The organism is Gordonia sp. SCSIO 19800 (assembly GCF_018132775.1).
GTDB classification, from domain to species: Bacteria; Actinomycetota; Actinomycetes; order Mycobacteriales; family Mycobacteriaceae; genus Gordonia; species Gordonia hongkongensis.
On sequence record NZ_JAGRQM010000024.1, the window covers coordinates 1 to 80916 of the forward strand.

An 80916-nucleotide genomic window follows, 5' to 3' on the forward strand; every position below is an offset into this window, starting at 1 on the left:
GCCAACCTAAGAACATCCCGCACAGGGTGGGGACTTCTACCTGGCCACCAGCGGGGACATCAAACTGGCCGTTGACAAGTGTCGATGGGTTCATAACCAGCAATTCGCTTGAGGTCGGTGGCGGCTGGGCCTGCCGAGTCTCCCTTAAAGACCAGGGTGAGATCGTTCGATGTGCGGCTGGTCTGCAGCAAGTTTCGCTCAACCGGAGAAATCAGCAGACGAACCCAGGAATCGGCTCAGACGCCGGGACCACTCCCTCAAGATGAGACATTGCTGCAGCGTGGTGCCGGGCATCCAATGAGCTGGGGTACGGATGACCATAGGGCAACCGACCGGCAGGGGGGCGGCAGCGCAGCGAAGCGGAGTCTCGGGCGGCTGCTCGGTTCGAGGAGGGCATCTCTCACCTGCGCCGCTACGTTGCTGTGTATGGGTCGAGCTTGGTCCCCAGCAACGTCCGCCAACACGACATTATCGATGACTTCAAGATCGGCCTGTGGGTAGCCAACCGTCGCTCTGACTATCGCGACGACCGGCTACCGGCCGAACGAGTGCAGCGGATCGGCAGGAACGGAAGAATCGTGACCCGCGCAGTATCGGTAAACGCTCTGTGCCGCATGATAATCCGAGCGAGTCTTCGCCATCAAGCGAAGCGCAGATAGCCGGCACGCAGCAGATAGGAGCACTGATAACAACCTGCCGATGGCGTGCTGCTCGTTGAGGGTGGGTTCTGGCAGGCCACAGGGACGACCTTCGTCTCGAGAAGTCGGCCCTGTGGCCTGCCCGTTCCATCCGTCTCTGTCGCGGTGTCACATGCGGAGTCTTACTCCCCTGGCCCCGCCGCGGCATTTCTCCGGATGAGCAACTTCCACGTGCTCGCCATCACGGTTTCGCCACGCTGGTTGACCACGTCGCGCGTCATGGTGACGACGCCACGGCCACCTGAACGAGTTGGGGCGAGGTCGGTGATGGTCAGTACGACGTGGATCGTGTCGCCGAAGCGTGTCGGCCCCGGCCACCGGCACTGCAGATCCAGCAGGCCCATGATGTTCTCCTGCAGTGCCTCACTGATCGGGAGGCGCGTGGAGAGACCCGAGGCGATGGAGAGCACGAGCAGACCGTGGGCGACACGTTCGCCGAACGACGTGCTCGCCGAGAACTCCCGGTCCACATGCAGGCGGTTGTAGTCGCCGGACAGTCCCGCGAAGTTCACGACATCGGTCTCGGTCACGGTTCGACTGGCGGTGACGTAGCGCTCACCCACCTTGAGGTCTTCGAAATATGCGATCCGACGTGAGTTGTCGGTGACGACTTCGCTCATGAGTAGCGACCACCTGTCACGTGAACCGTGTCGCCGCTGATGTAACCGGCGCGAGGGCTGGCGAGGAAGGCGACCGTGTCGGCGATCTCCTCGGGCTGACCGACCCTGCCGAGAGGCGACTTGTCTACGGACCGTTGTTTGAGCACCTCGTAGTTGTCGAGGGCCTTCATGGCCTCCGTCTCGACGAACCCGGGCGCCACCGCGTTCACGGTGATCCCGAACTTGCCTGATTCCAGCGACAGCGCACGGGTGAATCCGATCAGCCCGGCCTTGGCAGCGGAGTAGTTGGTCTGCCCCGGGTTGCCGAGGTGACTGCGGGAGGAGATGTTGATGATCCGTCCCCACTTCTGCGACATCATGGACCCGATCACCGCCTGCGAGCACACGAACGAGCCTGTCAGGACGACGTCGATGACGCGCTGGAAGTCCTCGAGCTTCATCTTGGCCAGGAACGTGTCCCGAGGGAATCCAGCATTATTGACGAGAATCCCGACGTCGCCGAGCTTCTCACGAACCTCCGCGACGGCCGTGCCGACCTGATCGGGATTCGTCACGTCGGCGACGACACCGATCGCCCGCTCACCCGAGGGGTCGAGACCCTTGGCCGTGTCCACCACAGCGTGATCGAGGTCGAGCAGTGCGACCTTTGCGCCATGATCGAGAAGTGCCTGCGCACAAGCCTTCCCGATTCCGCGCGCGGCTCCCGTGATGAGCGCTACGCGCCCTTCCAATTCGCCTGACATTGTTATTGTCTCCGATCTTCGAGCGAGGCGACCGCTTCGTGGGCGGCGCCCGCGACTGGACTGGTTCGTTCGCGGTCCCATAGCAGACGTGCCGTCGGATTGCGTTCCTCGTCGAGCAGTTGTCCGACAAGGCCAGCGGCCCTCGCGATCACCGCTATCCCCCGGGCAAACGACGGACCGTACCCCATGTCGGCGATCAGCGCGCCCGCCAGCCCGGCCGCATTGACCGGCAGAAGCGGACCCCCGGCGCGCTGCAACGCCGCGGGCAGTGCGAGCAACAACTCGGTGTGCGGTCCGCGGACACCGTGCTCATCGGCGATCTCCAGCAGGCGCGGTACGCGGGGGTCTTCATACTTGTGCTCGGGATGCCCGATGCCGATGACCTGGCGCTGTTCGGCTTTCGCCTCGGCGACAACGGAGTCGGCCGCCTGCGGGATCGATCCGACCGACTCCCGGCCGGCCAGTGCGGCGGCGAGGATCTCGTTCGAGTTCTCCAGGGTTCCGAGGAACACCGACCCGGCCCCGCACAGGCCCGCGGCGACCGCCGCCTGCATCGCTTCGGGAGCCCCGAGCAGCGTCAGCCGGGCGACCATCGAACTCGGCGTGACACCGTGGTCGGCGAAGGTGACCAGCAGAGCGTCGATCATGGCGGTGTGTCCGGGAGTCGGCTCACCCCCGGTCATGAGGAGTTCGACCATCTCGCTGAACGATTTCTGCCCGATCAGTTCGTCGACCAGATTGCGTCCGGCAACGGTGATGACGTCGGCGGGGCGTTCGGGGGCGCTCATCCGGCCACCTCGACACCTTCAGCACCCACGTACCGTTCAGGACGGTCCAGACCCAGGCTGTCGCGCAGGGTCGAGCCTTCGTAGTCCCGACGGAAGATTTCTCGACGCTGCAGCTCAGGAACGACCATTCGCACGAATTCTTCGAATGTCCCCGGCAGGTGCGTTGCGGCGACGACGAATCCGTCGCACGCTTCGTCGTCGAACCACTCTTGCATCTGGTCGGCGATCTGCTCGCCGGTTCCGACGAAGCGGGGGCCCTGCAGAAGCGTGGCGCGGTGCTCCGCCAGTGATCGGAGGGTGAGGGGACCCTCGACCGACTGCCGGACTCCTTCGACCAGCCCGCGGATTCCGGTCACCTTCTCCAGGAGTTCGTCGGTGATGAGGTCGTCGAGTTCGTGGCCGGCGAAGTCGTAGTTCGTGACCTCGGACAGCAGGGCCAGCGACGCCATCGGGTCGACGAGGTGGTGGAGGAAGATCTCCTCCTTTTCACGTGCGATCGACTCGGTCTCGCCCACGACGACGTAGGCCATCGGCAGGATTCGGACCGAATCGGGATCGCGGCCCATGGCTGCGACCCGCGATTTCTGGTCTGCGTAGTGCTTTTTGGCGACCGCCTTGTTCGGCACACCTGTGAAGATCAGGTCGGCCCACTTGGCCGCGAACTCGCGGCCCCGACCAGACGACCCGGCCTGGATGATGGGCGGACGCCCCTGGGGGGACCGGGGCGAGGTGAGCGGGCCGCGGACGTTGAAGTATTCGCCCCTGTGGTTCAGCTCGTGGACCTTCGTCGGGTCCGCGAACTGACCGGAGGCCCGGTCGGCGACGATGGCGCCGTCCTCCCACGAGTCCCACAGGCTGGCGACCACATCGATAAACTCTTCGGCACGGTCATATCGTTGGTCGTGGTCAAGGTGCACATCGAGCCCGAAGTTCTGGGCCTCGGTGTCGTTGACCGACGTGACTACGTTCCACGCGGCCCGGCCATCGGAAAGGTGATCGAGCGTCGAAAACGTCCGTGCCACATGGTAAGGCGAGTAATACGTCGTCGAGTAGGTCGCGCCGAGACCGATGTGCTCGGTGGCGGCCGCCATGGCACCCAGAATCACACTGAGGTCGAGTTTGACGGGCCGCGCACCGGTCCGGACCGCCTCGTCCGACGAGTCGCCGTAGATGGCCGGCATGGCCAACCGGTCGTCGAAGAAGAGCAGGTCGAAGACGCCGTCCTCCAGCGTCCGGGCGATGCGCTGGTAATAGCGGAGATCGAGATAGTCCGGTGTGTTCGCGGGCCAGCGCCAAGAGCCGGCATACACCGACACATTGGATGCCTGCATGAACGCAACCAAAGACATCTGTCTCGGTCGACTGACTGTCATTCAATGTCCTTTCGACTGCACAGGGCAGCTCACTCCGTGGGAACAAGACCCGAGTTCGGCGGTCCGCGTTCTCTTGTAGTCAGTAGATGTCCGGGCCGGATCGTCTGGCGTTTCGCGCTACACCGCCCGAAACCCACGGCGCGGCCGGGCGAAACGCGTTGCTGTGTTATTCGTCGTCGTCCTCGATGTTCACCACGACCGTCTTCGTGGAGGTGTACTCGTTCATCACGGCGAGACCGTTCTCGCGGCCGTAGCCGCTCAACTTCACGCCGCCGTATGGAAGCGACCAGTGCACCGCGGGGTACACATTCGTCCAGATCGACCCGGCCTTGAGTGCGCGTCCCATTCGGTGGGCGGTTCCGAGGTCTCTGGTCCACAGGCCCGCGGTCAGTCCGTAGATGACGTTGTTGGCGGCCTCGATGACGTCCTTCTCGCCGGCGAAGGGGATGACCGCGGCGACCGGTCCGAAGACCTCCTCCTGCGCGAGTCTCGTGTCGTTGCCCACGTTGTCGAACAGAGTGGGTAGAACGTAGAACCCGTCCGCGAGCGCCGGCTCGTCCGGCTTCCGGCCGCCGAAGACCAGATCGGACTTCTCCTCGTGCGCGATGTCGACGTAGGACAGCGTCTTGGACAGCTGGGCCTGACTGGCCTGCGGACCCACATCGGTGTCGGGATCCAGCGGATCACCGACCCGGATCTTCTCGGCCGCCTGCGCCAGCAGATCGACGAACTCGGCGTGGACGGTCTCCTGCACGAAGATCCGCGAGCCCAGCGCGCAGCTCTGGCCGGCCCGGCGGAACGCCGAGGACGCCGCGGCATTGGCCGCCTTCGGAAGGTTGGCGTCGGCCATGATGATGTGCGGCGCCTTGCCGCCGCACTCACAACTCAAGCGCTTCAGAGTGTCCGCGGCGACCTTGGCGATGTGCTGCGCAGTGCGGTGTTCACCGGTGAACGCGATCTTGGCCACCTTGGGGTGAGCGACCAAGGCTTCGCCTGCCGTGTTGCCGTATCCCGGAACGACATTCAAGACACCGGGAGGAATTCCCGCCTCCAAGGCGATCTCGGCGAGGAGCAGCGCCGAGATCGGGGTCAGTTCGGCTGGTTTGACCACGATCGTGTTACCGGCCGCCAGGGCGGGAGCGACTTTCCAGCTGTACATCAGTGTGGGCGCATTCCAGGGCAAGATGGCACCGACGACTCCGACCGGTTCGCGCATCGTGTAGGCGTGCCAGTCGGGTTTTGCCGGGACCGTCGTCCCCTCGATCTTGTCCGCAAGGCCGGCGAAGTAGCGGAACCAGGCAGCGGCCGCGCCGACATCGGTCCGCGCATCGGCCAGGGTGAGGCCGGCGTCGCTGACCTCGGCTGCGGCGATCTCGTCGCGCCGCTCGGTGATCAGTTGTGAGTACCGGTAGAGCATGGCGCCTCGCTCGGAGGCCGCCAGCCGAGACCAGTTGCTGTGGTGAAGTGCGCGATCGGCGGCTTGAACCGCCGCGTCGATCTCCGCAGCGCCCGAGTCCGGGACCTTCGCCCAGACACGCCCGTTGGCAGGGTTGACGCTCTCGATGAATCCACCGTTCTCGCTGCGGGCGATCCATTCACCGTCGATGAAGGCACCCCGGGTCAGAACATCGTCGGATGAATGCATTAGTCGCTCCTGTTTTCTTGACATTGCCTCGTGCTCAGACAGATCCGACCGAAGTTTCCAGGCCGAGAGTTCCGATCAGTGTGATGTGCGCTCGGCGGACAGGCGGGACGAGTGGGTCGCGGCCGTACTCGTCCCGACCTGCCGCCAAACGCGACTTACGGTGCTCCAGTCACCTAGTTCAGGTCACGGAGCCAGCCCCGGGCTGCCCAGTCTTCGGGGTCGTGACTCAACCACACCGTGGTGTTGGTCTGTTTCTGCTTGAGATTGAGCAGCCGCAGCGAATCGAGCTTGGTGATCGAATCGTTGTCGAACGGCATGCCCACCCCGCCGGTGAGGTTGTCGCGGAGATGGCCGGCGTCTCCGGCGAGAACCAGGGTGCGGTCGGCCAATTCGATCTTCATACCCAGGTGACCGGGGCTATGACCCGGGAGCGAGAGCAGCGTGATGCTGCCGTCACCGAAGAGGTCGTGATCGTATCCGGTCGGCACCTCGTTCCACCTGATCTGATTTGCCGCCTCGAGGTCTTCCTTCCGGAAGAATCCGATGCAGAACGGGTCCGGACGCCCCGCGTACCGCAGTTCGCCGGTGCCGATGAAACCCTCGGCGTGCGGGAACAACCGGAGTCCGCCGGTGTGGTCGAAGTGTGAATGCGAGATGACCACACGTTTGACATCCGTCAGCTTGAAACCCAGGTTCTCGATCTGGGTGTCGAGCCGGCACTCGACGGGGAAATCGATCTGGAACGCCGATGCCAGCGGCCCGTAGATGGCTTCCGGGTTCCCCGCCGCGTCCGGATCGAAGCTCGTGTCGTACAGAACAAGACCGTCGTCGTGTTCGATGAGGAACGCCGGAACCGGGACGGTGACGTTCTCGCCCCCGGAACCGATGACGAAGATACTCTTGTCACAGGTCATTGTCGGCGCATCGAGCGCCCAGACATTGCGCACGGCACCCGCCGAGTGCTTCATGTTGCCTCCCCTTGGTTTGTCGGTCTCACCCAGCTCATTCCTGGATCTCGGGTCAGTCCTGGAACTTCGGCATCACTTGCTCGGCGAAGAGGCGAAGGCTCTTCATGACCTTTTCCTTCGGCATCGCGTTGTAGGCGAACAGGATGTAGTATGGAAGGTTGAGTTCGTCGCGGAACTCCTGGATTCGTCCCGACACATAGGCGGGGTCGCCCACGATGCTCAGGCGGTCCATGACGGTCTCCATGGTGTAGGGGATCGATTCTTCGCCGGGCTTCTTCATGGCCTCGATGAAGCCGTACGGGGCAAGCCATTTCAGCCATGTGTCGCCGGCGTAGGAGCTGAAGTCCTCACGCGCCTCCTCGGTCGTGTCCGCGAGGTAGGTGTCACGGACCAGCGCGGTGTTCTCGCCGAACCCGAGCTCTTTGCCGTCCTTGCCACCGGCTTCCTTGTAGATGTTGAACAGTTCGCGCGCGGTCTCGACCTGCTGCATCATCAACAGCGGCGTCTCACCGTTTTCAGCAGCGAGTCGGACGGTCGCCTCACTGTTCGAGATGACCTGCCACAGCGGCGGGTACGGCTTGGTGTACGGACGCGGGGTGAGACCAACCTCGGTCAGCTGACCGTTTTCCACACCTTTGGTGGTCTCGGGGTGGGTCCACTCGATCCCGGCCGGCGGGATCTGGAAGAACTCGCCGTCGTGCGAGAAGGTCTCGTTCGTCCAGGCCTTCTTCATGATCTCCAGCGCTTCTTCGAAGTACCGCTGGTTGCGGGCGTTGGCCTCGCTCTTGTCCGGGCTCGCGATCGTCGCACCCCAATTCGCGCCGAGAACCAGGTTCTCGCGCTTCTGGTAGCCGCGGGCGAGACCGGCGATGAAGCGGCCCTTGGTCAGCTGATCAGCCAACGCGATATCCTCGGCCAGGCGCACCGGGTTCCAGCTCGCGACCTGCATGCCGAGAGAGCCGAACTTGATGCGCTCGGTGCGCGCGGCGAGGTCGACCGCCCACATGAGGGTGTTCGGATTGACCTCGTAACCCTCGACCTCGAAGTGATGTTCGGTCATGAACATGGCGTCGTAGCCGAGCTCGTCGAGCAGCACTGCGTACTCGCGCATGTCGTCGACCATGTCGTTGTAGTTCTCGCTGGTGTTCTCCGTGCCCGAGGGTCCGATCGAGGGTAGGAACAGCACGCCGAATTTCATTCAGATCTCCTTTGTGTTTGCGGTCTTTCTCAGAAGGGCCGGTCAGTCGGCCCGCGTTCCGACTTTGGTGAGGAGCGAGGCCGATATGATCCATGCCTCTTGGACTCGTAGCATGTGGCCTGTCTCACTGTATATCAGATCTGAAGCTCAATATCGAAATTCCGGCTTGGAACTTATATCGATTGCCCGGCTCCCGGCCAAGCCCGCGAGCCGGTACAAGCAGCAGTTCAGGAGCCATTTTTGGACCTCCAGCGCCGACGGGGCAGTCCAGATAGAAATCTGATATATTGCACCTCAGATCGTCATGCTGGTGTAGCGTAAGCGTGTCCCGCATCACTGCGTGCGCTCTTCGGGTGTGCCGACCGCTCGGGAGTGGCCGGCGGTCGATCACGGCCCACTTCCGCGGTTCCACAAACTTCTACTCACGATTCGAGGAGACCCATGACCCGTCAGGCGAACAATCTCGGCGTGGACGCGATCATGACCACGATGTTGTCGGTCGAGCAGCTCGATCTGCTCGGCACGGTTCGCGGCTACATGAACCGACACGTCGAACCGATCATCGCCGAGTGCGAGGACGCCGGGAGGTTCCCCCGCGAACTGCTCCCGGCGCTCGCCGACTTCGGATACCTCGGCGGCATCCTGCCCGAGGAAGCAGGCGGTCACGGACTCGCCTACATGGATCTCGCGGTCTTGATGGAGGAGGCCGGATACCACTGGACTTCCCTGCGGTCGACCATGAGCGTCATCAACATGATCGCGGTCATCCTCGATCAGGGAGCCACTCCACAACAGCGCAGTCGCTACCTCGAACCGCTTCTGCGCGGTGAGAAACTGGCCTGGTTCGGTCTCACCGAACCCGACCACGGCTCCGACATCCGGCACCTCGACACGACGGCCGTCCCTGATGACAACGGCGACTTCGTCATCAACGGCACAAAGCTGTGGATCACCAACGGCGCGATCGGCGACTTCGGCATCCTGCTGGCCAACGTCCGCCAGCCAGACGGTCCGGAGGGTTTGACCGCCTTCCTCATCGATCCGGACGAGTGCTCCTTCGAGGGTCGGCGGGTCGAGACGATGTTCCTGAAGGCCACCACCACATCCGAACTCGTGTTCACCGATGCCCGGGTCAGCCGCGACGCAATCATCGGCGACATCGGCAAGGGATCGAAGCTGTTCCTCGCCGGTCTCGACATCGGACGCCTGAACGTCGCGATGGGTGCGGTCGGCGCGAGCCAGCGGGCGCTCGACATCTCAACCCGCTACGCCCAGGACCGTGTGCAGTTCGGTAAGCGGATCGGCGAGTTCCAGCTCGTGCAGGAGCTGATCGCCGACATGCGGGTGCAGACCAGCGCCACCCGCGCCCTAGCCTACTCCGCCGCGCGGTCGCTCGACGCCGGCGCATCCAAACAGGTCGAGTGCGCGATCGCGAAACTCCATGCGACGGAGACGGCGTTCGAGGTGGCCAACAACGCTCTGCAGGTCCACGGCGCGATGGGGCTCAGCAAGGAATACGGACTGGAGCGCATCTTCCGCGACGCGCGAGGCGGACTGATCGTGGAGGGCACCTCCCAGGTGCAGCGGCTCGTGATCGCGCGTAGCCAGCTCGGGATCTCCGCACTCGTCTGAGTACCTCCGGCGACGACTAGAAAGGGTCACCGGCCACCGTAATGAAGGAGACAACATGACAGACCTCAGCTACCTGCTGACTCCGCGATCGGTGGCCCTCATCGGCGCCTCCGGGACACCCGGCTCGCCCGGTTACGATGCAGCGCTCAACCTCGTCAACCACTCGCGGGTCCAAGGCTCGATCCACCTGGTCAACCCCCGACGATCCGAGATCGAAGGCCATCCCTGCGTCGCGCAGATCGAGGACCTCCCGCAGGATGAGGTGGACACCGCGGTCGTCATGGTCAGTGCCGCATCGACGGTCGACGCCGTCGAGCGCTGCGCGAAACGGGGCGTACGATTCGCGATCATCCCGACCGGCGGTCTCGGAGAAGCCGGGGAGTCGGGCCGCGTCGAGGAGCAGAAGCTCCGAGAGATCTCGCGCGCGTACGGCATCCGCATCTACGGCCCCAACTGCCCGGGCCTGACCAATGTCAACGACGAAATCTTCATGAGCGTCTCGTCGGGCGCCTCGGCCGACCGAGTCGGCGGCTCGATCGGCCTGATCACCCAGGGCGGTGCTCTCGGCCGAAATGTCATGCAGTACATGGACCGTGGGGTGGGCATCGGCTGCTGGCTGTCTGCGGGCAACGAGGTGGACCTCGAACTGTCGGACTTCATCGAGCACCTGGTCGATGATCCGAAGATCACCACAATCGCCTGCATCATCGAGGGATTCTCCGACGGCGCGCGATTCCTCGCGGCGGCGCGACGCGCGGGGGTTGCGGGCAAACCGGTTGCCGCCATGGTCTTGGGCCGGACAGACAGCGGCGCGCTCGCCGCGCAGAGCCACACCGCCCACATGGGCGCCCGCGGCAAAGTGGCCCGATCGCTTCTCCGTCAGCACGGCGTCACCGTCGTCGACGACATCGACGAGCTGGCCGAGACGGTGAGTCATTTCGCCCGCGGCGTGCCCGCACGCAGCGACTCGCCGTGCGTCGTCAGCTTCTCCGGCGGTGCAGCCGTGGCCGCCGTTGATGCGCTCGAACTAGAGGAGATCCGGCCCGCCGCGCTCGAGGACGCCACACGACAGGCGCTCCGTGAGGCCCTCCCGGAATTCGCCAACGCCGCCAACCCGTTGGACCTGACCATGGAGGTGATGCGACGTCCCGAGATGGCGGCAGCCGCGGTGCGTGCCCTCGCCTCCGATCCCGGGATCAACACGCTCGTGGTACCGATTCCCGGGGACTACGGCGCCATCACCGAACGGTTCATCCAAGAGATGCTCCGCTTCGAAGAAGGTCCCGCCTCCGATGGCCGGGTGGTCGCCGTCTGGTCGAGTCCTCGACGCGGTGCCGGCTGCACGGTTCTGGAAGAGCGGGGCATCCTGCCGTTTGCTTCTACGCGCAGCATGGCTCGCACGCTCGCCAACGCCGAGGCCTTCCGCCGGTGGCGCGCACTAGTCAGCGAGGACACCTCCCGGGCGGGCGTCGACCCGCCTCGGGGCGAATCGACGAACGCTCTTGGCGACGCGCCCGGCGAGTGGACCGAGGCAACCGCCAAACGCAGTCTCCGCGAGCGTGGAGTGAGCGTTCCGCGCGGAACGCTCGTCGAGAGCCGGGAGGACCTCTCCGCCGCACTCACCGAGGTCGGTTTTCCAGTCGCGATGAAGATCCAATCGGCCGCGTTGCCACACAAAACCGAGGTGAACGGCGTGATACTGGGCGTCACCGAACTCAGGGAAGCCTTGTCGGCATGGGATAACCTGCTCGAGGGCGCTCGGGCGGCCGGTGTGGAGGCGACCGCGGTCGACGGCGTTCTCGTCGAACACATGGCCACCCCAGGAACCGACCTCATCGTGTCCGTGCAGCGCGACGCCACTTTCGGTCCGATCAGCGCGGTCGGGGTCGGCGGGATCTTCACCGAGGTTCTGGGAGACGTGGTCTTCTTCTCGGGTGCACCCAGTTCTGCCGAGCTCCGAGCCGGGCTCAAGGAGCTGGCAGCATGGCCTATTCTCTCCGGTTTCCGGGGTCGGCGGCCGGTCGACTGCGCCGCAGTGGAGAGTGTGTTACGGAACCTGATCACGATGGTCGAGGGACCCGGGGCGCTCCAGGAAGTAGAGATCAACCCGCTTCGCGTTCTGGACTCCGACGGGTCCACGGTCGCGCTGGACGCCCTCATCACGCCCGGCGAGTCAGAACGGGAGCCAGCATCGCTGAGCCGATGACCTACGTATACTACCGAATCAATCTGGGGGCGAAGGGCGACGATGACCAGCACGACGATCCCGGCCGCGGCTGAGGCGCACGCATGTCAGAGGTGAACTCGATGAGCGTCGGCCTGCAGGTCGCGGGGACGACCCGTTCGCGAATCGTGTACGTCCTGCGGCAATGGGTTCTCAGTGGTGCGCTGGCGCGCGGCGAGCGTCTCGACCTCGATGACCTCGCGAGTCGATTCGGAACGAGCCGCACTCCAGTCCGTGAGGCCGTGCGCGAGCTCGCACACGAAGGCCTGCTCCGCGTTCCCCCCCGGAGCAAACCGATCGTCGTCGGAGTGACACCGGAGGACGTCGCCGACAACTTCGAGCTGATGGCCGTCCTCTCTGGGCTGGCGGCCCAGTGGGCGGCCGAACGCATGACAGACGACGACATCCGTCGAATCCAGGTGCTCGCCAAACAGCTGGACGAAGCCTCCGGAAGCGATGTCGCACGGTTGAATTGGGAATTTCACCGTGAGATCAACCGCGGATCGGACTCACCCCCGTTGTTCAATCAGCTACGAGGCGTGGGACTGCGAATCCCGCAGACGTTCTTCACCGACATCCCCGAACAGCGGGCATGCAGTCGCCGCGAACATGCAGCCCTCGTCGATGCCCTGACCGCACGCCAGCCCGACCAGGCGCGTGAGATCACCGAGCGTCACTTCCTCCAGGCCGGCGCTCTGCTGGCGTCGAAGATGAAAGACGACGAGTCCAATTCGGCCCCTCGAATCGAACAAAACGGAGTAAGCAAGAATGATCTATGAATTACGCGAGTACACCGCCGTCCCGGGAATGCTGCCCCGGCTGGTGAAGCGGTTCAACGAACACACCCTGCGACTGTTCGCCAAGCACGGCATGGAGGTTGCGTTCATCGGTCACACCGCTTTCGGCGAAGACAGCGTGAACGAATTGGTGTACGCCCTCAAATTCACGTCGTACGCCGACATCGAGGAAAAATGGAACACATTCCTGGGCGATCCCGAATGGCTGGAGGCCAAGGCGGCGAGCGAAGCCGACGGCCCGTTGATCACAGCGGTCCGTCGTCGCGTGATCAATCCTGCGATGTTTCAGTGACACCTGTCATGGGTGTGTGAGGACCGAATATGAGTGCGCCTGACGGGCATGACCTGGACTCCGCCAATCCGTGGCCCGGCGGCCCGCGGCCCGCCGTCGAGTCCGTGGTCGGCGGAACCGTGGCGGATCGGATCACGGCGATACTGCGTGAGGAGATCCTGCTCGGCAACTACACGCGTGGCTCACGGCTGGATCTCGACCTCCTCGCCGAACGATTTGGGACCAGCCGAACTCCGGTGCGTGAAGCGATGTTCACGCTCTCACAAGAGGGTCTCGCGCATGTCGCCCAACGCAGCCGGGTGACCGTGATCGGACTCACCCCGCAGGATGTTCGTGACAACTTCGACGTCATGGCGGTGCTGTCGGGGGTCGCCGCCAAATGGGCCGCGTATCGCATGGACGACGCCGCGAGAACACAGATCACTAGGGCTTGGGCACGTATTTCATCGGCCTCCGAAGAGAACGACCTGGTGCGCCTCAGTTGGGACTTCCACCGCGAGATCAATCTCGCATCCGGAGCGGAGTCCCTCATCAACCAGCTGCGCAATGCGGGCCGACTGGTTCCGCGCACCTTCTTCGAACTCGTACCCGAGCAGATCAGCTGCAGCCGGGTCGAGCACGACGAGATCTTCACAGCGCTGATGGCGCGCGACGGCGACGGTGCCCGCACCGTCACCGAACGGCACTTTCGCAACGCGGGGCGGTCGCTCGCGGCGCGACTCGAAGCCGTGATCGAGTTCTGAACGCATAAAGTTCAGAACGCATGGAATCCGAGGGCGGGGCCCGAAGGCCCCGCGGGTCACGCGAGGTCGAAGTCATACCGCTCCGCCAGTTGCTTCAACTCGGCGCCCACCGTCAGTTCCGCGTCGTGCTCGATGGAGCGCATGAGTGAGCGTCCCGCGCTGAGGATGTGACGTGCCAGTTCTGCCTCGGCGCGGTCGGCATCACGGTCGCACCAGGCCGCGAAGATCCGTTCGTGCTCGCGCACCGAATGACCGACCGAATCCTTGTCCCGGGTGAAGTAGACACGACGGTAGCGCGAATAGCGCTCCCAGTACGTCGAGAGAGTCTGATGACCTGGCAGCGCGTTGACCTGGCCGGAACGGATTCCGTACAGGCCGTAGTGGAAGCGCCGGTTCGACATCTCGTACGCCTCGGCGGCATTGTCGTCGGCGTTCTCGGCGGGGGCGATGAACTCGCGCAGCGCCGCCGCGTCGGCGTCGGTGTGGGAGAGCGCTCCGACCCGGACGGCGAGCGGTTCCAGCAACAGACGCATCACCAAGATCTCCTGCACCTTGGTCGGCGAGAAGCTGATGACCTCGACACCCGAACGCGGCTTGATCTGCAGCCAGCCCTCGCTCTCGAGAAGGCGCAGCGCCTCGCGTAGCGGGGTCCGGCTGACGCCGAACGCATCCGCGTACTCGTCCTGTCGGATCCGGCTACCGGCCGCGATCTCCCCACTGATGATCTGATCACGGAGGTGATCTGAGATCTGGGTGACGAGAGTGCGCGAGTCGAGGGTCATCGGACGAGCCATGCTATTCATCCCTGGTTTCGGTTGTGCGAGAGAACATCTACGGCATCGGTTCTATCGTAGAGCCAGCAACGCTCGGGGGCGCCAGTCCAGCACCTCGACGGGCGGTCCGTCCACGACCTTGAACACCTGACACCGGAAATCGACCAGCTGACCGTGTGCACCGACGTCGTCGACGCCCTCGACGGTGATGGTGCTGAACACGGTGTCGTTCTCGTGCACCGGTCCCAGATGATCGCAACTGTTCCATCCGATGACCGCGACGAGATGCGGAAAAGCCTTCGCCAGTTGGGCATTGGCGAGTCCTACGGTGTGGCCGCCGTAGACCAGTCGCTGCGCGCCCGCGGCCCGGACGTCGTGATGGACCGCTGCCAGGTTCAAGGTGGTACGCGCCAGTTCGGGCGCGGACGAGACCACATCACCGTGCCCGTCGACGAACCGATCACGCTTTTCGACCCTGGTACCCTTCGGGTGACGGGTCAGATCCCAGCCTGCGACGAGCTCTCTCGAATATCCACCGTCTACGCCGTCGCCCGGTCCCAGGAGATCGTCTTGGTGTCCGGTCGTGATCCCGGCGCGGCTCATCGGCAACATTGCGCAGCGCGAGAAGTCCATGATGGCGCGGCCCTTCTGGTCGGCCGCAGTAATCCGAAGCGCCACCATCCCCGTCGGATGGCGGCCCTCCTTGGCCCTGTTCTCCCGCAGCGCGACGACCTCGGTGTCGGTGTAGATCGTGTCGCCGACCTCCACGAGCCGACGGAGCGCGAGATCGCGGTAGAACAGGTTGGCCTTGGCGCGCTGCGTGAAATGCGTGGACTGTCCGATCACCACATCCCAGACCAGCCCCGGGTGTGCGACAGCCCCTCCCCCGACGACACTCGCCGCGAGGGAGGTGTCAAGCGCGATCGGGGTCCGGTCGCCCAGAATGGCCCGGTGCGTAGCGACAAGTGCGTCGGTGACAGTCAGTCCCGGTGAACTGTACGACTGTCCCACCGCAAGGTCGTCGAAGAACGCCCCGGACGGGATGCGTTGCTCCCCAGGAGTTCCCGGGGCGCTGGACGTGCTCGTGGTAGGTGTGCTCATTTGACGAGACCCCGGTCGAGTTCGTTGATCGCCTCGGCGAGATCGAGAATGCGGCGCGACTCCTGGACGTGCAACTCCTCGATCATCCGCCCCTCGACCACCGCAACGCTCTTTCCGTCGGCCAGGGCTTGTTCGAAGTGGGCCACCGTCTCCCGGGCACGCTCCACGTCGGATTCCGACGGACCGAAGATCGCGTTCGCTGGCTCGATCTGCGAGGGGTGGATCACGGTCTTGCCGTCGAACCCGAGGGCTCGACCCTGGGTGGCCTCTGCGCGGAAACCCTCGTCATCCCGGATCGCGTTGAACACCCCGTCGAGGATGTCCTTGCCGGCCGACCTGGCACCGAGAAGTCCCAATTGCAGTGCGGCTGAGACTGTCCCGCGATCTGCTCGTTCCTGGGCGCGCAGCCCGTTGAGCAAGTCGTTGGTTCCGATCACCAGCGTGGTCAGCCGTTCCGATGCCGACGCGATGTCCTCGGTGTGCAAGACCGCAGTCGGCGTCTCGATCATCGCCCACAGCTCGAGATCGCCCCGATCCGAATACACGTCCAATGACTCGGCCAGCTGCCGGACCTCGTCGGCGGAGGAGACCTTGGGAACCAGCACGCCGGCGGCCGCCGACCCCGCCACCGCCCGGAGGTCGTCGTCGTGCCACTCGGTACCGAGTGCGTTGATCCGGACGATCACCTCGCGTGGCGCAAACACTCGTTCGTCGACAGTTTCGACGATCCGCCTGCGCGCCTCGGCCTTGCGGTCGGGGGCCACCGCGTCCTCGAGGTCGAGGATGATCACGTCGGCGGGCAGCGACTGCGCCTTCTCCATCGCCCGGAGATTGTCGCCCGGCACGTACAGCGCGGATCGACGCGGTCGTTTGGTTTCGGTAGAAATCACAGCCAACACCCTTTCAGCAGTCCCACGCGGGCTCAACAGTCTGAGGTGATCATCGACACATCTTGTCCTTGACCCCTCTTGTGTCACAAGCATATGATCGTTTGTATCCCAGATACAATAGCCGGTCTTCGCTTCAGGGAGCAGACCCGGCCGAGTCTCACGGCCGCACGACCAGGGTCACTCAGCACTCGCGAACAAGCCAGAAAGAGTGGACATGTCCATCGAAGTCTCTCAGCGCGCCGACTGCGCACGACTACGCTCGCTGCTGTTCTGCCCGGCGACAAACGCCCGCGCGGTGCAGAAGATGGCCGAGCTCCGACCGGACGCCGCGGCGCTCGATCTCGAAGACGCGGTCACCGACGAGAACAAGAGTGACGCCCGTGAACTCGCCCGCGCAGGGGTCGCCGCCACCGGACCCGTGCGGACGTATGTGCGCGTGAACAATCCGTCCACCGGACGCACCTGGGAGGACATCCTCGCGGTGGTCCAGCCGGCCCTCGACGGCATCGTCCTGCCGAAGGTCGACGACGTGGACACCGTCCGCGCCGCCGACGCATGGCTGGAAGCCGCCGAACGCCACCACGGTGTCCCGGTGGGTTCGACTCGGTTGCTCATCCTCATCGAGTCCGCGAGCGGCATCGTCCGGGCCACCGACATCCTGCAGGCGAGTCCGCGCGTGGAGACCGCGGTGTTCGGCGCGCACGACTACATGCTCGATCTCGGCATCCAGGGCCTCGACCACAGCGACGGCGCCGAGGAACTCCTCTACGCCCGGTCCGCCCTGGTAGTCGCTGCACGGGCGGCTGGCGTCGCCAAGCCCCTGGACGGCCCCTTCCTCGCCTTCCGCGAGGACCAGAAGTTCCTCGACATGTGCAAACAGGCCCGCGTGATGGGCTTCCAGGGAAAGATGCTGATCCACCCCCGCCAGGTCGAGCTCACCCACACCGGATTCGCGCCGAGTGAGGCCGAACTGGCCATGGCCCGGAACATGCTGACCGACTTCACCCGAGCCGAGGCCGAAGGCGCGGCTGCGACGGTCTCCGAGGGCAGGCTGGTCGATTACCCCATCGCCGACCGGGCCCGCCGCATCCTCCAGGAATCGAGCGACCGATGACCTCGTCAGCGACCCCGACAGATCCCACCGGAACAGCCCTCGCGCCCGGCATGCTGGACGGAATACGCGTGCTCGACGCGGCGTCCCTCGCCGCGGGCCCGCTCACCGGAACCTTCTTGGCCGAACTCGGAGCCGAGGTCATCAAGATCGAGCAGCCCGGCGGCGGCGACGCGATTCGCAAGTGGGGCGCGCAGAAAGACGGCCACGGCCTCATGTGGAAGAGCGTCGGCCGCAACAAGCTCACCGCCACACTCGACCTACGCAGGAAAGACGGCCAGGATCTGCTCCGATCACTGGCCGGCAAGGCCGACGTCATCATCGTCAACACGCGGTACTCCACCCTGGAGAAGTGGGGCCTCGGCTACGAGGCACTGTCCGCGGTCAATCCGGGCCTCATCATGTTGCACGTCACCGGCTTCGGTGCCGGGGGCCCGTACAGCGACCGGCCCGGGTTCGGGACGCTCAGCGAGGCGATGAGCGGTTTCGCGCACACCACCGGCCAGGCCGACGGTCCGCCCACGCTGCCGTCGTTCATGCTTGCCGACGGAGTGGCCGCGCTGACCGGTACATACGCCGTGCTCGCCGCCCTGTACCACCGGGATCTCCACAACGGCACCGGGCAGCTCATCGACCTGAGCCTCATCGAGCCCCTGTCGCGACTCATCGAGCAATCGGTTCTGGTCTACGACCAGCTCGGCGAGATACAGACCCGGTTCGGCAACAAGTGGGACATCAGCGCGCCGCGGAACACCTACCTCACGAAGGACGGCAAATGGATCGCCGTCTCAGGGAGTGCCCCGAGCATCGCCAAGCGGATCTTCGCCGCGATCGGGCAACCCCACCTCTCCGACAGCCCGGATTTCGGCGACCCCCAGCAGCGGCTGCGAAACGCCGATGCCGTCGACGCCGCAGTCGCCGACTGGATCGGCGAGCGCACGTGCGATGAGGCGATGGCGGTCTTCGAGCGGGAGCAGGTCGCGGCGGCACCTGTCTACGACGCCTCGCAACTCCTCGACGACCCCCACCTCCGCGCCCGCGGGACCTATGCCCCGGTCGACGACCCCGACCTCGGCCCCATCCGGATGCAGGCGCCGGTGCCACGATTCAGCGAAACTCCGGCTCGTGTCACCCATTCCGGACGTGCGCTGGGGGCCGACAACGACTACGTGTACCGCAAACTGCTCGACCTCGACGAACAGACCATCAGCCGGCTCGGTCGAGACGGAACGATCTGAGTCCCAGTATCGGTGATCGGTCGATCCGTACCGATCGAAGCAATGAATTAGCGAATGGAAGAGACTGTGGACGAGAACAACACCTTGTCAGTCACGGACTTCGAGCACGTCATCGCCCGGCTTCGATCGGGCGGGATGGTCATCGTCTCCGACGATCCGGGTCGCGAGAACGAAGCCGATCTGATCATGGCGGCCGAGCTCGCGACTGCCGACGCACTCGCTTTCATAGTGCGGCACACCACCGGAATCGTCTGCGCGCCCATGAGTGACGAGCGCGCCGACACGTTGGACCTGCCGTTGATGGTCACCGAGAACCGTGACCCGCACGCGACCGCGTTCACGGTGTCCGTCGACGCGGTCAGCGCCGGTACCGGTGTGAGCGCGGCCGACCGGGCCCGCACGCTCAGGGCGCTCGCCGATCCCGGTACCCGTCGCTCCGAGCTCCGCCGCCCGGGGCACATCTTCCCGCTGCGGGCACGTCCCGGCGGGGTCCAGGAACGCCCGGGCCACACCGAGGCCGCGGTGGACCTGCTCCGCCTGGCGGGACTGACCGAGGTCGGAGTCATCAGCGAACTCGTCGTCGACGACGGTTCCATGATGCGAGGACCTCAGGTCCTACGGTTCGCCGAGGAACACGACCTGCCGGTGCTCTCGATCGCCGAGCTGAAGGAACGCACGGCCGCACCGGCACCGGATGTCGTCGACGAGCCGGAGGACGAGGCCGACGCTGAGGTCCGGTCGGCCATCGACATGACCGGCGCTGCCGAACTGCCCACTACTTTCGGCCATTTCCGGGCCCTGGCCTATCGCAGCCCCGGCGCCGAGCATCTGGTGTTGGTCGCGGGCGAAATCGCCGCGGCCAACAAGACCGACACCGGGGTCCTGGTCCGCGTGCACAGCGAGTGCATCACCGGCGATCTCGCCGGCTCGCTGCGCTGTGATTGCGGCGAGCAACTGCGAGAGTCCCTGGCCCTCATCGCCGAAGAGGGCAACGGCATCCTGATCTATCTCCGCGGTCACGAGGGTCGTGGTATCGGTCTGGGCCGCAAGCTCCAGGCATATGCCCTGCAGGAGAAGGGGCTCGACACCGTCGATGCCAACACCGCGCTGGGATTGCCGATCGACAATCGAGATTACCGGGTCGCCGCACAGATCCTCGCGGACCTCGGGGTGGATCGCATCCGAATGATCACCAACAACCCCGACAAGCAGTCGGTCATGAGTGCCAACGGCGTCCACGTCGTCGATCGGGTCCGCCTCAGCAGCAAGATCACCGCCGAGAACATCCACTACCTGCTCACGAAGCGGGATCGACTGGGGCACTTCATCGACCTGGTCGACGACGCCGAACGGGACGGTTTCGATTCCGACGTCTCCGGTCTCATCCGGTCCGTCTCTCGTCATGCCCTCTGAAAGGTTCTGAGAATGCCCGCCGGTAACACATCAATCGCGTCGGATCCGCAGACTTTCCGACGAGTACTCGGCCACTTCCCTACCGGGGTCGTCGCGATAACATCGCTGGACGGTGACGGACAACCGACCGGTATGGCTGTCGGATCGTTCACCTCGGTCTCTCTCGACCCGCCGCTGGTGGCCTTCCTACCCGACAAGTCGTCGTCGACGTTCCCCAAGATCCGCGAGAACGGCAGATTCTGCGTGAACGTGCTGGGCGCGCACCAGCAGCGGGTCTGTGCCGCGATGTCGATCAAGGGCGGCGACAAGTTCGCCAGCATCGCATGGTCGCCGAGCACGCACGACATGCCCCGTATCCACGACAGTGTGGCATGGCTCGACTGCGAGATCGAGAACGTCTACGACGCAGGCGATCACCACATCGTGGTCGGCCGGGTCGACGAACTCGGCCTGGACACCGGGGATCAGCCGCTTGTCTTCTTCCAGGGCGGTTACGGCCGGTTCGCATCGACGTCTCTGTCAGCACCCGCCGAACTGGATCTGTACCGATCGCTGACAATCCTGGAATCGACCCGCGAGTTCATGGAGGCGGTGGCCGAGGACTGCGCGGTGGAATGCTGCGCTTCCACGGTCATCGGCACCCAGCAGGTGCTGGTCGGCAGCTGCATACCGACGTCACTGAACCGTCCCCCGCGGATTCAATTGGGCACCCGGATGCCGTTCACCGCTCCCCTCGGCACGGGTTGGGCGGCCTGGCTCGACGACGTCGGCATGAGGCGCTGGGTGGGAGACTCCGGCGGCCAGCTCGACACAGACCAGCTCGACGCCGCGTTGGAACGTGTCCGCGAACGCGGCTGGTCGCTGGTGCTCCATTCCCCCGAACAGGTCCGACTGGAACGGGCGATCGCCGCGCTGGCCATCGACGACCCGGACCCGGCGGGCGAGCGGGAGCTCAAGACGGCGATCGCGGAGCTGGCTCTGGACGATTACGAGCCGCGTGAGCTCTCCGCAACCGACACGCATGACATCAGGCACCTGTCGGCCCCTGTGTTCGATTCCGCGGGTCACCCGGTTCTGTTGCTGAGCATCTACCAGGCACCTCGCGGCCTGAGTACCGAGCGACTAACGCAGATGGAGACCGCCCTGGCCCGCGCGGGGCAACAGGCCACTGAGGCCATCGGCGGACACCGGCCGCACTGACGGCCGGGTGCCTCGGTACGTCGCAGGACCCAGCCCGGCACACATCCAAGGGGTGGTCGACGTCGTAGTCGGCAATCCGAGATCGGGAACCAAGGGCGATGTATTGGGGCTTCCGTGACGGTTCTGTGTCAGGACAGTGTTCAGGTGGCGGCGTGGTCTCGTTTCTCGCATCCGTCCTGGCGCACTCGCACGGATTCGACGGCGCGCACGCAGTTGTAACGTTGTACCGTTACAACTGCCTAAATTCAGTAACGTCGCGGGCGGCCTGGCTTGTTCTGGCTCGGTCCGGCGGCTTCTATCTCCGCCCGAATGGCGGCGATTACTTCCTCAGGTGACATCTCGTTCATCAGCCTGCGCATCGCGAACCTCGCGATCGCGCTTCGCGAGTCGATCCTGGGCTTGGTTCGGCGGCCAGCGATGCTCACTTCCTCAAGGAAGTCGTCAGTCTCTTCATCGAAGTAGATCGTGCTCGGGCCCACGGTGCGCCCAGGCGAACCACCAGCGGCGTCAGTGGATGGCGCTGGCGCGGGGTTCTTCTTCGGCTTCGGTGTTGTGGGGCGAGGTTTCGCGGCCACCGTTACCGAGGGCTTAGTTGGTTCTGGTGGAGTGGGCGCGGCCGGCGCCGCTTCGACATTTGCCGTGGTTCTGACTTGCTCGGTGGTGGTCGTCGCAGACGGTGGCTGGTTGGACTCCCCCGACACTTCGCCGGGTCCGCTAGCGGTTTCGGTCGTGGATACCGGCGGCGCCGTGTGGCGCGGCGGTGGCATAGGCCGGGCTTTGGCCCGCTTCTCACGTTGTCTGGTCATGGCGTCAAGGCCGTTCATTGCACTCATCGGACATACTCCTGGACGAACTTCGCGGTTTCTTCGTATGCCTCGGCGACAGGTTGCAGTGCCTTCGCCGGCGGGTTCTCGGATGTAATCGCGATGCGTTTGGTGCGACGCTCGACGGCAACCGCTCTTGGGACCGGCGGACCCACCTGAACGGGGGTGCCCTCAACCGCCTTAGCTAGTCTTCTGAGCTCTGCTTCCGGTGGAACAGGCGGGATCATCGTCGGCGAGATGATGAGTGGGTAGTCCGGCATATCATTGATGAGCTCTTCGGTGGCAGTCAGATCGAGGTTGCGCAGTGGCGTCGGCACGATCACCGCGTGAGCAACACTGAGTGCACCGAACGCGGCGGGAGAGATCCCGGGGTGTGTGTCGACAACAACCCATTCAGTGTCCCAATCCTTCGCCCATCGCTCGAGCGCGTCGGCCACGACCTCGTGTTGGGGCATCTGGTCGTAAAGGTCAGGATGTCCGGGCACCAGCCGAGGCTTGCCGTGCCCCTTCAACGGGCGAGGTGTTCTACCGCTCTCAAACGCATCCAGGATCGGAATCCGCAGCCGTTCCAGCGGCCGATACCCCCACTTTCCAGTCACTCCCCCACCGTCGTGCTCGAAGTCGACCAGGACAGCGTCCAGCAGGTAGGCCAGCTCGTACGCTCCCGTACTCTTGCCCACCCCTCCCTTTCGAGAGTGATGCACGACGATCTTTGCCATTGTGGCCCTCCACTATTGAACGTTGTAGCGGCACAACGCTGGCACGATCTGCAAGCAGTCGTCCGGTTGCAACGTTGCACCTTTGTAGCGTTCAAACCTTGTAACTCCCTGCGGTTCAGCCGTTATAAGCACTAAACCCTGTAACTGTGTAACCCCGGAACCTTATAACGCCGGAGCCCTCAAACGTTGGAACGACACAACGCTGCAAGCGTTAACCTTTTAACGTTCTAGTGTTGTCGTCCTGGAACTTTTGAACGTTGCCCAGCTACAACGTTGCGATGGTCGAACGCTACAAGGTTTAAGTGTTGTAGTTATTTAAGCTTACAACGATGTAACGTGACAACCCTACAACGTTGTCCGTGCATAACCTCTCAACCGCAAAACGTTGTAACTGGACCAACGTTGTAGCGCTACAACACCACTCAGTGGCTGGTGACGGTCATCCGGGTGATGTGGTCACATCGCGCGACGACGTCGCCCAGGTCTCGGTAGCCGTCCTCGCCGCATAGGGAGCAGTTGGCGATTGCTCGTCGGCGAGCTGCGGCTGCTCGGCGGAACTCGGCCTCGCGAGCTTCTTCGGCGGCCGCGGGACGGTCTTCCATGTCGCCGTGCTTCTTGAGCAGCCCTCCGAGGAGTCGTACCGGGTCGCTGGGGTCGGTGGCGATCCAACCTCCGAGGCTGACGTGGTCACGTAAGAGCTGGTCGAGGTCCGCCGGAGTCCACCCGAATGCAGCAGGTTTCGCGAGAACTGCGGCGAGCCGACCAAGGGAGCATTTTGCTGCCCACGGCGGTGCTGTAGCGCTGTGGCGCCATTTGTGGCCCAGCAGCAGGCCCTTCTGATTATGCCGTGGGCGAGCTTTGAGCGCTGGCCGGCGAACTCCTGTGGTCCTGGAGTCGCGCGAAGCGCGGCTTTGGTTCTCTCTGGCTTTGCCGGTTGCGGATAGTGAGTTTTGACCAAGGGGAGGGGGGGTCCTAAAGGACCCCTGTCGGGGGTGGGGTGTCGCGAGAGGGTCGGTAGCGAGTTTGATGCGCCTGACCTGTGCATTGTTCGGCGGATGCAGGGCGTAGACACTCGCCCAGCCACGCCCCTTATCTCCCTTGCGCCAGGACGCCATCCGCTCGCGGAGAGTGCGCTGCCGGCCACGAAGAACCTCGGTGGCCGCCCCAATGAGGCGGAGGAACGCAGAGGCTCGCTGGACAGTGCGTTCGCCAAGTCCAGTGCGGGCCATGATGGTTGCAACCGAGAGTCGAGAGTTGCGGCCGGTCTCCCAATCGGCAGCAGATGCGCGCGCTGCGGCGACTTTGACCACGGCCTGTTTGCTGACTCCACCCCGTCCTTGCTTGTCCGCCAAGGCCGGTCGCAGGGTGGGGTAGTGGAGGTCGTAGGCGATCTGGATCTGCATGAGGTAGTCGATGTCGCTGTACCACGCGGCGACGCCCGCGTAGGCCAGACGTGGGAGGTCAAGCCGGACGCGAGCGGGCGGCTCGATGTGGACGACACCATTCACGCCCTGGCCGATACGGATGCGCACGGGTGCTGTGGTGCGGATGACGCCTCGCCGACGTCGAGTAGGGGAGGAGCCGTAATAGAGCCGTGTTCCGCAGGCGCGAGCGAGCGCCTGTGCGGATCGAAGATCACGATTCGACACGCTGGATGTAGCAGGGATTGCGGGTACCAAAGGGTGCGCGCTACCCTGAGACCTGTCACGCAAGACAGTCCCTTCGGGGAATCAGGGAACGAGATTGCCGCCTCGTCCCTCAAACTTCACGAACGCCCTCGGTTGCCGCCGGGGGCGTTCGTCATTTAGTTAGGCGCCAAGCTGAAGCTGGATCACCTCCTGGCGAAGCTTTGCGGGAATCAAGTCTGGTCGTCCTGCCTTCTCCGCGATTGCGGCAGCAACCCACTCCGACATGGAGATAGCCACGCCGTACTTCTCCTTGAGCTTCTCGGCCTCACTCTTGGCGAGTGCCTTGATCTCGGCGGTCTGACGCATGTTCATGTGCTCGGTGTGGGTTTTGAATCGGGGGTCAGGCATCGCGGCCTCCTTCATTCGGACGGTTGCCGTCGCCGTCCACTTTGCGTCACAAGTGCGGACGATACTGGGAGCGACACGCCGAATCCGCAGACTTTACGAATCTAACACGACAGGGATCGGCACACATTCGGTAATGTGTGCCGATCCCTGTCGGTCAGATGCGGTTTGTGCTGTTTAGGAGCGTTTCATGTGTTGCGTGATGCTGTCTGCGAGTTCTTGAGGGTGCGTTTCGGGCAGCCAGTGGCTTCCACCCTTGATCTCTTGGAACTCCAGGTCACGCACAACTTCGGGGGTCCTTCGTGCGACGGCCCGATTGAAGAAGGCGTCGTTGGTGCCCCACAGATACAGAGTGGGTGGGGGAGGGGAGGCCTTGGCGATCTTGGCTGCGGCGGTCGGCTTTACGAGGTCGCGCAGCATCTGCCGATACCAGTTGAGTGCTCCAGTGGCTACGCCCGGTCGATTCATCAGGTCTTGGTAGTAGGACGCTCGTTCTGCTGGCAGGCCTGAGGCCTTTAGCAGAGTGGAAAGTCGACGTTTGATGATGATCTCGGGCAGGACGGGCAGTGCGATTGCCCCCATGTACCAGCTACGCACCAGCTGACCAGTGTGCGTCCATGCCCAGGACAGCGCGGCCGGGTGCGGTGTGGACACCACGGTGGCAGTCTTCATCCTGTGAGCGTGGGTCTTTCGCATGGTCCAGACCAGCGATCCGCCCCAGTCGTGTCCGATCACGTGCGCAGACTCCAGGCCGTGCCCATCGAGCAGCGCGACGACGTCGCCAACGAGAGCGGCGACGGTGTACTCCGCCAGCTTTGCGGGTTGGGCCTGCGGTGAGTAGCCCCGCAGGTCGGGGATCAGAACGTGGTAACCGTTCTCGACGAGGAACGATGCGACCTGCGTCCAGGAAGTGGAGTCCTGCGGGAACCCGTGAAGGAGAACAGCCGTCTCGCCATCCTTCGGCCCCAGCTCGGTGTACTGCAGCGTCAGTGTGCCCGAACTGAATGTCTGCACGGTGGGGATTCCTCTCCTGGCATTGTCGGCTGAGCGGGTATGTTGCACCCCAGGTTGTCAGACCGCAGTCGGGAGGTCGATACGGGTGGTGAATTTCGCAATGCCAGGGCTTAGCTCCTGGATGGCACGACGCGAGTCCCAGCCTGGACTCGTAGAGAAGGTCCTGTCGGAGATTCCGGTCGTTCCCCCGTGGACCGTAGATGAGTTCTGCAGCTGGATCGAGAACCGCTACGACCGTAAGGTGATCCTCTCCCCCTGGCAGACCGAGGCACCAAACGCGGGAGAACCGGGATCGTGCGGCCTGCTGTGGGTGACCCGAGATGCATTCATCATCAACTACGACGACACCAGGAGTGAACGCCACCAGCGGCAACAGATCTTTCACGAGATCGGACACATCCTTTGCGATCACCAGGGCGGGCAATGGAATCCAACCGCCATGGCGGCACTGGCCGATGGTCTTGACCTGAATATGGTTGAGCGTGTGTTGCATCGCAGCGTGTTCGACAGCCAAGAGGAGAACGCTGCGGAGCTCGTCGGTACCCGTTTGGCGGTTCTGAGCCGCGGACAGCGCGGCGATGGGCGGTTTGATCGGATCGCAAGCGCATTCTTCGAACCGTTGAAGCAGTGAGACCCAGCGACGTTCTCGTTCAGCAGACCACCACCGCTGTACCGACGTGGATTTGCGGCCCGGTAATCGCGATTGCGCTGGCGCTGATCGGTTATCGGATGCTGATCCTTCGAGATCGCCGACCTACCACGACCGCAGCACACTGGTACGCCTTGTTCATCGTGGTCTATGCGGGGTTACGGGTCCCCGGCGTCCAGGACTGGATGATGGGGCACACGCCCCTCACGTTGGCGGATCTACGTGTAATCGGCGCGATACTGCAGGTGGCTGCGGCCGCAGCACTGCTGTTGCTTGGGCTACGGTGGCGATCGCGTAGTGGCACAACGTCATCGGCAGTGTGGTGGGCGGTGACTACAGGTGTGCTTGCGGCCGCCGTCCTGTTGGTGTGGGTCCACGCACCTTTGCGGGCCAATCAGATGGCAATCGAGGAGCTCGACGGGTCGTGGCGCACGGGACTGTACTTAACCCTTCACAGCATTCTGTTCATCCCTGCCGAGCTTGTTGTCATAGCCACCTTATGGCAGATGGCAAAGACCGGTACGCGTAGCCGCCGGATTCTGGTACTGGCCTTATCCGCTGCCATCGCTTTCAGCATCATCAACCTGATGTGGGTGATGGGCGCCGGTTGGCTCATGAGCGCCGGTGTCGACGGGTCGTGGACCCAGCCTCGCTCGTCTGCTCGAAACGATTTCGCCCTCTACCCGACGTTGCTGCCTTGGCTCCCCGTTGGAATTCCCGCCGTCGTGGTGGATATTCGCCGTCGTCTTGGCCTCGACCACGCCCGTGAGCAGCGAATGGCCGAGCTACGCCCGATGTGGGAATCCCTGACAGCTGCTCTGCCGGCCTACCGACTCGCGGAACTGGGTCCGGCCGACGGGTTCCCGAGTGAGACCGAGCGGGAGCATCGGATGCGTATCGAACTCGAAGACACGATTTATGCCCTGTCGCGGAACCTACCCGAAGGTACGGCGTGGCCAGAATCAGCAGCTGGCCGCGCCCAGTTACTGCGGGAGGCACTACACGCATGGGAGGCGGGCAGACGAGCGGCGGTGCCGCCGGCCTCGACGGGCGAGACGCGGCCGCTATGGGCTAGTTCCGAGGCGGATCTCGATGCGGTGGCACGAGAATGGCGAAGTACCCCGACATGCCAGCAGACGCCAGAGCGGCAGACTACTGCGTCTGCGAGGGCGATTTGATCATCGCGCCGAGCGCGGAGCGCAGTTTGCGAACGAGATTCGGGTCTTGGTCCACGTCGCGAGTCGCAATGTGTTGAACTCCGAGATCCCGGGCTTCAGCGATGAGGGCCAACCGGTCATGCATGAGCAGGACCTGATCGTTTTCTGCCACGGACCGCGGGGCTGCCAAATAGCCGAGATCTTGGAGACCAAAAACCTGCCCCAGGGCCTGTCGCAGGTCGTCAGTCAGCACCGTGACTGAACCATCCCGCAAGCCGGCGATCAGAGCTTCATCGACCGGTGCATCAAGGATGGTCGAGGTTTTGTCAGCGATCTCTCGGTTGGTCAGCGGCGGCTGGTTCCTGGAGTGAGCGAAGGAAACCAGCCGATTCAGCCGATCGTTCAACGGGGGAGTGTTCATGAATCTCCTTGCTCGACGACATTGGAGAAACGGGTTTCGTAGCGCTGCTCGTCGTCGGGGTTAGGTGTCTCGTAGCCCGCTAGCCACCGAAGGTACCGAAGGTCATCCTGATCCTGCTCGGTACCGGCTTTAGACGGCGGTGCTCGAAGATGATCGTCGAGTACGAGTATGAGGTCGTTCAGCGAGCCCCTACGTCGGGCGATCTCAGCCTGACGCACGATCCACGCTCGGGTGAGCCGATCGATGGCATGACGAAGTTCTGACACACCCGCAGCCTGTCCCTCGGACAGATTCGGAAGGTCGTCGAGCGCGCGCCCCTTCTTGGTCAAATCGGCGAGCGCATCGGTGCGGAGGAAGACACCGTGTTCCGTAGCAGTGATAGGTGTAGGCGGTCGTCTAGTACCTATCGTGGCGGCACTGTCATTGCCTAGGCGTGGGTCGGGAAGAGGTGTGGGATCACCACCTTCAAAGGCGCGTCCTGCGCTGCCGGGTGTCCACCGCAGCGCATTATCGAGCTTGGCCAGCGTGACGTAATCGGGCCGCGTAGTCGTACCGCGTTCGATCTTGCGCAAGGTGAGATCGCTGGGACCGCCGGCGAGGCGAACGTCAGATTGTGACATCCCGAGCTCCTGGCGGCGCCTTTGAACTAAGCGCCCAAAGCGCGATGTATCGGCCACCCGTCGCACTTTAGGTGCTTGCGGTCGCCGAGTGCGTGACCGGCCGGCACGTACGCCTTCCATTCGCCCTACTTTCGGTGTATCTTCGGTTCTGCGAGCCGGCGTAACCGGCAAAAAACATCCGTTGTAGCGACAGTATTCCGATGCTGCGGCGAAGTTTCCGTTTCCGTTACGTCGTGTGCGACTCGTCTACGACTCAACCGGCCTCATAACCAAGGGAGAGCTGCGAGCACTAACCGAACCCATTCAGCATCTCGTGGACCGAGCTGAGGACCAGATTGCCGTCTTCCCCTCGGACTCGGCCCACGAGTGCATGTGAACAGCCCGAACCCCGATGCGGCAGCCAGGCACTTCGCAGTTTACGCGTGATGCGATGGCGTGCCGCTTCGAATCGATCGACTCGAAGCGAGGACTCGTGAACGGCGTAAACATCGATCAGCGGCAGACTTTGATGGTCCCGACCGCTCAGAGCGTTTGTGTTGCTGCCACAATCTACGGCCGCACAACCACATTCCGATGCAGCTCCCGCCGGCCGGGATTCGTATGCGTTCTCGGGGTGCCTTTCGCGGTTGGGTTGACTGTTGCGCATTGCAACGTGGGCCATCCGCTGCTGCCGACGTGGCTGGCGGAAAGCGGGCCGCAGTGAGCAACACATGGCGACGCCGCGGCGCCGTGGTGTCGGTGGCCGTCACCTTGGCCGCCGGAGGGCTGACCGCGACAGTCGCCGCTCCCGCCGAGGCCGCCGGGACCTGCCCCAGCCTCTACGTCCTGGGAGTTCAGGGCACGGGACAATCAGCGGCCAACGCCAGCCCGACCACGGACTCCGGGTTCTTGTCTTCTGTGATGAAACCGCTGATGACGATGGCCGGTTCCCTGGTGCAGCGTGCATACGTCCCGTATCCGGCCGGGTTCGGCGGAGCGGTCGGAAACTCGACAATGACCTTCGACCACTCGGTCTCGCACGCGATGACCCGAACCACCTCGATGATCAAGCAGGTCGCGGATCGCTGCGACGACACCCAGTTTGCGTTGACGGGCTACTCGCAGGGCGCGTTTGCCGCGGCTCGTGTCGCCCGCGACATCGGCCAAGGGCGAGGTCCCGTGTCGGCGGATCGGATTGCGGGAGTGTCACTGTTCGGCGATCCCACTCGGCCTGCGGGTTCTCCACTGTTTCCCGGACGCGACGGTGCCACCCGCCCTGACCCGGCTCCGGGCACCTCGGGCGATGCACTGATGTCAGTGCCTGTGCTGGACCAGCAGATGCCCGCGGGTGGTGGCATCGGCCCGACAGCAGACACGGTCAGCGACTACGGCGAGTTGACCGGACGGGTCGCATCCCATTGCCTGAGCGGTGATTTGGCGTGTGACGCGCCTGCGGACGCACCAGTCGTCCACCTGGTGACCAACATCGCGGGCCAGAGCAAGCTCGACCAGGACGATCCGGTGCAAACCTTGACGTCACTGGCCGAAGCGCTGGCGCTGACTACAGTCAAGACCGCGGTTCCGGTAATCAACGAGGATCTTCAGGGCGAAAGCCTGGATGAGTTGTCGTATCAGCCGGGCCAGTCGATATCGCAGCGTTTGGCGGTGGCCTCCGATCCGAGGACCCCGCTCCCCTCGGTCGGTGATGCGCTGGATGCGCTGGTGAAGGTCGGCACGATCGGGCTGAACGCGGTGATCACCGTAGCCAAGGACGTACTGACACCGGCCACAATCACCGCACTCGCGACAACCGGACTGGCCAACCCACCTGCGGCACTGGCGATGCTGGGAGCCAAGGCCCTCGAAGCCACGGTCAAGCTGGTACCACCGGCCACGGTGAACCGGTGGGCCAATGAAGCGTTCACTGCCGTTAAGCAGAACCTCTCAGACAACTCCGAGCTTCTCGATGTGTCGAACTTGGTGCGTTACTGGCAGACGGCGCAGCAGCACGCCAGCTACGGTTCGCGGGCCTCGACGTCTGCGGGGATGTCGGCAGCGGCATACACCGCGGCATGGTTTGCCGCACTCGCTGCGGACATAGCCGGAAAGACGTTGTCGCCCGGCTCTACTGGCGACACTCTCTTCTCGCCGGACACGAGTAGCGCGCCCTCGCCCGCCGTCGTACCGACCCTTCCGGACACCTCGACGACGGTGCCGGTCGCCGCTACCACCGAACCGTCGGAGACCTCACCAGTTCCCGACGATGACGGTTCGGCCAGTGAGTCGTCGCCGGCTCCCGAGGACGCCGACGATCCCGCCTCGCCCTCTGAGCCTGTTCCCACCGCCGAGTGACCCTTGCGTCCGGCTTCTTCCCGAAAGGGGGAGAGGAGATTTTGTTGACAACCAACAACTCTGATTCGAAATGGTTCGACACGGTCGCGGCGTGGGCGTACGCCGGCGGCACTCCTGCGAAGCATTTGGCGGACGACCTACGGGCAGCAGGCAAGGTGGTCGACCCCGCCCGCGGTCAGGACGACAACCTCGGGATCGGAGATGAATGGGGCTGGCTCGCTCACCTCGAGGAAGCACCAGACCTAGAGGCCCCGAGGCTTCCAGACCCCCTGACTATCGAGTCCGACGAACTGGACCTCGAGGACGACGGTCCTGCCGATGCCGCACCACCCAGCACAATCACGGGCCGCAAGGCTACGAGTCGACTTGGGCAGCGACGTCGTCCCCAGGGGAAGCGTCCGGCTGGCCGCATCCTGGCTGTCGCTCTGGCGGCATCGGTTGTCGTGATCGTCGCTGTCGGTGCGGGACTCGGGATGCTGTTCGGTGAGTCAGGTATGGATTCGGCACCGAAGGACCCAGTGGAGGTCCTCGCTGACACCGGCGGGATGACCGCAGCCGTCGATGACGACTGTCCCGAGGGCGTCGATGGTCCGGTGACCACCGGCAACGATTCGGGCGATCAGGAGTCGGGGCCGGGAGTGATCAAGGCCTTCGACTACGCCTACTACGTCGATCGTTCGGGAGAGCGGGCGCGGGCGGTGGCGACCCCGACGGGTGTCGGCAGCACTCAGGCGCTGCAAGCCAGCATCGACGGACTTCCTCCCGACACCGGACATTGCCTGCGCATCACCGACCGGGGAAATGGCTTGTACGCGGTGCAACTGACCGAGACCCGGCCAGGGGAACAGCCGATTGTCTACCCCCAGCTGATTCAGACCGTCCAGGCCGACGGCAAGACCTGGATTGCCTCCATCAAGAAAGACACCCCCTGAAGCGACCAACGAAACACGTTGGGCCGCTGAAGGACAACCCGAAAGGACCCCGTAAGACATGACCGCGAATCACTGCCACGACGGAAGGCATCAGCTGTCGACGCATCATCGCATGCTGGCCGCTGCGGTAGTCGCCGCAGCATTGGCCGCTGGCCTCGGTGCTGGCCCCGCGTTGGCCGTCCCGGAGCAAGGCGGCGCAACACCGAGCGCTCCTGAGGCACCCGAGCAGGGTGGCACAACTACGCCCAGTGTCCCCGAGCAGGGCGGCACAACTCCCGCCCCCAGCCCGCCGCCGGTGACCTATTCGCCGGGACCGGGCACGCTGCCGTCACCTCCACAGGAAGCGCCCTACCAACCGCTGACGGCCCCGCAGTACGACGACAACTACAGCCCGGTTCCGACAGCACCGGTCGGCCCGCCCCGGCCTGTCGCCCCGGTCCGTCCCATCGCCCCGCCGCCGGAGAAGATCCGAATCGGCAACTTCATCACCGACATTCCGCAGGGTATGTCGCGCCGCGATGTGACTTCGGTCAATGAGTGGGCGGCCTACACCGAAGCGAAGATTGCTCAAGGCCTGATCTCGGTGGGCGTGCCTGCCGACGAGGCGTCCCGCCAGGCCGCGGCCACCGTGATCGGCTTCGCCGCAGGCGGCGCAACGGGAGCAGCCGCCGCGGGTATCCCCGCTGCCGTTGTCGGCGGCGTGGGCGGCGCAGTGATCGGCGGCGTGGCCGGCGGCATGGTCTCGGGCGGGAACCCCATCAACGTCGCAGGTGGCGCCGGGATCGGTGCGGCGGCCGGTGCCGCGGTCTTGGGTATCCCGGCCGCGATTGCTGGTGGCGCTGCTGGTGGTCTGGCCGGCGGGATCATCGCGCACACGCTGGGCGCGGGCGATCCTGGCGCGAATCCGCGTCTTCCGGGACAGTCGGATCGACGTCGAGCTCCCCAGAGGCCCGAGGCGCCCGCGAATCCCGGTGCCAACCAGTTCGAGCTGAACCTCTCCGCCGATGAGGCCGCCAGGGTCGGGTTGCCCGCCGTGGACTACACGGTCACCGCCGGCGGAGACGTCAGCGCTTCGGTCGCGGTCGGCGGTCAGACGTTGCGGGCCGGTTGGTCGGGGGAGCAGGCGCGCGCACCGTACGCGGCCCTGGGCGCTGCTGCGCCGCAGGTGGAAAAGCAGGTGCACGAGGCGACCAAGCAGGCGGTCAGCGATCTGAACAAGGCCATTCCCGGTCTGCACGTGGAGTGGCCGCAGCAGAAGAAGCCCGCCCACCGCCGATAGGGCGCACGCCGCGGCATCGACCGAACAGGAGCACACGCTAATGAACGAATCGGCATCGTCCTGGTTGACCGGAACCGGGCCTCGGTCCTTGATCGAAGTTCCCAACCACCCCAGCACTTCCCAGCAGATCCCGGTGCGTGAACGACCCGTGCTGGTGTGCGGTACCAGCGGGGGAGTGGGCACCTCGGTGCTCTCGGCGCTCCTCGCCGACTACCGGGCCGCCGACGTGGGAGACCGGTCGTGGTGGGTCGACCTGTCGGGCAACGACACCGACGTCCCGCGCCGCTTCGGCGTGGACGCTGTTCCCGATCGCCGCCAGTGGCACTCCCCTCGGGGAGCCACGCTGTGGGCACCAGACGAGGGCACCGCCATTGGCGCTGTGCTCGAACAGGTATCGACCACCGGGCGCGGGGTCCCGGTGGTCGATGCCGGTGCGCGCGCCTTCAGCGTGGCCCAAGCGCTGCACCATGAGCCGCTGCCTGATGCAGTGACACCGGTTCTCGTGGTCAGCCCCCGACCGGACCTACTCAATCGGTCAAGGGAAGTGTTCGACTGCTGGGACGCGATGGGGCTGCTGGCCGACACGGTGCTGGTCATCGCATGCCAGGTGCCCACTTTGAATCACCTCGCGCTGACCGAACTCGTGCAGAACGCGGTGACCGGTCAGGTCGCCGCCGTGGTCGCGCTGGATTACGACCCGGTGCTGGGTGAAGGCACACACCTCGATCTGGAGCGGCAGGAGGCGTTGGCACCGCGCACCTGGGACGCCGTCTCGGAGCTGGCCGCCCACACCAGCTCCAGGACGGCCGATGGGCGACGTTCGGTGGTGTCGCAGTGATTGAGGTCCGTACCGAGCCGCTGCCGATCACTGGCGAGTTCCCGCCGCTGTTCGCGCTGATGGGTGCACACGGCGGAGCCGGTACGACCACACTCGCCCGGATGTGGGCGCCGGCCGCCGACACCGAGCGACGGTGGCCCACCTCGCCGCTGACCACCCGTCGCGTGCTCGTCGTGGCCCGCGAACACATGAGCGGCATCGCTGCGGCCGCCGACGTTCTGCGTGCGGCGCTGGACGAATCCGCGCCTATGGGGGTCACCGTGTGTGGACTGATCACCGTTGCCGCCCATCCAGGACGTCCGAGCAAGGACGTGGTGCGCTACGCGGGAACGGTGTCGGAGCTGGCTCCGCATTCCTATCGCATCCCGTGGGTCAAATCGTTGATCCCGCTGCTGCATCGGCAACTGCCGACATGGCGGCCCTCCGACGGGGTCAAGACCACGCAACAGACCGCCGACGGCGTCATCGCGACTGTGCCGAGTCCGATTGCGGCAGTGGGACATCAAATCTGTGAGGACTTGGCAGCCGACCGTGCTGCCGAACGCAGCGATCCGTCCGTGACGGTCGCCTAAACACCGAGGGGAAACATCATGACCACCCGTTCTCTCATCACCGAAGCACAGCTGTTGGCCGTCGACTTCCAGGTCAATCCCACCGCGCCTCCCGGCTCGGAGAAGTTCATGACTCTCGTGTCGTGGGTGGGCTGGGGTGCGTGCCTGGCGGCTGTGTGCGCCCTGCTGATCGCGGGCGGCAAGTTCGGTTTCGACAAGCACCAGGGCACCGCCGACAGCGAGGCGGCCACCAAGGTCGCCAAGACCTGCATCGGCTGCGTCATCATCGCCGTCGCCGGCGGTCTCGTCGGAGGCCTGACCAGCTAATGAAAGGACCCACGAATGCACGTGCTGCACACACTGGCAGCGGGCAGCGACCTCCCCAAGGACGTCACCGAACCGCTCAATCTGCTTCTGGGCTGGATCATGTGGCTGATCTGTCTGACCGCGGTGGCGCGGCTGTTCTGGATCGGCGGGCAGATGGGGCACGTGCAAGATCACCCCGCCTCCGACCCGCCCGACACACCGCTGGGAGTGATCATCGGACTGATCGTGGCCGCAGCGTCCACCGGCATCGCCGGGGCGCTACTTACGGTCTGACCACGCTGGCCGCGCTGATCGCGCTGCTACCCCTCCTCACCGGCTGCGGGGGGAATTCCTCGACGTCTGCATCGCCATCGACGACGCCAGCACCGACAGCTCCACCGACCAACGTCGTGTGGACCTCATTCGCGGGGGTCAAGGTACCTGCCGCCGATGAAGGTCCGCGCAACAACCGCTATCAGTCAGTCCCCACCGGATATGCCCGCACGGGTGCCGGTGCGGCGCTGGCCGCGATCTCGGCGACCATCCGGATGTCGGTTGCCGACGACAACACGTGGCCGAATGTGGTCGGCACTCTCGTCGCGCCGTCGGCAGCACGAGATCAGTGGTCAGTCAATCGTGTTCAACTCTCGATCACCCAGCCGGTCCCGAAAGACAAAGCCCCCAGAGTCATCGGGTACACGGTCGAGTCCTTCACCCCGGATAAGGCGACCGTCGGCATCGTCACCCGCCAGTCCGACGACTCGATAACCAAGACCACGGCCACCGTGCGGTGGGTAGTCAGCGGTGACTGGTTGCTGGAGCTTCCCACCGTGGACAACACCACCAACCGCGTTCAGGCGCTCGATACCCCGCCAGCGGGCATGATCCACCTTCCCGAATCCAACTAGCAGGGAGAACTGCGCAATGGCGCTTCCAGGCATGACCGAATCCGAGACCCCTACCAGGCGCGCCTGGTGGAAGCGGCCTCGTGTGTGGACGGCGGTGGTCGTGGTGCTCGTGGCCACCAGCATCGCCGGACTGGCACTGCTCAGAGAGAGCGAGGACAGCAGCCAACCGAGGGTTGCTGTTCCGCCGCCGGTCGTGCAGGAACCGTCTGAATCACTGCCCGCCGACCCCAACGGCCCCTACACGGGCAGCGACGTCGACGTCATCGGGCGCGGTATGCGGGTTCCCGCCGACCCCCACGGCCACGTCCTGGAACAGACGTCGAAGACGTCGTCATCGCGGCTCACGCAGCCGATCGCCCCGCCGCAGGGACTGGAATGGCAGAAGGTCTACGGAGCGCCGATGCCGTTCAGTACCAGCGACGGTCCCACCGAGATCAGTGCCGACGGTGTGCCATCAGGTTTCAGCCGCACCCCGCAGGGCGCGGCGCTGGCAACCTTGCAGATCCTCATGCGTGCCACCTACGGGCCGCGCGAGGTCCGTCAGGCGATCCTCGACAGCTCGGTCATCGGTTCGGCCGAGCTGAAGAACATCGTCCTCAACGCGCCGAGTGAGCCGCAGTACCAGACGATCCCGGCAGCAGTGCAAATCCTCGAGGACCGCTACAGCGAGAACTCTGCATCGGTGCGCTGGATGTTCGGTCCCCTGCCCGCACCGGAGGAGTTCCCGACCACCAACGGCACCGTCTACCACGGTGGCGCGATCCCGGTGATCTGGGAGAACGGCCGCTGGAAACTGAAACTGACCGAGGCCGTCGTGTCGTCTGAACTCAGCGACTTCGAGGAGTACCTCGACGACCCGAGGTGGGCGACGACATGGTTCTGACCTCGGGCCGCGCGTGGCCGCGCCGGCTCCTCATCGCCGTCATCTTGGCCGTAGTTCTTCTCGTGCGGGTCCCGATCGGCCTGGGGGACAGCACCTCCGTCCCGCAGACGATTCCGGTAGCCGCTGCGGCGCCGAGCGGAGTCGACAGCGCAAAGGAGTGCGTCAAGAACCCGGTGGCAATGCTGACGAGCCCGTTGGGCTGTATGGCCGCCAAGCAGCTCGGCGGAGCGGTCAAGGACGCGGCCGGCGACGGCTTCAAGTCGGTTGCGAAGTCGGTGGCCCAAGGCTGGGTGAAGATGATCGAACTCGCCTTGGCGTGGTTCATCAAAATCCCCACCCCGGACTACGCCCACGACTCGGTGACCACCGATATTCAGCAATCAACCGTGCAGTTGCAGCTCTATGGGCTGGCACTGTCGATCCTGATTGGCTCCTACAAACTGATCCGTGCGCGGCGTCAGGCGGTGATGAACGAAGCCGAGGAGTCGTTTACGAGCTTGGCGAAAACCGTGTTCGGGGCCTGGATGTTCGGCGGCGTGCTCACCGTCTGCACGGCAGCTAGTGACTCGTTGGCCGACTGGATGCTCGACAAGGGTGCGGAGAACAACGAACAGCTCATCGCTAACCTGGGCGCGGCCAACTTGGTCGTCGGTCTCGGGTCGGGTTTGGTCTTCGTGGTCGCGATCTGCGGAATTCTCGGTGGTCTGTTGCAGGCGGTACTCCTGATCGGGCGCCAGGCGATGCTCGCTGTCGTGGTGGCCGTGATTCCGCTCGTCGGCTCTTTCGGCGGCACCGCAGTTGGCAAGGACGCCTTCTCCAAGTTGATCAAATGGACTGTGGCTCTTTTGCTCTGGAAACCAGTCGCCGCGATCGTGTACTGGGTGGCCTTCAAGATGGCCGGTCACGACGTGAACTCCCTCAAAGACGCACAGATGGCATTGATGGGCCTGATCTTGCTCGCCCTGAGCGCCTTGGTCCTGCCGATCCTGATGCGATTGGTCTCCGGTGGTGCGGCGATGTCGGGCGGGTCCGGGTTGCAGGCCGGAATGATGACCGCGGGCGTGGTTGCTGCCGCTGGAACGATGGTCGCGACCGGCGGAGCCTCAGCCGCTGCCGGCGGGGCGTCGACAGCGGCGACCGCCGGCGCGACAAGCGGCGGTGCTGCCGCAGGGCCGAGTGCAGGTGGCGGGCTCAGCGGCGGCACCGGCGGCCCACCACCTCCTGGTGGTGGCGGTGGTGGCGGCACCGGTAGTGGAGGCATGCCCCCTGGTCGCGGTGGAACTGGTGGCAGCAGCAGCGGCGGCAGCGGCTCGCCCTCGTCGCCCCCGCCCGGAGGGCGTAACTCCACCGACCAGCTCGGCGGGAACGGTTCCGGCAGCGGCAGCAGCGCTGGCACCGGAGGTCCCTCGATGGGAGATGTCTCGATGGCAAGCAATGCCGTGATGTCGGCCTCCGAGATGCTGTTCGACGACGGATACGAGTCCTCGTCGTCGGCGCAGGAGGGCAGCTACCGATGAGCACTCCGCGCAGCAACGCCGTCCTGCTGTATGGCCGCTGGGAAAAGCCTCGCTCCACCGGCCTTTTCGGTATGACATGGGGCGCAACCATTTTCGCTGGCGCCGTGCTCATCGTGGGCGTGCTCCAGTTCATGATTTTCCGCTCGTTGTTGTTGACCGGCGCAATTCTCGGCCTCGGCATAACTCTGCTGGTGCCGATGCTGATGCAGCGCCGAGGTCGTACTGGATGGGAGTTGATGATTGTGCGTCTGGCGTTCTGGCGGGCACAAAGCAAGGGAGAGAACACGTTCCGTGGAGGCGTGTTCGGGGTGGTGCCGGGCCGCTCGCAGATGCCCGGCATCCAGGGCGATACCCGGCTCTACGAATACGAGTTGAGCTCGGGAAAGCGGTTCGGCCTGATCCACGCCAGGGCCAAGGACCACTACACCGTAGTCCTGTCCAGCCAGCCCCAAGGGCAGGAACTTGTCGAGCAGTGGCAGATCAACGAGTGGGTGCAGGGGTGGGATGACTTCCTCGCCAGCCTGGGCACGACCCACAACGTGGCCGGCGCAACGGTGGTCGTCGAAACCGTTCCGGACAACGGCACCCGCATCGCCTCGGAAGTCCGGGCGATCACCTCTCCGGCTGCTCCCGGCTACGCCCGTGAGGTGATGGCACAGACTGCGTTGCATCGGGCGTCGGCGACCGTGCGCAGCGAGCTGCGCATCTCGATCACCTTCCGCCGCCAACGCGAGGCCGCCAGCCGTGAGGTGGCCGACCAGGGTGCCGCGATCGGACGTTTGCTCTCGACGATCATCTCCAACGCTGCTGCGGCCGGTCTGGACGCAGCACCGATGACGGCGGGGGAGCTGTGCGCGGTCGCAACCCGCGCATATCGTCCCGAGCTCGACCGCGAACTCGAAGTGCTGCTGAGCCGGGGAGAGCAGGACGAACTGCGCTGGGATCAGACCGGTTGCGCGGGCGCCAAGGCCCAGTGGGACTACTACGTGCACAACGGTTTCCGGTCCATCACCTGGGAAATGGCCGCTGCGCCGGCAGGCACCGTCACCCACGATGCGCTCCGCCCGCTGCTGGTTCCCCGCTTCGATCTGCCGCGCAAGCGGGTGGCGATCATCTACCGCATCCACAACATCGCCGAGGCGGTCAAGCTGGTCGACGGCGACTTCAAAGACGCGCTGTCGGCAGAACAGGCCAAAACCGGTATCGGTTCGGCTGCGGCGTCGATCCGCGTGGACAACACCCGCGCCGCCCGCGAAGAGCAAGCCCGTGGTGCAGGTCTGACCCGCTTCGGCGTGCTGGTCACCCTGACCGCGCCGCACGACGCCGATCTGCCCCAGATGACCGCCGAGATCGAGGGCATGTCCGCGGCCGCACGCATCGGAGTCCAGCGCGTGTACGGCGGCCAGGACTCGGCCTTCGCCGGGTCGCTGGGACTGGGGATCTTGCTTCCCGAATACGCCACGGTCAACAAGCGCCTCACCACCTGAACCCGAGAGGACCAAGCGAGCAATGACGACATTGGGAGTGCCCCCTCGGCACCGCGCCGCCGACTCCGCCGCCATCTCCGTCGAGAAGGAGACGGTGCCCGACACGGTGCGCGTCGGAGGCGTGCTGGTGCTGACCGCCCAGCGGTACGCGGAACTGAAACTCGACGCTGCCACCAAGACTGGGCTGGCGGGCCGCAAGGCGCGTCGCCGTCTGGCCACCGAAGATCGGCGCCGAGTGCGCGCAGTTTCCCGCGTGGTCGAGCAGGGCGGATTCGACATCGAAGGACGTGACCCTGGCCATCGCGGCGCAGCTGGAGCGGGGGGAGGCCGCACCAACATCGTGCTGAGAATGCACGAATGGCGTGCCACCACCGCCCAGGTGGCGGGCGGGTTCTGGCCGTTCTCCATCGGAGCATCGTCGCCGCTGCTGGGGACCCCGCTCGGCTCTCACCTGCGAACCGGGCAGGACTTCGGCTGCGATCCGCTCTCGTGGTTCCTGGCCGGGCTGATCACCGCCCCAGTCGCGTTCGTGCTGGCCCTCAACGGTTTCGGCAAGTCGTCGCTGGTGCGCCGGTTGGCGCTGGGCAACATGGCCCAAGGCCACACCTCCCTGTTCCTCGGCGACATCAAGCCCGACTACGCCGAGCTGACCCGAGCCAACAGCGGACAGGTCGTGACCGGCGGCTACGGGCACCAGAAGATCAACCCGTTGGCCGCCGGGGCCCTCGGCACCGTCCTGGACCGGCTGAGCGAGGAAGTCGCAGCACTCCAGGCCCTCACCGATCCGAGCGACGAACAGCGTCAACGACTGACCACCCTGTCCGATCTACGAGTACAGGTGGCTGCTGATCTGCGGGCACGCCAGGTCGCCACCCTCGCCGGTCTGGTCGAGATCAACCGCGGGCGAGCGGTGGAGGACTTCGAAGAGACCCTGCTGTCCTCAGCGTTGGACATGCTCTACCGGCCAGAGTCCGAGGGCGGCAGAGGATTCACCGGCGCTCACCCGCCGATCCTCGAAGACCTCTACGAAGTCATCAAGGAGGGCAACGCTGCTCTCTACGAAGACGCAGCAGTGGAAGGGAAAGACGCCTACGTCGAGGTCACCGCGCCGCTGCGCCGCTCGCTGCGAGCCCTCGTGTGCGGGCGTTTGGGTGAAGTTCTCAACGGTCAGACCACCCAGCCGCTCGATGTCAACGCGCCGGCGGTCTGTGTCGATGTGTCCCGCGTTCCCCAAGGCGACAAGAAGCTCAAAGCCGCACTGCTGCTGGTGTGCTGGTCCGACGGGTTCGGCGCCGTCGAGGCCGCCCATGTCCTTGCCGATGCGGGCATGGGGCCGCGCCGCACCTTCCAGGTCATCATCGACGAGCTGTGGCAGGTGATCGGTTCCGGTGCGGGCATCGTCGATCGCGTCGATGCTCTGGTCCGATTGAACCGGTCCGATGCGGTGTCGCTGGTCATGATCACCCACTCGGTGGCCGATCTGTCAGCGTTCGAGTCCCAGGCCGACGCCAACAAGGCCATCGGCTTCTTGGAGAAGGCACGACTGAAGTTCATCGGCCCGGTCGGCCCGGAGGAACTCGACCGGCTCTCGGCAGTAACGCAATTCAACGCCGCCGAGCGTGCCCTGGTCACTTCGGCGGCCTCGACACCGCCGCCATCGGAGTCGGTACTGCAAAAGCTCCGCCACAGCATGAGAGTCGGCGACCGCGCCGCCGAACGTCCGCGCCCCCACGGCCAGGGCGTGTTCCTGCTGAAATTCGGTGAGGACAACCGCCCCGGCATCGCTTTCCGACTGAACTTCACCCCGCTGGAAGCCAGCGGCGCTGTGCACGACACAAACTCCCGCTTCAAGGGCATCACCAGCCGAGCGGGTGCGGCATGAGCTCCCCCGACTCGACCCGGCGCTACGGCTGGATCGACGCCGAGATCCGGGAGCTGGCCGTGGCCACCGTCCGCGACCTGCTGCCGCACGTCGAGTCCCTGTGGGCCGCCTGCTGTGAGGTGTCCCAGCAGCTGTCGGTGCATCCCAACACGATCAAGAACTGGTACCGGGGTGCAGTCAGCGAACAGGACACTCCGCCAGCCGGTACGAACCTGGAGCTGACCGCCGCCCGCGAACAGATGCGGGCACTGCAACGACTCAACGCCAATCTCGTGGAAGCCCTCAAAGACCGGGGAACCCCTCCATGAACGAGGTCGCGAAAGGAGCAGTGGCGCTGGCCGTGGCGCTGGTGGTGGCGATACCCGTTGCGATCGTCGCCATGCTCAGCGGCACAACGATGGACTGCGACCCTTCCGGCGGCGGCAGCGAGACACCTTCCGGCGGTAACCCCGGTCAGCGCACCTGGCCGATGAAGAAGGGCACCTACAACCTCAGTTCCGGTTTCGGTATGCGCTGGGGAGCTGCCCACCAGGGCATCGACATGGGGTCGCAACCCGGCGTACCGATCTATGCCGCATTCGACGGCACGGTCGAGAAGTCGGGTCCCGCGGATGGATTCGGCCAGTGGATCATCCTGCGGCACACCATCGACGGTAAACGAGTCGACACCGTGTACGGCCACATGTTTCCCCAGGACCTGCTCGTGAAAGAGAAGGGTGCAGACGGGCAGCCGACGAAAGTGGTGGCCGGCCAGCAGATCGCACGAGTCGGGTACAACGGCTCGGTCAGCCCTCCCGGCCCCGGCGGGGCGCACCTGCACTTCGAGGTGTGGGATGGCGGCCGCTTCGGCGGCACCGCGATCGACCCACAGCCCTGGCTCAACGGCGCGTCCGAGCCCGGCCAGGCCCGCGGTTCGGGCGGGGTACGGAACATGGCAGCCGTGGTGCCTCACACCGAAGAACCGTCGAGCGAGGCAGCAGAGAGCGAAGCCCCAGCGGCCCGCCCGGCGGCGGACGAACCACTGCCTGAAGCGGTACCCGAACCGTGGCGCTCGCTGATCAACGAAGCCGCCGCCAAGCATCCCGACTCCGACCGCCGCATCGTGGCCGCGACCCTCTGGGCAGAGAATCGCGGATGGCCGCCGTACCGCAAGACGGGCTGGGCGACGTCGGAGTCGGCGGCAAATGGGCCGTGGCAGTTCATCCCGTCGTCGTGGGCGTCGATGGGCTACGACGGCGACGGTGACGGGATGAAGGACCCCGGTAATCCCGAGGATGCGGTACACGCCGCGTTCAACCACTCGCCCGGATCCGCGGGCCTGCCGGTGATCTTCGGCGAGTCCGGAAATCCGGCGGTCGACTATCCGACCAAACCGTTCTATCGACACAACCCGGCCAAGAAGAGCCTGCTCACCTACATGGCCAACTACAACGGCAACGACGGCACCGCTGTCGAGGGTGCGGTGTTGCCGAACTTCGCGCGCGGCCAGAACGGCGACTACGTGCGGATGGGCTACTGGCTGATGGCGACCAACTTCGAGAAAGGCTGGCTGCCCGAGTCGAACCAGATTGTCGATGCCAAGACCAAGAGGTCGCTGGGCACTCGACTCCCGTCCTCGGGCTCGTCCACGGGCAACGGATGCGACAGCAGCAGCGAAGGTGAAGGGTCGGCCGCGCCGAACGGGTCGTGGGTGTACTACTCGCAGAACGATCCGCGGTGGCAGGTCGATGGCCTTCCGCTTGCCGAAGCAGGCTGCGGCCCCACCTCCATCGCGATGATTCTCGCATCGACAACCGACAGCTCGATCACTCCGCCGGTCGTGGCGAAGTACGCGGTGGAGAAGGGCGCCTGGGGGGCCGAGGGACTGTCGTGGTCGTTCTTCGATCAGATCGAACCGAAGTGGAAGGTCCCGGTCCGGTCCATCGGCACCGACTACGCCGCCGCCGTGGCCGCACTCAAGAACGGCAAGAAGCTGGTGCTCTCGGGTGACGGAGGATTCCCGCCACCGTTCTGCCCGTGCCCCGGCGGACACATTGTGACCGCCCGCGGAGTCACCGACGACGGCAAGATCGTCGTCGCCAACCCCGCACCGAATCTGAAGGGGCCGAATGGAACACCGGACAACTCGGCGTTCTCCACCCCGATTCCAGGCTTGAAGAACATGTGGGTCTTCGGATGACGGCGACACCCAACCACCACGCAGGCCAGGACTCGACTGAAAGGATCACCATGACCACTCCCTTCGACAAGTCGAACCACTTCGGCCGCGACGGATACAACGCCTACGGCCTCGACGCGGACGGCTACGACCGCGACGGTTACGACACCCAGGGCTACGACCAGTGGGGATTCGACCGCTACGGGTGGGATCGCGACGGCCGGGACCGCGAGGGCTTCTACCGCGACGGGTACAACGATGCTGGCTACGACCGTGACGGATACGACCGGGCCGGGTTCAACCGCTACGGCTTCGACCGCACCGGCCACGACCGCACCGGCCAACGAGCACCGGCCCGCCCGATCGAACCTACCGTCCGCGACGGAGTAATCGGACTCGCCGGCGGAACGATCGTGGTGGTCACAGCGACCAGCATCGTCACCGCACTCGTGGTGTGGCTGCTGCGCTACATCTCTTCGCACGTACCGGTACAGGTGTGGGACCAGTTCGACAGCGGCCCACCGATACTGCCCGCTACCGGCATCGCCGCCCTCTGCGCCGCCGGGCTCGCAGTGCTCGCCATCGCGGCCTCCGTCGTCATGACGGTCTTCACACCCGGCGGAACCACCATGTTCCGGCTTCTCGTGTTCCTGATCGGGGCCTGCCTGGTGATCGCGATGGGAACCAGCCACACCGCTCCCACCTGGATCGCTTCCACCCTTCTCGTCGCCGCGGGCGGCGTAGCGATCAGCCAGCTCGTCCCAGCCGTCCAGCCCCGAATCCGCACCGCCGCCACCATCGACCGAAAGGACCCGTAATGACTCGCAAGAAGAACACCGCCAATGACGCAGCCGACTGGGATACCGCCCGCGACGCGGTGCGCGACAGCAGCGAAACACTCAAAACCATGAGCAGCCACAGCGAGCTGTTCACCTGGGCTGAGGGCAACGGCCTCAATACCCCGTCGCTGTTCACCAAATTCAAGGCCGAGCTGCGCAAACAACTGCACATCGACTACAACGAGCTGCGCCAGAAAGCATTCGACACCCGCACCGAAGAGATGGCACAGCAGGCCGCCGACGCACCACAGGTGACGCTCTACGCAGCCGGAGACAGCGAGGTCGACTCGTTCGCGATCTGCTCCGAGCACGGTGAAGATCCCTGGTACGGCGAGTTCCACCCCAACGACAAGGTCAGCGACCAAGACAGCGCCGACCTCTCTGCCGCACGTAAAGCGATCTACCTCGCCGGCCAAGCCCGCGAACAGGAAAACCTCGAGTTGATCGGTCTGCGCCTGGTGGTGTCCAACCACCGCGTCACCGACCAGACGCTGCAACGAGACAGTCTGCGCCACAAAGTGTTCGTGACCATCGACGTGGTCGACAACGGCGAGGACAACCCCGCGTTGGAGGTGTGTCGACTGCCGGGATTCCGCAGCTGGCGCGAGGTCTCCCTGACCGATCTTCTCGCAGCGGCCAGCGGGGCACGATGATGGCCAGCGCACCGGGAAAGACGAAGGAACCCTCAGGACACCGGGGCACCGATCTGTTGCTGTTCACCGTCGCCGGGGTGGTGGCCGTCGTGGCGGTCGTGACCTGGGTGGCCCTGAACCTTGCAGGTGGACAGACGGTGCCCGGCAACCCGTTTGCGGTGCCGATCAAGCTCGCCACGGGCGATCTGCGGTGGCCGCTGGCGGCGACCGTGTGGACCGTCCTGATGCTCGCTGTCACGGTCGGTCTCGTCGGTGGGGGAGCGTGGTGGTGGCGGCAGCGACGCACCAGCCGGACCCGCGTCGACAGCGCCCAGCAGCACCTGGGCAACGGCAAGGACATCGAATCGGTGACCGCCAAAGCAGTGGCTGCCAAAGCTAAATCCCTCGGCGTCACTGATGCGGTCATGCCCGCGGAGTTCTCCAGCACCATCGGCGTGCCGCTGGGCCGCACCCTCAGCGGGACAATGGTCTACGGGTCGTGGGAAGACATGCACCTCGACATCTGGGGTCCCCGCCAGGGCAAGTCGACCTCGCGGATCATCCCGGCGATCTGCGAAGCGCCCGGCGCTGTGCTGGCCACGGAGAACAAGCGCGGCAACCTCGACCACACCCGGCTGGTGCGCGAATTCCGCGACGCCGCCGGCAACCCGACCCGTCAGGTGTGGGTCTTCGACCCGCAAGCGGTTGCCAACGAGGAACCGTGGTGGTTCTGGAATCCACTGAGCTACGTCACCGACGAGACCCGCGCCGAAGAACTGGCCCAACTGTTCTCCGCCGGCGACGACGGCCTGGACGCCAAGAAGGACCCCTACTTCGACCCCGAAGGCGAAGACCTGCTGGCCAACCTCATCCTGGCGTCCGCTCTGGCCGAGGAACCGATCACCGTCGTCTACGAGCGGCTGGTCGTGCGCGATCGCGGTCACGAGGCCGTAGCGATCCTCGACGAGCACGGCTACCCAATGATCGCCCAGGCCCTCAACGCGCGACTGAACTATGCCTCCAAGCAGGCCGACGGCATCTGGGGTACCGCGATCAAGATGGCCAAATGCCTACGCGGACGCAACGTTCGCCAGTGGGTAGCCCCGACCGACGGCCAGGATCAGCGGCCCGAGCTGGACCTGGACTCCTACATCCGCAACGGCGAAACCCTCTACTGCCTCTCCCGCGAAGGTGTCGGCTCAGTCGGTCCCCTGGTGGCTGCGCTGACGATGGCCGCGACCAAGACCGCCGAGGCCATCGCCACCGCATCGCCAGGCGGTCGACTCCCGATGCCCATGCTGTGCGCGCTCGACGAAGCGGCCAACGTCGTGCGCTGGCCCGATCTACCGAAGCTGTACTCACACTTCGGTTCACGCGGAATCATCATCATGACGATCCTGCAATCGTGGTCCCAGGGCATCGGCGTGTTCGGCGAGCGGCCGATGAAGCTGCTCGAATCGTCGTCGAACATCTACATCTACGGCGGCAACGTCCGTGAAGCGGCCTACCTCGACAACCTCACCAAGCTGACCGGCCAATACGAGCGACTGGCACGCAACGTCTCCGACTCCAGCGGCGGCGGCAAGGGCGGCGGGAACCATTCAGTGTCACGCCACGTCACCCGCGAGAACATCTTCAACCCCAGTGACCTCGCAGCCTGGCCACGCGGCCGCCTGTTGCTGTTCTCCGCCGGCAACCAACCCACGATCCTGAAAACCGTGCCGTGGTGGGAAAAGCCATACGCGAACCTCATCAAACAGTCGCTCGCCGAGTACAGCCCCGACGCGCCGCCAGTCGCGGCGGTCGCCACCCCGGTTCACGCCGAAGGAGCACACCGATGACCGACGATCTGTTCCTGGACGAAGAGTTCGACGACGTTACCGCCGTCGAAGACTACGACGACGCCAGCGGGGAAAGCGCAGCCGAAGAGGCAGAGGCGGCCCCGGAACCGGAGTTCACCTCGGTGTACGAGTTCGTCGAGACCCACCTGGTGTTTCTCTACGCTCGCAAACTCTCCCACAAACAAGACCGCCGGTGGTGCCCCCGTTGGTTCGAGCACCCCGAAGCGGTCTCACGGCTCGAAGCGCTCTGGCGCGCATACGAATCGCTGCGGTTAGACCCCGGAACCGGAATGAGCGTGTGGTGGCGCGATCACGCAGACCACCACATGCCGGCACTGTTCGCTCCCGACGGAGCGTTCGAGGGGTGTTCGGTTGACCGCGGCCACAGCACCGACCTCGCAGCTACAGCACTTCCCACCGAAGAGATGGACGACCTGAACCTCCGATTGGCCATGAGCACCCTCGCCCCCGAAACCGTCAGCTAAGGAGCCCCGATGGAAGAGCACGACAACGAAACCCGCGAGATCGAACAGACAATGGAGCGTGCCCTGGCTGTCGCCATCGCACACGGCTCCTCGTTGGTGGAGTCCTGGTCAAAGCAGATGACCAAACAGCGCAATCGAAAAGCTCAGAGCGCCGACACCGACAATCTCAAAGCGCCCGAAGAGGCGGCAGACGACCTGGGGCGAACTGCCGCCAAGGTGGAACATCGCGCCCGCACCGATCTTGCGAAAGGCCGGCCAGACGCCACCTTCTGGCTCACCGCAAGCCCCGACGCGCTCGTCGAGAAGTTCCGCGCCGAAGCCGCCGAGAAAGACCCCTTCCGGGACCTCGACCCGCGCCGCCTCGGCGATCGTTCCTACGACCGGCAATGGGCACAAAGCACCAGGGGCACCGCAGTCGTGGGCGTGCTCGACCTCTCACACCGATACGCCGACGAGGCTGTCGTAGCGGCCAACGTCCGCGACAACCTCTGCGAGCAGATCCGGGATTTCGGCCTCGACCCCGACGAACTCATGCGCATGGACCCCACAGAAGCCGGCCGCCGCTACGAACAGGCACTGGGTGCAACCCTGTACGGCCCAGACAATCCCGCGGACTTCGGCCGGGACAACTCCGCTCATCCGTCGATGACGCACGACGGGAGCGACAGCATCGATCGCGATGGCGCCCAGGTCGCCGCACTGCTCTCCCAAGCACAAGTGGCCGATGATCGGGCCGCCACAGCTGAACACAACGCCGAGATCGCGGCCGAGCGGGCCGACTCGCTCGACCGGCCAGCACCACGTGAGCGGTCTGGAGTAGCACCCGCGCCGGTGACGGCATTGCCGCAGTCCTATCCGCCGCCGCCCGCAGCACCCCAGATGAGCAGAGCCGAACGAGTCGGCTCTGCAAGCCCAACCGCACCGGGCCGAGCCGCTGCTACTGCCGCCCGAGATCACCCCACCAACCCCCGCGCCGCAGTCGCCTCGGCACCGCGTAATCAGGCCCGCGCCAAGACAAGTGGCGGCAAGAGCGCAGATCGCCAACGCGCACGCGGAATGTGAACCCACCCAACCAACCAGAGGAGACAACGATGACCACATTCGACCCCACCCACCTGCTTGCCGAGATCGAAGCCGAGGACGCCGCCGAAGCACAAGCCCTCGCCGAACGGCAACGACGACGCCGCGAAGCCCTCGAACCCGCTGCCCGGCTGGCCGCCGAGATCGAAGCCACCCGCACCGAATTCCTCGAGGCCGACCGCCGGCGGCTCGCCGAACTAGCCCAGCTGGTCAAGGACGCAAAGAAGAACGGCGCTCCCTCCGCCAAACTCGATCTCCTCAGCGTCGCACCGCTGACCACCCAGGCCGGAACCCGGCGAGGACGCACGAGCGGTCCTCGCCGGTCACGCCGCACCGCGACCACTGAACCCTCGATGACTCAGTCCAGCTCGCCGGCACCGGATGATCAGGCGCTGGCGGAAGTGCGGATCGCGGGCTGAGAACCGCTTCACCGGATGTGGTCAGGCCGGTGTCACCGACAGGTGGCACCGGCCTGCGGGGTCCGCCCTCGGTACTCTGCCGCACTCGGAGTCGCTTCAACCGAGCGGTTGAGATCCGCGTCGTCAGTCACGGGTAGGCAACGCCCTGGGCTACGAAAATCGCCTCAAGCAGATTCTGGTTCGTGGCCTCGGCGATGCGCTTATCGATGCCTTCGACGGTGAGATCTAGCGCCCGAAGAGAGCCGTCGACCTTGGCGATGGCAAGGCAGCGACGGACCCGATCGGAATGATCCTGCGCGTAGCGCGACAGCGCCGCCCACTTGGCCGAGGTGTCGGCGAGATCGAATCTGTGGGGGTCGACGATGTCCATGACGTACTCACCGTCCCCGTCGTCGTGCCAGAACAGGAAGTCTGGGTGCATCAACTGGTGCTTGTCGCCGAAGACGTACGGCACCGCGAGGGCATGGCGCCCCGACGACGGGTTCCGGTACCACCCGACGAGAGTCTCGGAAGTCAGTTCGGCGTCGAGAACTTCCTTCTCCCACGACGACCCCGATGTGTCTACTGGGAATCCGCCGGCGTTCGGCATTCGGTCCGGCACGACGTACAGGTGGGACGGGTAGATGTCGATCGGCTCGAGTTTTTCTCCGCGGACCCTCTCCGTGGCTGCGGGGTACACGTCACGGACCTCGACCGTCGTCGGGAGCATCGGTGATGATCCCAGATGCCACAGCGGCTCAATCTGATTGCGGACAGGCCGAGGCTTTGCCGACACCTTGGTGGCGTGCTGCTGTCGCCAGTTGTCGATGAGTGCAGCCGCCTGTTCCTCGATAAGGGTCTTGAAGCCGAGGTCCGCCATAGCGACGAGACGTGCGCTGGCATCGATTTCGTCTTCGCCGCGATCGCACAGGTCATTGAAGTACCAGTTAGCAGACCCATCGGGTAGTAGACGCTTGGCCCTCCGGAAGTAACCCTCCAGGTCGCGCTCGTTCGTGGGAGTGTCGGACTGCCCCACGCTCTGCATTAGCATCTCGCCGTACGCGACCATCGTGGTGCTGATGGTCAGCGACATGATGTCGGCGACCTTTGCATCGATGTCGCTGCTGCGCTGACCATCTGCCGCACGCATCTGATCGACGATCCACTGCTTGGCCTTGGCTGATCCCCGCTCGATGATCCCGTATTCGGTCAGGACCGCGGCCAGCCGCATCAGCTGGGCAGTCCTGGAGCTGAACGAGGCCTTCTGCCTCGTGTATGACGGCAGCGTGTCGAGCATCTCGAACACTTCGGCGGGCACGTCGGCCGACTTCTCGCAGACAACAGGGGCGACGACGACGTCGACCTTGACGGTCTCATCCTCAGTCAGCGCGTTCACGACGCGGGCGACGTGTTCGGTGCGGAAGCCGGGCAGGTAGGCGACGACTTCGTTGAGGCGGTCGTCACCACCGTCTACACGCTTGGCTAGCGGCGTGCGTACCAGTCGGCCGATCAGCTGGGCGATCTCGGTGTAGCTGTCCTTGTTCTGGAACGAGATCATCACCTCGGCACGCGGACAGTCCCAGCCGGTAGTCAGCGCGGACTTGAACAGCACGACGCGGAGCTGGTCGTCATCGGAGATGGCCTCGGGCGCCCGGTACCGGATGGTCTTGTCTCCCACCCGGTAGGGGCCGTGATCGCCGAAAGCGTGGGCGATCGCGTAATCCGAGAGCGCCGGCCACGTAGATTCCAGGACCGCGAGAATCTCGGCGAGACGCGCTTCTTCCTTCGCCGCAGATAGGCCCTGCTCGACCTGGACTACGAGCAAGGGCTCGACCAGGCGGTCGCCGGTAATCTCGTGGTGCTTGTGCCACGCAGCATCCGCCGCTTTCAAGTCCTCCACTGCCATGGCCAGCATCGTGTTGTCCGCGGCCTGCGACTCTCCCAGGCTGCGCAGCAGGATGCGATCCTTGAGTAGCCCGGACTCTCGGACGTCGCCGGCAGCGACATCGACTCGGCGCATGATGCGATCAGTGGCCTCCATCGCAGCTCTGAACCGATCCGGGGTGGCCGAGATACCCAGGACGATCGGAGCGGGCGGCTGCACGCCGCCGATGTTCGTGGGGCCACCGCTGACGATTGTCCCTGCGATTGACTTGCGGTCGGTGTTCTTAGTCCCCGAGCCCCGGTGCGCCTCGTCCCAGATGACGAGGAAGTATTCACCGCGTTCACGTACTGTGTTGGCGATCATGTCCCAGGCGCCGAAGGTCCTCTTCTCGTTCTGCGTTCCGTCGGCTCGGACGGCGTGCAGCGTCGAGTTCTTCTGCATCGCCTGGATGTGGACGAAGTAGATGTAGCCCGCTTCGAGCGTGCGTTCGTCGAGTTCCGACAGCCGGCGGATGCGGTTGATGTCGATGGTTCCGCCAGAGGCCTGGGTGATCTTGCTGATGGTCTGCGCGTTGAGAGAAGGGTCGTCGGTGATCCAGAGGACGGTCATGTTCGGTATCGGTTCTCGGGTCGGAGTGCCCGCGAAGATGCCTTCCAGCACCGCTGTGGCGACCACGGTCTTGCCGGCGCCGGTGGGCGCTGTCAGCCCCACAGCCGTGCGCTCTCGGTAGTCACGCCATGCTGCCCGGGCTCTGTCCAAGCTGGTGAGCACGTCCTCCACTGCTTTGCTCTGGTACGACTCGAGTGTGAACTTCACCGTGCACCACCCGTGATGTTGATGGTGTAGTTCGAGAGGTAATCCCCATACAGCTGCACGGTCTCGATCCCGACCGGGATCTTCTCTACAGCTGCTTGGTATTCGGCCTCCGAGTCGGTGATGATGAACACAACAGCCGGAGATGCACCAGCGGTCGCAAACTTGGTGACTGCCTCGGCGAACGAGGTCAGCACGTCGGTGTCGAACAGCACCCCGTAAGCCGTTGTGAGAGCCCATCCCTCTGCAGGGATCTCGTCGATGCGAGGGCCTCGCGCACCGCCTTCGAGCCACATCAAGGGCGCGACCGACTCGAACTCGTGACCACGGCGCACCGAGCTGGGATCGAGGTAGCTCAGTTCGAACATCTCAACGTTCGCATCCAGTCCGTCCGAGTAGACAGAAGCATCAGGGCGTTCGCCTGTGACCACTGTCGAAATACGTGGGCGACATACGTGCTCGAACACACCACGAGACTCCCACTGCGGGTCACCGGGGTGGAGGCCAGACTTGCGCAATTTCTTCGCTTCTGCTGCACCAACCTCGTTATTGGTTACGAGAATCGCTTGACGGGCGCCCCCGTCTTCCTGGTTGAGCCGTACGACCGCTTCCACGGTGGTCCCCGACCCTCCAAAATAGTCCAGAATTACAGCATCTTTGGGTGCTGCCATCCTGAACCACCGCATTAGCACCTCATAGTCCTTGGGAAAAGGAAATCGCTTATCCCCGAGCACTGCTTCAAGTCTATTGGTCCCGGTGCGTCGATCGCGATAAAAGGAAGGGCTTGCAAGAGAGTACATTTGCTCGCGCAGTAGACGTTTTCGAGTCGGAACGCGGTCGCCATCAAAAATAATTCGACCGGATGCTATGAGCTCATCCATCTTCTCGCGACCAACCGACCAGCCATTCTTCGGCGGATCATATTTCCGCCCGGTTGCAGGATCGGTGAGGACGTAGCGCAGATTTTGCCTGTATAGAGAGTTTGCAAGGTCGCCCTCGAGGTAGACTTCGCCTTCGTCGTCGACGTGATTGAACCGACGAACACCAGGCGGAAGATCTTTTCCTTCGGTGCGGATGAACTCACGAAGCAAACTCTCCGCTTCTTTTTGGGTCTTGCCCGAATCGATCGCCTCACGCGCTATGCGTAGCATTTCTGGCGCCAAAGGCTTGGGGTCAAGAAACCGTCCCACTTGGTTAGCGTCTCGACCGTAGATCAGCATGTAGTCGAGCCCGCCTCCATGGTGCCGACTTAGCGCTGACACTCCTCCCTGCCAGGCAACGTTCATAATGAAGTTCTGATCCCCAAACACCTGATCCATGAGCATTCGGAGCCGATGGTGCTCATCGTCCCCAATGGCGGCGATGATGACTCCGGTGGGCTTCAGCAGATCGCGAGCGATCAGGAGTCGACGCTCCATGAACGACAACCACTTCGACGACTTCGCTCGGTCGCTCTTGTCGACGTAGCGGTCGTTGTAGATCCAGCCGTCGTTACCGGTGTTATATGGCGGGTCGATGTAGATCAGATCAACCTTGCCGCGGTGGGTGGACCGCAGCGCTTGCAGTGCGTGGAAGTTCTCACCGTTGATCACGACGTGCCACGGCGCGTCGACTGGACCGTTTGCGATGCGCTCGATCGATCTCAGACCTGGGTATATCGGTTCGCCAAACTCACGGACGACGATCAACTCTGATACGGGGCGTTCGCCGCCGTCGCCGCTCAGCACGGCTACTTCACGACTGCGGTCCGTGAAGCACTCGACGATCCAGGCGTCGATGGAGGACTCATCGCGCAGCGCGACGCGGATACCTTTGCGGATGGGATGGTCTGGAAGGCGGACCGACTCGGGCAGGTGCCGATCGAAGACGAGTCCGAACCTGCGTGAGCCACGCAAGAGCTCGACCTCGTGGGCGAGACGTGCACGTAGAGTCTCGTCCTCGACACGCGAAATGAGTTGATCCAGGACGTTGGACTCGTCAGGCATCTCGTCCCTTCCAGCGTGCATGAGGCGGCGGGTGACGTCAGATGAGAAGCCTATGATGCACCGCGGCGGGGGAAGTACCGGGGTATCGAGCAGTGTTCAGGGACCTGCGGACAAGCTTGCTAGAGGCTAGCTGGGTTCATCGGCCGCGATCATTTCTCAGACGAGGCCCATAGCCAGGTACGGGGGTGGCGGCCGCAGGCGCTTGGCCGCGCACGACCGCCACTGCATCACGTGTCCGCACCGCACTCGCGCTGGCATCGCCCACGAACTGTCGTGCCGTGGCCTCTAGCGACTCGTTGATCCGGCGAGCCTGGCGAGCATGCCCCTGAGCAGCCATCGCCTCGCTGATCGCCTTACTGGCGGCCAGCACCTGCTTCATCGCGGCAAGCCATAGCAGCGTGGTGTCGTCGCGGCTGGCGGCCAGCATGGTTGCGGCGACGCGGCGGGCCGACGTGTACGACCGGACCGCTTGAGGTTGGGTGGGGCGGCGGTGGCCAGACACTGCACCTAGCGCGTCGGCGAGCTGGTTCAGACTTTGAGCCTGTTCACCCGAGAGACCGCGTGCGGCTGCGCCGACAGCGCCGGCGGTGTCGGCGGCCGCCGCGTGCCATGCGCGGGAATGCGGGTCGCTGATCGACGTCACAGTGCGCTGCCAGCGGCGAGCGTCGTCTTGCAGCCTGCGCGTAGTCGGGTTGTCGTCGGCGCGTGCCGCCGATGCACGATTGATGCGTGACCATGCGGCGGACGCGAGGGAGCGGTGATTGTCGCTGGTGGGCCAGTGCTGACGGAGGTCTTTGAGGGCCAGGCCGCCACCGAGGTAGCTAGCGTTGCGCCAGATCTCTTTTCCGTCAGCGCCTCTCGCGATCCTGGTGTGCAAGGCGACCACGTACCCGGTGACCTCCGTCGTGGAGCCCTTGGCGTAACGGGGTCGGGCGAGCACGTCGGGATGGTTACGCAGCGCCTGGGCGTAGTCCGCTTCGGTGGCCGCAGACTGGGCCAGCGGAGTGAGGATCGCACGCAGCTGCGTCGCCACCTCGGCGCTCGGAGTGTCGCGCTGGGCGTCGGCCTCGTACTGCTGCGGTGCCGTCGGTCCGCGCGGTGTCGTGGCGCGTTCGTCTGCGTGGTCCCAGGCCGAGAGCGCGTCGGCGCGGGAGTTGGCGTCGTCGATCCATCCTTCGCGGAGGCGAGGGAGTGAGAGGTCTTCGGCGAGTTTCTTGCCGCCGTGCATGACCGGCTGGCCGTGCTTGTTGGCGTACTCGCTGGCCGGCAACCCGACGCTGAATCCGGTGACGGCGCGAGGATCGGTCTTGTCGTAGCGTGCAGCTCGAATGACCAGTCCGTCGGCGCGCACTAGGCGCACGAACTCGGCTTCACTCTCGGCGGCGGACGCCGCAGCACGTACCCGTCGCGCCAGAGTGACCGACGGCGACTCAGCGATCCGCGGTTCGCGCACGACGTTGCCCTTGGCGTCGAGCTGGGGCTTGGTTGCACCGTCCTGGGCGTGTGCACGGCCGCGACTGGCCATGTCGTTGTTGTAGCTAGACAGCACTTCGAGGCCGTACTTCACTTCGAGTTCGCGGGCGACCCGCTGCGCGCGGGCGAAGTCACCTTCGTTACCCCCGCGAGTGGGATGCGGCCGCCACTTGGCGACCACGCTGCCGTCGTCACGAACTCGGGATGCGGCGATGTGAATGTGGTCGCCGTTGTTCTTCGTCAGGCCGTGACGAATGGCCACCCAGCGAGAGTCAGCGGCCTTCGGATCGTCAAACCCCATGCCCTCCATGAAGTCATGCACGATCGCCGACCAGGTCGCATCGTCGAGCGCGTCGACGTCGGGAGGCAGCGACAACGAGCAATGCCAAACGTTCTCATCGCGAGTCGCTTCAGCGATCGCAGCACTGCCTTTGACGCCACGCTCCTGGGCGGCCTTCAACGCGGCGGCGTCGCGGCGGGTGACCTCGGTACCGAACACCACCCGCGCCTCATCGAGAGCATGACCGAGCTCGTAGGCGTGTTCGCGGTTCATCTCCGCGCCCGCACCACCAGCAGCGAACACGCTGCGTGAGGATGCGGCCACCACATGCGGATTGAAGTGCTCGTTGGCCTTGCCCGGACCTGCCAAGTACATGACCAAACCCTGCATCCGCGCACCCGACGAGATCGCCGGCATGATCGGCATCAGACAGTCCAGCCTTCGCCCTCGGCGGAAGTAATCGGCCCGCTCGGTCGTTCCTCGTTGGAGGTCGGGGAGTGGTGCTGACTCGCGGGAAACGACACCGCGAACACTTCGCCGAATGCGTCGCGGACCCGGTCCGCCGTGCGCAGCACCGCGTTCACCGCGGGTTCGAAGTCGGGCGGGATGTCCTTGTCGGTGTTGGCATGCCGCGCGATCTGGTTCATGTTGACCGCGATGCCCGACAGCAGGTTGCGAATCCCGGTCGCTTCCTTCCACGCCGCCAACTTCTCGGCGTGATTGATGCCGACGCCGGCCTCGGCATTGGCCGCGCGAGCCATCAGAAACTCTTGCACCGAACCGAATCCCGCATCCTCGGCCCGATTGAGCAACTCCTGCTTCTCAGTAGCCGTGACCTTGATGATGATCCGATCATCTCGACCGCCCGGATGGTTGCGCCGCCGACGCCGCAGGAACGCACCAGGCGAGTCTTCACTCCGACTCATCGGCGTCTCCTCTCTGCGTCTTTCCGGCCCCACGGGGCCGTCCGCCCAGCGCAGCGACCCCACGCCGTGGGGACCGTTCGTTTCTCACCGTACCGACGACAGGGACGGTGAGCAAGGGTTTAGGGCACCTAAACCATAGCTTGCTCCCGCGAGACGGGGGCTTTTCGGTGTAAGCGCGCGTGCGCGCGGGGGTACCGAGTCCACGCGCAGCGTGGTCGCTCCCCGCCGACGTTGGCGGCGTCATTATCGAAGGGGTTAAGAAACTTCGGCCTGGACAGGGCCCAGCGGCGCCTGCGTCATGTCGTCGGCCGGCCCCGGGACCGGAGACACAAGCGACGCAGTTCATAAACAGTCAGTCGCCGACACTTTTCAACGACCGCGAAAGTGTTGGGCCACAATCGTTCGTTATGTCGGCTCCCTCACCCGTTCCGTCCCGCTGGGATCGTTTCAAGGCCCGCTCCAAGACCGTGTTGCTGCACGTGTGGCGCTGGGAGCCTCCGTGGTTGATTAGAGAGATCCTCATCGTTGGCCTGATATCCGCAGTGGTCCTCGTCGCCACTGCGCTCATTGATGACCGTCGTGCAGAGACGGACCGCGCCATCGCCTCGCAACAGAACGCGAAGGCGGAACGCTTAGAGAATCTTCGATTCGTTCGTGAACGATCCAATCCGGACCCGGCCACAGCACGCCCGTTCAACAACCTCGACCTTGTGGGCCAGAACCTGGCTGGCCTGACCATGACCAACGCAGACCTCCAGATGGCACTTCTCCGCGGCGCGATGCTCACCAACGTGGATCTCGTGAACGCGAACCTTCGCTGGGCAGTTCTGAACAGCGCGAGCCTCAGCAGCGCGAACCTCACCGGCGCGAACCTCACCGGCGCTTACCTCCGCTACGCGACCCTCCACTCCACATTCCTCGGACGCGCGAATCTCGCCTACGCGAACCTCGAACGCGCAAACCTCACAGGAGCGAACCTCACAGACGCGAACCTCGAGCGCGCAAACCTCACCGGAGCGAACCTCAACGCCGCGGACCTCACGAGAGCGGACCTCAGCAGCGCGAACCTCAGCAGCGCGACGCTCACCGGTGTCTGTTGGAGCTCTGACACTAAGTGGCCCAGCAACGTTTCGCCGCCGCCTCCCCGACCGACACAATGCTTGCGATGACGAGTAGCTACCGCGACTGACCGCCTTGGTCGCACACCGGCGACCGGTGAGGTGCGTGGGACGCCGCTGGGACAGCGGCCCACCCGACGCACGCTGGTGGCGAAACGTCGGCGGGGGACAGCGGTGGCCTAGGGTCCTGGTTGCGCAGCGCGCCCGGCACCAGGAGGTGTCGGAGGAGGTCCGTAAAGTGCATGCATGGTTGCGCCGACTACCTCGACTGACGATCTGTATCTGCCGCTGGCTTTCTCGATGTACTCCACACCGGGGCCTACGCGGTACTGGCCGGCGCGGGTGTGTCGATGGGAGCAAAGCTGCCCACCGCGTGGGACATCGTTGTCGATCTCGCACAACAACTCTGCCGACCAGACGACCCCGGCCGGGCGGAGTTGCTGACGCCCGCCAATGTCGAAGACTGGTACGTCGTAAGCGAGCACATGAACACAGAAGAAGACCAGTGGATTGCACCTGTCGCTCAACGGCTCAGCGACGATCCCGCCCGGCTTGCCCCGCTGCAATCTCTGGCCACCGAGGTACCCGACGATAGGCGAGATCCGACGTTGCCAGTCGCGCTCGCCGGCGCACAGACCTACTTCCATCTCAGCGCCAACCGAATCGCCGACTCATACGTCGGGGTGGGAGTCGCGACCGTCATGCCGCAGGAACTATGGCTCGACGAATCTAAGCCAGGTGCTGTGCGTATCTAACCCACCTGACCGCGAGGCGGCCTCGGCGGTTCACCGCTCGTACCCGCCGCCGGGACGCCGTCCGTAGGTGCCTGGACTCCGAACCCATGGGCGGTAGGTCGTAGGAGTAGCGCCGGCTACCGGGGCCTGCCGGGACGTACCCCGGCTGGCGATCCGGGCCGCCCGCTGGGCGTCGGTCTCACGCTCGGCCGAGGCGGGGTGCGGTGGTGTGAGTGGTTCGGCGATCCGCGCGAACACCGGGACCATGGTGTCGGGGACGGGCTCGAATGTGCCGCGGTCGGGGTGGGAGAGCATGGCGGCGTTGACCCACTGTTGCGGTGTGACGCGGCCGTAGTCGAGGCGGTAGCCGGCATCGGCGGCGAGCTGGGACATGAACACCTTGACCGCGCGGCCGTTGCCTTCGCGGTAGGGGTGGCCCATGTTGATCGAGGCGTAGACGGTGGCGGCCTCGACGGCGAACCCACCGTGGTCCAGGCCGGTCCAGTCGACGGCGGCGATGTGGTCGCGGGCGTGGTCGAGGTAGCGGCCGATCTGGTTCGGGTCAGCGAACGGCAGGCCGTCTTTGCTCAACGGATAGGTGCGCGGTACGCCGGCCCACTCGTAGATCGGGGAGAACAACGCGGCGTGGATGGCGTGTAGATGCTCGGCGTCGTAGGTGCGGGCGATCGGGATCTGCCCGTCGACGATCATCGCTTCGCGGTGCGCGGTGATGGTGTACTCGGCCGCGGCGAGCGCATCGGGATCGGTGATGCCGAGTTTGTTGGCCAACACGGTGGTGCCAGGGATGAACGTGGCGTCCCAGTCCTCCTGTGCGGTCCTCACCCTCACCTTCCAGACACGACGACGGCACCACCTCAACGAGGCGGTGCCGTGGTGAACAACTACACGGTTTGTGTGTGCGCGGTCAGCTGAGGGCGTGTGCCGCTCGCGAGCTTGTCGCCATGGCGACGGCTTCGGCGATGACTTCGGCGTCGGTCAGTTCGCCGCGCGCCGAGCGAGTGAGCAGGTCGATGTCGGCGCGTTGCGGGTCCCACCCCTCGAGGACGTTGTTGTCGATTGCCTGCACGACACCCCGGACCTGGGTGTCGGTGAGGCCGGCGAACAACTCGGGCCAGCGGGTGATCCATCGTGACTCGATCATTGCCGCACCTGCCTTTCCTGGATGTCGCGTCGTACTCAGTTTACCGATCATCGACCCTCCCCATAGTGGGGACGGTTCTCTCGACCTCGGGAGTGTGTGATCAGAACAGGGCGATTTGGTCGCGGGCGGCGAGTTCGGCGGCGCGTTGGTGGGCTTGGTCGGCGGCGCGTTTGACGGTGGCCTCGGGTAGGGCGAGGTCGTGGGCGATGTCGGCCCAGCTGCGGCCGTGCTCGCGCATGTCGGCGGCGAGGTCCTGGATCTCGCGGTCCTGGGCGTCGGGGTCGTCGTCAGTCATGGGCGTGCCAGGCCTTTCGCTGTCAGATGCGGGCGAGGGTGTCGCGGATGGCCAGCCATCGGGTTTCGGCGGCTTGCTGGTGTGCGGTGAGGGCCGTCCAGTGGCCGGCGAGTTCGGCGGTGGGGCGTTCGGCGGTTGCTTGGGTCATGCGGGCCAGTAGTGCGCGGTAGCCGCGGCGGTACCAGCCGTCGATGAGGGCGGCGGCGAGGTGGGGCAGGTCGGCGCTGTCGGCGACGGGGCGGCCGTGCCGCGGGGAGGCGATCTCGAGCATGACGCTACGGGTGCGGGTGGTGAGTCCCCGATCGGCAAACCGCGCATTGACCAGAACGGGTGTGGCGGGACTGCCTTCGTCGAGCAACGCAACGACGGTGTCGAACACGTCCTGGTGCACGGGACTGAGGAACACCACGCTGCCGGCCGGAAGCACTGTGCTGACGGTGCCGGCGTCGCGGTCGGCACGGGACCCGATCAGCGCCTCGACGACCTGGCGGGCCCGGGCCGGTGGCGCCCACAACAGGGCGGTGAGCATGTCCAGCTCCAGGGCGAGGGTGTTGTCGACCTCGGCGGTGTCGTCGCCGACAGCACCGGTTAGGGTGAGGTCATCACCGGCGGTGACGGTTTCCAGTTCAGGTAGCGGTGTGATCGCGGTGGCCGGCGGCTGCGGCACATCAGAGGGTGCGACCTCGAGTTTGTCGGCCATGACGATCACCTGCTGTCTCCTTGTTCGTATCGGCGGGGTTAGGCGACGTCGCGGCCGACGCCGGTGAGGTCTTCGTGTGCCCACTGTTCGCATTGGGCGGCCAGTTCGGCGAGCTCGTCGCCGTAGCGGGGATCGCCCTCGGCGTAGGCCCGTTCGGACTTGGCCCAATAGGCCACGGCACGCTGCGCGTAGTCGGCGGTGTTGGTGTTGATCATGACGAGGAGTCCTGTTCTCTTCACGCCGCGGCCGCGAGCGCCTTGACCCGACCGGGGCGGAATCCAGACCAGTGTTCACTGCCGGCCACCACGACGGGGGCTTGCAGGTAGCCCAGGCTCATCACGTAGTCACGCGCGGCGTCGTCGGTGCTGATGTCGACCACCTGATAGGTCAGGCCCTGCTTGTCGAGGGCTTTGTAGGTGGCGTTGCACTGCACGCACGCGGGCTTGGTGTAGACGGTGATCGTGGTGTTCTCGCTCATGGTGTCGGCCCTTCTCTGGTGTGGTCGCGAGTGCTTGTCTGTGTGTCTATTGTATCGCGTATTGCGTTGTCGCGCAACCTATTTGGCCTGTCCACAGCCGGTTTTCAGGGTGTCTGGTGGTGGTGCCTTTTCTGATATCTGCCGCCCATTCGCCCGGCCGGGGGGTGTCAATGGAGTGCAGGGGAGAAGTCGCCGCGAAATTAGCGGCGCCGAGCGCAGCGAGGCAGAGTGCGTGGCGAGTTGTTGCCGAAACGGATTTGACGCGGTCCGGTTGGGCGCCATGACAATTCGGCAGGTCAGGCAAAGCCCCGCACGGCGAGGGAAGTGCGCGACTACCGCGCTGCGAGAAGTGTTCCGGTGATGGGTGTCTGGCGGATACACGCAGACAGGGGGAGGGGGACGGCTGCGTGCAGGGGGTTCTGCCGTCTCCCCTCCCATCCTGTGAGAGCGGCTTCTGGGTGCGGCAACCCAGGGACACCGCGTTAGCCACGCTAACAAAGTGTGGATTCACTCGCGTGAGGATTTCGCTATTGCGTCGCGGAATCGTCGCGCACGCCAGCTCGGGTGGCGCAAAGGGGTGAGGAGAGACGGCTACGGATAAACGGGGTGTCCTGCCGTCTCCCCTCGGGGGAGATTCATCTCGGTTGTGTGGCAACTTGAGAATGAATGCGCGAACACGATAGCAAAGTCCGGGTTTGCTGTCTGTGTTGGTGGTGCGCGTGTCGGGGTGACACGCGGTGCTCGGGTCCGGGCGGCTGACGGGTGGCGGTGGGCGCGTAGCGCCCTGCGGTGTTGCGGGTTCGATGCCCGCAGCACCCGACCCGCCCCGCCTGCGCGGGGTGGGTCCGGGCTCGGTGGTTAGACCGCTTCGGCGGTGTCGGTGGTGGTGTCGGCGCGGCGGTGGCCCTGGATTTCGGGGTAGGGCACCGTGTGACGAATCATGCGGCCGCCGAAGGGTGCTGGTGTTTCGACGCTGACGGTCTTTCTGTTGGTGCGCAGCACGGGCGTCCATCCGTGGTGGCGGATCTTGACCAGGTCACCGGCGTGGATGGTGGCGGGGTTGTAGTCGCCGGCCTGGCCGTCGGCGATCTGCTGGGCGCGGATGCCCTGCCAGTAGGTGATCTGGTCGGCGCGTTCGGCCATGCGGTCGATGAGGCGTTCGCGGTACTCGCCGCTGGCGGCGGTGGTCTTCTCCACGTGCTTGACGCCTCGGCCGTCGGTGAACAGGGTTCGGGTGTGTCCGTCGAGGGCGCGTTGATCGGCGCGCTGCTCGGCTTCGAGTTTCTGGATCCGGCTCGCGACGGTGACCGGCTTGTACCGGAGTTCGGTGGTGCGGGCGGCGGATTCGGCGCGGTTGGTGGCGTGGTTGGCGTCACGGTCGGCGGCCACGGCTTTACCGAGCGCGTTGTGGGCGCGGTCGATCGCACGGCGGTGCCGGCCTTCGCTGTGATGCCCAAGCTTGACCGGCTCGCCTCCCGGGGGCAGCGCGGCCGTTGCGCGTTGCTCGGCGGTCCACGCGGCCTCGGCGGCGGCGGCGCGGCGGTCGGCTTTGTTCTCGAGTGCGGCGACCCGGTCGGCTTGGCGGGCGGCTCGGTCGGCTTCTGCTTGGGCGGGGTCGCGGTGTGCCCGGTCGATTTCGACGGTGACGGTGTGACCGGCTTCCTCGAGGGCGCGGGCGGCGCGGGTGATCTTGTGCTCGTTGGGTTGGCGGTCGCGGCTGGACTGAATACCCATCAATCCGAGCGAGCGGAACCAGCGAAAACCGTTCGCCCGCAGTATTTCGTAGGTGCCGTCACCGCGAATCATGCCGTCGGCGAGGGTGCCGTCAGCGGCGGTGTGGGTGATCGTGATCTCGGTCATGGTGTGGTTTCTCCTTCAGTGTGTGGGCAGGGTTTAGGCGGTGGTGTGGGTGGTGAGGTCGGCCAGGCGCAGCGCGGCGGCGATAGCGGTCCCGGCGTCGTTGATGCGGTAGGTGGAGATGTGTTCGCCTCGGTGGATCAGGCCGCGATCCTCGGGCAGGGCCAGCAGGCAGAACTGGCCGCTGTGCAGGCGGTTGTAGTCGAGGGTCTCGACGTCGACGGCGGCGAGCAGTTCGCGCAGGTGCTCGTTGTCGGCCAGGAGTTCGCGGGTGACCGTGCGGACGGCGTCGGGGGAGTAGTGGCGTTCGACGTTGACCCCGTCGCAGCCGTAGCGGACCATCTCGGGTAACTCGGTCGGGTTGATGGCTACGAGCTGGTCGGGCAGTGTGTCGTAGCTGTCGGTCATGCCGTTGAACGAGGCGGAGCGGAAGCCGTCGACCACCGTTTTGACTTCGGATTCGCGGGGGCCGTCGGTCCAGGAGACGCCGATCCATGCCGAGCCGGTACCCCGACCCTGGCGCAAGGAGAACTTCACGCCGGGCCAGCTCGCCCGCAGAGTCTTGCGCATGATGGCGGCGGTCTCTTTGGTGCTGTAGCTGACGGTCATTGGTGACCCCTCCCGTTGTGAGTGCTGGTTTGCGTTTGCACTGGCCATCTCTTTGCCGGAGGGAGTGGACTGCAAGGGAGGAAGTGAAAAAGTCATCCGGGGCGCAGCCCTGCAAACCCGTAGGGCGGGTTAGTTTTTCACGCCCTTGCGGGCCGCGACTGGAGGTAAGAGAATGCGGCAGGGCAACGCAAACCAACTCAGCCCGAAGGGCTCAGGGCGCGGCGTAGCCGCTCCGATTAGGTGACGGCGCAGCCGGCAGACAGACCGCAACCCGTCGGGGCCGGCGACCTCACGTTCGCGGGCGTGGGCACACCGGCCGCACGTGGCAGGCGTGGTGATTGTGCGGGAGCTCCGCGGGTCCGGGAGGCCCGAAGGTGCAGCAGGCACTTAGGGGTGTTCCCCGTAAAGGGGCGGTGCAGATATGCGCGGTGGGATCATTCCTAGCCCTAGCAGTGCTAGTGCGGGCGGGCCGCAGCGACTGATCTTGACTCTGTCCCAAGCTGGGACAGTTCTACTCCTATTGCCCTTCTAACGTGATCCACGTCACTGAAATCGGATACCGGTGCCACACCGCAACTTCCACAACGTCGGAGATCATATGACCGCCACTCTGAACCAGCCTTCCCCTTCGATCGAGCGCGAGGGCGTCCCGCACTACCGCATGTTCATCGGGGGCCAGTGGGTCGACACCGATGACCACTACGAGGTGATCAGTCCCGCCGACGAATCGCTGGTCGCGACCGTCGCCAAGGCCACCACCGATCACGTCGACGCAGCGGTCGCTGCGGCGAAAGCCGCCTTCGATGCCGGCGTATGGCGCGACAGGCCGCCCGTGGAACGGGCCGCACTGCTCGACGTCGTCGCCGGGAAGCTCGCCGACCGGATGGACGAACTCGCACTGCTGAACAGCCGCGAAACCGGCATCCCCGTCCGCGCCTCTGCCGGTATCGCCGTGGGTTTCCCACTCATGCACATCCAGCACTACGCGGAGCTGACCCGAACCTACGAGTGGACGCGGCCGCAAGCGATCGGCGGTGTTGTCCTGCACACCGGCTTCATCCAGAAGGAGCCGGTGGGCGTCTGCGCCGGCATCGTCCCGTGGAACTTTCCCGGTCTTGTCACGGTGTGGAAGTCGATCCCTGCAATCGCCGCCGGCAATAGCGTGGTGATCAAGACCGACGAGAAGACTCCAACGTTCGCACTCGAACTGGCGCAGATCCTCAGCGACGCAGGGCTGCCCGACGGCGTCTTCAACGTCGTAGTAGGCGACGGTCCCGTCGTCGGTGACCACCTCGTCGGTCATCCTGACGTGCGCCTCGTCTCCTTCACCGGCTCGACAGCGACCGGTCGCCGGGTCATGGCGACCGCATCCAAGACCGTCAAGCGAGTGTTGCTTGAGCTCGGCGGCAAGGGCCCAAACATCATCCTCGATGACGCCGACCTCGACACCGCAATCGACGGCTCGATCTACGCCTTTCTGTTGCACGCCGGTCAAGCCTGCGAGTCGGGTACCCGTCTGCTGGTGCCCAGCGCACGCAAGGATGAAATCGTCGAGCGGTTGACCGCCCGGATCGCGACGCTCAAGCAGGGCGATCCCACCGATCCGACAACTGATGTGGGGCCGCTGATGAGCCAGGCGCAGAAAGATCGCGTGCTCAACTACATCGACTCCGGACGCGCTGAGGGCGGCACTGTCGTTGCCGGCGGCGGCGTGCCGGAAGGCCCCGAGTTCGAGAAGGGTTATTGGGTTGCACCGACCGTGTTCGTCGACGTCGAAAACTCGATGAAGATCGCTTGTGAGGAGATCTTCGGGCCGGTGCTGTCCGTGCTCACTTACGACTCAGTTGACGAGGCCGTCAAGATCGCCAATGACACTGAATACGGCCTGTCCGCGGGCGTGTGGAGCCGGTCCATCTCAACGGCCCTGGAGGTGGCCGGCCGACTCGAAGCCGGGTCGGTGTGGATCAACGACTGGCACAACATTTCCCAGGTGATGCCTTTCGGCGGTTACAAGCAGTCGGGCACCGGCCGTGAACTGGGGCCTGATGCGCTCGACGAGTTCACCCAGGACAAGGCGATCACCGTCGATCTGTCCGGCGGCGTCGAGAACCGGGCCTATGGCCTGGTGCTCGGCACCCCGAACGAGTCCTAGCTCGCATCTCCCGGGCCGCCAAGGACACCCCAGACGGTACGCGACGAGACCCGCTCGGCAGCGCCGGGCGGGTCTCGTCTGTCACAACATCAGGCGTGGATACCGTAGGTCGAGATCTTGCGGTAAAGAGACGAACGCGATATGCCGAGACTTTCCGCCGCGCGCAGTCGATTGCCGCCATTCTCGTTGAGCGCCGTGACGATCGCGTCCCGCTCCACGGTCTCGATCGTGGTGAGGGACCGACGGGGTGTCGACTGGAGCGACGCCGGGAAATCCGAGATCCCGATCGTGCCGACGGGACGCACGCGAAGCGCGTGCCGCAAGGCCGCCACCAGTTCGGTTACGTTTGCCGGCCAGTGGTACCTGCGGAGGGCTCGGATCGCTGCAGCGTCGACGTCCACGGTGCGGCTCGGTGCGAGTTGTGTCAGCTGGAATTGGATGATGTCCGGGATGTCGTCGGGGTGGTGGCGGAGCGCGGGGATCTCGACGGCGCCATGAAGGTTTTCGGCGATCTTGCTGCGTGTGGTCCAGTCGGAGTTGGCGCGGCCGGTGGCCACGATCCAGCGGGCGGGGTAGCCCACCTGGTCCTTGGCTATCGCTTCGGCCGTTGCTGCGTCGTCGGCAGCCGACATCGTGTCGACGTTGAGCAGGGCCACGCTCGTCGCCGCTGAACCCAGGGCAGTCCGTAAGTCGTCGAGCACGGACGGGGCGGTAGCGTCGACGGCCGCGAACTGCGCAAGCGGATTCTTCTGCAAATGCGCGCCGCGGGCCACTGTGGCGCGGCCACTGCCGGGTTCACCCAGGATCAAGGCATTGGTGCTGGTAGCGGCAAGGGTGGCAACCTCGGTGCGGTGTCGACGCCAGACCTCTGATCGCCCGGCGACACCGGGCATGGTCGGGTCGAGTCGCCGCGCGGCCGGGGCGGGCTGCTCGTAGTGGATCGGCTCCACCTCGAGGATCACACCGGCGGCCTCGATTCCGTCCTCGACGAGAGTCCTCCGGATCATCGCCGTGAGACCAGACGGGAGGACGAGCTTGACCCGGTCTCGCGACATCGGCGCTAGCATCGAATTGGCTTCCTCGCGCAGATACGCCTCGTCGACGGGGTCGAGCAGCTTGGCGCCGATCTCGTTGGACATAAACACACCGCAACCGAGGGAGAACACTGCCACTCGTGGTCGGCGGCAAGCGGCCAGGAATGCGGAGAGAATCAGTTGTTGTTTCGCAGACCCGGTGACCTTGAGTGACTCCTGGATGTCCCGCGCGGCCCGAATCGCGAGCTGACGCATGAGAGGGTTGGCATCCTTGGCGAGGCTACTGATGTCAATGAGGCCTTCCAAACGACCGGTGAGCGGATTGTGGATCGGGGCGCCCGCGCAGGTGAAGTGCCGGATAGACGACTTGAAGTGGTCGTCGCCGTGCACGTAAACGGCCATGCCGGTCTCAATGGCGGTGCCGACCCCGTTCGTGCCAACGATGCTCTCTGAGTAATCAAAACCCGGCGAAAAGCAGGCGGCCTCGAAGTGCTTCTTGAGGCTCCGGTCGACGTCACGACGCAGCATCACCTGAGCACGTTCGTCGGTGAGGGCGATGCCGAGCGGCATCCCGGCCAGGTCATCGTGCAGCTTGTTCAACACTGGCACCGCGCACTGCACCATTCGGCGCTGCAAGTCCAGGTCCTCGACGTAGATGCTCCGCATACCGCGGCCCTCGGGAGTCAGGCCTGCGGCCTTCGACCTATTCCAGGATTGCGTGATCAGCGCCGGGACGGCGTGCTTCTCCGCCGAATTCTTACCATTGATCCGATGGCTCATGATCGTCTCCGCTTCTGGGCCACCTGTCGCCGCGCGCTCACGGCACGGGCGACAGGTGGCGTACGTCACAGTCTAGGTGTTCCCCCAGCAGGCATCGCGTAGAGACCCTCGGCTACACCAGGTCGTCGATGACCGTCACTGTGGCGCCCCCCGTGGCGTAGTTGGGGATGTCGGCGACCGCCGCTTGGCCCTCGGGGGAGGCCATCCCCGAGGTGAGGTCCTCGGTCGTGGCGAAAGTCAGGACCGCCACGGCGTAATGCTCGGGTCGGGTGTCGTCCAGTGTCGAGCAGCGTCCCGCATGCCAGCGCACGACCCCGGGAATCCGATCAGCAAGGGGCTTGTGGTTGTTCACGTAGTGCGCATCGAAAGCGGCCGGGTCGGTCGGGTGGCCGTAGGAGACGATGAGATGGGGCATGATGTCCTTCGGAATGGAATGGGTACCGACGCGACCCCGGGGCGGTAGTCGCGGGGTCGCGTCGGCGACTCGTGTGGCGCGGAACCAATCAGGAATTCGGATCGTGGACGACGACGCCACGGATGTTCTTGCCCGCGCGCAGGTCCTCGTAGCCCTTGTTCACGTCCTCCAGGCTGTAGCGCTGGGTGATCAGCTCATCGAGCTTGAGCTCGCCGGCGTTCCACATACGGAGCAGTTTGACAATGTCGTACTGCGGGTTGGACGACCCGAACAGTGTGCCCTTGATGGTCTTCTCCATCAGGGTCAATTCCGAGCCGGAGACATGGACGGTCAGCTTGGCGGGATCGGCGAGGCCGGTGACGACGACGGTGCCGCCCTTACCAACCACATTGAAGGCGTCCGTGACGACCTGCTCATCCACGGTGCCCACCAGAATCAACGCCTGATCGGCCCCCTGGCCCCAACTGAGCTCGTTGACAGCCTTCGCGGCCTCCTCCGCCGTGGCGAAGGCATGGGTGGCACCGAACTTCATCGCCGTGTCGCGCTTGAGGGCGATCGGGTCCACCACCACCACGTACTTGGCGCCGGACTTCACGGCTCCCTGCACAGCGTTGATCCCCAGCCCGCCGATGCCGTAGATCACGGTGATGTCGCCGGCGCGCACGTTGCCCGCGTGGGCGGCGGTGCCCCAACCCGACGGGACTCCACACCCGACTAGCACAGCGGTTTCGAGCGGAAGCCACTCGTCGACCTTGACCACCGAGTGCTGGCTGATTGTGGCGCGTTCCGCGAAGGTGCCGAGCATGCACATCGAGCCGAAATCTTCGCCATTGGCCGAGAATCGGAATCCGCCGTCGGGGAAGCGGCCTTCGATGATCGTCGCGCCGAGGTCGCACAGGTTGGAGCGACCGGTGGCACAGTAGCGGCAGGTGCCGCAGTTCGGGATGAAGCTGCACACGACATGATCACCGGGCTTGACCTTGGTCACACCGGCGCCCACCTCTTCGATGACGCCGGAGCCTTCGTGGCCACCGACGATGGGGTAGCGGGGGGGAAGGTCGCCGTCGGTCAGATGCAGGTCCGAGTGGCACAGGCCGGCCGCGGTGTACTTGATGAGCACCTCGCCGGGGCCGGGCTTGGCGAGGTCGAGTTCCATGATCTCGAAGGGCTTGCCGGGCTCGAGCAGTACAGCTGCCTTGGTCTTCATGATGTCTCCTTTTTGTAATTTGCGGATAGTGGGCAACGGGCGGATAGAGGGCGGCGCTGCGCGTCTGAGCGCCGGGTGGTCGTCAGACCTCTTCTGCGAGCAGATCACCGAGCGCTTGGTCGATCTGCGGCATGTAGGTGGGAGATACGGCGAACAGGGCCAGGTGGCCCAAGACGTCGTTGATCACCCGGAGCTCGCTGTTCTTGATCAGTTCTTGCTCGGGCGCGCAGTCGCGCGGCGGGAACAGCTGATCCTCGTCGATCGGTAGGACATACACCTTTGCTGTGATGCGTCCGAGCGCGGCCGCTAGGTCGCCGTCTGTGTGTCGCGCGACGTCACCGCGCTGCCACGCCCATGATTGCGTGAGCAGATTGTTGGGATCGTGCGCGGTGAAGGCCGGTACCAAGAACCCGGCGAGGAACTCTGCCTGGCTCTCGAAATCGAAGGCGCGCCAGACCTCTTGCTTCCAGAACTCTGTGGACAGACCCACGACGCCCCAGATGTGAGCTTCACGGGTGAGGCCGTCGACCACGTCGGCGTTGGATGAGTACTCCCCGCCGTTCCATGCTGGGTCGGACTGTTTGGCTTCCTGCATCAGCTGTGCGATGAGAAAGTCGCCGGGTGTGTTCTGGGCGGTCGCCGCTATAGGAGCTGCCCGAAGTACCTTGTCCGGGTACCTCACTGCCCACTCGTACGTCTGCTGCCCGCCCATGGAGCCACCGACCACGAGGGCTAGCTTCTCGATGCCGAAGTGCTCGCGCAGCAGGCGCTCTTGTGCGACGACGTTGTCACCGATGCTCACGTTCGGGAACTTTGACATCGCGATGCCTGCGTTTGCGCCGTCCGCGTTGTGGGGCGAGACCGACAGTCCGCTGCCGATCTGATTGACGGCGACGATGAAGTATTTTTCCGGGTTCAGCGCGTGGTCGGGGCCGATGTACATGTCCCGCCAGGTCTGGTGCGTACCCGAATACCACGTCGGGATCAGGATCGCGTTGTCCTTGGCCGCGTTGAGGGTGCCGAAGGTCGCCACGGCAAGGATGGTGTCGGGTATCACGCCACCGTTTTCGAGCGCGAGCTTGCCGATGCTGACGAGGTCGTAGTCGCCATGAAATTCATTGCTGTAGAAGGGGTTGTCGATCATGCTGGTCTCCTCGGTGTGAGGCACGTGGTTGGAAAGGTCGACACCTGGGTCAGGCGTCAGCTGAACTGGAAGCTGCTGTATCCGTTGGCTGCTTCCTTTTCGGTGCGCTCGGCGAAATCTCCGACACCGAGGTAGGACAGGACCCGGCCGTGTGGCTTGCCCGGCACGTTCGCTCCGTTCCACCACGAGTTCGTCTTGGCAAGCAGGGTCGCTTGCGTCACGGCGTCGTGCTGCTCGACCCATGCGGCCTCGCCCTCTGCGGTCGGTTCGACGATTCGGTGGCCCTCGTCCCGCATGTGAGTGATCAGACCGGTGATCCATTCGGTCTGCTGCTGCAAGCAGGTGGGCATGTTGCACAACGCAGCCGCGGGCGCGAGCGGGATGCCCGTCGCCAGCAGATTCGGGTAGCCGTGAATCGCCAGGCCATAGGTGGTGCTGATCTCGCGGTTCCACTGCTCGGCCAACGACCGCCCGTTCCGCCCCTTCGGGTCGAGTCGTGACAGTGCACCAGAGCCGGCGTCGAAACCGGTGGCCATGAGGATCACGTCCACTTCGTGCACTGTGCCGTCAGCGAGTCGGATACCCTCCGGCACGATCCGCCGAATGGGGTTGTCGGCCACTCCGATCGCCTCGACGTTGGGACGAAGGTATGCCTCGTAATAGCCGCGTTCGAGTGGCACCCGGTGGGTACCGAATCCGAAGTCGTCGGGTCCGGGAACAAGCAGCTCGATCAGACGAGGATCGTGCTGCAGGCGCGCTTCGATCTTGGCGCGCACGAACGACGAGACGAACTTGCTGACTTCCTCGTCGAAGAACATTGAAAGGAAGGAGGCAAGCCACAGTTTGAGCGAGCCGTCGGCATACAACTCTTCCAAGTACGCCTCGCGATCCTCGGGAGCGAGATCATCGAAGTCTTTGGTGAAGTCATACGCGAAACCAGCGACTGTCGTTCCCACGGTGTCCCGGGTCTGCTCGTACCGAGAGTGGTACTCGGCCACGTCCTCGGCGGTGTAGTCCGGATTCTTCATGGGTAGCGTGAATTGCGGGGAGCGGATGAAAACTTTGAGCTGTTCCACCTCGGGTGCGATCGTCTGGATCACCTGGATGCCCGTGGCCCCGGTTCCGATCACCGCGACGCGCTTGCCGGCCAGCTCGACCTTCTCAGCGGGCCACCGCGAGGTGTGAAAGATCTGACCGGTGAAGTCGTCCTGGCCGTCAAAGAGATTGGTCAGTGGTGCGGAGAGCATTCCGGCGCAGGACACCAGGAACTGGGTGTCGATGACCTCGCCCTGGTCGGTACGCACTGTCCAGCGCCCGGTCTCGTCGTTGTACTCGGCGCTTTCGATCGTGGTGTTGAAGCTGTAGTCGTCGCGAACGCCCATCTTGTCCATGGCGTACGCGAACCACTGGACAATCTCATCCCGCCCTGGGAACTTCTGACTCCAGCTCCAGCCCTTGTACAGGTCCTCGTCGAACAGGTACTGGTAGATGTAACCCTCGGAGTCGAAGCGGGCGCCGGGGTACCGATTCCAGTGCCACGTCCCGCCGACGTCGCTACCGGCGTCGTAGGCACGGACGTTGAGTCCGGCTTGCTTGAGTTGATAGGTCTGATAGATACCGCCGACGCCGGCGCCGATGACGACCGCGTCGAGTGTGGTGTTACTCATGATCATCTTCCTGTTGCGTGAAACACAGTGACCTCAGTCTCATGATCTGCACCACATTCGACTGTCCCACGATGGGACACTTCGGATTCCGTGCAAGGGAGTGCTGTGGGGAGGACCCTCCCCGAAGGCCACCCGGACGCTGAGTCATCGACTGCACGAAGCAGCGGGTTCGACCATGTGCTGAGAACTGACGTGGCGGCTGGTCCCGCACCGATCCACACCGCTGTACGCAGCCAACATCTGGGCGAGTGGTGCCTTCTGCGACCGACTACTTGCCGAATATCAGAGTCGTGCACCAGATCCGGCCAAATGTGTCGTGGCAGTCGCATCCTGTTCCTGGCGTTTACCGCCCAAACTCCGGAGAGAGAGTCATGTAACCCACGGACCCGTTTTTGAGTCGCTGAACTACGAGCTTCGCAAGGGCCGAGACAGGGGAGATGTGCTGGATGGCGGCGTCGCGGTTTACAACTACTGTGTCCGGCCATCTGCGAATCGAGAACCGCTTCGCCGGGCAATGTGTGAGAGAACGCGGCAAGTCTGGCGGTGACATGTTTGAACCCCGGACGACCGTCGGAGGGCGTGACTTACAACAAGCAGCTGGACAACCTCACAGGGACCGCCGCTCCAAAGAAACGGTCTTCGCGAGAATTGCACCGACACAACTCAGTTCGTGTATCGACAGGGAGCGATCCTCCTATGCCGGGCAAGGTCCTCCACCGCCCAGGCGCAGCACCTCGACGATGGCCGTCCTCCTGCGGCCGCACGGGCGTGTGTGGTCGGTGTGCCCCGCAGGAGGTTTCAAAGATCAGTTGACCTGGCGTGCGTGTCCGTCCCAGTACGGGGTGCGGAGTTTGAACTTCTGCAGCTTTCCGGTGGCGGTGCGGGCAAGGTCGCGACGGAACTCCACTGAGGTTGGCGCCTTATATCCCGCCAAGTGTTGCTTGCACCAACCGATCAGCTCCGCTTCGGTGTCCTGGCCAGCTTGCGCATTCGGGTGCAGCACCACCAGCGCCTTGATCGTCTCGCCCCACTTCTCGCTCGGTACTGCGATCACTGCGACCTCAGCTACCGCGGGGTGGGAGAACAGGCAGTCTTCGACCTCGATTGAGGACACGTTCTCGCCACCGGTGATGATCACGTCCTTCTTCCGATCGGCGATGGTCAGATACCCGTCGTCGCCGATCGCGCCACCGTCGCCGGTATGGAACCAGCCGCCAGCCAGAGCTTTCTCGGTTTCCTCAGGTTGCCCCCAATACCCCTCCATCACCACGTTGGAGCGGGCTAGCACCTCTCCCGCACCCTCGCCGTCCTCGGACTCTTCGGTGCGCAGGCGAACCCCGAGTGCGGGGGCGCCTGCCCGGGTCAGCTTGGTGGCTCGTGCCTCAGGATCGAGATCGTCCCACTCAGCACGCATCCGATTGATGGTCAACAGCGGAGACGTTTCGGTGAGGCCGTAGATTTGGATGAACTCCCACCCCAGCTCCCGCTCAACACGAGCGACGGTCTTGGTCGGTGGTGGCGCGCCGGCCATGATGATCCGGACCCGGTCCCGGCCCGGGATCTCTCCGTCCCAGGTCTGTGCCGCCTCGAGGACCGCAGCAGCAACCGCCGGCGCCGCACAGAGCACTGTCACCCCGTGATCGCGGATTCGGCGCAGGATCTCGGCGCCGTCGATTTTCCTCAGGATGATGTGCTGGGCACCGACCCCAGTCATCGCGAACGGTTGACCCCAACCGTTGGCGTGAAACGTTGGCAGGGTGTGCAGGTACACGTCCCGGTCGCTGATCCCGGCGTGGAGCCCGAACGTGACGGCATTGACCCAGATGTTGCGGTGGGTTATCTGCACACCCTTGGGGCGGGCGGTGGTCCCAGAGGTGTAATTGATGGTGGCGGTTGCCGATTCATCTGATTCCCAAGGTCGTGGGACCGTGTCGGGGGCAGCGTAGAGGTCGGTGTCCGAACCGAGAATGAATTTGTACTCACAATCGATATCCTTGAGCGAATCCTCGAGCTCCGGGTCGATGTAGAGCACGCGGGCCCCGCAGTCTTCGACGATGAACCGCACTTCATCTGGCCGCAGCCGGAAGTTCACCGGCACCAGCACTCGTCCCGACCCGCAGACTCCAAAGAACGAGGTCAGCAGCCGGGCCGAGTTGTGGCTGACGATCGCGACTCGGTCTCCAGTCCGAATGCCGAGTTCGTCGAGTTTGGCGGCTTGGCGGCGGGCTAAGTCCGCGATCTCAGTGTAGGTCAGTGCACCTTGGCTTGGTGCGGGCTGGTTGGGTTCGTCGACCACCCCGACCCGGTCCCCGTAGACGATCGCCGCGCGGTCGAGGAAATCGTTGACACTAAACGGGACAAACACAACTTCTCCTACTTATTAGACACGTGGCTCGCTGCTTCGATCCTCTGAAGACCTGAGTCCGCCGGGGGGGTTTTCTACGCTGCAACGCAGTGACCTCAGTCTCGTGACGCACAACACAGATGACTGTCCCATGATGGGACACTGCGAACTGGTGTCTCGGAGTCAGTTGTGGAATGACACCAATCCCAGAACCCCGCGACCTCACACGAGCATGGATCAGTGCGCCGAAGCCCAGGCCCATGCGCGCGAGGCCAGCGCCAGCGTCGACGTCCTCGGCGGTCTGTAATCCCGTAGCTGGCAGAGTGTGGCGGTTTGAGTACCCAGCCGACGATCTCAGCCGATGGCCGGCGCCGATCGTCGGCTGGGGTTTTGCCGAACTCGACCACTTGATACCCGACACCCGTCAATGATCGCCGAATGCCTAGCTCTCTGTCCTGTCGTCGAACACCGGCATCAACGCCGCCTCATGGACGGCCCCGAATTAACTCGTCGACCTTATAGGATCACTACGAACGCATCCGGACAAAGAGCCCGATTCGTTGGCGTCGACGGGAGCATTAAATGGGGGCTATCAGTTGATCGCCTCAGTCGTCACCCTTGTTCGCGCTAGACCCAACTCAGCGTGCGGTAAAACCGCCGTCGATTACGAGTTCACTACCAGTGACCCACCGTGCCTCATCGGACGCGAGGTAGACGGCTCCCCAGGCGATGTCGCTCGGATCTCCAGTTCCGAGTGGATGAAGTGCTTCAATTGCTGGGCGTGCCTCCGCAGGATCGGCGCCGGTCGACTCCACGAATCGATCGACCATTTTTGTGAAGATGAATCCGGGATGAATCGAATTCACGCGTATCCGATCAGGGGCGTAGTAAAGCGCATCATTCTTGCTCATCAATCGGACAGCACCCTTGGATGCGTGATAGGGCGGGATATCACCACCTCCGACCAGTCCGTATACCGAGGAGACGTTGATGATGCTCCCTGCACCTGACTTTCGGATATACGGGATCGCGTGCTTTGTGCAGAGAAATACGCCCGTGGCGTTTATTGCCATAACTCGCTCCCATTCAGAAAGCTCCAACTCGTCGGTCGGCTTGTTCGCTCCCTCGACCCCTGCATTGTTCACAATGGTGTCAATGTGCCCATTCTTTTCCGCAACCTTTGCAAGGGCACTCTTGACGCTCTGTTCGTCGGCGACGTCACAGTGAAACGCGATCGCGGCGGGGCCTATCTCTTTCGCCATTGCTGCAGCGCGGTCCCCGTCACGGTCCAGCAAAGCGACAGCAGCCCCCTCTTCTGCGAATCGTGCTGATATCGCGGCGCCGAGTCCTCCTGCAGCGCCGGTAATGACAGCTGACTTTCCTTGCAACCGCATATGAAACTTCCCTTCGTGGATTGGCTATCTTCTGGATCTGATCGAACATGGAGCGTAGTGGCCAGATCCCAGCGGGATCGGGTGGATGGGTGGGGATGGGAACGAGGATGCCACGACTGCCAGGGCGATAGGCGTAAGGTTGATCCCGTCAGTTCTACGACTGGATTTCGTTTCGACTCAAAGCGACCGACATATCGCCGCTGGCGAATCGTGTAGCACCGGTAATGAATTCGCTCTCATCACTCTCGTTACGGCTCAGGCTAGCAGCTTCGGATCGCTGCCAATTGGTATTATGACGAGCGTCGCGACTCGCCAAGGCGGCGAGACATGTGCAATTTACTGTCGTTTAATTGACTCCGGCAAAGCCCGGAGGCACCAGAGGCTGTTCTCAAATCTGGACGACAAATTAGCGATCAGGTCACACGCTAGGACTTGTGGACGTTCCGATGACAAGCGCATCAATCTGGCGCACTCATGACTGCCTTCTTCCTACTGAACACGTGGCCTCTTCGTTCTAGTGGTGTAGACCACATGTTGAGTGTCCCAGTTTGGGACAGGTAGTGACCCAGGGGTTTGCCGGTTCAGCTTCGAATGCAGCGCGTGTGCGACGGGCTTTCGCCATACCTACTTCCTTCGGCATGCGCTCGAGCCCGATCCCTTTGCAGACGGCACCGGCAACGACGGCCGGCATCACATCATCGACGGGGCTCGGCGATGGCTGCCAACCACACCGGCCTCGCAATCACCCCTGAGCTCCTGCGCGACGCCGAATTCACCTGCGGCGAAAGCCTAAGAACGCTGGAAGGCGCGGGTGCCGCCGCGGGGCAGCCGCGGAATCGCCCCCGCGAGGCCAACCCAGGCGGGGTCGAACCGGTCGCGCGTGAGCCACACCCGCAGTATTGCTTGCGAGTGATATTGCTCCAAGGTAATATCAATGGGTGTTGATCGACTGGTCGAGCGAGTTCGACGACTACCTGACCCGGTTGGAGGAGTCGGCTGCGGCGGGTAACGCCGTGGATCGGTTGCGGCTGGATCTGCTGCTGGCCGAGTTGCAGGTGCTCGCCGATCTCGAGGAGGCGCCGGTGGTGGAATCGGCGACGCTCAAGCGGGTGCGGCAGTCGAAGCGGTATGTGGTGTGGCGGGTGTCGCACCCGTACCGCGAGGGCGTGGCGGTGCGGCTGATCGTGTGGTTCCCCGACGAGGAGCATGTGGTGGTGGCTCTGTTCTCCGGGGACAAGGCGCGCATGGGTGATGTGTTCTACGACAGCGTCGGCCCTCGCGCGGATGTCGCGATCGAGGCGTGGAAACGGCAAACCGAGACTGAGAGAGGTGAGGGCTGATGAGTGAGGAGAAGCGGGCCACGTTCCGGCGCGGCAACGAGCGGATCGCGGAGCTGTTGGGCGATCCCGATACCGCGGCGCGGGTCGAGACGATCCAAGCGGAGATGGCCCAGGCCGACAGGGCGCACGCGATGGGGTTGGCGGCGATCCGCCGCGCTGCGCAGCTGACCCAGACCGAGCTGGCCCAGCGCATGGGTATCAAACAGGCTGCGGTGTCGGGGTTGGAGGCGCGGGAGGACCTGTTGCTGTCGACGCTGGCCAACTACCTGGCCGCCGCCGGCGCCACCGACGTCACCATCACAGCCCGACTGGGTGACCGCACCGTCGAGGTTGCCCTGCCTGCGCAACTGGTGGACGGGGCATGAGGGGAGTGGCTGGTCGAGGATTGGTTGGCCGGTAGCCGATGAGGTCGTTCGATTTCTGGACCGACTCTGCCGGAGTGCCCGAGTACAGCATCCGGCGAGCCGCCTTGGGGGCAATTTACGATGCCGCCGATGCCGGCCCTACAAGATTGTCACCACTGCGACTACGCCCACCTTGACCGAGCTGGGATTCGTGAATCACGCTCATGGACAATGGGTGCTCGATGTGCTGGTCATGCCGCGACCAGTTGCACCACGTCGATACGTTCGACCCAGTGATTTCCGTACACTTCCGTCACTGGAGACAAAATACAAAGTCGCACAGTCCAATTAGCGCTAAGTATCTTATGTGTCATTCATCGGACTACCAGGACAGCCGAGACGGTGGTGAGGCTTGGATGGCCCGGCCCTTCCAGGTGACCTGGGATCGGGTGCGCCGCGTCCAGTTGCCCCACTGACCTCGACCGAGAGTTGCCAGCTCATGGTGACGGTGGTGCCGTGGGGTCCAGAGGTGAGTGCGTGGGTGTCGCTGAGGGCGGTGATGAGGGCCAGTCCGCGGCCGCGGAAGCGCTGTGACGGGCTGGGGTCCCAGGTGCCGGTATCGGTAACGGTGATCTCGAGGGCGCCATTAGTTGTTCGGCCGTGCACGGTGACGGCACCAGGCTCGGCACGGTGATTGTAGGCGTGTTCGGTGGCGTTGGCGACCGCTTCGTAGACGGCCAGGACGATGTCGGCGCGGCGTTCGGGGCCGGCATCGATGCGTGCTGTCATCCATAGGGTGAACACTTGCCGGAGTTGATGGGCGGCCTCGGCGGTGGCCTCGACAGTGCGTACGAAGTCATCGGTGGAGTCGCCATCGAGGTGGTGTGATGAGTCCACGCCGTCGTGTTTACCCAGTCGGGGTTCCGCCCATTCCGGTGGGGTCGGTCATGGACGTGACTGCGTGGTCCAGGGAAGGGTAGAGGACGATCGTCTGATCCAGGCCCATCAGTGTCAGCGGCCGAGACGTTGCGGGTGCGGCGGCCACCACCCCGAACAGCCCGGTCGGTGCGATCGCCTCGTGCGCGGCGACGAGCGCAGCCATGCCCGCCGACGCCAAAAAGTCCGTGGTGGTCAGATCAATGATCAGGCCGCGCGGTTGGCCGTTCAGCGCGTTCGACACTGCCTCAGACAACTGTGGTGCGGTGAGAACATCGATGCTGCCGTCGACAGTGAGGATCACCAGTTCCTCGTGCTGGGCGGAGACGATAGTCATCAACGCCCGCCCGGCGTTGTCTCCGTTGCCCTCAACGAACACAGCATTGGGGTTGTCTGCCTGCACTGGTGACTCTCGCTTTCGCGCAGGGGCCACCCACCTGCTGTGACCCGGTCCCGACCAACGACATGACGACGGCAACCTTCTGCACCGGCCTACCTAATTCTGTCATGGGTCGGCTGCCAGACAACGATGCGATCGCCGTCCAGATGGGGCGCCTGCCGCCGCGCCGAGGCTATCGAGAGACCAGGGGAAGTTCGTAAGCGCAAACCGCGCCGCAGGGATGTGCCTAGTTGGTCTGATCGTCGATGGCGGCCTCGGCGGCGTTGCGTTTGACAGACTCGATCCCGTTCTTCGCCGATGCCTTCGACTCGTATGCTTCGCTGGCGGCGATGATCTCGCCGTTGGCGGCTTTGAGTCGGAATCGGAATTTGCCGGCCTTGTCGGTGAACAGTTCGAATTTCGCGGACATCGGGGTTCCTCTCGATCGGGTGTGGCGCAGTCATTACACACCTACTTGTGTCGATGTGGGGCACGCTTGGCTGTGTGCCACTGACTCGGGCACCGCCGATTGTGGAAGTGGCCGCGTCGGCGCCGACTGCTGGCGGGGTGGGTTGACCATTGGTCGTGCTCAGCTCATGAGCCCGTTCCGTGGGTGGCGTCGTGCACGAACGCGAGGAGTTGTTCGATGGCGTCGGAGGCCTCGGGGATGTTTTTCATGATCCAGTTGTGGAACATGCCCCGATACTCGTGGAGGTCTACACGCACCCCGGCGCGCTGACCGAGCTCGGCGATACGGCGGGCGTCAGGGAGCAGGATGTCGCGGTGGCCGATGAACACCGAAATCGGTGGGCTGCCTGCGATGTCGGCGAAGGCAGGACTGATGTCCGGATCGTCGAGGGCACGTCCGGCCGCATACCAGTGACCGGCTTGTCGCAATCCGGTCACGCCGAGTTCCGGGTCGACTGGATCGATCCGCAGCGAATCTGGGTCGTCGGTTGCCAGATCGATCCAGGGCGAGAAGAGGGCGATCGCCGCGGGCTGGTCCTGCCCCCGTTCGCGGAGGTGTCTGGTGAGCGTCAGTGCCAGCGTTCCGCCCGCGGAATCACCGAAAACGAGCCGGCGGTTGGGCGGGGTTGTGGTCATGACGCGGGTGTAAGCGCTTTCGACCATCCTGGTGATCTCGGGGTGGGCGTGTTGGGGAGCCAGCGGATACATCGGCATGGTGTACCGGCATCCAAGGCGCTCGGCGATCCGGGCAGCAACCGCCAGTGATGCGGCTCGGGCGATTCGACGATTCGACGAACCCGCCGCCATGCATGTGGAACACGTGCAGAGCGCCGGGCACCGCCGACCGGGGCGTGATGGTGAACGTCGGGTGACCATCGATGTCGACTCGCTCGACACCAAACCGTCGGGTCAGCCAACTGGGCGGACGCGCACGCCGCGGATCTTGGTGGACAGAGAGGTGGTCGCGCATCGACTTTGGGTCGGCATAGAACTTCTTGTTGCGCCGCAACCAAAGACTGGCAATCATCAGGCGCCCTTGTATCGAGGTCACAGTCAGTCTCCATGCCGAGCCGAGAGGAATGACGTTCGGTGTGCCACGTCCATCGATCGTAGCGACCAGGAGCCGGGGTCCATACGACCTTCGAAACGGCAGACTCACACACTCGGAATGCTCCGACGTTGGTGCGCCCCCCCGTAATTCCGGCCCGCCGATGGCGCGCAGGTCGCGTCGTCGCAGCATATGAGCGTTCCTCGCCTCAGCTAGGCTGCTACAGCATGACCTCTCGTGACTCGCTGTCGCTGCTCGGTGACCGGCCTGCTCGTCGGATACGAGACAATGGGCTGTTCCTGGCGTGTATGGCCCTGTTCGCAGTGTTCTTCGTGGGCATGGCCGTGTCCGGGTGGCAGGTCTACAACGACGAGCAGATCACGCACGGCGGCTCGGGGCAGGTGTCGTTCCTCGGGTACTTCTTGACCGGTGACTTCATCGAAGCCACGTTCGAGAACTGGGAATCTGAGTTCCTTCAGATGGCGATGTACGTGGTGCTTACCGCGTTCCTTGTGCAACGCGGATCCTCAGAATCCAAACCCGTCGATGACGATGCACCTCAAGACGCAGACCCCCGCGAGAAGTCCGATCGGTCCGAGCTTGTCAAGATGTCTGTGTAAGAACGTGACTCCTGGGTTTCCTGTGGTTGCTGGTTGGGTCTAGTTGAGGTGGGGTTCGATGCGGTCGGGGTAGGCCAGGGCTAGTTGCCCGAGGGCCT

Annotated in this window: 76 protein-coding genes and 1 pseudogene; 38 read left to right on the forward strand and 39 right to left on the reverse strand. The window is 64.5% G+C overall.

Translation table 11 applies throughout. The features are described 5' to 3' along the window. Positions 1-389: 389 nt before the first annotated feature. Positions 390-659: pseudogene (locus tag KB201_RS21030) on the forward strand (helicase associated domain-containing protein); the annotation flags it as partial. A 161-nt stretch (positions 660-820) separates the two neighbouring features. Here the strand turns inward: KB201_RS21030 and KB201_RS21035 are convergent. The 7 genes from KB201_RS21035 to KB201_RS21065 all read right to left on the reverse strand — a co-directional run bounded on the left by KB201_RS21035 (position 821) and on the right by KB201_RS21065 (position 8033). After that, complete coding sequence (locus tag KB201_RS21035; protein ID WP_211540302.1) at positions 821-1318, reverse strand: MaoC/PaaZ C-terminal domain-containing protein; 498 nt, start codon at positions 1316-1318, stop codon at positions 821-823. Beyond that, on the reverse strand, positions 1315-2061 hold the full coding sequence (gene fabG / locus KB201_RS21040) for a 3-oxoacyl-ACP reductase FabG (RefSeq protein WP_211540303.1): 747 nt from the start codon (positions 2059-2061) through the stop codon (positions 1315-1317). The genes KB201_RS21035 and fabG overlap by 4 nt, the downstream gene beginning before the upstream one ends. A gap of 2 nt (positions 2062-2063) precedes the next feature. Next, positions 2064-2849, reverse strand: a complete 786-nt coding sequence (locus KB201_RS21045; protein ID WP_211540304.1) for a citryl-CoA lyase — start codon at positions 2847-2849, stop codon at positions 2064-2066. Next, entirely contained in the window at positions 2846-4222 is a 1377-nt protein-coding gene (locus KB201_RS21050; protein WP_211540305.1) for an LLM class flavin-dependent oxidoreductase, read from the reverse strand. Before KB201_RS21050 ends, KB201_RS21045 begins: the two co-directional genes overlap by 4 nt. 166 nt (positions 4223-4388) lie before the next feature. Then, positions 4389-5867: an aldehyde dehydrogenase gene (locus tag KB201_RS21055; protein ID WP_211540306.1), complete on the reverse strand. Its 1479-nt coding sequence runs from the start codon at positions 5865-5867 to the stop codon at positions 4389-4391. A gap of 173 nt (positions 5868-6040) precedes the next feature. Beyond that, positions 6041-6835, reverse strand: coding sequence for an N-acyl homoserine lactonase family protein (locus tag KB201_RS21060; RefSeq protein WP_211540307.1), 795 nt, complete (start codon positions 6833-6835; stop codon positions 6041-6043). Positions 6836-6887: 52 nt separating this feature from the next. After that, positions 6888-8033, reverse strand: coding sequence for an LLM class flavin-dependent oxidoreductase (locus KB201_RS21065; protein ID WP_211540308.1), 1146 nt, complete (start codon positions 8031-8033; stop codon positions 6888-6890). A 441-nt stretch (positions 8034-8474) separates the two neighbouring features. Here KB201_RS21065 and KB201_RS21070 point away from each other — a divergent pair, with 441 nt between their 5' ends. The 5 genes from KB201_RS21070 (at position 8475) to KB201_RS21090 (ending at position 13721) form a co-directional block, all read left to right on the forward strand. Then, positions 8475-9665 (forward strand): acyl-CoA dehydrogenase family protein, encoded by a 1191-nt coding sequence (locus KB201_RS21070; protein WP_211540309.1) that lies wholly within the window; start codon positions 8475-8477, stop codon positions 9663-9665. A gap of 55 nt (positions 9666-9720) precedes the next feature. Then, positions 9721-11871 carry an acetate--CoA ligase family protein gene (locus tag KB201_RS21075; protein WP_211540310.1) on the forward strand — a complete coding sequence of 717 codons (2151 nt, stop codon included), beginning with the start codon at positions 9721-9723 and terminating at the stop codon, positions 11869-11871. An 83-nt stretch (positions 11872-11954) separates the two neighbouring features. Continuing rightward, positions 11955-12668: a GntR family transcriptional regulator gene (locus KB201_RS21080; protein ID WP_211540311.1), complete on the forward strand. Its 714-nt coding sequence runs from the start codon at positions 11955-11957 to the stop codon at positions 12666-12668. Beyond that, positions 12658-12978 (forward strand): NIPSNAP family protein, encoded by a 321-nt coding sequence (locus KB201_RS21085; RefSeq protein ID WP_211540312.1) that lies wholly within the window; start codon positions 12658-12660, stop codon positions 12976-12978. The genes KB201_RS21080 and KB201_RS21085 overlap by 11 nt, the downstream gene beginning before the upstream one ends. A 29-nt stretch (positions 12979-13007) precedes the next feature. Further along, complete coding sequence (locus KB201_RS21090; RefSeq protein ID WP_211540313.1) at positions 13008-13721, forward strand: GntR family transcriptional regulator; 714 nt, start codon at positions 13008-13010, stop codon at positions 13719-13721. 56 nt (positions 13722-13777) lie between these two features. Here KB201_RS21090 and KB201_RS21095 read toward each other — a convergent pair whose 3' ends face one another. The 3 genes from KB201_RS21095 to KB201_RS21105 all read right to left on the reverse strand — a co-directional run bounded on the left by KB201_RS21095 (position 13778) and on the right by KB201_RS21105 (position 16485). After that, the gene (locus KB201_RS21095) at positions 13778-14503 is read right to left on the reverse strand and encodes a GntR family transcriptional regulator (RefSeq protein ID WP_211540314.1); all 726 of its coding nucleotides are present in this window, start codon (positions 14501-14503) and stop codon (positions 13778-13780) included. 63 nt (positions 14504-14566) lie between these two features. Next, a complete protein-coding gene (locus tag KB201_RS21100; RefSeq protein ID WP_249146198.1) occupies positions 14567-15595 on the reverse strand; it encodes a MaoC family dehydratase in 1029 nt (342 codons plus the stop codon). Continuing rightward, positions 15592-16485 (reverse strand): CoA ester lyase, encoded by an 894-nt coding sequence (locus KB201_RS21105; RefSeq protein WP_307848105.1) that lies wholly within the window; start codon positions 16483-16485, stop codon positions 15592-15594. The genes KB201_RS21100 and KB201_RS21105 overlap by 4 nt, the downstream gene beginning before the upstream one ends. 214 nt (positions 16486-16699) lie before the next feature. Between KB201_RS21105 and KB201_RS21110 the strand changes: the two genes are divergently transcribed. The 4 genes from KB201_RS21110 to KB201_RS21125 are packed head-to-tail and all read left to right on the forward strand — an operon-like array spanning position 16700 to position 21447. Next, entirely contained in the window at positions 16700-17599 is a 900-nt protein-coding gene (locus KB201_RS21110; RefSeq protein ID WP_211540316.1) for a CoA ester lyase, read from the forward strand. Between the two features lie 50 nt (positions 17600-17649). After that, on the forward strand, positions 17650-18834 hold the full coding sequence (locus tag KB201_RS21115; protein WP_211540391.1) for a CaiB/BaiF CoA-transferase family protein: 1185 nt from the start codon (positions 17650-17652) through the stop codon (positions 18832-18834). Positions 18835-18888: 54 nt separating this feature from the next. Next, on the forward strand, positions 18889-20247 hold the full coding sequence (gene ribA / locus KB201_RS21120; protein ID WP_211540317.1) for a GTP cyclohydrolase II: 1359 nt from the start codon (positions 18889-18891) through the stop codon (positions 20245-20247). A 12-nt stretch (positions 20248-20259) separates the two neighbouring features. Continuing rightward, the gene (locus tag KB201_RS21125; RefSeq protein WP_211540318.1) at positions 20260-21447 is read left to right on the forward strand and encodes a flavin reductase; all 1188 of its coding nucleotides are present in this window, start codon (positions 20260-20262) and stop codon (positions 21445-21447) included. A gap of 829 nt (positions 21448-22276) precedes the next feature. Here KB201_RS21125 and KB201_RS21130 read toward each other — a convergent pair. From KB201_RS21130 to KB201_RS21145, 4 genes are all read right to left on the reverse strand, one after another. Then, positions 22277-22990: a ParA family protein gene (locus KB201_RS21130; protein ID WP_075863052.1), complete on the reverse strand. Its 714-nt coding sequence runs from the start codon at positions 22988-22990 to the stop codon at positions 22277-22279. A 422-nt stretch (positions 22991-23412) separates the two neighbouring features. Then, complete coding sequence (locus KB201_RS21135) at positions 23413-23592, reverse strand: hypothetical protein (RefSeq protein ID WP_211540320.1); 180 nt, start codon at positions 23590-23592, stop codon at positions 23413-23415. A 1206-nt stretch (positions 23593-24798) separates the two neighbouring features. Continuing rightward, entirely contained in the window at positions 24799-25026 is a 228-nt protein-coding gene (locus tag KB201_RS21140) for a hypothetical protein (protein ID WP_211540322.1), read from the reverse strand. Between the two features lie 174 nt (positions 25027-25200). Beyond that, positions 25201-26037: an alpha/beta fold hydrolase gene (locus tag KB201_RS21145; protein ID WP_211540324.1), complete on the reverse strand. Its 837-nt coding sequence runs from the start codon at positions 26035-26037 to the stop codon at positions 25201-25203. An 85-nt stretch (positions 26038-26122) separates the two neighbouring features. On the opposite strand from KB201_RS21145, the gene KB201_RS21150 reads away from it, so the two are divergent. Further along, complete coding sequence (locus KB201_RS21150) at positions 26123-26668, forward strand: ImmA/IrrE family metallo-endopeptidase (protein ID WP_211540326.1); 546 nt, start codon at positions 26123-26125, stop codon at positions 26666-26668. Next, positions 26665-27864, forward strand: a complete 1200-nt coding sequence (locus tag KB201_RS21155) for a DUF6545 domain-containing protein (RefSeq protein WP_211540328.1) — start codon at positions 26665-26667, stop codon at positions 27862-27864. Before KB201_RS21150 ends, KB201_RS21155 begins: the two co-directional genes overlap by 4 nt. On the opposite strand, the gene KB201_RS21160 is transcribed toward KB201_RS21155, so the two are convergent. Then, positions 27839-28264 carry a hypothetical protein gene (locus tag KB201_RS21160; RefSeq protein WP_211540330.1) on the reverse strand — a complete coding sequence of 142 codons (426 nt, stop codon included), beginning with the start codon at positions 28262-28264 and terminating at the stop codon, positions 27839-27841. The genes KB201_RS21155 and KB201_RS21160 overlap by 26 nt on opposite strands. After that, positions 28261-29004, reverse strand: a complete 744-nt coding sequence (locus KB201_RS21165) for a helix-turn-helix domain-containing protein (protein ID WP_211540332.1) — start codon at positions 29002-29004, stop codon at positions 28261-28263. The genes KB201_RS21160 and KB201_RS21165 overlap by 4 nt, the downstream gene beginning before the upstream one ends. A gap of 645 nt (positions 29005-29649) precedes the next feature. On the opposite strand from KB201_RS21165, the gene KB201_RS21170 reads away from it, so the two are divergent. The 20 genes from KB201_RS21170 to KB201_RS21260 all read left to right on the forward strand — a co-directional run bounded on the left by KB201_RS21170 (position 29650) and on the right by KB201_RS21260 (position 49252). Next, positions 29650-31215: a cutinase family protein gene (locus KB201_RS21170; RefSeq protein WP_374193965.1), complete on the forward strand. Its 1566-nt coding sequence runs from the start codon at positions 29650-29652 to the stop codon at positions 31213-31215. A gap of 545 nt (positions 31216-31760) precedes the next feature. Beyond that, on the forward strand, positions 31761-32147 hold the full coding sequence (locus KB201_RS25000) for a hypothetical protein (RefSeq protein WP_249146204.1): 387 nt from the start codon (positions 31761-31763) through the stop codon (positions 32145-32147). Between the two features lie 58 nt (positions 32148-32205). After that, the gene (locus KB201_RS21180; RefSeq protein WP_249146207.1) at positions 32206-33426 is read left to right on the forward strand and encodes a hypothetical protein; all 1221 of its coding nucleotides are present in this window, start codon (positions 32206-32208) and stop codon (positions 33424-33426) included. A gap of 133 nt (positions 33427-33559) precedes the next feature. Next, complete coding sequence (locus KB201_RS21185) at positions 33560-34264, forward strand: hypothetical protein (RefSeq protein WP_307848106.1); 705 nt, start codon at positions 33560-33562, stop codon at positions 34262-34264. Further along, complete coding sequence (locus KB201_RS21190; RefSeq protein WP_211540338.1) at positions 34261-34836, forward strand: DUF6668 family protein; 576 nt, start codon at positions 34261-34263, stop codon at positions 34834-34836. Before KB201_RS21185 ends, KB201_RS21190 begins: the two co-directional genes overlap by 4 nt. A gap of 18 nt (positions 34837-34854) precedes the next feature. Further along, positions 34855-35142, forward strand: coding sequence for a hypothetical protein (locus KB201_RS21195; RefSeq protein ID WP_211540340.1), 288 nt, complete (start codon positions 34855-34857; stop codon positions 35140-35142). A gap of 15 nt (positions 35143-35157) precedes the next feature. Beyond that, positions 35158-35415 (forward strand): hypothetical protein, encoded by a 258-nt coding sequence (locus KB201_RS25005; protein ID WP_249146208.1) that lies wholly within the window; start codon positions 35158-35160, stop codon positions 35413-35415. A 116-nt stretch (positions 35416-35531) separates the two neighbouring features. After that, the gene (locus KB201_RS21200) at positions 35532-36029 is read left to right on the forward strand and encodes a hypothetical protein (RefSeq protein WP_307848107.1); all 498 of its coding nucleotides are present in this window, start codon (positions 35532-35534) and stop codon (positions 36027-36029) included. A gap of 31 nt (positions 36030-36060) precedes the next feature. Continuing rightward, on the forward strand, positions 36061-36912 hold the full coding sequence (locus tag KB201_RS21205) for a hypothetical protein (protein WP_249146211.1): 852 nt from the start codon (positions 36061-36063) through the stop codon (positions 36910-36912). A gap of 296 nt (positions 36913-37208) precedes the next feature. Beyond that, on the forward strand, positions 37209-38429 hold the full coding sequence (locus tag KB201_RS21210) for a hypothetical protein (RefSeq protein WP_249146212.1): 1221 nt from the start codon (positions 37209-37211) through the stop codon (positions 38427-38429). Further along, positions 38426-39916, forward strand: coding sequence for an SCO6880 family protein (locus tag KB201_RS21215; protein ID WP_211540346.1), 1491 nt, complete (start codon positions 38426-38428; stop codon positions 39914-39916). The genes KB201_RS21210 and KB201_RS21215 overlap by 4 nt, the downstream gene beginning before the upstream one ends. A gap of 22 nt (positions 39917-39938) precedes the next feature. Continuing rightward, entirely contained in the window at positions 39939-41798 is a 1860-nt protein-coding gene (locus KB201_RS21220) for a hypothetical protein (RefSeq protein WP_211540347.1), read from the forward strand. Continuing rightward, positions 41795-42106 carry a transposase gene (locus KB201_RS21225; protein WP_211540348.1) on the forward strand — a complete coding sequence of 104 codons (312 nt, stop codon included), beginning with the start codon at positions 41795-41797 and terminating at the stop codon, positions 42104-42106. The genes KB201_RS21220 and KB201_RS21225 overlap by 4 nt, the downstream gene beginning before the upstream one ends. Beyond that, positions 42103-43977 carry a peptidoglycan DD-metalloendopeptidase family protein gene (locus tag KB201_RS21230; RefSeq protein ID WP_211540349.1) on the forward strand — a complete coding sequence of 625 codons (1875 nt, stop codon included), beginning with the start codon at positions 42103-42105 and terminating at the stop codon, positions 43975-43977. Before KB201_RS21225 ends, KB201_RS21230 begins: the two co-directional genes overlap by 4 nt. A gap of 50 nt (positions 43978-44027) precedes the next feature. Further along, positions 44028-44774 carry a hypothetical protein gene (locus tag KB201_RS21235; RefSeq protein ID WP_211540350.1) on the forward strand — a complete coding sequence of 249 codons (747 nt, stop codon included), beginning with the start codon at positions 44028-44030 and terminating at the stop codon, positions 44772-44774. Next, positions 44774-45448, forward strand: coding sequence for a hypothetical protein (locus KB201_RS21240; protein WP_211540352.1), 675 nt, complete (start codon positions 44774-44776; stop codon positions 45446-45448). Before KB201_RS21235 ends, KB201_RS21240 begins: the two co-directional genes overlap by 1 nt. Then, positions 45448-47268 carry a TraM recognition domain-containing protein gene (locus KB201_RS21245; protein ID WP_211540395.1) on the forward strand — a complete coding sequence of 607 codons (1821 nt, stop codon included), beginning with the start codon at positions 45448-45450 and terminating at the stop codon, positions 47266-47268. The genes KB201_RS21240 and KB201_RS21245 overlap by 1 nt, the downstream gene beginning before the upstream one ends. Beyond that, positions 47265-47753 (forward strand): DUF4913 domain-containing protein, encoded by a 489-nt coding sequence (locus KB201_RS21250; RefSeq protein ID WP_211540354.1) that lies wholly within the window; start codon positions 47265-47267, stop codon positions 47751-47753. Before KB201_RS21245 ends, KB201_RS21250 begins: the two co-directional genes overlap by 4 nt. 9 nt (positions 47754-47762) lie before the next feature. Then, positions 47763-48815, forward strand: a complete 1053-nt coding sequence (locus KB201_RS21255; RefSeq protein WP_211540356.1) for a hypothetical protein — start codon at positions 47763-47765, stop codon at positions 48813-48815. 29 nt (positions 48816-48844) lie between these two features. Further along, complete coding sequence (locus KB201_RS21260) at positions 48845-49252, forward strand: hypothetical protein (RefSeq protein WP_211540357.1); 408 nt, start codon at positions 48845-48847, stop codon at positions 49250-49252. Between the two features lie 127 nt (positions 49253-49379). Here KB201_RS21260 and KB201_RS21265 read toward each other — a convergent pair whose 3' ends face one another. The 4 genes from KB201_RS21265 to mobC all read right to left on the reverse strand — a co-directional run bounded on the left by KB201_RS21265 (position 49380) and on the right by mobC (position 56656). Beyond that, positions 49380-51932 carry a DEAD/DEAH box helicase gene (locus KB201_RS21265; RefSeq protein ID WP_211540358.1) on the reverse strand — a complete coding sequence of 851 codons (2553 nt, stop codon included), beginning with the start codon at positions 51930-51932 and terminating at the stop codon, positions 49380-49382. After that, positions 51929-53914 (reverse strand): site-specific DNA-methyltransferase, encoded by a 1986-nt coding sequence (locus tag KB201_RS21270; RefSeq protein WP_211540359.1) that lies wholly within the window; start codon positions 53912-53914, stop codon positions 51929-51931. Before KB201_RS21270 ends, KB201_RS21265 begins: the two co-directional genes overlap by 4 nt. A 136-nt stretch (positions 53915-54050) precedes the next feature. After that, on the reverse strand, positions 54051-56084 hold the full coding sequence (locus KB201_RS21275) for a relaxase/mobilization nuclease domain-containing protein (protein ID WP_249146216.1): 2034 nt from the start codon (positions 56082-56084) through the stop codon (positions 54051-54053). Between the two features lie 8 nt (positions 56085-56092). After that, positions 56093-56656 (reverse strand): plasmid mobilization relaxosome protein MobC, encoded by a 564-nt coding sequence (gene mobC, locus KB201_RS21280; protein WP_307848108.1) that lies wholly within the window; start codon positions 56654-56656, stop codon positions 56093-56095. 440 nt (positions 56657-57096) lie between these two features. On the opposite strand from mobC, the gene KB201_RS21285 reads away from it, so the two are divergent. Together KB201_RS21285 and KB201_RS21290 are read left to right on the forward strand one after the other, a co-directional pair. Then, positions 57097-57762 carry a pentapeptide repeat-containing protein gene (locus KB201_RS21285; protein ID WP_211540360.1) on the forward strand — a complete coding sequence of 222 codons (666 nt, stop codon included), beginning with the start codon at positions 57097-57099 and terminating at the stop codon, positions 57760-57762. A gap of 299 nt (positions 57763-58061) precedes the next feature. Further along, on the forward strand, positions 58062-58466 hold the full coding sequence (locus tag KB201_RS21290) for a hypothetical protein (RefSeq protein WP_211540361.1): 405 nt from the start codon (positions 58062-58064) through the stop codon (positions 58464-58466). Positions 58467-58496: 30 nt separating this feature from the next. Here the strand turns inward: KB201_RS21290 and KB201_RS21295 are convergent, their stop codons facing one another. The 8 genes from KB201_RS21295 to KB201_RS21330 form a co-directional block, all read right to left on the reverse strand. Beyond that, complete coding sequence (locus tag KB201_RS21295; protein WP_211540362.1) at positions 58497-59288, reverse strand: Fic family protein; 792 nt, start codon at positions 59286-59288, stop codon at positions 58497-58499. Positions 59289-59370: 82 nt separating this feature from the next. After that, complete coding sequence (locus KB201_RS21300; RefSeq protein ID WP_211540364.1) at positions 59371-59607, reverse strand: hypothetical protein; 237 nt, start codon at positions 59605-59607, stop codon at positions 59371-59373. Between the two features lie 100 nt (positions 59608-59707). Continuing rightward, positions 59708-59902, reverse strand: a complete 195-nt coding sequence (locus KB201_RS21305; protein ID WP_211540365.1) for a hypothetical protein — start codon at positions 59900-59902, stop codon at positions 59708-59710. A 22-nt stretch (positions 59903-59924) separates the two neighbouring features. Further along, entirely contained in the window at positions 59925-60611 is a 687-nt protein-coding gene (locus KB201_RS21310; RefSeq protein WP_374193964.1) for a hypothetical protein, read from the reverse strand. Positions 60612-60640: 29 nt separating this feature from the next. Then, positions 60641-60817 carry a hypothetical protein gene (locus KB201_RS21315; protein ID WP_211540367.1) on the reverse strand — a complete coding sequence of 59 codons (177 nt, stop codon included), beginning with the start codon at positions 60815-60817 and terminating at the stop codon, positions 60641-60643. Positions 60818-60837: 20 nt separating this feature from the next. Further along, positions 60838-61080, reverse strand: a complete 243-nt coding sequence (gene nrdH, locus KB201_RS21320; RefSeq protein ID WP_211540368.1) for a glutaredoxin-like protein NrdH — start codon at positions 61078-61080, stop codon at positions 60838-60840. Positions 61081-61938: 858 nt separating this feature from the next. Beyond that, positions 61939-62940 (reverse strand): DUF3560 domain-containing protein, encoded by a 1002-nt coding sequence (locus tag KB201_RS21325; protein ID WP_211540369.1) that lies wholly within the window; start codon positions 62938-62940, stop codon positions 61939-61941. A 33-nt stretch (positions 62941-62973) separates the two neighbouring features. Then, positions 62974-63546: an LPD29 domain-containing protein gene (locus tag KB201_RS21330; RefSeq protein WP_211540370.1), complete on the reverse strand. Its 573-nt coding sequence runs from the start codon at positions 63544-63546 to the stop codon at positions 62974-62976. A 661-nt stretch (positions 63547-64207) separates the two neighbouring features. On the opposite strand from KB201_RS21330, the gene KB201_RS21335 reads away from it, so the two are divergent. Then, positions 64208-65698: an aldehyde dehydrogenase family protein gene (locus KB201_RS21335; RefSeq protein ID WP_307848110.1), complete on the forward strand. Its 1491-nt coding sequence runs from the start codon at positions 64208-64210 to the stop codon at positions 65696-65698. Between the two features lie 89 nt (positions 65699-65787). On the opposite strand, the gene KB201_RS21340 is transcribed toward KB201_RS21335, so the two are convergent. The 7 genes from KB201_RS21340 to KB201_RS21370 all read right to left on the reverse strand — a co-directional run bounded on the left by KB201_RS21340 (position 65788) and on the right by KB201_RS21370 (position 75683). Continuing rightward, positions 65788-67512, reverse strand: a complete 1725-nt coding sequence (locus tag KB201_RS21340) for a sigma-54-dependent Fis family transcriptional regulator (RefSeq protein WP_249146218.1) — start codon at positions 67510-67512, stop codon at positions 65788-65790. 112 nt (positions 67513-67624) lie between these two features. After that, positions 67625-67927: an EthD family reductase gene (locus tag KB201_RS21345; RefSeq protein WP_211540374.1), complete on the reverse strand. Its 303-nt coding sequence runs from the start codon at positions 67925-67927 to the stop codon at positions 67625-67627. A gap of 88 nt (positions 67928-68015) precedes the next feature. Beyond that, positions 68016-69134 carry an NDMA-dependent alcohol dehydrogenase gene (locus KB201_RS21350; protein WP_211540398.1) on the reverse strand — a complete coding sequence of 373 codons (1119 nt, stop codon included), beginning with the start codon at positions 69132-69134 and terminating at the stop codon, positions 68016-68018. 82 nt (positions 69135-69216) lie between these two features. Continuing rightward, entirely contained in the window at positions 69217-70278 is a 1062-nt protein-coding gene (locus tag KB201_RS21355) for an alpha/beta fold hydrolase (protein WP_211540376.1), read from the reverse strand. A 56-nt stretch (positions 70279-70334) separates the two neighbouring features. Beyond that, positions 70335-71945, reverse strand: a complete 1611-nt coding sequence (locus KB201_RS21360) for an NAD(P)/FAD-dependent oxidoreductase (RefSeq protein WP_211540378.1) — start codon at positions 71943-71945, stop codon at positions 70335-70337. Between the two features lie 805 nt (positions 71946-72750). Continuing rightward, on the reverse strand, positions 72751-74310 hold the full coding sequence (locus KB201_RS21365; protein WP_211540380.1) for an AMP-binding protein: 1560 nt from the start codon (positions 74308-74310) through the stop codon (positions 72751-72753). Between the two features lie 617 nt (positions 74311-74927). Further along, the gene (locus tag KB201_RS21370) at positions 74928-75683 is read right to left on the reverse strand and encodes an SDR family NAD(P)-dependent oxidoreductase (RefSeq protein ID WP_211540382.1); all 756 of its coding nucleotides are present in this window, start codon (positions 75681-75683) and stop codon (positions 74928-74930) included. A 938-nt stretch (positions 75684-76621) separates the two neighbouring features. Here KB201_RS21370 and KB201_RS21375 point away from each other — a divergent pair. Further along, positions 76622-77023 carry a hypothetical protein gene (locus KB201_RS21375; RefSeq protein ID WP_211540383.1) on the forward strand — a complete coding sequence of 134 codons (402 nt, stop codon included), beginning with the start codon at positions 76622-76624 and terminating at the stop codon, positions 77021-77023. After that, complete coding sequence (locus tag KB201_RS21380; RefSeq protein WP_211540384.1) at positions 77023-77388, forward strand: helix-turn-helix domain-containing protein; 366 nt, start codon at positions 77023-77025, stop codon at positions 77386-77388. Before KB201_RS21375 ends, KB201_RS21380 begins: the two co-directional genes overlap by 1 nt. Before the next feature lie 342 nt (positions 77389-77730). Here KB201_RS21380 and KB201_RS21385 read toward each other — a convergent pair whose 3' ends face one another. The 4 genes from KB201_RS21385 to KB201_RS21400 all read right to left on the reverse strand — a co-directional run bounded on the left by KB201_RS21385 (position 77731) and on the right by KB201_RS21400 (position 80026). Then, positions 77731-78264, reverse strand: coding sequence for an ATP-binding protein (locus tag KB201_RS21385; protein WP_211540385.1), 534 nt, complete (start codon positions 78262-78264; stop codon positions 77731-77733). A gap of 10 nt (positions 78265-78274) precedes the next feature. Further along, the gene (locus KB201_RS21390) at positions 78275-78706 is read right to left on the reverse strand and encodes an STAS domain-containing protein (protein ID WP_211540386.1); all 432 of its coding nucleotides are present in this window, start codon (positions 78704-78706) and stop codon (positions 78275-78277) included. 223 nt (positions 78707-78929) lie between these two features. Beyond that, positions 78930-79112 (reverse strand): YegP family protein, encoded by a 183-nt coding sequence (locus KB201_RS21395; RefSeq protein WP_211540387.1) that lies wholly within the window; start codon positions 79110-79112, stop codon positions 78930-78932. A gap of 164 nt (positions 79113-79276) precedes the next feature. Beyond that, positions 79277-80026 carry an alpha/beta hydrolase fold domain-containing protein gene (locus KB201_RS21400; RefSeq protein ID WP_307848109.1) on the reverse strand — a complete coding sequence of 250 codons (750 nt, stop codon included), beginning with the start codon at positions 80024-80026 and terminating at the stop codon, positions 79277-79279. 399 nt (positions 80027-80425) lie between these two features. Between KB201_RS21400 and KB201_RS21405 the strand changes: the two genes are divergently transcribed. Next, a complete protein-coding gene (locus KB201_RS21405) occupies positions 80426-80818 on the forward strand; it encodes a DUF6766 family protein (RefSeq protein WP_249146220.1) in 393 nt (130 codons plus the stop codon). The last annotated feature ends 98 nt before the right edge of the window (positions 80819-80916 follow it).

Bases quoted from the DNA above. Each gene is read 5' to 3' on its own strand.
- KB201_RS21235 (WP_211540350.1), top strand. From the start codon at position 44,028: ATGACCACTCCCTTCGACAAGTCGAACCACTTCGGCCGCGACGGATAC.
- KB201_RS21130 (WP_075863052.1), bottom strand. From the start codon at position 22,990: ATGGCAAAGATCGTCGTGCATCACTCTCGAAAGGGAGGGGTGGGCAAG.
- KB201_RS21055 (WP_211540306.1), bottom strand. From the start codon at position 5,867: ATGCATTCATCCGACGATGTTCTGACCCGGGGTGCCTTCATCGACGGT.
- KB201_RS21035 (WP_211540302.1), bottom strand. From the start codon at position 1,318: ATGAGCGAAGTCGTCACCGACAACTCACGTCGGATCGCATATTTCGAA.
- nrdH (WP_211540368.1), bottom strand. From the start codon at position 61,080: ATGAGCGAGAACACCACGATCACCGTCTACACCAAGCCCGCGTGCGTG.
- KB201_RS21065 (WP_211540308.1), bottom strand. From the start codon at position 8,033: ATGAAATTCGGCGTGCTGTTCCTACCCTCGATCGGACCCTCGGGCACG.
- KB201_RS21395 (WP_211540387.1), bottom strand. From the start codon at position 79,112: ATGTCCGCGAAATTCGAACTGTTCACCGACAAGGCCGGCAAATTCCGA.
- KB201_RS21115 (WP_211540391.1), top strand. From the start codon at position 17,650: ATGCTGGACGGAATACGCGTGCTCGACGCGGCGTCCCTCGCCGCGGGC.
- KB201_RS21100 (WP_249146198.1), bottom strand. From the start codon at position 15,595: ATGAGCACACCTACCACGAGCACGTCCAGCGCCCCGGGAACTCCTGGG.
- KB201_RS25000 (WP_249146204.1), top strand. From the start codon at position 31,761: ATGACCGCAGCCGTCGATGACGACTGTCCCGAGGGCGTCGATGGTCCG.
- KB201_RS21070 (WP_211540309.1), top strand. From the start codon at position 8,475: ATGACCCGTCAGGCGAACAATCTCGGCGTGGACGCGATCATGACCACG.
- KB201_RS21045 (WP_211540304.1), bottom strand. From the start codon at position 2,849: ATGAGCGCCCCCGAACGCCCCGCCGACGTCATCACCGTTGCCGGACGC.
- KB201_RS21090 (WP_211540313.1), top strand. From the start codon at position 13,008: ATGAGTGCGCCTGACGGGCATGACCTGGACTCCGCCAATCCGTGGCCC.
- KB201_RS21215 (WP_211540346.1), top strand. From the start codon at position 38,426: ATGAGCACTCCGCGCAGCAACGCCGTCCTGCTGTATGGCCGCTGGGAA.
- KB201_RS21225 (WP_211540348.1), top strand. From the start codon at position 41,795: ATGAGCTCCCCCGACTCGACCCGGCGCTACGGCTGGATCGACGCCGAG.
- KB201_RS21050 (WP_211540305.1), bottom strand. From the start codon at position 4,222: ATGACAGTCAGTCGACCGAGACAGATGTCTTTGGTTGCGTTCATGCAG.
- KB201_RS21355 (WP_211540376.1), bottom strand. From the start codon at position 70,278: ATGATCGACAACCCCTTCTACAGCAATGAATTTCATGGCGACTACGAC.
- KB201_RS21330 (WP_211540370.1), bottom strand. From the start codon at position 63,546: ATGACCGTCAGCTACAGCACCAAAGAGACCGCCGCCATCATGCGCAAG.
- KB201_RS21400 (WP_307848109.1), bottom strand. From the start codon at position 80,026: ATGGTCACCCGACGTTCACCATCACGCCCCGGTCGGCGGTGCCCGGCG.
- KB201_RS21205 (WP_249146211.1), top strand. From the start codon at position 36,061: ATGACCGAATCCGAGACCCCTACCAGGCGCGCCTGGTGGAAGCGGCCT.
- KB201_RS21290 (WP_211540361.1), top strand. From the start codon at position 58,062: ATGGGAGCAAAGCTGCCCACCGCGTGGGACATCGTTGTCGATCTCGCA.
- KB201_RS25005 (WP_249146208.1), top strand. From the start codon at position 35,158: ATGCACGTGCTGCACACACTGGCAGCGGGCAGCGACCTCCCCAAGGAC.
- KB201_RS21360 (WP_211540378.1), bottom strand. From the start codon at position 71,945: ATGAGTAACACCACACTCGACGCGGTCGTCATCGGCGCCGGCGTCGGC.
- KB201_RS21275 (WP_249146216.1), bottom strand. From the start codon at position 56,084: ATGCCGGCGATCTCGTCGGGTGCGCGGATGCAGGGTTTGGTCATGTAC.
- KB201_RS21140 (WP_211540322.1), bottom strand. From the start codon at position 25,026: ATGCCTGACCCCCGATTCAAAACCCACACCGAGCACATGAACATGCGT.
- KB201_RS21085 (WP_211540312.1), top strand. From the start codon at position 12,658: ATGATCTATGAATTACGCGAGTACACCGCCGTCCCGGGAATGCTGCCC.
- KB201_RS21340 (WP_249146218.1), bottom strand. From the start codon at position 67,512: ATGAGCCATCGGATCAATGGTAAGAATTCGGCGGAGAAGCACGCCGTC.
- KB201_RS21110 (WP_211540316.1), top strand. From the start codon at position 16,700: ATGTCCATCGAAGTCTCTCAGCGCGCCGACTGCGCACGACTACGCTCG.
- KB201_RS21220 (WP_211540347.1), top strand. From the start codon at position 39,939: ATGACGACATTGGGAGTGCCCCCTCGGCACCGCGCCGCCGACTCCGCC.
- KB201_RS21315 (WP_211540367.1), bottom strand. From the start codon at position 60,817: ATGATCAACACCAACACCGCCGACTACGCGCAGCGTGCCGTGGCCTAT.
- KB201_RS21195 (WP_211540340.1), top strand. From the start codon at position 34,855: ATGACCACCCGTTCTCTCATCACCGAAGCACAGCTGTTGGCCGTCGAC.
- KB201_RS21165 (WP_211540332.1), bottom strand. From the start codon at position 29,004: ATGGAAGGCGTACGTGCCGGCCGGTCACGCACTCGGCGACCGCAAGCA.
- KB201_RS21095 (WP_211540314.1), bottom strand. From the start codon at position 14,503: ATGACCCTCGACTCGCGCACTCTCGTCACCCAGATCTCAGATCACCTC.
- KB201_RS21325 (WP_211540369.1), bottom strand. From the start codon at position 62,940: ATGACCGAGATCACGATCACCCACACCGCCGCTGACGGCACCCTCGCC.
- KB201_RS21260 (WP_211540357.1), top strand. From the start codon at position 48,845: ATGACCACATTCGACCCCACCCACCTGCTTGCCGAGATCGAAGCCGAG.
- KB201_RS21135 (WP_211540320.1), bottom strand. From the start codon at position 23,592: ATGGAAGACCGTCCCGCGGCCGCCGAAGAAGCTCGCGAGGCCGAGTTC.
- KB201_RS21270 (WP_211540359.1), bottom strand. From the start codon at position 53,914: ATGCCTGACGAGTCCAACGTCCTGGATCAACTCATTTCGCGTGTCGAG.
- KB201_RS21060 (WP_211540307.1), bottom strand. From the start codon at position 6,835: ATGAAGCACTCGGCGGGTGCCGTGCGCAATGTCTGGGCGCTCGATGCG.
- KB201_RS21075 (WP_211540310.1), top strand. From the start codon at position 9,721: ATGACAGACCTCAGCTACCTGCTGACTCCGCGATCGGTGGCCCTCATC.
- fabG (WP_211540303.1), bottom strand. From the start codon at position 2,061: ATGTCAGGCGAATTGGAAGGGCGCGTAGCGCTCATCACGGGAGCCGCG.
- KB201_RS21255 (WP_211540356.1), top strand. From the start codon at position 47,763: ATGGAAGAGCACGACAACGAAACCCGCGAGATCGAACAGACAATGGAG.
- KB201_RS21240 (WP_211540352.1), top strand. From the start codon at position 44,774: ATGACTCGCAAGAAGAACACCGCCAATGACGCAGCCGACTGGGATACC.
- KB201_RS21300 (WP_211540364.1), bottom strand. From the start codon at position 59,607: ATGATCGAGTCACGATGGATCACCCGCTGGCCCGAGTTGTTCGCCGGC.
- KB201_RS21335 (WP_307848110.1), top strand. From the start codon at position 64,208: ATGTTCATCGGGGGCCAGTGGGTCGACACCGATGACCACTACGAGGTG.
- KB201_RS21350 (WP_211540398.1), bottom strand. From the start codon at position 69,134: ATGAAGACCAAGGCAGCTGTACTGCTCGAGCCCGGCAAGCCCTTCGAG.
- KB201_RS21345 (WP_211540374.1), bottom strand. From the start codon at position 67,927: ATGCCCCATCTCATCGTCTCCTACGGCCACCCGACCGACCCGGCCGCT.
- KB201_RS21230 (WP_211540349.1), top strand. From the start codon at position 42,103: ATGAACGAGGTCGCGAAAGGAGCAGTGGCGCTGGCCGTGGCGCTGGTG.
- KB201_RS21080 (WP_211540311.1), top strand. From the start codon at position 11,955: ATGTCAGAGGTGAACTCGATGAGCGTCGGCCTGCAGGTCGCGGGGACG.
- KB201_RS21380 (WP_211540384.1), top strand. From the start codon at position 77,023: ATGAGTGAGGAGAAGCGGGCCACGTTCCGGCGCGGCAACGAGCGGATC.
- KB201_RS21250 (WP_211540354.1), top strand. From the start codon at position 47,265: ATGACCGACGATCTGTTCCTGGACGAAGAGTTCGACGACGTTACCGCC.
- KB201_RS21405 (WP_249146220.1), top strand. From the start codon at position 80,426: ATGACCTCTCGTGACTCGCTGTCGCTGCTCGGTGACCGGCCTGCTCGT.
- KB201_RS21210 (WP_249146212.1), top strand. From the start codon at position 37,209: ATGATCGAACTCGCCTTGGCGTGGTTCATCAAAATCCCCACCCCGGAC.
- KB201_RS21125 (WP_211540318.1), top strand. From the start codon at position 20,260: ATGCCCGCCGGTAACACATCAATCGCGTCGGATCCGCAGACTTTCCGA.
- ribA (WP_211540317.1), top strand. From the start codon at position 18,889: ATGGAAGAGACTGTGGACGAGAACAACACCTTGTCAGTCACGGACTTC.
- KB201_RS21160 (WP_211540330.1), bottom strand. From the start codon at position 28,264: ATGAACACTCCCCCGTTGAACGATCGGCTGAATCGGCTGGTTTCCTTC.
- KB201_RS21180 (WP_249146207.1), top strand. From the start codon at position 32,206: ATGACCGCGAATCACTGCCACGACGGAAGGCATCAGCTGTCGACGCAT.
- KB201_RS21245 (WP_211540395.1), top strand. From the start codon at position 45,448: ATGGCCAGCGCACCGGGAAAGACGAAGGAACCCTCAGGACACCGGGGC.
- KB201_RS21370 (WP_211540382.1), bottom strand. From the start codon at position 75,683: ATGCGGTTGCAAGGAAAGTCAGCTGTCATTACCGGCGCTGCAGGAGGA.
- KB201_RS21305 (WP_211540365.1), bottom strand. From the start codon at position 59,902: ATGACTGACGACGACCCCGACGCCCAGGACCGCGAGATCCAGGACCTC.